This is a genomic window from Streptomyces sp. NPDC059895 (assembly GCF_042731035.1).
In the GTDB taxonomy this organism is placed as follows: Bacteria; Actinomycetota; Actinomycetes; order Streptomycetales; family Streptomycetaceae; genus Streptomyces.
Window position 1 is genome coordinate 1 of record NZ_JBHWKO010000007.1, and the last position, 115343, is coordinate 115343.

97 protein-coding genes and 1 pseudogene (1 of these 98 running past the window's edge) are annotated in these 115343 nt (G+C 72.9%); 52 read left to right on the forward strand and 46 right to left on the reverse strand.

Going from position 1 to position 115343, the window contains the following annotated elements:
- Positions 1-395, forward strand: a 395-nt coding sequence (locus ACFV9M_RS10415; protein WP_385102380.1) for a hypothetical protein, incomplete at its 5' end; no start/stop codon positions are given.
- Positions 396-417: 22 nt separating this feature from the next.
- Here ACFV9M_RS10415 and ACFV9M_RS10420 read toward each other — a convergent pair.
- The 3 genes from ACFV9M_RS10420 to ACFV9M_RS10430 are packed head-to-tail and all read right to left on the reverse strand — an operon-like array spanning position 418 to position 3655.
- A complete protein-coding gene (locus tag ACFV9M_RS10420; RefSeq protein WP_385102383.1) occupies positions 418-567 on the reverse strand; it encodes a hypothetical protein in 150 nt (49 codons plus the stop codon).
- Entirely contained in the window at positions 564-2633 is a 2070-nt protein-coding gene (locus ACFV9M_RS10425; RefSeq protein WP_385071218.1) for an FAD/NAD(P)-binding protein, read from the reverse strand. Before ACFV9M_RS10425 ends, ACFV9M_RS10420 begins: the two co-directional genes overlap by 4 nt.
- On the reverse strand, positions 2630-3655 hold the full coding sequence (locus ACFV9M_RS10430) for an amino acid ABC transporter permease (RefSeq protein WP_385071221.1): 1026 nt from the start codon (positions 3653-3655) through the stop codon (positions 2630-2632). Before ACFV9M_RS10430 ends, ACFV9M_RS10425 begins: the two co-directional genes overlap by 4 nt.
- Before the next feature lie 686 nt (positions 3656-4341).
- Between ACFV9M_RS10430 and ACFV9M_RS10435 the strand changes: the two genes are divergently transcribed.
- The 8 genes from ACFV9M_RS10435 (at position 4342) to ACFV9M_RS10470 (ending at position 12630) form a co-directional block, all read left to right on the forward strand.
- Positions 4342-5469 carry an LLM class flavin-dependent oxidoreductase gene (locus ACFV9M_RS10435; protein ID WP_385071224.1) on the forward strand — a complete coding sequence of 376 codons (1128 nt, stop codon included), beginning with the start codon at positions 4342-4344 and terminating at the stop codon, positions 5467-5469.
- Positions 5466-6026: a GNAT family N-acetyltransferase gene (locus tag ACFV9M_RS10440; protein WP_385071226.1), complete on the forward strand. Its 561-nt coding sequence runs from the start codon at positions 5466-5468 to the stop codon at positions 6024-6026. The genes ACFV9M_RS10435 and ACFV9M_RS10440 overlap by 4 nt, the downstream gene beginning before the upstream one ends.
- Positions 6023-6979 (forward strand): ABC transporter substrate-binding protein, encoded by a 957-nt coding sequence (locus ACFV9M_RS10445; protein WP_385071229.1) that lies wholly within the window; start codon positions 6023-6025, stop codon positions 6977-6979. The genes ACFV9M_RS10440 and ACFV9M_RS10445 overlap by 4 nt, the downstream gene beginning before the upstream one ends.
- Positions 6980-7001: 22 nt before the next feature.
- Positions 7002-8030, forward strand: a complete 1029-nt coding sequence (locus ACFV9M_RS10450; protein WP_385071231.1) for an amino acid ABC transporter permease — start codon at positions 7002-7004, stop codon at positions 8028-8030.
- The gene (locus tag ACFV9M_RS10455; protein WP_385071234.1) at positions 8027-8791 is read left to right on the forward strand and encodes an amino acid ABC transporter ATP-binding protein; all 765 of its coding nucleotides are present in this window, start codon (positions 8027-8029) and stop codon (positions 8789-8791) included. Before ACFV9M_RS10450 ends, ACFV9M_RS10455 begins: the two co-directional genes overlap by 4 nt.
- A gap of 73 nt (positions 8792-8864) precedes the next feature.
- Positions 8865-9845, forward strand: coding sequence for an ABC transporter substrate-binding protein (locus ACFV9M_RS10460; protein WP_385071236.1), 981 nt, complete (start codon positions 8865-8867; stop codon positions 9843-9845).
- A 13-nt stretch (positions 9846-9858) separates the two neighbouring features.
- Positions 9859-11121 (forward strand): LLM class flavin-dependent oxidoreductase, encoded by a 1263-nt coding sequence (locus ACFV9M_RS10465; RefSeq protein WP_385071238.1) that lies wholly within the window; start codon positions 9859-9861, stop codon positions 11119-11121.
- A 252-nt stretch (positions 11122-11373) separates the two neighbouring features.
- Positions 11374-12630 carry an acyl-CoA dehydrogenase family protein gene (locus tag ACFV9M_RS10470; protein WP_385071241.1) on the forward strand — a complete coding sequence of 419 codons (1257 nt, stop codon included), beginning with the start codon at positions 11374-11376 and terminating at the stop codon, positions 12628-12630.
- 152 nt (positions 12631-12782) lie between these two features.
- Here ACFV9M_RS10470 and ACFV9M_RS10475 read toward each other — a convergent pair whose 3' ends face one another.
- The 6 genes from ACFV9M_RS10475 to ACFV9M_RS10500 all read right to left on the reverse strand — a co-directional run bounded on the left by ACFV9M_RS10475 (position 12783) and on the right by ACFV9M_RS10500 (position 17559).
- Positions 12783-13685 (reverse strand): ABC transporter permease, encoded by a 903-nt coding sequence (locus ACFV9M_RS10475; protein WP_385071244.1) that lies wholly within the window; start codon positions 13683-13685, stop codon positions 12783-12785.
- Positions 13672-14463, reverse strand: a complete 792-nt coding sequence (locus ACFV9M_RS10480; RefSeq protein WP_385071357.1) for an ABC transporter ATP-binding protein — start codon at positions 14461-14463, stop codon at positions 13672-13674. The genes ACFV9M_RS10475 and ACFV9M_RS10480 overlap by 14 nt, the downstream gene beginning before the upstream one ends.
- A 46-nt stretch (positions 14464-14509) precedes the next feature.
- A complete protein-coding gene (locus ACFV9M_RS10485; protein ID WP_385071247.1) occupies positions 14510-15616 on the reverse strand; it encodes an aliphatic sulfonate ABC transporter substrate-binding protein in 1107 nt (368 codons plus the stop codon).
- Between the two features lie 322 nt (positions 15617-15938).
- Entirely contained in the window at positions 15939-16040 is a 102-nt protein-coding gene (locus ACFV9M_RS10490; RefSeq protein WP_385071248.1) for a putative leader peptide, read from the reverse strand.
- A gap of 138 nt (positions 16041-16178) precedes the next feature.
- Positions 16179-16637 carry an RrF2 family transcriptional regulator gene (locus tag ACFV9M_RS10495; protein ID WP_385071251.1) on the reverse strand — a complete coding sequence of 153 codons (459 nt, stop codon included), beginning with the start codon at positions 16635-16637 and terminating at the stop codon, positions 16179-16181.
- Between the two features lie 28 nt (positions 16638-16665).
- Positions 16666-17559: a prohibitin family protein gene (locus ACFV9M_RS10500; protein ID WP_385071252.1), complete on the reverse strand. Its 894-nt coding sequence runs from the start codon at positions 17557-17559 to the stop codon at positions 16666-16668.
- 206 nt (positions 17560-17765) lie between these two features.
- Between ACFV9M_RS10500 and ACFV9M_RS10505 the strand changes: the two genes are divergently transcribed.
- A complete protein-coding gene (locus tag ACFV9M_RS10505) occupies positions 17766-18422 on the forward strand; it encodes a maleylpyruvate isomerase N-terminal domain-containing protein (protein WP_385071255.1) in 657 nt (218 codons plus the stop codon).
- Between the two features lie 10 nt (positions 18423-18432).
- Here ACFV9M_RS10505 and ACFV9M_RS10510 read toward each other — a convergent pair whose 3' ends face one another.
- From ACFV9M_RS10510 to ACFV9M_RS10525, 4 genes are all read right to left on the reverse strand, one after another.
- The gene (locus ACFV9M_RS10510) at positions 18433-19272 is read right to left on the reverse strand and encodes a class I SAM-dependent methyltransferase (protein WP_385071257.1); all 840 of its coding nucleotides are present in this window, start codon (positions 19270-19272) and stop codon (positions 18433-18435) included.
- Between the two features lie 153 nt (positions 19273-19425).
- Positions 19426-20709, reverse strand: coding sequence for a DUF6379 domain-containing protein (locus ACFV9M_RS10515; protein WP_385071259.1), 1284 nt, complete (start codon positions 20707-20709; stop codon positions 19426-19428).
- 152 nt (positions 20710-20861) lie between these two features.
- Complete coding sequence (locus tag ACFV9M_RS10520; RefSeq protein ID WP_385071260.1) at positions 20862-22235, reverse strand: MFS transporter; 1374 nt, start codon at positions 22233-22235, stop codon at positions 20862-20864.
- Positions 22236-22455: 220 nt separating this feature from the next.
- A complete protein-coding gene (locus tag ACFV9M_RS10525) occupies positions 22456-23736 on the reverse strand; it encodes an ROK family protein (RefSeq protein ID WP_385071262.1) in 1281 nt (426 codons plus the stop codon).
- 256 nt (positions 23737-23992) lie between these two features.
- Here ACFV9M_RS10525 and ACFV9M_RS10530 point away from each other — a divergent pair, with 256 nt between their 5' ends.
- From ACFV9M_RS10530 to ACFV9M_RS10575, 10 genes and pseudogenes are all read left to right on the forward strand, one after another.
- Positions 23993-25468 carry a GMC oxidoreductase gene (locus ACFV9M_RS10530; RefSeq protein WP_385071264.1) on the forward strand — a complete coding sequence of 492 codons (1476 nt, stop codon included), beginning with the start codon at positions 23993-23995 and terminating at the stop codon, positions 25466-25468.
- Between the two features lie 396 nt (positions 25469-25864).
- Complete coding sequence (locus ACFV9M_RS10535; RefSeq protein ID WP_385071266.1) at positions 25865-27079, forward strand: pyridoxal phosphate-dependent aminotransferase; 1215 nt, start codon at positions 25865-25867, stop codon at positions 27077-27079.
- A gap of 52 nt (positions 27080-27131) precedes the next feature.
- Positions 27132-27527, forward strand: a complete 396-nt coding sequence (locus ACFV9M_RS10540) for a cell division protein SepF (RefSeq protein ID WP_385071269.1) — start codon at positions 27132-27134, stop codon at positions 27525-27527.
- A gap of 269 nt (positions 27528-27796) precedes the next feature.
- A pseudogene (locus tag ACFV9M_RS10545) lies at positions 27797-27946 on the forward strand (ATP-binding protein); the annotation flags it as partial.
- Entirely contained in the window at positions 27943-28269 is a 327-nt protein-coding gene (locus ACFV9M_RS10550; protein WP_385071271.1) for a nucleotide pyrophosphohydrolase, read from the forward strand. The pseudogene ACFV9M_RS10545 and the gene ACFV9M_RS10550, both read left to right, overlap by 4 nt.
- 209 nt (positions 28270-28478) lie before the next feature.
- Complete coding sequence (locus ACFV9M_RS10555) at positions 28479-28940, forward strand: DUF6099 family protein (protein WP_385071273.1); 462 nt, start codon at positions 28479-28481, stop codon at positions 28938-28940.
- 262 nt (positions 28941-29202) lie between these two features.
- Entirely contained in the window at positions 29203-30126 is a 924-nt protein-coding gene (locus ACFV9M_RS10560) for an LLM class F420-dependent oxidoreductase (protein WP_385071276.1), read from the forward strand.
- Between the two features lie 149 nt (positions 30127-30275).
- Positions 30276-31196 (forward strand): DUF4232 domain-containing protein, encoded by a 921-nt coding sequence (locus ACFV9M_RS10565; RefSeq protein ID WP_385071277.1) that lies wholly within the window; start codon positions 30276-30278, stop codon positions 31194-31196.
- A 236-nt stretch (positions 31197-31432) separates the two neighbouring features.
- Entirely contained in the window at positions 31433-32977 is a 1545-nt protein-coding gene (locus ACFV9M_RS10570) for a 3' terminal RNA ribose 2'-O-methyltransferase Hen1 (protein WP_385071279.1), read from the forward strand.
- The gene (locus ACFV9M_RS10575; RefSeq protein ID WP_385071282.1) at positions 32974-35529 is read left to right on the forward strand and encodes a polynucleotide kinase-phosphatase; all 2556 of its coding nucleotides are present in this window, start codon (positions 32974-32976) and stop codon (positions 35527-35529) included. The genes ACFV9M_RS10570 and ACFV9M_RS10575 overlap by 4 nt, the downstream gene beginning before the upstream one ends.
- Before the next feature lie 344 nt (positions 35530-35873).
- Here ACFV9M_RS10575 and ACFV9M_RS10580 read toward each other — a convergent pair whose 3' ends face one another.
- Both ACFV9M_RS10580 and ACFV9M_RS10585 read right to left on the reverse strand, forming a co-directional pair.
- Positions 35874-36776, reverse strand: coding sequence for a hypothetical protein (locus ACFV9M_RS10580; RefSeq protein ID WP_385071284.1), 903 nt, complete (start codon positions 36774-36776; stop codon positions 35874-35876).
- Positions 36773-37975, reverse strand: a complete 1203-nt coding sequence (locus ACFV9M_RS10585) for an SPFH domain-containing protein (RefSeq protein ID WP_385071286.1) — start codon at positions 37973-37975, stop codon at positions 36773-36775. Before ACFV9M_RS10585 ends, ACFV9M_RS10580 begins: the two co-directional genes overlap by 4 nt.
- A gap of 167 nt (positions 37976-38142) precedes the next feature.
- On the opposite strand from ACFV9M_RS10585, the gene ACFV9M_RS10590 reads away from it, so the two are divergent.
- The 3 genes from ACFV9M_RS10590 (at position 38143) to ACFV9M_RS10600 (ending at position 42122) form a co-directional block, all read left to right on the forward strand.
- Entirely contained in the window at positions 38143-39366 is a 1224-nt protein-coding gene (locus ACFV9M_RS10590) for an arginine deiminase (protein ID WP_385071288.1), read from the forward strand.
- A gap of 109 nt (positions 39367-39475) precedes the next feature.
- Positions 39476-40483 (forward strand): ornithine carbamoyltransferase, encoded by a 1008-nt coding sequence (gene argF / locus ACFV9M_RS10595; protein WP_385071291.1) that lies wholly within the window; start codon positions 39476-39478, stop codon positions 40481-40483.
- A 205-nt stretch (positions 40484-40688) separates the two neighbouring features.
- Positions 40689-42122 carry an amino acid permease gene (locus tag ACFV9M_RS10600; RefSeq protein WP_385071293.1) on the forward strand — a complete coding sequence of 478 codons (1434 nt, stop codon included), beginning with the start codon at positions 40689-40691 and terminating at the stop codon, positions 42120-42122.
- On the opposite strand, the gene ACFV9M_RS10605 is transcribed toward ACFV9M_RS10600, so the two are convergent.
- Entirely contained in the window at positions 42076-42558 is a 483-nt protein-coding gene (locus tag ACFV9M_RS10605; RefSeq protein ID WP_385071296.1) for an ATP-binding protein, read from the reverse strand. The genes ACFV9M_RS10600 and ACFV9M_RS10605 overlap by 47 nt on opposite strands.
- Positions 42559-42877: 319 nt before the next feature.
- On the opposite strand from ACFV9M_RS10605, the gene ACFV9M_RS10610 reads away from it, so the two are divergent.
- Positions 42878-43705: an enoyl-CoA hydratase family protein gene (locus ACFV9M_RS10610; RefSeq protein ID WP_385071298.1), complete on the forward strand. Its 828-nt coding sequence runs from the start codon at positions 42878-42880 to the stop codon at positions 43703-43705.
- Positions 43706-43709: 4 nt separating this feature from the next.
- Positions 43710-46118, forward strand: a complete 2409-nt coding sequence (locus ACFV9M_RS10615; RefSeq protein ID WP_385071301.1) for a bifunctional salicylyl-CoA 5-hydroxylase/oxidoreductase — start codon at positions 43710-43712, stop codon at positions 46116-46118.
- A gap of 4 nt (positions 46119-46122) precedes the next feature.
- Here ACFV9M_RS10615 and ACFV9M_RS10620 read toward each other — a convergent pair whose 3' ends face one another.
- Together ACFV9M_RS10620 and ACFV9M_RS10625 are read right to left on the reverse strand one after the other, a co-directional pair.
- Complete coding sequence (locus tag ACFV9M_RS10620) at positions 46123-46947, reverse strand: PaaX family transcriptional regulator C-terminal domain-containing protein (protein ID WP_385071304.1); 825 nt, start codon at positions 46945-46947, stop codon at positions 46123-46125.
- 15 nt (positions 46948-46962) lie between these two features.
- The gene (locus ACFV9M_RS10625) at positions 46963-48579 is read right to left on the reverse strand and encodes an AMP-binding protein (protein ID WP_385071307.1); all 1617 of its coding nucleotides are present in this window, start codon (positions 48577-48579) and stop codon (positions 46963-46965) included.
- A gap of 169 nt (positions 48580-48748) precedes the next feature.
- Here ACFV9M_RS10625 and ACFV9M_RS10630 point away from each other — a divergent pair, with 169 nt between their 5' ends.
- Positions 48749-49879 carry an acyl-CoA dehydrogenase family protein gene (locus ACFV9M_RS10630; RefSeq protein WP_385071310.1) on the forward strand — a complete coding sequence of 377 codons (1131 nt, stop codon included), beginning with the start codon at positions 48749-48751 and terminating at the stop codon, positions 49877-49879.
- A complete protein-coding gene (locus ACFV9M_RS10635; RefSeq protein WP_385071313.1) occupies positions 49876-50277 on the forward strand; it encodes a RidA family protein in 402 nt (133 codons plus the stop codon). Before ACFV9M_RS10630 ends, ACFV9M_RS10635 begins: the two co-directional genes overlap by 4 nt.
- Here the strand turns inward: ACFV9M_RS10635 and ACFV9M_RS10640 are convergent, their stop codons facing one another.
- Positions 50278-50466: a DUF5999 family protein gene (locus ACFV9M_RS10640; RefSeq protein WP_385071315.1), complete on the reverse strand. Its 189-nt coding sequence runs from the start codon at positions 50464-50466 to the stop codon at positions 50278-50280. It lies immediately after the preceding gene.
- A 228-nt stretch (positions 50467-50694) separates the two neighbouring features.
- On the opposite strand from ACFV9M_RS10640, the gene ACFV9M_RS10645 reads away from it, so the two are divergent.
- Positions 50695-51162 carry a DUF6299 family protein gene (locus tag ACFV9M_RS10645; protein ID WP_385071318.1) on the forward strand — a complete coding sequence of 156 codons (468 nt, stop codon included), beginning with the start codon at positions 50695-50697 and terminating at the stop codon, positions 51160-51162.
- Between the two features lie 119 nt (positions 51163-51281).
- On the opposite strand, the gene ACFV9M_RS10650 is transcribed toward ACFV9M_RS10645, so the two are convergent.
- From ACFV9M_RS10650 to ACFV9M_RS10685, 8 genes are all read right to left on the reverse strand, one after another.
- On the reverse strand, positions 51282-52556 hold the full coding sequence (locus tag ACFV9M_RS10650; RefSeq protein ID WP_385071320.1) for an ATP-grasp domain-containing protein: 1275 nt from the start codon (positions 52554-52556) through the stop codon (positions 51282-51284).
- A complete protein-coding gene (locus ACFV9M_RS10655; protein WP_385071323.1) occupies positions 52553-52720 on the reverse strand; it encodes a hypothetical protein in 168 nt (55 codons plus the stop codon). The genes ACFV9M_RS10650 and ACFV9M_RS10655 overlap by 4 nt, the downstream gene beginning before the upstream one ends.
- Before the next feature lie 71 nt (positions 52721-52791).
- On the reverse strand, positions 52792-54630 hold the full coding sequence (locus tag ACFV9M_RS10660) for a carbamoyltransferase (RefSeq protein WP_385071325.1): 1839 nt from the start codon (positions 54628-54630) through the stop codon (positions 52792-52794).
- Between the two features lie 30 nt (positions 54631-54660).
- Positions 54661-56907, reverse strand: coding sequence for an iron-containing redox enzyme family protein (locus ACFV9M_RS10665; protein ID WP_385071328.1), 2247 nt, complete (start codon positions 56905-56907; stop codon positions 54661-54663).
- A 126-nt stretch (positions 56908-57033) separates the two neighbouring features.
- Positions 57034-58059: an SGNH/GDSL hydrolase family protein gene (locus ACFV9M_RS10670; protein WP_385071331.1), complete on the reverse strand. Its 1026-nt coding sequence runs from the start codon at positions 58057-58059 to the stop codon at positions 57034-57036.
- A 239-nt stretch (positions 58060-58298) separates the two neighbouring features.
- Complete coding sequence (locus tag ACFV9M_RS10675) at positions 58299-59570, reverse strand: MFS transporter (RefSeq protein WP_385071333.1); 1272 nt, start codon at positions 59568-59570, stop codon at positions 58299-58301.
- Between the two features lie 192 nt (positions 59571-59762).
- Positions 59763-61034: an adenosylhomocysteinase gene (ahcY, locus tag ACFV9M_RS10680; RefSeq protein WP_385071336.1), complete on the reverse strand. Its 1272-nt coding sequence runs from the start codon at positions 61032-61034 to the stop codon at positions 59763-59765.
- Between the two features lie 97 nt (positions 61035-61131).
- Complete coding sequence (locus tag ACFV9M_RS10685) at positions 61132-62580, reverse strand: MFS transporter (protein WP_385071339.1); 1449 nt, start codon at positions 62578-62580, stop codon at positions 61132-61134.
- A 494-nt stretch (positions 62581-63074) separates the two neighbouring features.
- Here ACFV9M_RS10685 and ACFV9M_RS10690 point away from each other — a divergent pair, with 494 nt between their 5' ends.
- From ACFV9M_RS10690 to ACFV9M_RS10710, 5 genes are read left to right on the forward strand one after another with little or no spacing between them, the layout of a single operon-like run.
- Positions 63075-63851, forward strand: a complete 777-nt coding sequence (locus ACFV9M_RS10690; protein ID WP_385071342.1) for a hypothetical protein — start codon at positions 63075-63077, stop codon at positions 63849-63851.
- Complete coding sequence (locus ACFV9M_RS10695; protein WP_385071345.1) at positions 63848-65098, forward strand: aminotransferase class V-fold PLP-dependent enzyme; 1251 nt, start codon at positions 63848-63850, stop codon at positions 65096-65098. Before ACFV9M_RS10690 ends, ACFV9M_RS10695 begins: the two co-directional genes overlap by 4 nt.
- Positions 65099-65130: 32 nt before the next feature.
- Positions 65131-66000, forward strand: a complete 870-nt coding sequence (locus tag ACFV9M_RS10700) for a class I SAM-dependent methyltransferase (RefSeq protein ID WP_385071348.1) — start codon at positions 65131-65133, stop codon at positions 65998-66000.
- A 33-nt stretch (positions 66001-66033) separates the two neighbouring features.
- Complete coding sequence (locus tag ACFV9M_RS10705; RefSeq protein ID WP_385071351.1) at positions 66034-67152, forward strand: trans-sulfuration enzyme family protein; 1119 nt, start codon at positions 66034-66036, stop codon at positions 67150-67152.
- A gap of 22 nt (positions 67153-67174) precedes the next feature.
- Entirely contained in the window at positions 67175-68095 is a 921-nt protein-coding gene (locus ACFV9M_RS10710) for a homocysteine S-methyltransferase family protein (protein WP_385071354.1), read from the forward strand.
- A gap of 27 nt (positions 68096-68122) precedes the next feature.
- Here the strand turns inward: ACFV9M_RS10710 and ACFV9M_RS10715 are convergent, their stop codons facing one another.
- The 4 genes from ACFV9M_RS10715 to ACFV9M_RS10730 all read right to left on the reverse strand — a co-directional run bounded on the left by ACFV9M_RS10715 (position 68123) and on the right by ACFV9M_RS10730 (position 70863).
- Complete coding sequence (locus ACFV9M_RS10715; protein WP_385078069.1) at positions 68123-68950, reverse strand: HAD family hydrolase; 828 nt, start codon at positions 68948-68950, stop codon at positions 68123-68125.
- A gap of 5 nt (positions 68951-68955) precedes the next feature.
- On the reverse strand, positions 68956-69396 hold the full coding sequence (locus ACFV9M_RS10720; RefSeq protein WP_385078066.1) for a hypothetical protein: 441 nt from the start codon (positions 69394-69396) through the stop codon (positions 68956-68958).
- A gap of 64 nt (positions 69397-69460) precedes the next feature.
- The gene (locus ACFV9M_RS10725) at positions 69461-70168 is read right to left on the reverse strand and encodes an SDR family oxidoreductase (protein ID WP_385078064.1); all 708 of its coding nucleotides are present in this window, start codon (positions 70166-70168) and stop codon (positions 69461-69463) included.
- Entirely contained in the window at positions 70165-70863 is a 699-nt protein-coding gene (locus tag ACFV9M_RS10730) for a phosphoribosylaminoimidazolesuccinocarboxamide synthase (protein ID WP_385078062.1), read from the reverse strand. Before ACFV9M_RS10730 ends, ACFV9M_RS10725 begins: the two co-directional genes overlap by 4 nt.
- A gap of 741 nt (positions 70864-71604) precedes the next feature.
- Between ACFV9M_RS10730 and ACFV9M_RS10735 the strand changes: the two genes are divergently transcribed.
- Positions 71605-72945, forward strand: coding sequence for an APC family permease (locus tag ACFV9M_RS10735; RefSeq protein ID WP_385078059.1), 1341 nt, complete (start codon positions 71605-71607; stop codon positions 72943-72945).
- Here the strand turns inward: ACFV9M_RS10735 and ACFV9M_RS10740 are convergent.
- A complete protein-coding gene (locus ACFV9M_RS10740; protein WP_385078056.1) occupies positions 72864-73646 on the reverse strand; it encodes a thioesterase II family protein in 783 nt (260 codons plus the stop codon). The two genes, ACFV9M_RS10735 and ACFV9M_RS10740, sit on opposite strands and share 82 nt — an antisense overlap.
- 552 nt (positions 73647-74198) lie before the next feature.
- Here ACFV9M_RS10740 and ACFV9M_RS10745 point away from each other — a divergent pair.
- The 7 genes from ACFV9M_RS10745 (at position 74199) to ACFV9M_RS10775 (ending at position 83244) form a co-directional block, all read left to right on the forward strand.
- Positions 74199-75386 carry a LeuA family protein gene (locus ACFV9M_RS10745; RefSeq protein WP_385078053.1) on the forward strand — a complete coding sequence of 396 codons (1188 nt, stop codon included), beginning with the start codon at positions 74199-74201 and terminating at the stop codon, positions 75384-75386.
- Positions 75386-76798, forward strand: a complete 1413-nt coding sequence (gene leuC / locus ACFV9M_RS10750; protein WP_385078051.1) for a 3-isopropylmalate dehydratase large subunit — start codon at positions 75386-75388, stop codon at positions 76796-76798. The genes ACFV9M_RS10745 and leuC overlap by 1 nt, the downstream gene beginning before the upstream one ends.
- A 17-nt stretch (positions 76799-76815) precedes the next feature.
- The gene (gene leuD, locus ACFV9M_RS10755) at positions 76816-77451 is read left to right on the forward strand and encodes a 3-isopropylmalate dehydratase small subunit (protein WP_385078072.1); all 636 of its coding nucleotides are present in this window, start codon (positions 76816-76818) and stop codon (positions 77449-77451) included.
- Positions 77448-78623: a pyridoxal phosphate-dependent aminotransferase gene (locus tag ACFV9M_RS10760; protein WP_385078048.1), complete on the forward strand. Its 1176-nt coding sequence runs from the start codon at positions 77448-77450 to the stop codon at positions 78621-78623. Before leuD ends, ACFV9M_RS10760 begins: the two co-directional genes overlap by 4 nt.
- Before the next feature lie 59 nt (positions 78624-78682).
- Positions 78683-80635: an amino acid adenylation domain-containing protein gene (locus tag ACFV9M_RS10765; RefSeq protein WP_385078047.1), complete on the forward strand. Its 1953-nt coding sequence runs from the start codon at positions 78683-78685 to the stop codon at positions 80633-80635.
- On the forward strand, positions 80632-81846 hold the full coding sequence (locus ACFV9M_RS10770; RefSeq protein WP_385078045.1) for a cytochrome P450: 1215 nt from the start codon (positions 80632-80634) through the stop codon (positions 81844-81846). The genes ACFV9M_RS10765 and ACFV9M_RS10770 overlap by 4 nt, the downstream gene beginning before the upstream one ends.
- 234 nt (positions 81847-82080) lie before the next feature.
- The gene (locus ACFV9M_RS10775; RefSeq protein ID WP_385078043.1) at positions 82081-83244 is read left to right on the forward strand and encodes an aminotransferase class I/II-fold pyridoxal phosphate-dependent enzyme; all 1164 of its coding nucleotides are present in this window, start codon (positions 82081-82083) and stop codon (positions 83242-83244) included.
- 7 nt (positions 83245-83251) lie between these two features.
- Here ACFV9M_RS10775 and ACFV9M_RS10780 read toward each other — a convergent pair whose 3' ends face one another.
- Positions 83252-83794: an Lrp/AsnC family transcriptional regulator gene (locus ACFV9M_RS10780; protein ID WP_385078040.1), complete on the reverse strand. Its 543-nt coding sequence runs from the start codon at positions 83792-83794 to the stop codon at positions 83252-83254.
- A gap of 118 nt (positions 83795-83912) precedes the next feature.
- Here ACFV9M_RS10780 and ACFV9M_RS10785 point away from each other — a divergent pair, with 118 nt between their 5' ends.
- Entirely contained in the window at positions 83913-84317 is a 405-nt protein-coding gene (locus ACFV9M_RS10785; protein WP_385078037.1) for a DUF2000 domain-containing protein, read from the forward strand.
- A 208-nt stretch (positions 84318-84525) separates the two neighbouring features.
- Positions 84526-85611 (forward strand): branched-chain amino acid aminotransferase, encoded by a 1086-nt coding sequence (locus ACFV9M_RS10790; protein ID WP_385078035.1) that lies wholly within the window; start codon positions 84526-84528, stop codon positions 85609-85611.
- Between the two features lie 306 nt (positions 85612-85917).
- On the opposite strand, the gene ACFV9M_RS10795 is transcribed toward ACFV9M_RS10790, so the two are convergent.
- Positions 85918-86169, reverse strand: coding sequence for a hypothetical protein (locus ACFV9M_RS10795; RefSeq protein WP_385062888.1), 252 nt, complete (start codon positions 86167-86169; stop codon positions 85918-85920).
- A 246-nt stretch (positions 86170-86415) separates the two neighbouring features.
- On the opposite strand from ACFV9M_RS10795, the gene ACFV9M_RS10800 reads away from it, so the two are divergent.
- Positions 86416-90687, forward strand: coding sequence for a hypothetical protein (locus ACFV9M_RS10800; protein ID WP_385102385.1), 4272 nt, complete (start codon positions 86416-86418; stop codon positions 90685-90687).
- A 95-nt stretch (positions 90688-90782) separates the two neighbouring features.
- Here the strand turns inward: ACFV9M_RS10800 and ACFV9M_RS10805 are convergent, their stop codons facing one another.
- Entirely contained in the window at positions 90783-90923 is a 141-nt protein-coding gene (locus tag ACFV9M_RS10805; RefSeq protein WP_385062884.1) for a hypothetical protein, read from the reverse strand.
- Positions 90924-90929: 6 nt separating this feature from the next.
- Here ACFV9M_RS10805 and ACFV9M_RS10810 point away from each other — a divergent pair, with 6 nt between their 5' ends.
- On the forward strand, positions 90930-91073 hold the full coding sequence (locus ACFV9M_RS10810; protein WP_385062882.1) for a hypothetical protein: 144 nt from the start codon (positions 90930-90932) through the stop codon (positions 91071-91073).
- Between the two features lie 22 nt (positions 91074-91095).
- On the opposite strand, the gene ACFV9M_RS10815 is transcribed toward ACFV9M_RS10810, so the two are convergent.
- The 7 genes from ACFV9M_RS10815 to ACFV9M_RS10845 form a co-directional block, all read right to left on the reverse strand.
- Positions 91096-92364: an extracellular solute-binding protein gene (locus ACFV9M_RS10815; RefSeq protein WP_385062880.1), complete on the reverse strand. Its 1269-nt coding sequence runs from the start codon at positions 92362-92364 to the stop codon at positions 91096-91098.
- Positions 92361-93491: a hypothetical protein gene (locus tag ACFV9M_RS10820; RefSeq protein ID WP_385062878.1), complete on the reverse strand. Its 1131-nt coding sequence runs from the start codon at positions 93489-93491 to the stop codon at positions 92361-92363. The genes ACFV9M_RS10815 and ACFV9M_RS10820 overlap by 4 nt, the downstream gene beginning before the upstream one ends.
- The gene (locus tag ACFV9M_RS10825) at positions 93488-94876 is read right to left on the reverse strand and encodes a vWA domain-containing protein (RefSeq protein WP_385062876.1); all 1389 of its coding nucleotides are present in this window, start codon (positions 94874-94876) and stop codon (positions 93488-93490) included. The genes ACFV9M_RS10820 and ACFV9M_RS10825 overlap by 4 nt, the downstream gene beginning before the upstream one ends.
- Positions 94877-94993: 117 nt before the next feature.
- Entirely contained in the window at positions 94994-97303 is a 2310-nt protein-coding gene (locus ACFV9M_RS10830; RefSeq protein WP_385062874.1) for a tetratricopeptide repeat protein, read from the reverse strand.
- Positions 97304-97349: 46 nt separating this feature from the next.
- Complete coding sequence (locus ACFV9M_RS10835) at positions 97350-98672, reverse strand: serine protease (protein ID WP_385062872.1); 1323 nt, start codon at positions 98670-98672, stop codon at positions 97350-97352.
- Between the two features lie 146 nt (positions 98673-98818).
- Positions 98819-99007: a DUF397 domain-containing protein gene (locus tag ACFV9M_RS10840; protein ID WP_385062870.1), complete on the reverse strand. Its 189-nt coding sequence runs from the start codon at positions 99005-99007 to the stop codon at positions 98819-98821.
- Positions 99004-99855, reverse strand: coding sequence for a Scr1 family TA system antitoxin-like transcriptional regulator (locus tag ACFV9M_RS10845; RefSeq protein ID WP_385062868.1), 852 nt, complete (start codon positions 99853-99855; stop codon positions 99004-99006). Before ACFV9M_RS10845 ends, ACFV9M_RS10840 begins: the two co-directional genes overlap by 4 nt.
- Positions 99856-100018: 163 nt before the next feature.
- Between ACFV9M_RS10845 and ACFV9M_RS10850 the strand changes: the two genes are divergently transcribed.
- Positions 100019-100477 (forward strand): ATP-binding protein, encoded by a 459-nt coding sequence (locus ACFV9M_RS10850; RefSeq protein WP_385062866.1) that lies wholly within the window; start codon positions 100019-100021, stop codon positions 100475-100477.
- A 250-nt stretch (positions 100478-100727) separates the two neighbouring features.
- On the opposite strand, the gene ACFV9M_RS10855 is transcribed toward ACFV9M_RS10850, so the two are convergent.
- The 4 genes from ACFV9M_RS10855 to ACFV9M_RS10870 form a co-directional block, all read right to left on the reverse strand.
- Positions 100728-102638 (reverse strand): DUF2264 domain-containing protein, encoded by a 1911-nt coding sequence (locus ACFV9M_RS10855; RefSeq protein WP_385062864.1) that lies wholly within the window; start codon positions 102636-102638, stop codon positions 100728-100730.
- A gap of 302 nt (positions 102639-102940) precedes the next feature.
- Positions 102941-104260, reverse strand: a complete 1320-nt coding sequence (locus ACFV9M_RS10860; protein WP_385062862.1) for a M60 family metallopeptidase — start codon at positions 104258-104260, stop codon at positions 102941-102943.
- A gap of 464 nt (positions 104261-104724) precedes the next feature.
- Entirely contained in the window at positions 104725-105840 is a 1116-nt protein-coding gene (locus ACFV9M_RS10865) for a LacI family DNA-binding transcriptional regulator (RefSeq protein WP_385062860.1), read from the reverse strand.
- Positions 105841-105969: 129 nt separating this feature from the next.
- Positions 105970-106956, reverse strand: coding sequence for a hydroxyacid dehydrogenase (locus ACFV9M_RS10870; RefSeq protein ID WP_385062910.1), 987 nt, complete (start codon positions 106954-106956; stop codon positions 105970-105972).
- A 354-nt stretch (positions 106957-107310) separates the two neighbouring features.
- On the opposite strand from ACFV9M_RS10870, the gene ACFV9M_RS10875 reads away from it, so the two are divergent.
- The 6 genes from ACFV9M_RS10875 to ACFV9M_RS10900 form a co-directional block, all read left to right on the forward strand.
- Entirely contained in the window at positions 107311-108312 is a 1002-nt protein-coding gene (locus ACFV9M_RS10875) for an ABC transporter permease (RefSeq protein ID WP_385062858.1), read from the forward strand.
- Between the two features lie 34 nt (positions 108313-108346).
- The gene (locus tag ACFV9M_RS10880) at positions 108347-109207 is read left to right on the forward strand and encodes a carbohydrate ABC transporter permease (RefSeq protein WP_385062908.1); all 861 of its coding nucleotides are present in this window, start codon (positions 108347-108349) and stop codon (positions 109205-109207) included.
- Between the two features lie 67 nt (positions 109208-109274).
- Entirely contained in the window at positions 109275-110960 is a 1686-nt protein-coding gene (locus tag ACFV9M_RS10885; protein WP_385062856.1) for a hypothetical protein, read from the forward strand.
- Entirely contained in the window at positions 110957-112393 is a 1437-nt protein-coding gene (locus ACFV9M_RS10890) for a M1 family metallopeptidase (protein WP_385062854.1), read from the forward strand. Before ACFV9M_RS10885 ends, ACFV9M_RS10890 begins: the two co-directional genes overlap by 4 nt.
- Before the next feature lie 8 nt (positions 112394-112401).
- On the forward strand, positions 112402-114639 hold the full coding sequence (locus ACFV9M_RS10895; protein ID WP_385062852.1) for a right-handed parallel beta-helix repeat-containing protein: 2238 nt from the start codon (positions 112402-112404) through the stop codon (positions 114637-114639).
- A 72-nt stretch (positions 114640-114711) separates the two neighbouring features.
- A protein-coding gene (locus ACFV9M_RS10900; RefSeq protein WP_385062850.1) for a Gfo/Idh/MocA family protein crosses the window boundary here: on the forward strand, positions 114712-115343 show its 5' portion. It continues 553 nt past the right edge of the window; the window shows 632 of its 1185 coding nt (coding positions 1-632); its start codon is at positions 114712-114714; its stop codon lies beyond the right edge, outside the window.

The window sequence follows — 115343 nt, forward strand, 5'->3', positions numbered from 1 at the left end:
GCCTCCGAAAGCCCCGCCTCGATCCCCTCCGCCACACCAGCATCCTACGAGCCAACAGAACTCAGAAACCGAGGAGTTATTTTTCGACAGCCCCCTGGGTCGTCCCCTACCTGACGGCGTTGGCGCAAGGCGTGGAGGACGCCAGGACCGGTCGACCAGCCCGCGTGATGTTCTTCGACGGGCCGTTCTGGGTCGACCTGCGCGTAAAGGGGGACACCGTGGAACTCGCCCCTGGCGGCGGAGGGGCCGACGGCCCCCCGTGCACGGTGGAATCGGTGACGCTGTCCTCCGGTGTGCTCGAGGCAGGGCAGCGCGTCGTCACCACGTGCGAGCGCGAGGGATGGATCGACGACGACGTTCGCGCGTTGCGCTCGGCGCTCCTGCGACTCAGGTAGCTCCCGGGGCGCGGCCCTGACTTCAAAGGACGCCCAGGTCTTCTTGGAGGTGCTGTTCGCCGCCGACGGTGTCGGCGGCGAACAGCAAGGACGGGCCGAGTCCGTGGACGACTGCGATGACGGCCAGCCAGGTCGGGCCCGACCGCCCCCGCAGCCCGTCCCGACACCTCACCCCGAGTGCGTGGCGATCCTCGGTCCGGCCGCCGGGCGCTGCTGGTCCGTGTCCTCGGTGGTGCGGGTGGCGGGGGAGCGGTCGCCGGCTTCCGGCAGGGGGGTCCGTTCCTGGGCGGGCCGTTCCGGTGGGGCGGCCTCTCCCCGCGCCGCCAGCGTCCGGAGCAGTGACCTGGCCGCCGCGTCGTTCTGGCGGAAGGCGGGGGCGTTGGTGCGGGGGCGGGCGAAGGCGGCGACGGCGCGGCTGTTGGTGGGGGCGCCCAGGGCGACACGGCGGGGGTGGGGTCCGCCGAGGGTGGGGTCGAGGATGTGGCCGTGCTCGGAAGCCACGGTCAGCAGGCCCGAGCGGTGGGTGTGGGTGGGGTCGGTGACGACCTCCTCGGTGAGGGCGCCGGAGCGGTGCAGGGCGCGCAGGAGCGGGTCCTCGGTGCGGTCCAGGGAGGGGCGGGGCAGGTAGGCCTCGATCAGGGCCGTGGCGTGGACGGTGTGTCCGGGCACCGTGGGGCTGGTCGCGGTGAAGGTGCCGGTGGAGTCGTCGGTACCGACCTGGAGGTCCGCGCCGAGGAAGCGGACGATCCCGGCCCGGGACAGGGCGAGCAGCTGGCGCAGCCGGAAGCCGGGCGGGCCGGAGGCGAGGAAGCTGAAGAAGCCCTGCCACCAGCCGTCCAGTCCCTCGGCGAGGGAGCGGGCGGTCAGCCGGCCGGCGGAGGCGAGAGCGGGCAGCTGTCCGTAGACGGAGAGCAGGGCGAGGAAGGCGCCGAGGTCGGCGCTGTGGGCGGGGTCCTCGCGGCGGCGGACGTCCTGGGTGATGTGGTCGCGCAGATGGTGCTGGAGGGACTCCGGGTCGGGGAATGCCAGGTCCGCCAGGGGGCGGTCGAGGGCCTCGAAGTCCAGGCGGTCCTCCGGGTCCGGCACGGCCGCGGCGACGAGGGCGGCCATCGGGTCGGAGTACCAGTCGAGACGGTCGTAGGCGGCGAGGAAGTCCGCCCAGGGCAGGGCGGTGCGCTCGGGATGGGCGTGGAACAGCTCGTGGTAGTGGCCGAAGCCGATCTCCTTGGCCATCAGCGGCCACACGTCGCGGCGCAGGTCGAGGGGGCGGTCGAGGGCGAGCAGGGTGTCGACGGCCACGGGGCCGAAGTGGCGCGGCAGCGGTGGCGGGGGGCCCTGGAGCCGGTAGCGGGTCTTGGAGTGGTACGGCACGCCGCGCCGGGACCCGACGTGGAGGACGGGCTCGCGGCCGGACGGCAGGTAGGTGAGGGTGCCGTCGGGCCCGGTGCGGTAGGTGCCGCCGCGTCCCTCGGTGAGCAGCACCATCAGGTCGACGAACGCCAGCCCGAAGCCGCGCAGCAGGACGTGTTCGCCGGGGCGCAGGGCGGACAGGTCGGCGTCGGAGGAGAACTCGGGCGGGAGGTGGAAGCGGCCGTGGCGGGCGGCGAAGGCGGCGTGGTCGTGGTGGCCGGCTCCGGGGGCCGCGTCCAGATGGCCCTGCGCGAGGACGACCAGGTCGGCGGTGAGGGGGGTGCCGCGGTCGGCCAGGTGCACCTGCTGGGGTCCGTCCGCGGGGCCGGTGACGGCGGTCGCGACGGTGCGGTGCCAGACGACGTCGACGGAGGGCGGCAGTTCGGCCAGCGCTCGCCGGAACACCCAGTCCAGGTAGGCGCTCTGGGCCCGTCGGGTGGGGAAGTCGGACGATTCCAGGGAGCGCAGCTCGGCCAGGACCTCGGGGTCGGCGGGTTCGGCGCGGGGGGTCAGGCGCGGGCCCCGGCCGGAGAGCCGGGACGCCCACTCGGCCAGCGAGGGGCCGGGCCGCACGGGGCCGTCCAGCTGCGAGGTCTCGTCGGTGAACATGGTGACGTCCTCGGCCATGGAGTTCATCCGCAGCAGCGGTGACTGCTCGTGCCGCCAGACCCGTCCCGGTCCCGGCGGGTGGGGGTCCACCAGATGGATGCGCAACGTCCGTCGCCCGTCCCACAGTTCGGGTGCGTTGGCGGCGATGCGCTCCAGCAGGCCGGTGCCGCGCGGGCCCGCGCCGACGACGACCAGGACGGCCTCGGGGACGGCGTTCACCGGTCACCGCCGATCGAGGGGCGGGCGTCGGCGGCGGTCCGGGCGGCGAGCCGGGCCCGCAGGACGGCCACCCGCACCCGGAGCCGTTGCAGCGGGGTGGCCGGCACGGCGCGGGCGGCGCCGCGCGCGAAGTGGCGCTCCACGTAGAACTGCCCCACCCCGAGCAGGCTGGTGACGGCGATGTACCAGAGGGTGGCGACCAGCAGCAGCGGGATGACCTGGTAGGTCTGGTTGTACACCAGCTGCACCGAGTACAGCAGGTCGTGCACCGCCAGCACGCTGACGATGCTGGTGCCCTTCAACGTGCCGATCAGCATGTTCCCGGTGGTCGGCACGATCGACCGCATCGCCTGGGGAACGACGATCCGGCGCAGTGTCCGCCGTCGGCCGAGGCCGAGGGCCTGCGCGGCCTCGGTCTGGCCGGCGTCCACGGCGAGGAGGCCGCCGCGCACCACCTCGGCGGCGTAGGCGGCCTCGTGCAGGGTCAGACCGATGACGGCGGTGAGGGTGGGACCGAGCAGATCGACCGTCCGGACGCTGACGAACTGCGGTCCGAAGGGGATGCCGAGGCCGAGCGTCGGGTAGAGGGCGCCGATGTTGAACCAGAGCAGCAACTGCACGAGCAGCGGAGTCGACCGGAAGATCCACACGAAGCCCCAGCTGAGCGTGCGCAGCACCGGGTTGCCGGACAGGCGCATCACCGCCAGCGGGGTGCCGAGCAGAAAGCCCAGCACCATCACCACGGCGGTCAGCCACAGGGTCAGCAGCAGTCCGTCGAGCACCGCGGCCGTGGTGAAGTACCGGCCCACCACGTCCCACTGGAACGCGGGGTTGCGGACGACGGAGTTCACCACCATCGCGAGGACCAGCAGCGCGGCGGCCGCGGCCAGCAGGCGGCCGACACGTCGGCGCGGCACGATCGCGGGGAGGTCGTCGGACGCGGAGCCGGGCGCCTTCGCGGGCGGGACGGGCGAGACGGACGGGGCGTCGGGAGCGGTGACGTCGGAAGGCGGCGGGACCATCGGAGGCTCTCCGGGGGAAGGATCGCGGGCGTCGGTGACCACCCGGTGGCGGCCGGGTCCCGGTGTCATCACGAGCGCCGCGTCCCTCAACGCGGCCGGAGGGGCCGCTGCCGCGCGCGGCGGGGCCCGTCCGTCGCCGATCGTATGTGCCAGGCGCACGGACCTGTCAACAGTGCGTGCCAACCGGTCGGTGCTGGTCCGGCACGTGGGAAGTGGTTGACGAGAAGCGCAATGTACTGCTCAATTAAGCGCATGAATGCTGATCAGCGCCTGGTCACCCGTGACCACATCGACTTCGGTCGGGTGTGGTCCGCGGCGTGTCGCGGCTGAATCGGCAGCGGGCTGTCTGACCGGCCCTTCCCTCCCTCGGTGACCCCGTCGCGGGCCGAGTTCCCCCTCCGCATCACCGCCGTACCCGGGCCCTGACCGGCGTACGGGCGGTCGTACGGACCGGACGCGCGCTGCCGCCGCTCCACCCGCCCGAGGCCCCCGCCCCGGCGTCATCACACCCGCACCTCCCGCACCCCCGCGTTCCATCGCCCTGAAACACCGTCACGCCCGGGGTCACGGACGCCGTCCCGCACGGCCGTCACGGACGCCGTACCCGCACGGCCGTCACGAGGGCCACCGCGTCTTGCCCGCGTGCGGCCCAGCACCCCCAAGGACTTGAGGAAAGGCCATCTCCCATGCCCGTGGAGTTCCTCGGCATCGCCGCCACCCACGACGGGTCCGAGACGACGGCGCGCTCCGGCGCCGCCTTCGACAAGGACTACACCCTCCGGCTCGCCCGCGCGCACGAGGATCACGGCTGGGACCGGGTGCTCTTCGCCTACGGATCCGGATCACCGGACCCCGCACCGGCCGCCGCGTACATCGCGAGCAGGCTGGACCGCCTCCAGATCCTGCTCGCCCACCGGCCCAACGTCTCGTACCCCACCTTCGCCGCGAAGACCTTCGCCACCCTCGACCAGATCAGCGAGGGCCGGCTGACGGTGCACTTCATCACCGGCGGCAACGACCACGAGCAGGGCCGCGAGGGCGACACGCTCACCAAGGACGAGCGCTACGCCCGCACCCGTGAGTACATCCGCGTCGTCAAGAAGATCTGGACCACCCACGAGCCCTTCGACCACGAGGGCGAGCACTACCGCTTCCACGACTTCGTCAGCGACGTCTTCCCCGTCCAACAGCCCCGCCCGAACGTCTCGTTCGGCGGCTCGTCGCCCGCCGCGTACGCCGCCGGCGGTGCCGAGGCCGACATCTACTGCCTGTGGGGCGAGCCCCTGGAGAAGACCGCCGAGCAGATCGAGGCGGTGAAGGCCGCCGCGCGGGCCGCGGGCCGCACCGAACCCCCGCGCATCCAGGTCGCCTTCCGCCCGATCATCGCCCCGACCGAGGAACTGGCCTGGGAGAAGGCCCACCGCACGGTCGGCGCCATCAGGCAGCGCCGCGAGGCCGGTGTCGTACGGCACCACCGTAGCGGCGCCCCGGAGAACACGGGGTCGCAGCGGCTGATCGCCATAGCCGAGGCGGGCGAGCGCTACGACCGCGCGCTGTGGACCCCGACCGCCGCCGCCACCGGAGGGGCGGGCAACTCCAACGCCCTGGTCGGCACCCCGGAAACGGTCGCCCGGGCGCTCCTCGACTACTACGACCTCGGCGTGGACATCCTCTCCGCCCGGGGCTACGACCTCCTGGGCGACGCGATCGACTTCGGGCGGTACGTCATCCCGATCGTCCGCGAGGAGGTCGCCAAGCGCGACGCCGAGCGCGCGGCGCGCGGCACCCAGGCCCTCACGGCGGTGCGCGGATGACCTCCGTCACGCCACCGCCGGCGGCCCGCTCCGAACTGACGGTCCTTCAGGTCCCGGTCTCCGACCCGCGCGTCGAACCCCTGCTGCGCGAACTCGGCGACGAGTACTCCTCCCGCTACGGCAAGGACGCCCACGCCGAGCTCGCCCGCTACCCCGACGAGGAGTTCACCGCACCGCACGGCGGCGTGCTGCTCCTGCTGCTGGAGCACGGCGAGCCGGTCGCGGGCGGCGCCTTCCGCCGGTACGACGAGGCCACCGCCGAACTGAAGCGGATCTGGACGCACTCCGCCCACCGGCGGCGCGGCCTGGCCCGACGCGTCGTCGCCGAGCTGGAGCGCGTGGCCGCCGCCCGCGGCTACCGGCGGATCTACCTCACCACCGGACCGCGCCAGCCCGAGGCCCGCGGCCTGTACCTGGCCACCGGCTACACACCGCTGTTCGACACGGAGGCCGATCCGGAGACCATCGGCCCGCTGCCCTTCGAGAAGCACCTGGCCGCCCCGGCACCCACCCGGAACCCGGCACCGGCACCCACCGGAGAGGCGGCCGACCGGTGAACCCTCCCGCCCTCGGCAAGCGTCCGCACCGCGCGGCCGCCCTCGCCCTGCTGCTCCTCCTCGCGCTGACGGCCTGCGGCTCCGGCGGCAGCGGCGATCCGGCGGTGGCGGGCGCCCAGGCCTCCGCCGCACCGACCGACGACCCGGTCGCCGCCGTCACCACGGTGGACTCCGTGGCCGCCCTGCTGCCCGCCGACGTCCGCGAGGCGGGCACGCTGCGCATCGGCAGCTCGATCGGGTTCCCGCCGAACGCCTACTACCCGAACGGCTCGGACAAGGCGCCCGTCGGCCAGGACATCGACCTGGCCGACGCGGTCGCCAAGGTCCTCGGTGTGCGGCTGGAGCGCCAGGACGCCTCGTTCGAGACGACCCTGCCCGCCCTCGGCAGCGGCAAGTACGACGTCGGCACCGGCAACTTCGGGGTGACGAGCGATCGCTTGAAGACCGTCGACTTCGTCACCTACATCAACGACGGCCAGGGCTTCGCGGTGAAGAAGGGCAACACCGCGCTCGGCAAGAAGATCACCGATCTCACCCAGCTGTGCGGCCTGACCATCGGCACCGGCGCCGGCACCACCTTCGAGACGACCCTCACCGCGCAGAAGGGCGTGTGCGCCAAGGCCGGCAAGAAACCGTACGACGTGAAGGTCTACTCGGAGAACGCCGCGACCCTCACCGCGCTCCAGCAGGGCCGGATCGACGTGATCATGTCGACCATCAACGGCCTGCGCTACCAGGCGGCCCAGCCCGCCTCCGGCACCACCTTCCTCGGCGAGTACCACCGCCTCGACGTCGGCTTCGCCTTCAAGAAGGGCTCCCCGCTCACCCAGGCCTTCCAGGCGGCCGTCGACGAGCTGATCAAGGACGGCACCTATGCCCGGATCCTCGACAAGTGGGGAACAACCGCCTCCGCGATCGACGCGTCGCGGATCAACCCGCCCGAGCACACGTAGAGACGTAAGCAGGAACACCACGATGGGACTCACCACCGACCCCGCGTCCGCGCCGCCCGCCGCGGCCCTCCAGGACGCGGGCCCCCACGCCCCGCCCGCCGAGGACGACCCGGCCTCCCTCGAGGTCGTCCCCGCCCGCCACTACGGCCGGTGGGTGGCGACCGTCGCCGTGGCCGTGCTGGTCGCCCAGTTCGTGCACGGCCTGGTCACCAACCCGGTCTGGGAGTGGGGCGTCTTCCGCGACTACGTGCTGTCCGAGACGATCGTCCAGGCGGTGTGGGTCACCCTCCAGCTCACCGCCTACGCCACCGTGCTGGGCTTCCTCCTCGGCACCGTCCTGGCCTTCATGCGGCTGTCGCGCAGCCCCCTGCTCCAGGCCGTCGCCTGGGCCTACATCTGGATCTTCCGGTCCATCCCGATGATCGTCCAGCTGGTGTTCTGGTTCAACCTCAGCGCCCTGTACCGGGAGCTGGGGGTCGGTATCCCCTTCGGACCGGTGTTCTGGTCCGTCGACAGCAACACCCTCATCGGCACGATCGGCGCCGCCGTCATCGGGCTGTCGCTGCACCAGGCCGCCTACGCCGCCGAGGTCGTCCGCGGCGGAGCCCTCTCGGTGGACCACGGACAGCTGGAGGCCGCCGCGGCACTGGGCATCCCCCGGCTGCGGCAGATCCGCCGCATCGTGCTGCCGCAGGCCATGCGCGCCATCCTGCCCACGGCCGGCAACGAGATCATCGGCCTGCTCAAGGGCACCTCGGTGGTCTACGTGATGGCCATCGGCGAGCTGTTCTACCAGGTGCAGGTGATCTACGGCCGCAACGGCAGGGTGATCCCGCTGCTGCTGGTCGCCACCGCCTGGTACGTGGTCCTGACCTCCGTGCTGTCGGTCGCGCAGTACTACGTGGAGCGCCACTACGCCCGGGGCGCGAACCGCACTCCGCCGCCCACCCCGCTCCAGCGCGCCCGGCGGTTCGTCCGCACCCTGCGCGCGGCGGCGGCCCGGCGCGACCAGCCCGTCGTACCCCTGAAGAGCCTGGGAGACACCCGATGAGTGAGGTGATGGTGGACGTCCACGGCGTCCACAAGAGCTTCGGCCCGCTGGAAGTGCTGCGCGGCGTCGACCTGACGGTCCGCGCCGGCGAGGTCACCGTGATCATCGGCCCGTCCGGATCCGGGAAGTCCACGCTGCTGCGCACCGTCAACCACCTGGAGAAGGTCGACCGCGGCTGGATCAGCATCGACGGTGAGCTCATCGGCTACCGCCGCTCCGGCGGAAAGCTGTACGAGCTCAAGGAGAAGGACGTTCTGAAGCAGCGCACGCACATCGGGTTCGTGTTCCAGAACTTCAACCTCTTCCCGCACCTGACCGTGCTGGAGAACCTCGTCGAGGCCCCCGTCTCCGCGCTGCGCCGCCCCCGCAAGGAGGCGGAGGAGACCGCCCGGAGGCTCCTCGACCGGGTCGGCCTCGCCGACAAGGCGGACGCCTATCCGCGGCAGCTCTCCGGGGGCCAGCAGCAGCGCGTGGCCATCGCCCGCGCGCTCGCCCTCGAACCGAAGGTGCTGCTCTTCGACGAGCCCACCTCGGCGCTCGACCCGGAACTGGTCGGCGAGGTCCTCGACGTCATCAAGGACCTGGCCGGCACCGGCACCACCATGATCGTCGTGACCCACGAGATCGGCTTCGCCCGCGAGGTCGCCGACACCGTGGTGTTCATGGACGACGGGGTCGTCGTGGAGCAGGGGCCGCCCGCGGCCGTCCTGGACACCCCGCGGCAGGAGCGCACCCGCGCCTTCCTCTCCAAGGTCCTCTGACCCCGCGTACTCCCCGTCCTCCCGCTTTTCCCGTTCCCCCGCCCCCCGCCCCCTCACGCCAAGGAGACCCACCGTGTCCACCCTCGCCCGCCGCACCACCGCAGCAGCATTCGGACTGGCCGCCGCCCTCGTCCTCGCCGGCTGCGCCAACCCCTCCGACGGCGGGACCGCCGAGGTCGCGGACACGTCGGGCGCCAAGACGAAGATCAACACCAGCCCGGACCAGGACCGCGTCACCACGGACAAGGTCGACTCCATAGCCGCCGAGGTCCCGGAGGAGATCCGCGACAGAGGCACCCTGGAGATCGTCCAGTCGTCCACCTCCGCGGCCCCGCTGGGCTTCCACGCCACCGACGACAAGACCGTCATCGGCGTCGAGCCCGACATCGCGTACCTGGTCGCCGACGTGCTCGGACTGAAGCCGCACATCAACCAGGTGTCGTGGGAGAACATCTTCGTCGGCCTGGACAGCGCCAAGTACGACGTCGGCTTCGCCAACATCACCGTCACCGAGGAGCGCAAGGACAAGTACGACTTCGCCACCTACCGCGAGGACAACCTGGGCTTCGAGGCGAAGAAGGGCAGCGGGCTGAAGGTCGACGGGCCCGAGGACGTGGCGGGCCTGACCGTCGCCGTGCAGAGCGGCACCAACCAGGAGAAGCTGCTGGTCGAATGGAGCGAGGAGAACGAGAAGGCCGGCCGGAAGCCGGTGGACATCAAGTACTACCAGAACGACAGCGACACCTACCTCGCTCTCCAGTCCGGCCGGATCGACGTCTACCTCGGCCCCAACCCGATCGCGGCCTACCACGCGGCCACCACCGGCAATACGGAGGTCGTGGGCACGTACTCCGGCGCCGGTGAGACCCTCCAGGGCCTCATCGCGGCCACCACCAAGAAGGACAGCGGGCTCGTCGACGCGCTCGCCGACGCCATCGACCACGTGATCGAGAACGGGACGTACGCCGAGGTGCTCGAACGGTGGGGCCTGTCCGACGAGGCCGTGACCAAGTCGGAGATCAACCCGGCCGGCCTGCCCCGGACCGACCAGTAGGGGACCCGAGGCCATGCGCCGACCCCTCCACCTCTCCGTCGCGCTCGACGGGACCGGCCACCGTCCGGCACCCGCCCAGGCCGTCGACGCCGGTCCCGCGGCGCCCTTCCCGGGCGCCCGGTGGGCCGCCCTGGCCGGCCTCGCCGAACAGGGCGCCCTCGACTTCGTCACCGTCGGCGACTCCTTCGAGGCGCCGACGTACGACCGGGCCGGACGGCTCGACGCGGTCGCAGCCCTCGCCCGTGTCGCGCCCATGACCCGCCGGATCGGGCTCGTCCCGACCGTGACCACCACCCGCACCGAGCCGTTCCCCACCTCCACCGCCCTGGCCGGCCTGGACCTCGTCAGCGAGGGCCGGGCCGGCTGGCTGGTCGACGTCTCCACCACCGGGGCGGGGACCGGGGCAGGGGGCCGCCCCCCGGCCCCGGCGGGCGAGCTGTGGGCCGAGGCGTCCGAAGCCGTCGAGGCCGTCGCCCGGCTGTGGGACAGCTCGTTGGACGCCCCGGCCCCGGAGACACGGGACGCCGTCACCGACCGCCCCACCGCCCGCTCGACCGACAGCTCCACCGACCGCTCGACCGACAGCTCCACCGCCCGCTCCACCGACGGCGACGGGCCGCACCCCGTCGACTTCGACGGCCCGCGCTCCTCCGTGCGCGGGCCGTCCACCGTGCCCCGTCCACCGCAGGGGAGGCCGCCTGTCGCCGTAGCGCTCGACGTGCACGACTCGGACGGTCGGTGGGAGCTGGCCGCGCGCCACGCGGACGTCGTCCTGCTCGACGCGGACGGGCCGGCCACCGCACGGCTCGCCCGCGCGGCGCTGCTGCGCCGGGCGGCGGAGGCCGGCCGCGGCCCGGACGCGCCGCGGGTGCTGGTACGCGTCGCGGTCGGTCTCGGCGGCACCGGGACCGGGCCGCTCCCGCCCGCCGAGGCACGCTTCACCGGCGCCGCCGCGGACCTCGCCGCACTGCTCGCCGACTGGCACACGGCCTGCGGCGTCGACGGCTTCCACCTCCTGCCGGCCTCGGCCGGCGACGATCTGCCCGCCGTGGTCCACGACCTCGTACCGCGGCTGCGCGAGCGCGGACTCTTCCGCGCCGGCTACGACGGCCGCACCCTCCGCGACCACCTCGGCCTGCCCCGCCCCGCCGGCCGCCCCGCCCGAGAGACGGAGACGGCCCCCTGGCACACGGGGCACCGGCCGCGCCGGCGACCACGACCACCGCGGCCGCCGGAGCGACCGGGCCCCGCCGGCAGATCACGTCCGACGAGCTGACCGGCCTCCGAGGCCTTTCCGTCACCGGCTCCGGGCTCCGATCATTGTCGGCCAACTCGCCCGGGGAAGGCGGGATTCCGCGATCGAACACCTGCCCCGGAGCGGGGGTGACAGGGTATTCTCTAGTATTCCTACCGGATTTATAGGGAAGTCTTGAGGAGGAACGTCAGTGGGAACTGCCCCAGCGTGTGCGTCCGGCGCCCTCGCGTCCTCGTCCTCTTCCTGTACCCGCCCGATGCGGGGGGAGCGGCCGTGACGGTGGAGGACCTGTTCACGGTCGAGCAGCAGGGGCGCACCCACTGGCTGCACATCGCCCGTGAGGTCGCCGAAGACCTGGCCACGGACGCGGTCGTCCGCGACCAGGCCGGCAAACCCCCGTTCGACGAGGTGAACCGGCTGCGTGAGGCAGGGCTCCTGACGCTGCTCATACCCGCCGAACGCGGTGGGGGAGGGGCGGACTGGGCCACGGCCTACGCGGTCGTCCGGGAGATCGCCGCGGCCGACGGGGCGATCGGCCAACTGCTCGGCAGCCACTACGTCCTGTCGGGGAGCGCCCGCTTCTTCGCCGGGGCCGACCTCCTCGCCCGGGTCGAGCGGGAGTCCGCGGCGGGCCAGTGGTGCTGGGGCGGAGGTTTCGCCGCCCACGAACCGCCTCTGATGCTGACGCCGGTCGCCGCGGGCCGCTATCTGCTGAACGGGCGCCAGAGTTGCGCGACCGGGGTCCGTGTCGCCGACCGGCTGGCGGTCCGCGCCGCCCGGCTCGACACCGGTGAACCGCTGGCCGTGATCGTCGATCCCGCCCGCCCCGGCGTGGTCTGCGGCGACGACGGGGACACCTTCGGCCAGCGGCTGTCGGCCGGCGGCAGCATGGAGTTCGACGCCGTGCCGGTCACGGACGGCGAGGTGCTGGGGTCACTGTCCTCGGACGAGGGCGCCCTGCCGCCGTTCGCCGGTCTGGCCGCCGCCACCGGACGTCTCGTCTCCGCCCACCTCTGCCTGGGCATCGCCCAGGGCGTGCTCGGCGAGGCCCGTGAGTACGCCAGGGCGGGCAATCCCTCCTGGCGGCCGTCCTGGCAGTCCTGGCCGCCCCCGCAGTCCTACCCGTCCTGGCCGTCCTGGCCGGACAGCCGGTCGCAGGACGCGCATGTGCTGATCACCTACGGGGAGCTCACCGTCGCCGCCCGCGCGGCGTCCGCTCTCACCGATCAGGCGGTGGAAGCCCTGGACGGCGGACTCGCGCGCGGCGACGACCTCACCGACGACGAGTGCGCCGAGATCTGTGTCCTCGCGGCCGCGGCCGAGGCCGCCGCCGCGCGGGCCGCGCAGGACATCACCGCCCGCACCCTGGACGTCATCGGCCCCGGCTCCGCCTCCTCGCGGTACGGCTTCGACCGCTTCTGGCGCAACGCACGGACCCACACCCTCTACCACCCCGTCGCCCACCGGCTCCGCGAGGTCGGGGACTACTACCTCAGCGGAGCGCACCCGCCGTTCACCCTGCCCGCCTGACCGCGCGCACCGGCCCCCCTCGGGGGGGCCGCACACGGCGGCACCCGCTCCACCGGGCGATGCCCATGCGGTGGAGCGGGTGCCGTGCGCGGTGTGTGCCGATGCCTGCCGGCGGGCCGCGCGGTCCCGTCGGCCGGTCGAGACCGGGTCGTTCAGCGGGTGACCAGCAGCCCCCGGCCGCGCAGCACCCGCCGTTCCAGCGGACTGAAGACCAGCAGGTCGATGGCGATGCCGACGACGAGGATCAGGAAGATGGCGAGGAAGACCTGGGACATGCTGGAGTTGTTCCGGCCGTTCTCCAGCAACTGGCCGAGTCCGACGCCCAGATCGGGCGAGGACGCGATGATCTCGGCGGCCATCAACGACCGCCAGGAGAACGCCCAGCCCTGCTTCAGGCCGGCCAGGTACCCGGGCAGCGCCCCCGGCATCACGATGTGCCAGGCCCCGCGCAGCCCGGTGGCGCCCAGCGTCTTCCCCGCGCGCAGGAACAGCGGCGGGATCTGGTCGACCCCGGCCACCAGGCCGTTGGCGATGGACGGCACGGCTCCGAGCAGGATCACCGCGTACATCATGCTGTCGTTGAGCCCCAGCCAGATCACGGCGGGCGGCACCCAGGCCACGGACGGCAGGGACTGCAGTCCGGACAGGATCGGCCCGATCGCGGCCCGTACGAACCTCACCCGGGCGACCAGCAGTCCGAGCGGCGTACCGATGACGAGCGCCAGGAAGAAGCCGAGCAGGCCACGCGAGACGGAGGTCCAGACGTAGTCGAGCAGGGTGCCCCGCAGCCACGCGTCGGACACCTCGTCCCACACCGCGGACGGTGAGGGCAGCTTGTAGTCGGGGGCGACCTGCGCCCACACCAGCGCCTGCCAGACCGCGAGGACCAGCAGGACCGCGCTGACGGGGGGCACCACCTTCTGCACCAGGGTCTGCCGCAGCGGCGTCCGGCCGGACTGCACCGTGTCCAGCGCGTCGAGCCCGGCCTCCAGCCCCGCCAGATCCTGTGTGCCGTCGTCCTTCCTCAGGTCGGGCCCGGTGTCAGTGCCGGCCATGTCGGCGGATCTCCTCCCGTAGTTGTCCGGTGATCTCCGAGGACAGCTCGGCGACCGCGCTGTCCTCGATACGGCGCGGGTGCGGTATGTCCACCGTCCACTCCCGGGCGATCCGCCCGGGCCGGGACGACAGCAGCACCACCCGCTGGGCCAGTCGTACCGCCTCCCGCACGTTGTGCGTGACGAACAGGACGGAGAGGCCCGTCTCCCGCCAGATGCGGGTCAGTTCGTCGTGCAGCACGTCCCGGGTGATGGCGTCGAGGGCCGCGAACGGCTCGTCCATCAGCAGCAGCCTGCTGCCCTGGGCCAGCGCCCGGGCCAGCGCGACGCGCTGCCGCATACCGCCGGAGAGTTCGTGCACCCGTTTGCCGTAGGAGTCCTTCAGCCGCACGAGTTCGAGCAGCCGCTCGGCCTCCGCGCGGCGCTCGGGCTTGCCGACGCCGCGCAGCTTCAGGGCGAGTTCGACGTTCCTGCCCGCGGTCAGCCACGGGAACAGGGCGTGCTCCTGGAACATCAGGGCGGGCGAGCCGTCCGTGCTGATCGTGCCGGCGGACGGCCGGTCCAGCCCCGCCACCAGGTTGAGCAGCGTGGACTTGCCGCAGCCCGAGGCACCCAGGAGGGTGACGAACTCGCCGGAATCGACATCGAGGGTGATGTCGTCCAGGACGAGCTGCTGCCCGGCGGGGCCGTCGAAGGACTTCGAGACGTGCTCGACGCGGGCGGCCCGGGCCGCCGTGGCGGCGCCACCGTCGCCGGCCTTGGCGATCGTGGTGGCCATGGTCGTCACCTCCTGGGAACTCATCGGGACTGCGTGCAGGGGTGTGCTACTCGGCGCCGAGACCGGCGTCGTCGACCTCGGCCTCGCCCGCGGCCTTGAGGACCTTGTTGAGCGGGGCGAGGTCGTAGATGCCCTCCAGGTTCGGCTCCTCCAGCAGACCCGCCTTCACCGCGTGCTCCGCCTCGGCGTCGAGGGTCGAGGCCAGCGGGTCGTCCAGGAAGGTGATGGACTCCCAGGCCGGGTCGAGGACCTCCGCGGGCAGCGCCTTGCCGGAGAGCTCCTTCAGCGCCGCGTTCGCCGAGGCCTTGGCCTTGTCGGGGTTGGCGTTGATCCACTGGTTGGTCTTCACCGAGCCGCGCAGCACGGCCTCGACGACGTCGGGGTGCTCCTTGAGGAACGTCTGCGACACGATGATGTTCGTGATCACGAACTTCTTGTCGGGCCACAGGTCCGCTTCGTCGAGGAGCACCTCGGCGCCCTCGGCGACCAGCTTGGAGGCGGTGGGCTCGGGGACCCAGGCGCCGTCGATGGAGCCGGACTTGTAGGCGTCGGGGGTGATCTTGTTGTCGGTGCGGACGACGGAGACGTCGCCCTTGCCGCTCTCGGCGTCGACCTTCCAGCCCTGCTCCGCGATCCAGTTGAGGAAGGCGACGTCCTGGGTGTTGCCGAGCTGCGGGGTGGCGATCTTCTTGCCCTTGACGTCCTTGACGGACTTGATCTTGTCCGGGTTGACGACGAGCTTGACGCCGCCGGAGGCCGAACCGCCGATGATGCGGAGGTTCTTGCCCGCGGACTTGGTGTAGCCGTTGATGGCGGGGGAGGGGCCGATCCAGCCGATGTCGATGGAGCCGGAGTTGAGGGCCTCGATCTCGGACGGCCCCGCGTTGAAGGTCGCCGTCGAGATCTTGGTGCCGCCGAGCTCCTTCTGGAGGAGGCCCTCCTGGACGCCGACCAGCGCGGTGGCGTGGGTGAGGTTCGGGAAGTAGCCGATCTTCACCTGGTCCGCGGAGAGCTTCTCGGCGTCCGCCGCGACCTTGGTCTGCTTGCCGTCGTCGGTGGACTCGGAACCGTAGCCGCAGGCCGTCAGCAGGAAGGGGAGTGCCGCTATGGCGGCGAGGGCGCGCAGGGCGGTGAGCGGTCTTGCGGCAGACACGGAGGTGTCCTTTCCAGGAGGAATGGGTGAGCAGGGAGGTACGGACGTACGGGACGCAGGGCTGTCGGCACGCACCACCCGCGCCCTCCGCCGGCGACGGTCCGCCGTCGCGGTCCGAGCAGCGCAGGGTGGTCGATCCGGGTGCCGGGTGCCTCGGGGTGGATGCCGGCCTCCGTCGCGGCCACGGCGTGCCCGGAGGCATGCGGTCATGGGCAGACGGGGAGGGCCGGCGGCGAGAGGTGGCCGGGAAGGCGCCCGCCGGACGGAGGCGGGGCGGCGACGAGCACAGCCGTGCGTGGGGGAGCCGGTCGAGGGACCGGCCTCAGACGGCTCGACAGATGGCGCTGGACGTACGGACCAGGTCGATGTGCCGACGGGAGGTCAGAAGGAGTCGCGCGCGGACGGCATGGTTCAGCGCACTCATGGCCACCCCCTCAGTTCCCTAGTTTCCCCACCTGGTTGATAGGGATCGTGGCAGAAGGTGGCTCCCTTACCAAGGGCCTTCTCGTATGGCGGACGCCCTCGTCTCACATTCTGATAATAAGGAGGTCGGGCCGCTGTTTCAGGGGTTGGTCCACGCGTCCGGGGTGTCGGCCCGGGCGGACACGCCGGCGGGCAGCTCGGCCGAGGCGACGTCGGCGAGCGTCACGTTCTCCAGGATTTCGCGCACGTTGGACCGCAGCGCGATCCACAGCGGCAGCAGCGACTCGGCGGGGCCGTCGTAGGACAGTTCCGGTGGACGGACTCCACGTACCGAGACGAGCGGTCCGTCCACGATGCGGATGACGTCGGCGATGCTGATGGACCCGGCGGACTTGGCCAGCCGGTAGCCGCCGTTGCCGCCGCGGCGGCTGACCACGAGCCCGCCGCGGCGCATGTCGTTCAGGATGCCTTCGAGGAACTTGTGCGGGATGCCCTGGGCGTCGGCGATGGCCAGGACCTTGACCGGCCCGTCGTCCCGTGACGTGGCGAGCTGCAACGCGGCACGTACCGCGTAGTCCGCCCTGGCTGAGATCCGCATGCGGGCATTATCCCGCACGGCTGCCGGGCTACTGGTCGCCGGTCCCGTCCACGATGACCGGGGTGCCGCCGGAGTCGGTGCCGCAGGGGACGGCGTAGACCGGGTTCGCCTTGGCGGCCTCGCGGTAGGCGGCCAGGCACTGGTTGTAGAGCACCTTGTCGGTCAGCGAGCGTTCGAGGATCTTGTTGGCCGCGGCGGTGCCCTCCGCCTCGATGCGCTTGCGCTCGGCCTCCGCCGTGGCGGTGCGCTGCGCCTCCACGGCCCGCTCCGTCGCCTGCTCCTGCTGGATCTTCTTGTCGATCTGCTTCTGGAGCTCGGCCGACGGCTTCACGTTGCGCAGGTTGACGACCGTGACGTCGATGCCGCGCGGCGCCAGACGTGCCTTGATGAGGGCGGCGATCTCCGAGCCGATCTGCTCGCGGGCGGAGGCGTAGCCCTCCTCGCTGGTGTGCTTCGCGAAGACGTTGCGGATGATCTCGCGGCTGTCCGGCAGCACCAGCCGCTCCTCGACCCCCTCCTCGCTGCCCGCCAGCCGGTACAGCGCGACCGCCTTCGCCGGCACCACGGCCCACTTGACGGTGACGTCCGCGTACAGCACCCCGCCCTGCGAGGAGCGGACCTCGACGGTCTCCTTGTCGTTGAGGTTGAGGTCCACCGGCCGGGTGGAGAAGGTCGTGACCTCGGTGAACGGTGACTTCACCTGGATGCCCGAGGTCAGCGGAGCGCCGACGCCGCCGAAGGTCACCGGCACGCCGACCTCGTAGGCGCTCACGACGTGGACGCAGGAGAAGACGCCCGCCAGCACCCCCGCCACGGCACTGATCGCGGCGCCGATCCGCCAGCCGCCGCCGGTGGCGCGGCCGCGGCCGACGAAGAAGAGCACGACTGCCGCTATGAGCAGCAGGATGGACAGCACGAACACGGGTATCCCCCCTCGGAAAGGGACGCGCGCCCCCCAGGCGCGCGATCCGCAGCGCAGCGTAGGGGATCAAGGTCCCTGCCGGTCGGGTCACGATCCGCTGTTCCACCGCCCGACCGCCTGACGTCACCGGGGCGTCACCCCGGGCGTCACCCGGGGCGCCGCTCGGGCGGTTGTCCGCTGTCGCGGCACCGCACTACCGTGCCGGCGTGGATCTCTTCTCACGTTCCTGGGCGGCGCTGCGCACGGCGGTCGCCGGGCTCCGGGACGAGGACTTCGCGCGGCCGTCGGGCTGTGCCGGCTGGCTCGTCCGCGACCTGGTGTGCCATCTGGTCGTCGACGCCCAGGACGTCCTGATCACCCTCGTGACCCCGGCCGGGACGGAACCGACCCGGGACGCGGTGACCTACTGGGACGTCGGCGCGACGCCACCGGCCGGCGACGACCCGCTCGACGCGCTGATCGTCCGGCTGGCCGCCGCGTACGGGGATCCCGGGCTGCTCACGTTGCACCTGGACGACGTCGGCTCCGCCGCGGGCCGTGCCGCCGCGCTCGCCGACCCGGAGCTGCGGGTGGCCACCCGGGGCGAGGTCCTCACCGCGGGCGACTACCTCCGCGCGTACGTTCTGGAGTGGACGCTGCACCACCTCGACCTGGGCGCGCACCTCCCGCACGTGGCGCGGCCGCCCGCGGAGGGGCTCGCCCGGTCCCGCGAGATGCTGGAGTCGATCGCCGGGTCCGCGTTCCCCGCGTCGTTCTCCGACACGGACGCGCTGCTGGTCGGCACCGGACGGCGTGCCCCGACCGACGCGGAGCGGGCCGCCCTGGGCGCGTCGGCCGTGCGGCCGCCGTACGTCCTCGGATGACCGTCCGGCGTCACCGCCGGTGCGACACCCCCAGCTCGATGAGGTAGCGCTTGGTCACCCGGCCGCCGTACGTCCCGTCGATCAGGCCCGCGACGCATGCGAGCAGCCCCGTCCGGGCGGCTTCCGGGAGGGCGCGGTGGCCCGAGTAGGTCCGCAGCAGCTCCAGGTAGCGGGAGGTGGTGTAGGTGATCTCCCGCTCGTGGCGGCGGAAGACCGTGGGGCCGAAACGGCCGCTGCGCGCGACCTCCTGCGCGTGGTCCGAGCCGTCGATGCCGGCGGCCGCGGGAGGCCGCAGCCCCGGTCGCGTGTCCGGGTCGAAGCGCTCGTAGCAGCGCTGGACCTCGGCGAAGAACTCCTCGGTGCCGCCCCTCACGTGCTGGGTGCGCACCACGGCGAGCGCCCCGCCCGGGCGCAGCGCGTCGGCGGCCCTGGCCACCCGCACGGCCGGGTCGATCCAGTGGAACGCCGTCGCCGAGACGACCGCGTCGAACGGCTCCGGCGGCAGCGGCCAGCTCTCGAACCGTGCCGTCACCACCTCCACCGCGGCCGCCCCGGCCAGGTTGCGGCGGGCGACGGCGGCCATGCGCGGTCCCGCCTCGACGGCCGTGATCCGGCAGCCCCGTGCGGCCAGGGGCACCGTCGCCTGGCCGGTCCCGCAGCCCACCTCCAGGACGCGGCTGCCGGTGCGGATCCCCGCGAGGCCGGCGAGATCGTCGTAGAGCTCCGCCGGATAGCCGGGCCTGGCCCGGTCGTACAGCTCCGCGTCCTCGTCGAAGATCCGGGCCAGACGCGCCCGCCGGGCCTCGTCGGGGCGGTCGTCGCGTCCGACCTGCGGGGTGTCGTCGGGCATGCGGTGCAGGCTAGCGGCTCCGTTCGACGGACCGGCCCGGGACGGGACGACTTGTTCCGTTCCAGGCCCGTTTCCGCCCCGTCCCGGCTCCGTTCCCGTCCGTCGCGTCCGCCGCGTCCGGCCGACGCGGCGCGCGGCGGCCGCGCCGGCCTCTCAGGCGCCCAGGGTGCGCAGCAGGGCGTGCTGGCGGCGTACCTGGTCGCGGCCGCGGTAGGGCTCGCGGCGGCCCTCGTACTCGCTGGACAGCCAGCCGCTCCAGCCGGCGTCGTGCAGCGTGGTGACGATGTCCTTCCAGGGCACGTGCAGGTCGTGGAGCCGGTCGTCGATCTCGAAGAACTTCGCCTGGATGAAGTGGACGTGGGGGAGCACGTCGACGAGGTCGGCCATCGGGACGGCCAGGGGCTCCAGGAACGCGGGCCGCTTCTTGCCCTCGATGCCCTCGTGGCCGTCGTCGACCGGGGCGGTCTGGAAGATGCCGGTGTCGATGAGCAGCTTGAAGTGCTCGCTGCCGGTGCGCTCGATGAAGTCGAGGTAGCCCTGGGTGACGGGGTTCTTGATCGGGGTGGGGCTGTGGATCTCCGGGCAGATGACGATGTCGAGGTCGGCGGCGAGGTCCAGGACCCGCTCGACGGCCGGCTGCCAGACCGGGTGGGGTTCGAGCTCCGGGGAGACGACGCCGAACTTCGGGCGGATCGAGGTGAAGCCGAGTTCCCTGGCCAGCCGCAGGTCCGTCTCCAGCTGGGCGCGTCCCTCCTCGGCCGTGAGGTCCCGCTCGCGCCACATCGCGGTGTCGACCCAGGAACCGTAGTTGGTCGGCGTCAGGCCGTACCGGTCCAGCAGGCCGTGCCAGTCGCGCACCCAGGCGGCGTCCGGGCGGGGGTAGCCGGGAACGTTGCCCTCGCCGAGGATCTCGATGCCGGTGGCGCCGAGGTCGGCGATGTCGGCCATGGCGTCCTCGAGGGTCATCGAGGTGTAGAGGTCGCCGGAGTAGCTGTACAGCGAGACCCCGTACTCGATGCCGGAGGTGCCGCCGGCGGCCGGGACGATGGTGCCCGTCGCGGCGGACCGGAAGACGGAGGTGCCGACGAACGGCGGGAAGTAGGGACGGCGCAGGTGGACGGCGACCTCGACGCGGTGGGTGCCCGCGGTCAGGCCACCGGGCGCGGGGACGGTGACGACGGCGATCTCGTCGAGCTGCCAGCGGACATCGGTGGAGGCGCGCAGCTCGTCGAGCGTGAAGGTGCGGCCCTGGAGGGTCCACACGGAGTGCTCGGCGGCGTGCTTCTCGCCGTCGACGGTCACCTCGACGCCTTCGAGGAGGCTGCCGGCGACGCCGCGGTAGTTGGGGTTGCGCAGGTGCAGCTGGAAGCCGGTGACGGCGCCGTTCTCGACGACGTTGCGGAAGCCGCGCTGTTGGATGATGTTGCGTTCGAGCATCGTCGGCTCGGCCTTTCTCGGACTGCTTCCCGCAGGGCCGCGGGAGGCGGTGGGGGGAGGTGTGGGATGCCGGGAGGCGGCGGGGCTGCCCGTGCCGGGGGCGGGGGCAGCCCGTGTGTCATGCCTTCGGCGAGGCGGGGGCAGCCCGTGTGTCATGCCTTCGGCGAGGCGGCGGGGCGGTCGAGGTCGTACAGGGCCATGCACGCCGCCTGCACCAGGCACAGCACCAGCGGGAGTCCGACGAAGGCCCACTCGATGGCGGCGGAGGCGTCGGCGCTGACCTCGTCGGCGCGGTAGCCGCCCCAGGCGAGCGCCCAGGCGAAGAAGGTGCCGCCCAGCGCGGTGCCCACCTTCGTCGCGAAGCTGTAGCCCGCGTACAGCAGGCCCTCGTCGCGGCGGCCGGTGACGGACTCGTGGTGGTCGACGGTCTCGGAGACCAGGGCGGGTGCCGCGACCAGGCCGAAGCCGCCGAGGAGGTTCGCGACGAGGAAGACGGCGAGGAACGCGACGGGGCTGTCGTGGAGCGGGAACAGCAGCGCGTAGAGGACCGCGGTGGCCACCAGGCCGAGGACGATGCCCCGGCGCTTGCCGGTGCGGCGCAGCACCCAGGGGGTGACCAGGGATCCGGCCAGGGCCGAGAGGGAGAAGGCCAGGAGGATGTAGGTGGTGGCCCAGGTGTCGTGCAGGACGTCCCGGGCGTAGTAGACCGCTCCGGCGGTGATCACGCCGAGGCGCACGAACGCGGCCAGCGAGGAGACGCACACGCCCAGCCAGTGCCGGTTGCGGAACAGTGCCTTGACGGCGGGCCCGGTGGCGGTGTCCTTCCCGGGCGCCGGGGGAGCGACCCGCTCGCGGCACAGCGCGGCGACCGCCCAGTACAGCAGCGTTCCGACGACGCCGAACACGACGGCCATGCCGGTGAAACCGCGCCCGAGGTCGCCGGCGCCCAGCAGGCCGACCAGCGGCATGACCGCCACGGAGACCGCGATCAGGCCGAGCGAGGCGCCGACGAACCGGTAACCGCTCATCCTCAGACGGGTGTCGCCGTCGGAGGTCAGCATCGGCAGCATCGCGCCGTAGGGCACGTTCACCAGGGAGTGGCTGATGCCGACGGCGACGAAGGTCACCCCGGCCCAGACGGCCGCGGTGGTGCCGGTGCCCACGGAGGTGAAGGCCAGCGCGAAGGCGGCGGCCAGCACCGGGGAGCCGAAGATCAGGTAGGGGCGGGCGCGCCCGAAGCGGCTGCGGGTGCGGTCGACGGCCAGGCCGACGAGCGGGTCGATCACCGCGTCGGCGATCCGGCCGAGCAGCAGGACGGTGCCCGCCGCGGCGGCGGCGAGGCCGGCGATGTCGGTGTAGAAGAACAGCAGGAAGGCCGTGAGCGTGGTCCAGGTCAGGTTGGACGCCAGGTCTCCGAGCCCGTAGCCCAGCTGCGCCGAGCGGCCGAGCGGCCGTGCGGCGGCGGGAGGCGCGCCGGCGGGCGCGCCGACGGGCGCGCCGGCGGCGGGGGAGGATGCGGCACTCATCGTCGAGTCCCTTCGATGGGGAGGGGGCGCGCCGCCTGGAGGGGCATCAGGCCGGGGACGGGGGCGCTGCCGTTGACGACGGGCGAGACTCGTCCGGAAGTCGCCCGTCGGTGACGGAACTTATGTTTGCCGCAAGCTAAAGTCAATGGTTCTGGATGCCGATGTGCTGGATGTGTGCCGTTCTCCTCCTCGTGGAGCGCCCCGGGCGGTGCCCCCGGGATCAGGCGCCGGCCGTCAGGCGGTCCGGGTCGACCGCGGACGGGCTGCCCAGCGGTGTCCACGCCGCCATGGCGTCGGCCGACAGCAGCGCCTCCACGGCGAGGTGCGCCCCGCCCGTGACGCCGCCGAGGTCGCCCAGCGCGGAGCCCCGGATCACCAGGTCCTTCGCCGCCAGCGGCAGGGAGCGGCTGCGCACCGTGTGGTCGACCACGCGCAGGAAGGCGTCCCCCACGGTCAGGACACCGCCGCCGAAGACCAGGTGGGCGGGGTTGTAGAAGTTGACGAGCGTCGCCATGAGGCTGCCCACCCGCTCCGCGGACCGGGCGACCGCCGTCAGGCACCAGGCGTCGCCCACGGTGACGCCGCGGCCGATGTCGGCCGGGGTGATCTCGCCGTGCGCGCCGTGGATCTCGGCGAGGTACCGGCTGCGCCCCTCGTGCACCGCCGTCACCGCGTCGCGGGCCAGCGCCCAGCCGCCGGCCAGCGCCTCCAGGCACCCGGTCCGCCCGCACCGGCACATGACCGAGTTGTCCTCCAGGACCCGGGCGTGCCCGATGTCGCCGGCGGCGCCCTTGCTGCCGCGGTGCACGCGCCCCCCGCTGACGAGGCCGGCGCCGATGCCCGTCCCCACCTTCACGAAGATCATCTCGTCGGCGTCGGCGTCGGCGTCGGTGCCGCTGGCGCGGGCCTCGCCCAGGGCCAGCAGGTTGGCGTCGTTGTCCACCCACACGGGCGCCCGGTGCCGTGCCTGGAGCCGGCCGCGGACGTCGAAGCCGTCCCAGCCCGGCATGATCGGCGGCTGCGACGGGCGCCCGGTCGAGAACTCCACCGGGCCCGGGACGCCCAGGGTGATCGCCCACAGCGGTGTGTCCCGGCGGGTTGCGAGCAGGCCGGTGAACTCCGCGTCCAGGGCGGTCAGGGTCTCCTCGGGGCCGCGGGCGATCGGCCACTGCAGATGCCGGTGCTCCAGGACGCGGGCGTCCAGGTCGGTCACCGCCACGTCCAGCGCGGCGGCTCCCAGGACCGCGGAGAGGACCAGTCCCCGCCCGGCGTCGAAGCGCAGCTGCCGCGGGGCGCGGCCACCGCTGGACGGGCCGGTCTCGGCGTCCTCCAGCAGGCCGAGCTCGATGGCCTGCTCCACCCTCTGGGAGATCACCGTGCGGCCCAGGAGGGAGGCGGCGCCCAGCTCGGGCCGGGTGCGGGCGCGTCCCGAGCGGACCATGCGCACGACGGTGGACAGGGCGTCGTAGTGGTCGACGGCGGTAGGGGTACGGCGTGTCATACCCGGAATCATCGCGTACTTCTGTCGCCGGTGGCCCAACCCTTGACGACTTTTGCATGCCGCGTGCAATAGTGGGGGTGTTCGTCGCAGCAGAGGCCCGGCAGAGGCCGGCAGAGCCCGCCCAGCAGGGCCCGGCAGAGCAGCAAGGAAGCAGCCGTATGCCACAGCCCAGGCGAAGGACATCGCGGGCCTGACCCGATCGCCCACCAGACCCCGCGTCCCCTCATCACCGGCTGACCCCCTCAGGAGCACCCCCATGTCCCTCCCCTCGGCATCCGACTACGACGTCGTCGTCGTCGGCAGCGGCCCCACCGGCAGCACCTACGTCCGCGAGGTCTTCGAGCAGCACCCGGACGCGCGCATCCTGCTCGTCGAGGCCGGGCCGCGGATCAGCGACCCGGCGGGCGGCCACGTGAAGAACATCTCCGACGACGAGCGGCGCGCCGACGCCCAGCGGGCCTCGGAAGGACCCCTCCCCGCCTCGCCCGGCCGTCCCGGAACCCGCCTCCTCGGCGCCCCCGACATGCCGGCCGCCGCCGTCTCCACCAACGTCGGCGGCATGGGGGCCCACTGGACCGCGGCCTGTCCCCGCCCCGGGGACAGCGAACGCATCCCCTTCATCCCGGCCGACGAGATGGACCACCACCTGGCCCGGGCCGAGCACCTCCTGCACGTCACCGCGCACGCCTTCGACACCGCGCCCTTCGCCGACGAGGTGCGGCGCCGCCTGGCCGGCCACTTCGACACCGGCCGCGACCCCTCCCGCCGCGTCGCCCCCATGCCCCTGGCCGTCACCACCCGCCCCGACGGCACCTGCGTCTGGAGCGGCACCGACGTCGTCCTCGGCCCCGCCGCCCGGGACCCCCGCGTCGAGATCGCCGACCGGTGCCTGTGCCTGCGCGTGCTGCACGACGAGGGCACCGTGACCGGCATCGCCGTCCGCGACCTCGCGGGCGGCGGGGAGGCGACGATCACCGCACGGGCGGTGGTGATCGCCGCGGACGCCCTGCGCACCCCCCAGATCCTGCACGCGTCCGGCATCCGCCCGGCCGCGCTCGGCCGCCACCTCAACGACCAGCCGCAGGTCGTCCACGCCGTCCGGCTCCCCGACGACCTCGTGACCGCGCACCGCGCCGTCACCGGCCGCACCCGGCGGGACGACGGCGGGATCATCCCGCAGAGCGGCGTCAGCTGGGTCCCCTTCACCGACGACCGGCCCTTCCACGGGCAGGTCATGCAGCTCGACGCCTCACCCGTCCCCCTGGCCGGGGACGCGCTCGTCGAACCTGGCAGTATCGTCGGCCTCGGCTGGTTCTGCGCCAAGGACATCACCGCCGACGACCGCGTCACGTTCAGCGACAGCGAGCAGGACGCCTTCGGCATGCCGGCCCCCGTCATCCACTACCGCCACACCGACCGCGACCTCGCCACCATCGAGGCCGCCAAGAAGGCCGTCGCGGAGGCCGGAGCCACGCTCGGCATCCCCCTCGGCGAGGCCCCGCTGCTCCTTCCCGCGGGCAGTTCGCTGCACTACCAGGGCACCACCCGCATGGGCCCGGCCGACGACGGCACCAGCGTCTGCGACACCCACAGCCGCGTCTGGGACACCGTCGGCCTCTGGGTCGCCGGCAACAACGTCATCCCGACCGCCACCGCCTGCAACCCCACCCTCACCTCGGTCGCCCTGGCCTCCCGAGGCGCCGGGGCACTGGTCCACCACCTGACGCGCTGAGCGAAGGCCAACCGATTCCGGCCCGGTCGCGGGGCGGCCGCGAGGTGGCTGCGGGGTGGCTGCGGGGTGGTCGCGGGGTGATCGCGGGGCGGCAGCGGGCGGCCCATGCGCCGTGGGCCGTCCGTGACCGAGGCGTCCGTGACCGAGGCGTCCGCGACCAAGGGTCCGCGACCAAGGCGTTCGTGCCCGAGGTGTTCGTGCCCGAGGCGTCCGCGACCGAGCCGCGACGCCGGTCGTGTCCGGGGGCACGGCAGGCCCGTGACCTGCCCGCACCCGGTCGGGTCGGGGGCCCGCGGGACCGTACCGGGTGCTCGTCGGCGACGATGGCAGGGACGGTCCGCACCGCCGGCTCGTCCTGACACCCGTCCGTCATCGAGCCAGCCGGAGAACCGCCACATGAGGATCTCGCAACGCGCCCGGGCCGTCGCCCCCTTCTACGCCATGGAATTCGGCAAGCACGCCGCGGCGCTGGAGGCCCAGGGGCACCACGTCGTCAAGCTCAACCTGGGCGAACCCGACTTCGGCGCGCCCCCGGCCGTGCGGGAGGCGATGCGCGAGGCCATGGACGGCAGGCCCATGGCCTACACCGCCGCGCTGGGCCTGCCCGCCCTCCGGCAGGCGATCGCCGGGTTCTACCGCGACCGGCACGGGGTCGAGGTCGACCCGGCCCGGGTGGTCGTGACCGCCGGTGCCTCGGCCGCCCTGGTGCTGGCCACCGCCGCCCTCGTCGACCAGGGCGACGAGGTACTCATCGCCGACCCCTCGTACCCCTGCAACCGGCAGATCGTCGAGAGCTTCGGCGCCCGCGTCACCCTCGTGCCCACCACGGCCGAGACCCGCTATCAACTGGACGCGGCCGCCGTGCGCGCGCACTGGACGGACGCCACCCGAGGCCTCATGGTCGCCACCCCGTCCAACCCGACGGGCACCTCGGTCCCGGCCGGGGAACTGGCCGCGCTGTGCGACCTGGCGCGCGAGCGCGACGCGTGGCGCCTCGTCGACGAGATCTACCTCGACCTCGGCGACCACGACGACCGGGGCAGGCCGCCGCGCACCGCGCTGACGCACGACCCCGACGCCGTCGTCGTCAACAGCTTCTCGAAGTACTTCGGCATGACCGGCTGGCGACTGGGCTGGTGCGTCGTCCCGGAGCCGCTCGTCCCGGCGATCGAACGCCTGGCCCAGAACTACTTCCTCTGCGCCTCCACCCCCGCGCAGCATGCCGCCCTGGCCTGTTTCACCCCCGAGTCCCTCGCCGTCTGCGAGGACCGCCGCGCCGCGTTCCTCCGGCGGCGCGCGATCGTCCTCGACGGCCTGGAGCGGGCCGGGCTGCCGGTCCCGGTCCCGCCCGACGGGGCGTTCTACGTGTACTTCGACGTCAGCGGCACCGGCCTCACCTCATGGCGGTTCTGCGAGCGGGCGCTGCACGAGGCGCACGTCGCCCTCACCCCCGGCCGGGACTTCGGCGTGCGCACGGCGGACACCCATGTGCGCCTCTCGTACGCGGCGTCGGCAGACGAGCTCCGCGAGGGTGTCGCCCGGCTGGAGAAGTTCGTGGCATCGCTGCGGGGAAATGTCGCGGACCGTGTCGTTGTTGGGCCGAACGGGTGACTTGGCGTAAGAATTGGCTGGTGCAGGCATTGAGTGAGAGCGAGTCCGGGGGGTGCCGGTGAACCGTTACGACGTCACCGATGAACAGTGGGAGGGGCTTGCTCAGGTCGTTCCGTTGCGAGGCCGGGACGCATGGCCGTCGTCGGTCGGCCACCGGGCCCTGCCGGACGCGGAGACGGCGGCCCGCCGCCGTTTCGTCGTCCTCAGGGTCAACGTCTTCGCGGACGCCCGTGAGGTCGCCGAGACCCTCATGGCGGGCATCCCGGTCCTCCTCGACCTCACCGGCGCGGAGACCGAGGTCGCCAAACGCGTCCTGGACTTCTCCACGGGCGTCGTCTTCGGCCTGGCCAGCGGGATGCACCGGGTCGACCGGAACGTGTTCCTGCTGACCCCGCCGGGGACCGAGGTGAGCGGCATCATGGAAGGGGCCGGGGTCCCCGGCGTGTGAGGCGGCGCGCCCCTCCACCGGGGGCGCGGTCGCCCGTTCGCAGGAAGCCCACGAGGGCGGAACGGTTCGCCGCGCGGCGAGAGTCCTACGGTCCGAGTATGGCCGTTCCGCCCCCGTCCACCACCCCGTCCACCACCCCCGCGTTCCGCCCCGCGCCGCCGCGCCCCGCCCGCCCCTGTGTCGCCGAGCTGAGGCTGTCCGCCTTCGCCGGGCACCGGGGGACCGGGCTGCCGATCGGGGAGGTGACCCTCTTCGCCGGGGCGCGCGGCCGCGCGCTGGACGCACGCCAGCGCCGGGAGTTGCTGCGGCTCGCGGTCCGCATGGGCCGGCGCGGGCATCTGCGCCGCGTGGGGGCGGTGAGCGACGCCTCCTGGGCCGCCGGGACCGACGGTGCCACGGTGGTACACCTGGACCCGTGACAGAACACCTCGACGTGGCGAAGCTCCAGCGCAGGCTGGCCGAGTTCGCGGCCGCGCGCAACTGGCAGCCGTTCCACACCCCGAAGAACCTCGCCTCCGCGCTCAGCGTGGAGGCCTCCGAACTGGTCGAGATCTTCCAGTGGCTGACGCCGGAGGAGTCGGCCCGTGTGATGGACGCCCCGGACAGCGCGCACCGGGTGACGGACGAGATCGCCGACGTCCTCGCGTATCTGCTGCAACTGTGCGAGGTGCTCGGGGTCGACCCCCTCGCGGCGCTGGACGCGAAGATCGACCGCAACGAGGGCAGGTTCCCGGCGCCGTGAGGCCGGGCGGCCGCCTGCCGCCATCAAGGGAACACGATCATCCGTTATCACTCTCCGGAGTTGTCCGGTGGGGCGAAACCGATTTGTTGTCCACAGATTTCCGTCTTCCTCTGGCTTTTCGCCCCACAGACCCTCACTCTGGGTAGTGGACAAGGGAGTTCGAGTGACGGACGTGCGAGAAGCACGTCGGGACGGACGGGGGGCAGCGCATGGACGCGGTGCGGCTCATCCTGACGAGCAGGCGCGCTCTCGCGAGCAGCGACGACGGGCCTCGGACCCTGGCGGAGGTGTGGCAGGCGCAGGCCCTGGCCCAGGCGATCGGCAGCCGCCTCGCCGTCTCCGGCCCACCCGAACTGCGCGGTGAGGCGCTGGGGTTGACGGAGCTGGCGGGCCGGGGCTGCGGGGTGCTGGACGCGCCGGTCCTGGATCCCGGTGACCTGCGCGCCGCCCAGCTCACCGAGCTGGACGACGCCCGCGAGGCCCTGCTCTGCCTCGGCGGCCTGCTCGCCGAGGTCGGCATCGCGCTCGTCGGCCTCGCCAGCGCGGCGGACGGCGAGGGCGGGTACTGGCAGTGCATGGAGGCCATCGACGCGGCGGACGAGGCCAGGGACCGGGTCATGGAGATGCTGCGGAAACTGGCGGCGCGGGAGGGGGTGCTGCGGGAGCGGTGAGGGAGGCGGGACGGGGCTCGGCGGGTTCGGCCGGTCCCGCCCTCCTCTCCCGCCTCTCCCGCCCTCGCCGCGCCGGGCGGTCCGCCGGGGACGGGCGGGGGCGGCGGCGGGGGCCGGTGGGGTCGACGGGCGGGTGCGGGGGACCGGTGGGGCGGCGGGCGGTCCGCCGGGGAGGGGCGGGTGCGGGGGACCGGTGGGGGCGGCGGGCGGGTGCGGGGGACCGGTGGAGGCGGCGGGTGGTCCGGAGTGCAGGATGGGTGGCATGGACCTCCGCATCTTCACCGAGCCCCAGCAGGGTGCGACGTACGACACCCTCCTCACCGTGGCGAAGGCCACCGAGGAGCTCGGCTTCGACGCCTTCTTCCGCTCAGACCACTACCTCAAGATGGGCGACGTGGACGGCCTGCCCGGCCCCACCGACGCCTGGATCACCCTGGCCGGCCTCGCCCGGGAGACCCGGCGCATCCGCCTCGGCACGCTGATGACCGCCGCCACCTTCCGGCTGCCCGGTGTCCTCGCGATCCAGGTCGCGCAGGTGGACCAGATGTCCGGCGGCCGCGTCGAGCTCGGCCTGGGCGCGGGCTGGTTCGCGGAGGAGCACACGGCGTACGGCATCCCCTTCCCGAAGGAGAAGTTCGGCCGCCTGGAGGAGCAGCTGGAGATCGTCACCGGCCTGTGGGGCACGGAGACCGGCAAGACCTTCGACTTCCAGGGCACGTACTACGACCTGAAGGGCTCGCCCGCGCTGCCCAAGCCCGCCCAGGCGAGGATCCCGGTGCTGATCGGCGGTCACGGCGCGAGCCGCACGCCCCGGCTGGCGGCACGGTACGCCGACGAGTTCAACATGCCGTTCAGCTCGGTCGAGGACACCGAGCGGCAGTTCGGCCGGGTCCGGGCCGCCGCGCAGGAGGCCGGCCGCCCGGCCGACGCGATCACCTTCTCCAACGCCCTGGTGGTCTGTGTCGGCAAGGACGACCAGGAGGTCGCCCGCCGCGCCGCCGCGATCGGCCGCGAGGTCGACGAGCTGAAGCAGAACGGCCTGGCGGGCACCCCGGGCGAGGTCGTCGACAAGATCGGCCGCTACGCCGAGATCGGCTCCCGGCGCATCTACCTCCAGGTCCTCGACCTGCACGACCTGGACCACCTGGAGCTGATCTCCGCCCAGGTGCAGTCGCAGCTGTCGTGACACCCCGTCCGAGGGGCCGGACATCGTTGTCCGGCCCCTCGGACGCACATCGGGCCGGGAGCGGCCCGCCCGCCACCTGTGACAGCCCTGTGACCGGAGGTGTGGCTTCCACCACAGTCGGCGGGGCGGCCCCCTGATGGGGTGACCGGATGCGCAGACCCGCCCCCCTCCTCCTCCCCGTCGCCCTCGCCGCCGTCCTGCTGCTCTCCGCCTGCGGTGCGGAACGCGCCGGCACCGACTCCGCCGGGCCCGGCGCGGCGGCGCCGGCCCAGGTCGACGACCCCGGCATGGACGGCGTCCGGGTCGTCTCGGTGACCGTCCCGTCCCCCTCGCCCTCCCCCCGGCGCAGCCTCTCCGTCACCGCCGACAGCCTCCCCGCCGACTCCGGCGTCTTCGCCGCCTACGAGGTGACCAACGACGGCACCGAGGCGCTGACCTACAGCGTCCTGTTCGACTTCACGACGAGCGGCGGCGAGGTGATGGACAACGAGTGGGTGACGGTGCGCGACGTCGGCCCCGGCGAGACGGCGCGCGGCACCGTCCGCCTGGGCACCCTGGCGCCGGGCGCCTCCCCCGTGACGCGGGCGAAGGTCTCCCAGGTCTTCAAGGTGCCCGCCGGCGAGGCACCCGCTGAGGCGGGGACCTGCCCGCCCTCCGGGACCCGGGTCACGGCCGACGAGGGCGACGCGGCGATGGGGCTGCGCGTGGTGGGCCTGCACCTGGAGAACTGCGGAACGCGCGACTACACGGTCGACGGCTACCCGCTGCTGGAACTGCTGGACGACGACCGCGAGCCGGTCCACGGCGTGCGGATCCTCCAGGGCAGCGGTGACATCACCACCGCCGCGGGGCCCGACGAGGCGCCGGAGAAGGTCACCCTTAAGCCGGGCGAGAAGGCGACCGCCGGCCTGGTGTGGCGCAACACCACCGAGTTCGGCACGCCCGTCGACGTCCCGTACGTCCGGGTCCGGGCGAAGGCCGGCGCCGACCCGGTGACCGTGACACCCCGTCTCGACCTGGGAACCACCGGAAAGCTCGGGGTCAGGCCCTGGAAGCGGGCGACCGGGTAGCGGAAAATCCCGGGTGCTCCCGCACCCCTTCTCGGTACGTTGACGGTATGCGCAGGCGCACCACCAGCGCTTTCACATCTCCCGACCTCTCCTCGAAGCCCCCTTCGAACCCACTGTCCGAACCCACCGTCCGAACCCGCCGTCCGAACTCCCTCGCACCCTCCTCCGTCCGCACCTCTTCGAACCCACCGTCCGAACCTTCGGATCCCTTCCGAGCCCTCTAGAGGCAGCCCACCGTGTTCCTGACCGTCACCACCACCGGCACCCCCGAACGCCCCGCCACCGACCTGGGTTTCCTGCTGCACAAGCATCCCGACCGGGCGCAGGCGTTCTCCACCTCCTACGGCACGGCGCACGTCCTCTACCCCGAGGCGGACACCGAGCGCTGCACGGCGGTGCTGCTGCTGGAGGTGGATCCCGTGGCGCTGGTCCGGCGCGGCAAGGGCAAGGGCCGCGGCGGCGCACCCGACGCCGCCCTCGCGCAGTACGTCAACGACCGCCCGTACGCGGCTTCCTCGCTGCTCGCGGTCGCGCTCAGCGGCGTGTTCTCCAGCGCGATGCGGGGAGTCTGCGCCGCCCGGCCCGAACTGCCCGACCGGGCGCGTCCCCTGCGCGTCGAGGTGCCCGCGCTGCCCGCCCGCGGCGGCCCCGGCCTCGTACGGCGTCTCTTCGAGCCGCTCGGCTGGACGGTGACCGCCGAACCGGTCGCGCTGGACACGCGGTTCCCGGAGTGGGGGGACTCGTGGTACGTGCGTCTCGTGCTGGAGTCCGAGGCGCTGACGCTCGCCGCGGCCCTGCGCCACCTGTACGTGCTGCTGCCCGTGCTCGACGACGCCAAGCACTACTGGGTCTCCTCCGACGAGGTCGACAAGCTGCTGCGCGCCGGTGAGGGCTGGCTGCCCGGCCACCCCGAGCAGAACCTGATCACCAGCCGCTATCTGTCGCGCCGCTGGTCGCTGACCCGGCAGGCGAGGGAGCGGCTGGAGCTGGTGCGGCTCGCCGAGGCCGACGACACCGAGGTCGAGGAGATCGACAACGCGGTCGCGGCGGAGGCGGAGACGGAGGAACGCCCGACCCCGCTCGCGGTGCGGCGCCGGGACGCGATCGTCGCGGCGCTCCAGGAGTCCGGAGCCGCCCGGGTGCTCGACCTCGGCTGCGGCCAGGGCCAGTTGGTGCAGGCGCTGCTGAAGGACGCCCGGTTCACGGAGATCGTCGGCGTCGACGTGTCGATGCGCGCGCTCGCCATCGCCTCCCGCCGGCTGAGGCTGGACCGCATGGGCGAGCGCCAGGCCTCCCGCGTCACCCTCCGCCAGGGCTCCCTCGCCTACACCGACGACCGGCTCAAGGGATACGACGCCGCCGTGCTCAGCGAGGTGATCGAGCACGTCGACCTGCCCAGGCTGCCCGCCCTGGAGTACGCGGTGTTCGGCGCGGCCCGTCCGCGCACGGTCCTGGTGACCACCCCGAACGTCGAGTACAACGTCCGCTGGGAGACCCTCCCGGCCGGCCACGTCCGGCACGGCGACCACCGCTTCGAGTGGACCCGCGAGGAGTTCCGTGCCTGGGCGGAGACCGTCGCCGCCCGGCACGGCTACGACGTGCGCCTCGCGCCCGTCGGACCGGACGACCCCGAGGTGGGACCGCCGACCCAGATGGCCGTGTTCACCCTGAGCACCCCGAACGACACACCGGCCCCGACCGGCACACCCACCCCGAACGACACACCCACCCCCAACAGCACCCCGGACCGCAAGAAGGAGAAGGAGGCGGAGGCGGCATGACCGAGACCCCGGCCACCACCCCGCGGCAGGGCCGCGTCCTGCCCGTCACCGACCTCTCCCTCGTCGTGCTGATCGGCGCCTCCGGCTCGGGCAAGTCGACCTTCGCCCGCCGGCACTTCCGGCCCACCGAGGTCATCTCCTCCGACTTCTGCCGCGGTCTGGTCTGCGACGACGAGAACGACCAGAGCGCCACCCGGGACGCCTTCGACGTCCTGCACTACATCGCGGGCAAGCGGCTCGCGGCCGGCCGGCGCACGGTCGTCGACGCCACCAGCGTGCAGCAGGACGCCCGCCGCCAGCTGATCGACCTGGCCAAGCGGTACGACGTGCTGCCCATAGCGATCGTGCTGGACGTGCCGGAGCAGGTGTGCGCCGAGCGCAACGCGGCCCGCGCCGACCGCGCCGACATGCCGCGCCGGGTCGTCCAGCGCCACACCCGCGAACTCCGCAGGTCCCTGCGGAGCCTGGAGCGCGAGGGCTTCCGCAAGGTGCACGTGCTGCGGGGCGTGGAGGAGATCGAGCACGCCACCGTCGTCACCGAGAGGCGCTTCAACGACCTGACCCACCTGACCGGCCCCTTCGACATCATCGGCGACGTCCACGGCTGCGCCGCCGAACTGGAGGCGCTGCTCGACAAGCTGGGGTACGCCGACGGCGTGCACCCGGACGGCCGGCAGGCCGTCTTCGTCGGCGACCTCGTCGACCGCGGCCCGGACAGCCCCGGTGTGCTGCGCCGCGTGATGGCGATGGTCACGTCGGGCAACGCCCTCTGCGTCCCCGGCAACCACGAGAACAAGTACGGCCGTCACCTGCGCGGCCGCGCGGTGCAGCCCACCCACGGCCTCGCCGAGACCATCGAGCAGATGGCGGGCGAGAGCGAGGAGTTCCGCGCCGAGGTGCGGGAGTTCATCGACGGACTCGTCAGCCACTACGTCCTCGACGGCGGCCGGCTCGTCGTCTGCCACGCCGGCCTGCCGGAGAAGTACCACGGCCGCACCTCCGGCCGCGTCCGCTCGCACGCCCTGTACGGCGACACCACCGGCGAGACCGACGAGTTCGGCCTGCCGGTGCGCTACCCGTGGGCGGAGGACTACCGGGGCCGGGCGGCCGTCGTCTACGGCCACACCCCGGTGCCGGAGGCGACCTGGCTGAACAACACCATCTGCCTGGACACCGGCGCGGTCTTCGGCGGCAAGCTGACCGCGCTGCGCTGGCCGGAGCGGGAACTGGTCGACGTACCGGCCGAGCGGGTCTGGTACGAGCCGGCCAGGCCGCTGCGGTCGGAGGCGCCCGGCGGGCACGACGGGCGGCCCCTGGCCCTGTCGGACGTGCACGGGCGGCGGGTCGTCGAGACCCGGCACCAGGGCCGGATCTCGATCCGCGAGGAGAACGCGGCGGCGGCCCTGGAGGTCATGAGCCGCTTCGCCGTCGACCCGCGTCTGCTGCCCTACCTCCCGCCGACCATGGCGCCCACGGCGACCAGCCGGGTGGACGGGTACCTGGAGCACCCGGCGGAGGCGTTCGCGCAGTACGCCGAGGACGGGGTCGCGCGGGTCGTGTGCGAGGAGAAGCACATGGGCTCGCGGGCGGTGGCACTGGTGTGCCGGGACGCGGAGGCGGCCCGCAGGCGGTTCGGCGTCGACGGGCCGGCCGGCTCGCTGTACACGCGCACCGGCCGCCCGTTCTTCGACGACGGGTCGGTGACGGAGCGGATCCTCGACCGTGTCCGCACGGCGGTCGGGGAGGCCGGCCTGTGGGACGGGCTCGACACCGACTGGCTGCTGCTGGACGCCGAGTTGATGCCGTGGTCGCTGAAGGCGGCCGGGCTGCTGCGCTCGCAGTACGCGGCCGTGGGCGCCGCCTCGGGGGCCGTCTTCCCGGGCGCCCTCGCCGCGCTGGAGGGCGCCGCCGCCCGCGGGGTGGACGTCGCCGGCCTCCTCTCCCGCCAGCGTGAACGGGCCGCCGACGCGGACGCGTTCACCGAGGCCTACCGGCGCTACTGCTGGACCACGGACGGCCTCGACGGCGTCCGCCTGGCACCGTTCCAGATCCTCGCCGTCCAGGGCCGCAGCCTCGCCGGCCTGCCCCACGACGAGCAACTCGCCCTGCTGGACCGGATGGTGGAGCACGACGGCACCGGACTCCTCCAGACGACGCGGCGCCTGTACGTCGACACGGCGGACCCCGAGTCGGTGCGGGCCGGCGTCGACTGGTGGCTGGAGATGACGGGCCGCGGCGGCGAGGGCATGGTCGTCAAGCCGCTCGGCGCCCTGGTCCGCGGCGACCAGGGCCGCCTGGTCCAGCCGGGCGTCAAGTGCCGGGGCCGCGAGTACCTCCGCATCATCTACGGCCCGGAGTACACCCGCCCCGACAACCTCGCCCGCCTGCGGCAGCGCTTCCTGAACCACAAGCGCTCCCTCGCGATCCGCGAGTACGCCCTCGGCCTGGAGGCCCTGGACCGCCTGGCCGAGGGCGAGCCCCTGTGGCGCGTCCACGAGGCGGTGTTCGGTGTCCTGGCCCTGGAATCGGAGCCGGTGGACCCGAGACTGTGACCGACCCGGCCCCGGGACCTGCCGGACGCGGCGAGCCGGCCCCGGGACCCGCCGGACCTGCCGGACCTGCTGGACGCGGCGAGCCGGCCCCGGGGCCCGCCGGACCTGCCGGTCCTGCCGGACCTGCTGGACGCGGCGAGCCGGCCCCGGGACCTGCCGGTCCTGCCGGACGCGGGGACCCGGCTCCGGGGCCCGCCGGACCCGCCGGGCCTGCTGGACGCGGCGAGCCGGCTCCGGGGCCCGCCGGTCCTGCCGGACCTGCTGGACGCGGCGAGCGGGCCCCGGGACCCGCCGGACCCCCCGGACCCGCCGGACGCGGCGGCCCGGCCCCGGGCGGCCGCCCCTCAGCCCACCAGCCGCAGTCGCCGCTCGCACACGCCCACCCGGACGGTCTGACCCCAGGTCAGTTCCAGTGCGTCCGTCTCCACGCCGTCCCCGAAGGCGATCAGGCGTTCGGACTCGACGGTGAGGCGGAGGCGGGCCGACGGGGCGAGTTCGCCGGCCACCAGGGTCGTCCCGGTGGCCGGGGACGGCCAGGCCTCGCGGACGAACCACAGCAGGCGGTCGTCCGTGGGCGCGGGCAGGCGCAGGCCGCCGCCCCGCTCCCGCCACACCGACCGGAGCCACCCGGTCGCCCCCGTGCCGGTTCCCACCAGCACTCCGGAGGAGGCCTGGGCCTCGACGACACCCCCGTCGTCCTCGAGGCCCAGGCGGTATCGGGCGGTCTGGTGGCCGGCCGCGCCGAGATAGATCTCGTTCAGGGCCACCAGCCGCTGCGTGTCGTCGGCGACGGCCTCCACCATGGTCAGCTCGTCCATGCCGGTGCCGGCCGCCGCGAGCGCGGACGGCAGGAGCGCGCCGGCGTCCCGCGCCCGGTGGCGGACCAGCACGCCCGGGTTGCGTCCGGGGTCGGTGTCGATGCCCACCACCGGCTGCCCGCTCAGGTACTTGGCGGCGTTCGCCACCAGCCCGTCCTGGCCGACCACGACCACCACGTCCTCGGGCGCGAACAGGAAGCGGTCCAGGTCGGCCCGCTCCACCCGGGTCTGACGCCACGTCAGGGGAATGGCGGCGGTCACCTCGGCCAGCGCCCGCCGGGTGCGGCGGTGCCGTTCGGCCACCTCCTCGATGTCCCGGCCGCGCGAGGCGAGGAAGAAGGCGGCCTGGCCGTGCGTGCCGTGCCGGGCGACCAGCTCCTCGTACTCCGTGGTGCGGTGCACGAGCACGGCCCGCGGGGCCAGGCTCACTCCCGGCCCCCGGCGCCGAGCCGGGCCAGCAGCCCGGTCAGCACGTCCGGCGAGACGGTCACGCTCTCGATGTGCGGCAGGTTCTCCGCGAGCCGGGTCCCGGTGAGCGCGTGCAGCGTGGCCACGTCGACGTCGGCGTGCACCCGCAGCCAGGCCGCCTGGGCCTGTGCCCGCGCCTCGCCCACCTCGCGCGCCGCCTCCGCCTCCGCGCGGGCGAGCCGTACCGCGCGGGCCGCCTCCGCCTCGGCCAGCCGCTCCGTGCGCCGGGCCTCGGCGTCGCCCAGCCGCACCTGCTTGTCGGCCTCCGCCTCGGCGAGCTTCACGGCCCGGGAGGCCTCGGCCTCCGCGAGCTTCACGGCCCGCGCGGCCTCCGCCCCGGCGAGTTCCACCGAGCGCGCTGCCTCCGCCTTGGCCAGCCGCACCGTACGCGACGCCTCCGCGTCCGCCCGGACCTTGTCCGCCGCCGCGCTCTCCTCCGCCTCCCGCCGGGTGTTGGTGCCGCGCTGCTCGACCAGCTGCTCCTCGCGCCGGGCGAGTTCGATCCTGCTGGCGAGCTCGTTCTCGGCGATGGTCCGCTCCCGCTCGACGGCCACCGCCCGCCGCTCGTACGTCGCCCGGTCGGCCTCCTGCTGGATCTGCTCGCGGGCCGGGGTGCGCAGCGCCCGTTCCACCTCGGGCTCCGGCCGCAGCGCGACGACCCGCACGGCGACCACCTCGATGCCCGTGGCCGGCAGCCGGGGCTCGGCCGCGAGCCCCGCCGCGACGCGTTCCCGCACCGACGCCACCCCGTCCACCAGCGCCGCCGACAGCGGTGTACGGGCGAGGACGTCCAGCGCGTGCTGCTGGGCCGTCTCCGTCAGCAGGGTGCCGAGCTGCTCCAGGGGCGCGCCCCGCCAGCCGCCGGTGTCCGGGTCGATCGAGAAGTCGAGGCGGGCGGCGGCGACGGCGGGGTCGCTGATGCGGTAGGTCACCGTCGCCTGCACGGCCACGTCCTGGAAGTCCGCGGTGCGGGCGTGGAAGGTCATCGCCAGCTCCCGGTCGTCGACCGGGACCTCGGAGAGCGCGGCGGTCAGCGAGCGGTACCAGAAGCTGAGGCCCGGCCCGTCGTGCGCGAGCTTGCCGGAGCGGTGGTGGCGGATATGGGCCGTCGGGGCGCCCCGCAGGTGGCGCCAGCCCAGGCGCCGGGTGATGTCGGCCATGAAAGGGTCCCCCTGGACGTCGTGCCTCGCACCGGATGTCGTCAGTAAGACGATAATAGGAGGGGCTGCTTGTCGTCAAGGGGACGAAAAGCGGCGGGAGTGAGCGGATCCGCGCGGAATCGGGGCCGGCGGGGGTGAAGGCGGTCCATGACGGCCAGGATGAAGTCATGGGATTCCACGTCGACTCCGAGGCCGGGCGGCTGCGCCGCGTCATCCTGCACCGGCCGGATCTCGAGCTCAAAAGGCTCACCCCCAGCAACAAGGACGCCCTGCTCTTCGACGACGTGCTCTGGGTGCGCCGGGCGCGCGCCGAGCACGACGGCTTCGCGGACGTGCTGCGCGACCGCGGCGTCGCCGTCCACCTCTTCGGCGACCTGCTCACCGAGGCCCTGGAGATCCCGGCGGCCCGAGCCCTCGTCCTGGACCGGGTCTTCGACGAGAAGGAGTACGGGGTGCTCGCCACCGACCACCTCCGCGCCGCCTTCGAGACCCTCCCCGCGCCCGCCCTCGCGGAACTCCTCGTCGGCGGCATCACCAAGCGGGAGTTCCTGGAGGCGCACCCCGAACCGACCTCGGTCCGCTTCCATGTCATGGAACTCGACGACTTCCTCCTCGGTCCGCTGCCCAACCACCTCTTCACCCGCGACACCTCCGCCTGGATCTACGACGGCGTCTCCATCAACGCGATGCGCTGGCCCGCCCGGCACCGCGAGACGGTCCACTTCGAGGCGATCTACCGCCACCACCCCCTCTTCCGTGACGAGACGTTCCACCTCTGGTCCGAGGGGCAGCCCGACTACCCCTCCACCATCGAGGGCGGGGACGTGCTCGTCATCGGTGGCGGCGCCGTCCTGATCGGCATGAGCGAACGCACGACCCCCCAGGCCGTCGAGATGCTCGCCCACAAGCTGTTCGCCGCGGGCTCGGCCGAGACCATCGTGGCCCTGGACATGCCGAAGCGGCGGGCGTTCATGCACCTGGACACCGTGATGACGATGGTCGACGGGGACACCTTCACCCAGTACGCGGGCCTCGGCATGCTCCGCTCGTACACCATCGAGCCGGGCGTCGGCGAGAAGGAGCTGAAGGTCACCGACCATCCGCCGGAGCACATGCACCGCGCGATCGCGGCCGCCCTCGGCCTCAGCGAGATCCGGGTGCTGACCGCGACCCAGGACGTGCACGCCGCCGAGCGCGAGCAGTGGGACGACGGCTGCAACGTCCTCGCCGTCGAACCGGGCGTCGTCGTCGCCTATGAGCGCAACGCCACCACCAACACCCACCTGCGCAAACAGGGCATCGAGGTGATCGAGATCCCGGGCAGCGAACTGGGGCGGGGCAGGGGAGGGCCGCGCTGCATGAGCTGTCCGGTCGAGCGGGGGGCCGTGTAGGTGTGCGGGCGGGGGTGACCAGGGCTCCGTATATAAATTCTGAGCGTCGTATAGACTTCCAAGGGTCCCCTGTCACTGCACTTCATGCACCGCACCTCTGGAGCGCCCCATGGCGACAGTCCCGACCGCCCTCGCCGGCCGCCACTTCCTCAAGGAGCTGGACTTCACCCAGGAGGAGTTCCGCGGCCTGATCGAGCTGGCCGCCGAACTGAAGGCCGCCAAGAAGGCCGGGACCGAGGTCCAGCACCTGCGCGGCAAGAACATCGCCCTGGTCTTCGAGAAGACCTCCACCCGCACCCGCTGCGCGTTCGAGGTCGCCGCCGCCGACCAGGGCGCCTCCACCACGTACCTGGACCCCGTGGGCTCCCAGATCGGCCACAAGGAGTCGGTGAAGGACACCGCCCGGGTCCTCGGCCGGATGTTCGACGGCATCGAGTACCGCGGCGACAGCCAGCACAAGGTCGAGGAGCTGGCCGCCCACGCGGGCGTGCCCGTCTTCAACGGCCTCACCGACGACTGGCACCCCACGCAGATGCTCGCCGACGTGCTGACGATGACCGAGCACTGCGCCAAGCCGCTGTCCGACACGGCCTTCGCCTACCTCGGCGACGCCCGCTTCAACATGGGCAACTCCTACCTGATCACCGGTGCCCTGCTCGGCATGGACGTGCGGATCGTCGCCCCCAAGACCTACTGGCCCGCCCAGGAGATCGTCGACCGGGCCCACGAGCTCGCCGCGGCCACCGGCGCCCGCGTCACCCTCACCGAGTCGCTGGAGGAGGGCGTGCGCGGCGCCGACTTCGTGGCCACCGACGTGTGGGTGTCGATGGGCGAGCCCAAGGAGGTCTGGGACGAGCGGATCACCGCCCTCGCCCCGTACGCGGTGACCATGGACGTCCTGCGCGCCACCGGCAACCCGGACGTGAAGTTCCTGCACTGTCTGCCGGCCTTCCACGACCTGGGCACCAAGGTCGGCCGCGAGATCCACGAGAGCCACGGCCTGGACTCCCTCGAGGTGACGGACGAGGTCTTCGAGTCGGCCCACTCGGTCGTCTTCGACGAGGCGGAGAACCGGCTGCACACCATCAAGGCCGTCCTCGTGGCGACCATGGCCTGACCGCACCCCGCACCCCGCACCCGCACGCCGCACCCGCACCCCGCACGACGCACCCGCACGACGCACCCGCATCCCGCACCCGCACCCCGCACGACGCCCGTCACCGGGCCTTATGCTGTCCGGCGGCCCGGAGCCACCCCTTCCGAGGCCGCCGCGCGACCGAATCCGGTCACCCCCCGCACCACCAGAAACGAGCACCACCCGCATGCCCCGCATCAAGTCCCCCGCCCTCCTGGTGGCCGCGTCCGGCGCCGACCGCGAGGGCCACGGCCTGCGCCGCACCATGGGCCTTTTCCAGCTGGTCTGCTTCGGCGTCGGCGCGATCGTCGGCACCGGCATCTTCGTCGGCCTGTCCGACTCGGTCGCCCAGGCGGGCCCGGCCGTCGTCGTCTCCTTCGTCCTGGCCGCGATCACCTGCGTCTTCACCGCGTTCGCGTTCGCCGAGCTGGCCGGCGCCATCCCGGTCTCCGGCTCCTCGTACTCCTTCGCCTACGCGAGCCTCGGCGAGACCACCGCCTTCCTCGTCGGCTGGTGCCTGCTCCTGGAGTACGGCGTCTCCGTGTCCGCCGTCGCCGTCGGCTGGAGCCAGTACGTCAACGAGCTGCTCGACAGCCTCACCGGCCACCAGCTGCCCGCCGCCCTGTCCGCCGGCCCCGGCGACGGGGGAGCGGTGAACCTGCCCGCCGTCCTCGTCATCGCCATGGCCGCCGTCCTGCTGGTGCGCGGCGTGCGCGAGAGCGCCCGGGCCACCGCCGCCATGGCGGTCCTCAAGATCGCCATCCTCGTCGTCTTCTGCGCGATCGGCCTCAGCGCCTTCCGGGACGGCAACCTCACCCCGTTCACCCCGGCCGGCCTCGGCGGCATCGGCGCCGGCACCACCGCGGCCTTCTTCTCCTACATCGGCTTCGACGCGATCACCACGGCCGGCGAGGAGGCCAGGAACCCCCGCCGGGACGTGCCCGTGGCGATCCTCGTCTGCATGGGCGTGGTCACCCTGCTGTACTGCGCGGTCGCGCTCGCCGCGATCGGCGCCGTCGGCGGCGACGAGGTCGGCGGCCGCCCCGCCGCCCTGTCGTACGTGGTCGACAAGGTCACCGGCTCCTCCGTCGGCGGCGGGATCATCGCGTTCGGCGCGGTCGTCGCCATCGCGTCCGTGGTCCTCGCGGTGATGTACGGCCAGACCCGCATCCTGCTGTCCATGGCCCGTGACGGACTCGTGCCGCGCGTCTTCGAGAGGGTCTCGCCCCGCACCGCCACGCCGGTCGCCGGCACGCTGATCGTCGCGGTCGTCTTCGCGCTCCCGGCGGCCTTCGCCTCCCTGGACGCCGTGATGAACCTGTGCACCATCGGCACCCTGGCCATCATGGCCGTCGTCAACATCGCGGTCATCGCCCTGCGCCGCCGCGACCCCCACCTGGCCCGCACCTTCCGCGTGCCGCTCTGCCCCCTGCTGCCCCTGCTCGGCGTCGGCTGCTGCCTTTACCTGATGTACGAGACGGGCTGGGCGACCTGGTTCCAGTTCGCCCTGTTCCTCGCGGCGGGACTCGTGGTGTACGCCCTCTACGGGCGCCGCAACTCCCGGCTGCCGCAGGTCACGCGGGACGCGGACGCCGCTGCGGCGGAACCGCTGCCAGTCTGAACCACACCGCCTTGCCCCCCGCGGTGGGGCGGTGGCCGCAGGACGAGCTCAGGGCGCGGAGCAGCAGCAGACCGCGCCCGTGCTCCTGCCAGGGGTCGGGCTGCCCGCCGCGCGGGCGCGTCAGATCGCCGGGCGGGGCCGGGTCGGGGTCGTGCACCTCGATCTGGCAGCCGGCCGGCAGCAGCCGCACCACCAGCTCTATCGGGTCGTCCCCGGCGGTGTGCTCCACGGCGTTCGCCACCAGCTCGGCGGTGAGCAGCTCCGCCGTGTCGCTGTCCGCCGCGTGCTCCAGCCCGGTCAGGGCCGTACGGACCAGTGCGCGGGCCACCGGCACGGCCGCGGCGGAGTGCGGCAGCGCGATGCGCCAGGAGGCGGGTGAGGCGGGGCGTTCGTGCACGGCGGGTCCGTTCCTGGCGCAGGTTCCCGTGCTCGGCATCAGGCGGTCCTGCTCTCGACTCGGGGAATGGTACGGCGGGCCTCCCGCCCGGGCGCGGAGCGGTCGCCGTCCGGGACCGTCGACCGCGTCACCGGCCGGCTCATCCGGTTCAACGGCCCCGTCACCCGGCTCAACGGCCCCGCTCGCGCGCCCGATCCCGCTGTTACCGGGTTGTCGAGGACCGGTGACGGCTCTGACGCGGACCGGTCAGGCGGTGACTCCCCGGTGGCATACCCTCCCCCTCTGTCGCGCACTCCTGACGGCAGTCACGCAAGGGTGATAATTTCGAGAGTGACCACTCGTCGAGGAGGCCGCCCTCATGAGTCCCTTCACCGGCTCCGCCGCCCGCACCTCCGACTGGCACCACCTCCGCGTCACCCACGCCGACGGTGTGGCCACCGTCACCCTCGCCCGCCCCGAGAAACTCAACGCGCTCACCTTCGGCGCCTACGCCGACCTGCGCGACCTGCTCGCCGAACTCTCCCGGGAGCGTTCCGTGCGCGCCCTGGTGCTGGCCGGCGAGGGACGCGGCTTCTGCTCCGGCGGCGACGTCGAGGAGATCATCGGCGCCACCCTCTCCCTGGACACCGCCCAGCTCCTCGACTTCAACCGGATGACCGGACAGGTCGTGCGGGCCGTACGTGAGTGCCCGTTCCCGGTGATCGCGGCCGTCCACGGGGTGGCCGCGGGCGCCGGCGCCGTCCTCGCCCTGGCCGCGGACTTCCGGGTCGCGGACCCCACCGCCCGCTTCGCGTTCCTCTTCACCCGCGTCGGCCTCTCCGGCGGCGACATGGGCGCCGCCTACCTGCTGCCCCGGGTGGTGGGCCTCGGCCACGCCACCCGGCTGCTCATGCTCGGCGAACCGGTGCGCGCTCCCGAGGCCGAGCGGATCGGCCTGATCAGCGAACTGGCCGAGGACGGCGGCGCGGAGCAGGCCGCACAACACCTGGCCCGCCGCCTGGCCGACGGCCCCGCCCTCGCCTACGCCCGGACGAAGGCACTGCTGACGGCCGAACTCGACATGCCGCTGGCGGCGGCGGTCGAACTGGACGCGGCCACCCAGGCCCTGCTGATGAACGGCGAGGACTACGCGGAGTTCCACGCGGCGTTCACGGAGAAGAGGACGCCGAAGTGGCAGGGGCGGTGAGGCGGTGACGCCCGACCGACGGCACCGGGCGGCCGACGCGAGGACGCCGGCCCCAGGGGCGCGGGGCCGTGCCGACCTCCGGCTCCGCCGCGGGACGCGACCGGCCCCCACCGGCCCGTACCCGCGCGACGGGACGAACCACCCCCGACGTATCGCGATCACCGGCGGAGGCCCGGGCGGCCTCTACGCCGCGGCCCTGCTGAAACGCCTGGACGCCGGCCGCGAGGTCACCCTCTGGGAACGCAACGCCCCCGACGACACCTTCGGCTTCGGCGTCGTCCTCTCCGACGAGACCCTCGGCGGCATCGAACACGCCGACCCGGTGGTCCACGAGGCCCTGCGCGAGCACGTCGTCCGCTGGGACGCCGTCGACATCGTGCACCGGGGCGTCCGCCACACCTCCGGCGGCCACGGTTTCGCCGCCCTCGGCAGGCAGCGACTGCTGCGGATCCTGCACGACCGCTGCCGTTCCCTCGGCGTCGACCTGCGCTTCCGCGCCGAGGCGCCGCATCCGGCGCGGCTCGTGGCCGCGTACGACCTCGTCGTCGCCGCCGACGGTGTGCACAGCACCACCCGCGAGGCGTACGCCCATGTGTTCCGGCCCCACGTCGTCGGCCACCGGTGCCGCTACCTCTGGCTGGCCGCCGACGTCGCCTTCGACGCCTTCCGCTTCGAGACGGCCGAGACCGAGCACGGCGTGATGCAGCTGCACGGCTACCCGTACGCCGCCGGCGCGTCGACGGTGATCGTCGAGATGCGCGAGGAGGTCTGGCGCGCGGCCGGCTTCGAGGAGCTCGGCGAGCGGGAGTCGGCCGAGCGCTGCGCCAAGATCTTCGCGGACGCGCTCGGCGGGCGGCCGCTGAGGTCCCGCCGGTCCGCGTGGACCACCTTCCGCACGGTGGTCAACGAGCGCTGGTCGCACGGCAACCTCGTCCTGCTGGGCGACGCCGCCCACACCGCCCACTTCTCCATCGGCTCCGGCACCAAGCTCGCCGTCGAGGACGCCCTCGCCCTCGCCGCCTGCCTGGACGGACAGCCGTCCCTGGAACGGGCGCTGGCCGCCTACGAGGAGGAGCGCCGGCCCGTCGTCGCCTCCACCCAGCGCGCCGCCCGGGCCAGCCTGGAATGGTTCGAGGACCTCGCCCTGTACGTGGACCAGCCGCCCCGCCGGTTCGCCTTCAACCTGCTCACCCGCAGCCGCCGCGTCACCCACGACAACCTGCGGCTGCGCGACCCCCGCTTCACCGGCGCGGTGGAGCGGGAGGCGGGCTGCCCGCCCGGCACGCCCCCGATGTTCACCCCCTTCCGGCTGCGCGGCCTGACCCTGCGCAACCGCGTCGTGGTCTCCCCGATGGACATGTACTCGGCGACGGACGGCCTGCCCGGCGACTTCCACCTCGTCCACCTCGGCTCCCGGGCCCTCGGCGGGGCCGGCCTGGTGATGACCGAGATGGTGTGCGTGTCCCCCGAGGGGCGCATCACACCCGGCTGCACCGGCCTGTACACCGGCCGGCAGGCCGAGGCGTGGCGGCGGATCACCGAGTTCGTGCACACGCGGGCGCCGGGCACCGCGATCGGCGTCCAGCTCGGCCACTGCGGGCGCAAGGGCTCCACCCGCCCGATGTGGGAGGGCATGGACGAACCGCTGCCCGACGGCGACTGGCCGCTCGTGGCCGCCTCCCCGCTGCCGTACAAACCGGGCGGCCGGCTGCCCCGGGAGCTCGGCCGGGCCCAGCTCACGGATCTGCGCGAACAGTTCACGGCCGCCGCCCGGCGGGCCGCGCGGGCCGGCTTCGACCTGCTCGAACTGCACTGCGCGCACGGCTACCTGCTGTCCGGTTTCCTCTCCCCGCTGGCCAACCGCCGTACCGACGCCTACGGCGGCTCGCTCGCGCGGCGGCTGCGCTTCCCGCTGGAGGTGTTCGACGCCGTCCGGGCCGTGTGGCCCGGGGAACGGCCCATGACGGTGCGGATCTCCGCCACCGACTGGGCCGAGGGCGGCACGACGGCCGAGGACGCCGTCGGGATCGCCCGCGCCTTCGCCGCGCACGGCGCCGACGCCATCGACGTCTCCACCGGGCAGGTCGTCGCCGAGGAGGCACCGGAGTTCGGGCGGTCGTACCAGACGCCGTTCGCGGACCGGATCCGCAACGCGGTCGGCGTCCCGGTGATCGCGGTCGGCGCGATCTCCTCCTGGGACGACGTCAACTCGCTGGTCCTGGCCGGACGGGCGGACCTGTGCGCCCTGGGCCGCCCGCACCTGTACGACCCGCACTGGACGCTGCACGCCGCCGCCGAACAGGGCTACGACGGCCCCGGCGTCGTCTGGCCGGCACCGTACCGGGCGGGCAGCCGCCCCCCGCGCACCGGCCGCGCGGACGCGCCCGGACCCCGTCCGTCGCTGAGGAGCTGACCCGTCAGGCGGTCGCGGGCACCCCGGCGAACTCCGCGCCCGCGTCCCGCAGCCGCTCGTGCAGCCCCCGGAACACGGCCGCCGAGCGGACCCCGGGCCAGTCGTCGGGGAGCAGACGGGCGGGCAGGCCGGGGTCCGCGTAGGGCAGGTGGCGCCAGGAGTCGAGGGCGAGGAGGTAGTCGCGGTAGGCCTCCTCCGCGGGGGTGTCCGCGCGCGCCTCCCAGGCGCGCAGCACGGGTTCGTGCCGGTCCAGGAAGGCCTCGTGCTGCTTGGCCACGGCCGCCAGGTCCCACCAGCGGGCCACGGCCTCGACGGTCGGCGCGAACCCCAGGTGCTCGCCGCGGAAGAGGTCCACGTACGGGTCGAGGCGCAGCCGCCGCAGCGTGTTGCGGGTCTCCTCGTGCAGGCGGGCCGGCGCGATCCACACGCCGGGGGCGGCCGTACCGAAGCCCAGACCGGCCAGCCGGGACCGCAGCACGTGCCGCTTCTGCCGCTCCGACTCCGGCACGGAGAACACCGCCAGCACCCAGCCCTCGTCGCCGGGCGGCGCGGTGGCGTAGATCCGCCGGTCGCCGTCCTCCAGCAACTGCCGGGCCTCCTCGGACAGTTCGTAGCCGGCCGCGTTCTGCGCGGTGCGGGCCGGCAGCAGCAGTCCGCGCCGCTTCAGCCGGGACACCGAGGAGCGCACGGAGGGCGCGTCGACGCCGACCGCGGCGAGCAGCCGGATCAGCTCGGCGACGGGCACCGGGCCCGGCGTGAAGCGGCCGTACGCGCCGTAGAGCGTGACGATGAGAGACCGAGGTGCAGGCTGGTCGGACACGTTGATCATCTTAGGTCGTCGGCATCACTGCTGGTCACCATCGGTGTCGGCATCGGCGTCGGCGGCGGTGCGCAACCGGAACCGCTGGAGTTTGCCCGTCGCCGTGCGCGGCAGGGCGTCCAGGAGGACGATCTCGCGCGGGCACTTGTACGGCGCCAGCTCGGCCAGGACGAAGGCACGCAGCGCCCCGACGTCCGGCCGCGCCCCCGCGCGCAGCACGGCGAACGCCACGACGGCCTGCCCGCGCGCCTCGTCGGGACGCCCGACGACCGCCGCCTCGACGACGTCCGGATGCCGCAGCAGGGCCTCCTCGACCTCGGGTCCCGCGATGTTGTACCCGGCGGAGACGATCATGTCGTCGGCGCGGCCGACGTACCGGAAGTAGCCGTCGCGGTCGCGGACGTAGGTGTCGCCGGTGATGTTCCAGCCGTCGCGCACGTACGCGCTCTGCCGGGGATCGGCGAGGTAGCGGCAGCCGACCGGTCCGCGCACGGCGAGCAGCCCCGGCTGCCCGTCGGGGACGGGCTCCCCGTGCTCGTCCTGCACACGCGCCTGCCAGCCGGGGACGGGGACGCCCGTCGTGCCGGGCCGGATCCGTTCGTCGGCGGCGGAGATGAAGATGTGCAGCAGTTCGGTGGCGCCGATGCCGTTGATCAGCCGCAGCCCGGTCCGCTCGTGCCAGGCGCGCCAGGTGGCCGCGGGCAGGTTCTCGCCCGCCGAGACACAGCGGCGCAGCGACGACAGGTCGTGCCCGTCGAGGCCGGCGAGCATCGCGCGGTAGGCGGTGGGCGCGGTGAACAGCACCGACACCCGGTGCCGGGCGACGGCGTCCAGCAGCTGCCGGGGCCCGGCCTGTTCGAGCAGCAGCGCGCTCGCCCCGGCCCGCAGCGGGAAGACCAGCAGCCCGCCGAGGCCGAAGGTGAAGCCGAGCGGGGGAGAGCCGGCGAAGACGTCGTCCGCGCGCGGCCGGAGCACCCGCGCCGAGAAGGTGTCGGCCACGGCGAGGACGTCCCGGTGGAAGTGCGCGCACCCCTTCGGCCGCCCGGTGGTGCCGGAGGTGAACGCGATCAGCGCCACGTCGTCGGCGGCCGTGTCCACGGCCCGGTACGGGGTGTCCGGCGCGGGCCGGCGCAGCAGGTCGTCGGGGGCGTCCCCGCCGTAGGTGGTGATCCGCAGGCCCGGTACCCCGGCCCCGGCGAGGTCCTCGACGGCCCGGACGTCGCACAGGGCGTGTTCCACACGGGCCGTCGCGCACATCGTGCGCAGCTCGTGCGGGCGCTGCCGGTCCAGCACGGTGACGGCGATCCCGCCCGCCTTCAGCACCGCCAGCCAGCAGGCCGCCAGCCACGGCGTGGTCGGCCCGCGCAGCAGCACCCGGTTGCCGGGGACGACCCCGAGGCCGCCGGTGAGCAGATGCGCGAGCCGGTCGACGCGGGCGCGCAGCTCGCCGTACGTCCAGGCGGGGCCGGCGGGGGTGCGGAAGACGGGCCGGTCGGGGGCGGGGCCGGTGAGGAGCTCGGCGGCGCAGTTCAGCCGTTCGGGGTAGCGCAGCTCCGGCAGGTCGAAGCGGAGCTCGGGCCACTGGCCGGGCGGCGGGAGATGGTCGCGCGCGAAGGTGTCGACATGCGCCGAGTCGTTCATGGCGGATCGCCCCCTTGCCTGGAGGGGCGCCCTCAGGGCGCCGTGACGGGCGTCGTGGTGGGCTCGCGCCCCGAGCGTATCGTGTTGGTGACGGCAGTCAACGGTTCGCGATACCGTCGAGGAGGCGGCGGGAGGCCGACGCGAGACCGTCGCGGAGAGGGGTCCGGTGATGCCCGCATTCTCACTCGAACCGGAACAGACCGCCTGGTGCGCCGCACTGCGCGCCCTCGCCGCCGACCGGCTGCGCCCCCTCGCCGACCGGGGCGAACCCGGCCGCGTCAACCGCCCGCTCGTCGCCGAACTCGGCCGCCTCGGCCTGCTGGCCCGTCTGTTCACCTCCGGCGCGGTCGACCTGTGCCTGATGCGCGAGTCCCTGGCGTACGCCTGCACCGAGGCGGAGACCGCCCTGGCCCTCCAGGGACTGGGCGCGCACCCGGTCCACGCCCACGGCACCCCCGCCCAGCGCGCCCGGTGGCTGCCGCGCGTCGCCGACGGCAGCGCGGTGGCGGCCTTCGCGCTGAGCGAGCCGGGCGCCGGCTCGGACGCGGCGGCGCTGTCCCTGGCCGCCGAGCCGGACGGGCCGCACGCCTGGCGCCTGACCGGCGAGAAGTGCTGGATCTCCAACGCCCCGGAGGCCGACCTGCACACCGTCTTCGCCCGCACCACCGAGGGCGCCGGCGCCCGGGGCGTCACCGCCTTCCTGGTCCCCGCCGGCCGCCCAGGCCTGACCGGTTCCGCGCTCGACCTGCTCTCCCCGCACCCCGTCGGGACCCTCGGCTTCGACGCCGTCCGGGTCACCGCCGACGACGTGCTCGGCACACCCGACCGCGGCTTCCGGGTCGCCATGGACACCCTCAACCTGTTCCGCCCCAGCGTCGGCGCCCTCGCCCTCGGCATGGCCCAGGCCGCGCTCGACGCCACCCTCGCCCACACCGCCCGGCGCGACGCGTTCGGCGGCAAGCTGCGGGACCTCCAGACGGTCGCCCACCAGGTCGCCGAGATGGCCCTGCGCACGGAGGCGGCCCGCCTGATGGTCTACGCGGCGGCCACGGCCTACGACACCGGCGCCCCCGACGTCCCGCGGCGCTCCGCCATGGCCAAGCTGCTCGCCACCGAGACCGCCCAGTACGTCGTCGACACGGCCGTCCAGCTGCACGGCGCCCGGGCGCTGCGCCGGGGACACCTGCTGGAGCACCTCTACCGCGAGGTGCGCGCCCCCCGGATCTACGAAGGGGCCAGCGAGGTCCAGCGCGGCATCATCGCCAAGGAGCTGTACGCGGCCGCGGAGGCGCCGCGGTGACCGCCGAGCGCGTCAACCCGCCCGAGCTGTCCCCGCCGGTCGGCTTCTCGCACGCGGTCGTCGCCACCGGCTCCCGCGTGGTCTTCCTGGCCGGTCAGACCGCGCTCGACGCCGACGGCGAGGTGGTCGGACGGACACTGCCGGAGCAGTTCGAACGGGCGCTCGGCAACCTGCTCACCGCGCTGCGGGCCGCGGGCGGCACCCCCGCGGACCTGGCGCGCGTCACCGTGTACGTCACGGACGTCGCCGCCTACCGGGCCCGCGCCGCCGAACTCGGCCGCGTGTGGCGGCGGTCGGCGGGCCGGGACTACCCGGCGATGGCGGTCGTGGGGATCGTCCGGCTGTGGGACGAGCGGGCCCTCGTCGAGCTCGACGGGTTCGCCGTCCTGCCGGACTGATCAGGCGGCGACGGCCGGCCGCCCGGCCGTCCCCCGGTGCGGGGCCACCACCCGGCCGTCGGGCAGCGGCTCGCCGGAGTCGTCGAAGACGATCGTGCCGTCGCACAGCAGGCTCCAGCCCTGCTCGGGGCGGGCGGCGACGACGTGTGCCGCGTCGGCGGACGCGCTCGGCACGTCGTGGTCGCACATGGCGCACCTCCACGTAGAGGGGACCGGCCCTGCGGCGGCCCAGTGCACCGACCATGCGCCCGCCGGACCGCCGTCGCCAGAGGCGGGCCCCGATCGTGACAGCACCAGGACGACTCCACGACCGTCCGCCGACGCGCGGCGCGGACTCGCCACCGAAGGGGTGACGGTCACGGGCTCGGAGGCGATCGAGCGGTACCAGTGGAAGCCCCCACAACAGGAGGTCCTTCCATGTCGTTGCGCCCCGTCCTGACCGCGGCCGCCGGTGCCGCCCTGCTCCTGCTCGCCGCCCCGGCGGCACCCGCCGCCGCCGACGCCTCCGAGACGGTCACCGTCGACCCGACCGGCCGGATCGCCGAGGACGGCACCGTCACCCTCTCCGGCACCTACCGCTGCGTCGGCAACTCGGGCCCCGTCGTCGTCAGCACCTCCATCGGCCAGAGCACCTCGCCCACGCAGTACGGCATCGGCGGCACCCGGGCGGTGTGCGACGGCGCCGAGCACCGCTGGGTGAACACCGGCAAGGCCGCACCGGACGCCCTCACGCCCGGCGAGGCCCACGTCCAGGCCACCCTGATGGAGCTGCGGCCCCAGGGCTTCGTGCCCCTGCCCCACTTCCACGCGGCCGAGGACGAGGACATCACGCTGACCGGAGATGCCGAGCAGCAGGCAGCCGCCCCGGCGAAGGCGGCCCGGTAACAGGCGATCACGCCCCTCGAGGGCCGAACGGCCGGGCCGGCGCTCCACCGCGCCGTCCCGGCCGTCGCGTGCGCGGGCCCACTGCGCCGCCCCCGGCGACGGAAGCCACCCGCGCGGGGTCACTCCCGGTACGTGGGCGCCAGGTGGGCGAGTGCCGCGTCGGCGTCCGCCGCGGCCTGGCCGGCGGTTTCCGCGCAGGTCATCACGTGCCCCAGCCGCTCGTGGCTGTGGGACGGCCAGGTGGTCCGCTGCCCGGGGGTCGCCTTCACGCGGTGGGCGACGACCGAGGGGAAGTTCGCCAGGACGCCGGTGTCGGGAACGGAGTCCACCGTTCCCGACCGTCCGGCGATGAAGCGGATGGCGGCCCCCCGGGCCCGCGTGGGCGTGAGGTCGGGACGTCCGCCGCTGTGGGCGACGACCGACTGCCGCAGCAGCGGCACTCCCGTCCCGTGTTCGACCAGATCGGGGATGAAGTCCCCTCCCGTCCTCGCGTTGATCTCGATCAGCACGGGCCCGCGCGGCGTCAGCTTGGCCTCCACGTGAGCCGGACCGAAGTCGAAGCCGATGGCGTCCAGGGCCGCCACCGCCAGGTCCGCGGCCCGGGCCGCCCCCTCGCCCACGGACGAGGGGAAGGTGTGGCCCAGTTCGACGAAGTGCGGTGTGGGGCCCAGCAGTTTGTCGGTGACGCCCAGGACCGTCGTGGAGCCCCCGACGGTGAAGGTCTCCACGCTGACCTCGTGCCCGAACAGGCACTGCTCCAGCAGCGCGCCGGGGACGCGGGGCTGGCCCTTGGAGTTGGTCGGCCGTCCGGCGATGTCGGCGACCCGGGCGACGGCCTCCTCACGGGTGCGGCACAGGGCGACCCCGATGCTCGCCGACTCGTCGATCGGCTTCACGACACAGGGCAGGCCGGTCACGGCCAGCGCCGCGTCGACCTCCTCGGCGCCGCGGACGAAGCGGAACTCCGGGACCGGCACCCCGCGTTCGGCGCACCGCACACGGGTCTTCAGCTTGTCCCGGGCGATGTCCGCCGCGGTGGGGTCCAGCCCCGGCAGCCCCATGCGGTGCGCGGTGGCCGCCGCCGTGGGCACGTAGTACTCCATGACCGTCATCACGCCGGCCACCGGTGTCGCGGAGGCGAGCAGCGCCTTCTCGATCGCCTCCGGACTCTGCGTGTCGCAGTGCAGGATCTCGTCCGCGACCTCGCGGATCGTCCGGGCCGTGTCCGGGTCCACGGAGTAGCGGTCGAGGTCCGAGGTCACGAAGAGGGTGCGCAGCCCCAGGGAGCGGGCCAGCCGCAGCGCCTGCATGCCCGTGCCGGTGAGGTTGCTCTCGACGAACGCGAGGGCGCGGGCCGGACCCTCCGTCCCCGGACGGGCGTCGGACGTCGTCATCGGACGGCCGCCTTCCGGCCCGTGACACCACCGGTACTGGTGACCCAGTAGGTGCCGGCGCCCCGGTCCAGGCCGCGGGAGAGCGGGTCCCTGACCAGCCGGGCGAGCAGTCCGGCCGGGACGACCAGGACGTAGTAGACGATGGACAGCAGCAGGTTTCGCATCGAGGTCCTTCTCCGTGTGGTGCTGCGCCGCCGACGGCCCGTCGGACGGCGGTGGGGCCGGCTGGTGCCCCCTAGTCCAGGGGGATCGCTTCGCGCCAGTCCTCCGACTCGCGCCAGGCGGGCTGGTCCTTCTTCTCCAGCAGCAGGTCACCGAGGACCAGCACGTCGATGTTGCTGCGCATGAAGCAGGTGTAGGCGTCGCGGGGCGTGTTGACGATCGGCTCCCCGCGGAGGTTGAACGAGGTGTTCACCAGCACGGGGCAGCCGGTCCGCTCCTTGAACGCGGACAGCAGCCGGTAGTAGGCGGGGTTGTCCTGCTCGCCGACGGTCTGCACCCGCGCCGAGTGGTCGACGTGGGTCACCGCCGGGATCGTCGACCGCCGCACCTTGAGCAGGTCCAGGCCGGTGACGTCGTCGGCGGCCTCCTCGACCGCGAGGCGCTGGGACGGGGCCACCCCCGCGACCACCAGCATGTAGGGGCTCTCCTGGGGCAGGTCGAAGTACTCCTTCACGTCCTCGCGCAGGACGGACGGGGCGAACGGGCGGAAGGACTCCCGGAACTTGATCTTCAGGTTCATCGCCGACTGCATGTCGGCGTCCCGCGGGTCGCCGAGGATCGACCGGGCGCCCAGCGCCCTCGGGCCGAACTCCATCCGCCCCTGGAACCACCCGGTGATCGCGCCCTGCGCCAGTCGGTCGGCCACCACACCGGGGGTGTCCTTCGGATCGAGCTCCGTGTAGACGGCTCCCACGCCGTCCAGGAACTCCCGGACCTCCCGCGCGCCGTACGAGGGGCCGAGCAGGGAGCCCGACATGGCGTCGCGGCCGGTGCCGAGGTGGGGGCGTCCGGCTCCCCGTTCGAGCGCGACCGCGAGGGCCCCGCCGAGGGCACCGCCCGCGTCGCCGGCCGCCGGCTGGATCCAGACCTCGTCGAACACCCGCTCCTGGATGACCTTGCCGTTGGCGACGCAGTTCAGGGCGACGCCCCCGGCGAGGCAGAGCCGGCTCTCACCGGTCACGCGCCGCGCGGTGCGCGCCAGCCGCAGGACGACCTCCTCGGTCACGGCCTGGACGGAGGCGGCGAGGTCGAACTCCCGTTCGGTGAGTGCCGCCTCCGGCTGCCGGCGCGGCCCGCCGAACAACTCCTCGAAGGCCCGGCCGGTCATCACCTGGCCCGCCAGGTACGCGAAGTACCGCATGTCGAGCCGGAACGAGCCGTCGTCCTTGAGGTCGATGAGCCTCTCGCGGATCAGGCCGGCGTACCGCGGAGTGCCGTACGGCGCCAGCCCCATCAGCTTGTACTCACCGGAGTCGACCTTGAACCCGCAGAAGTAGGTGAAGGCGGAGTAGAGCAGCCCCAGGGAGTGCGGGAACCTGATCTCGGTCAGCGGCTCCAGGCTGGTGCCCCGCCCGTGCCACAGCGTCGTCGTGGCCCACTCGCCGACCCCGTCGACGCACAGGACGGCGGCGGACTCGTAGGGGCTCGGGAAGAAGGCCGACGCCGCGTGCGACTCGTGGTGCCGGCGGGCGACGACCGGCGGGACCCGGCCCGCCCCCAGTTCCGCCAGGCCGTCCCGCACCGTGCGCACCGTGGAGCGCTTCCAGGCCAGCCACTCGGGCAGCGACGTGCGGAAGGAGGCGGCGCCGTGCGGCACGGCGCCCAGGTACGTGGCGAGGACCCGCCGGAACTTCAGCGCCGGATCCTCGTAGTACGCGACGGCCGCCACGTCGTCGAGCCGGACCCCCGCCTCCTCCAGGCAGTAGCGGACCGCCCGCCCGGGGAAACCGGGGTCGTGCCGGGTGCGGCTGAAGCGTTCCTCCTGGGCCGCGGCGACCGGGACGCCGTCGGCGACGAGGGCGGCCGCACTGTCGTGGTAGTACGCCGAGATGCCCAGAATCAGATCGGCCATGTCACGTTCCCTTCCGCTCAACGCTTCCGCTCAACGCTTTCTGCTCTGCCACCGGGCCCGCCGGTCCGCCAGCCAGGCGTGCATGCCGGTGGGCGGGCTGAGGGACCGGTAGCCCTCCCGCACCCGGCGCCAGGCCGTCTCGCGGGCCTGGAGCCCGCTGCCCACCGCGGCCGAGGACATGAACGCGTCGATGGCGTCGGCCGCCCACGCGGAATGTCCCGTCGCGACGTTGTCGATGGTGTTGTGGATGTCGACGAACCGCGTGCTGAAGCCGTGCTCGCGCAGCGCCAGCCGGGCCCGCCGGTAACTGCCGCCCACGCCCGAGAGCTCCATGGCGAGGTTCAGCCCCAGCACCTCCGGCTGGAACGTCCGCGGGAAACGGCCGATGCTCAGCCAGAACACGGGCAGTTCGAAGGAGCCGTCCCGGAACCCAGGCCAGCGGGCGAACTCCGCCGAGCCGGTCGGTGGGAGGTCCACCCCCATGTCCGCGACCAGCTCCCGGTAGATGAGCGGGTGGTTCAGCCGCGTGTGGCCGTTGCCGAGCTCGTCCCAGTACGTCTCGAACAGCGAGTGGCCGATGTCCGAGGACGCCAGGTGGTAGTCGGTGAACCCCTGGAGCCAGGCACCGTCGATCATCGTCAGCGGGGCCAGCTGGAGCGTCGACTCGATCAACTGCTCCCGGGTCGGCAGCCCGGCGTCCGAGGTGCGCTCGAACTCCTCGGCGTGCCGGTCGTGCTGCCCCGACAGCCACGGCCGCAGCCCCTCGGCGGGCCAGGTGTCGGGCAGCGGCATGTCCTGCCGGGCCATCCGCACCCGTGCCCGGCCCAGCCACCCGTGGACGTACTCCAGGGCGTAGCGGCGCACGGCCGGGGTCTGGGCGCGCCGTTGCAGCAGGACGTAGGCCTCCCGCAGGTCCGCGGGGGCCCGGCCGTCCTCGGGCTCCTTCTCCAGGGCCGCGTGCACCGAGGCCCACGGGCGGACGGACGGCCCGTCCTGAGCCGCGGCCGCCCCGCTCGCCCGCCGCGCGGACGGGTCCTTGCCGGAGCCGCCGGAGCCGCCGGAGCCGTCGGAGCCGTCGGCGCCGTCGTCACCATGGGGGAGGGACGCGATCCAGCGGCGCAGGATCGCCAGGTCCTCCTCGGAGAAGACGCGGAACATCGCGCCGCGCTCGCCGACCAGACCGTTGACGAGGGGGCTGCGCTCCGGGCGGCCCGGGCGGATCAGTGAACTTCCGGCGAGCGCCGCGAGCAGCGGGTACGGGTCGTCGCGGGCCTCGTCGAGCCACTCGGCGAGCGGCCGGCCCTCCAGCTGGAAGGAGCGGTGGTAGACCGCGCCCTCACGGGCCCGCAGCCGGATGAGCTCGGCGGCCTGCCGGCGCGGGTCGAGGACGCCGGCCAGCTCGGCGCGCAGCGCCTCGTGCCACTGCCTGAGCGCCGTGAACGCCCACCGGGCCCCCGCCAGGACGCGGGCACGCGTCTGCGGCGGCGACTGCTCCACCAGGGCGTCGACCGCGGCCAGCGACGCCTTCAGCCCGCCCGCCGGCTCCTGCGGCCGGGGCGCGCCGGGGTGCAGCGCGTCCCAGTCGACGCCCGCGTCCACCAGGTCCTTGAGCGGCGCCATCGCGGGCAGCAGGCCGACCTGCCGGAGGCAGAGGTCCGCGCCGAGGATCTCGGCGCGGAAGTCCTCCGGCCGCCGGCTCATCAGGAGCAGGAGCGCCGGGACGACGAACGCGTCGTCCCGCACCCTCGCATCGAGCGCGGTACGGGCGGCCGGCACCGCGTTCTCCGCCACCCGCAGGCCCTGGAGGAGGGAGAGATGGGCGTGGCCCCTAGAGGCGCGCGGATGACCGACCCCGACGTCCGAGGCGTACAGGGTCAGCGCGTCCAGGGCCGCGGGGTCGTCCGCCTCGGCCATGCTGCTCAGCCACTGGAGCCACGCGCCGGACACCAGGTTCAACGGCGAGCAGTCGAGCGCCAGCCGCTGCGCCACGAGCTCACGGACGGCCTCCTGCCGGGCCCGGCCGGCCAGGTCCCGGAAGACCCGCGTCTCGTCGGCGGCCCAGGCCTCGGCCTCCCGGCACAGTGCCTCCAGGTCGGCGGGGGCGTGGTCGGACGGTACCGACCGGTCGATCGCGTCGCGGACGTCGGCCACCGGCACCCGGTCCGCGTGCGGGCTCTCCGGATCGCAGAACGCGGCGTACCACGTCCTGGCCCAGGAGGGGGGCCGCGCGGTGTCGCGGTCGGGTTTCCCCGTCGGCCGCAGGGCTGTCGAAGACATCGTTACCGGTCCTCCCTCCTAGAACATCGGATAAATGGAGGCGTCGTTGTTCCGCTTTCTGCGGCGGCGCCGGAAGAGAGCATCGACGATTTTGCGGATGAAACCCATGGAATTCCCCTTGTCAGGTCACCGGAGGGCGAGTTGTTCGGCGAGCAGGCCGGCCACGATGTCGTGACCCTCGTCGGTGAAATGAATACGGTCCACGAACACCCAGTCCTCGTCCTTGATCGCCGAACCGAGAACGGGGTTCAGGTCGAGGAAGGGAACGTTCAGTTTCTCGCAGCCGCCGCGGAGTTGATCGGCGTACCGCCGCCCCGCCTCGATCGTGCAGATGTCGCCGTACGCCTGGCTGAAATTGGCGATGCCGTCCAGCTCGTCGAAGAGCAGTCGCTCCTGGTGGGCCGGCCGCTCGCGCACCCACGGCGCGAGCGGCTGGAGGACGAAGGTGAGCCGGGCCCCGAGCCCCTGGGCGATCAGCCGCCAGTTGTCGAGGTGGCGCAGCGTCAGTTCGACCGCGAGGTCCAGCTGGCCGGAGAGGTCCGGAACGCTCAGCTCCGCCTCGGACCGCTGCGGTGCCCGGCGGGCCGACCACCGCGACTGCCCGGTCGCCCGGCGCTGCCGGGCCTGGAGCTCCTGCACCTGCTCGAAGTACTCGTGGCCGTTGAAGAAGGCGCCGCTGTCGCCCTGCATCCAGCGGGGCAGCCGGGCCAGGCCCAGGTTGTTGAACCCGGTGAACAGGACGATCTCCTCGATCTGCGGCACCAGATGGCGGTAGAGCGTGAAGAGCAGCAGCTCCTGGGCGGAGTTGAAGCTCCGGCCGCCGAAGTTCAGCCACGGCAGGGCGGGCGCGTGCCGGTCCCACAGCCGGGAGGCCAGGGTGTCCCCGTCCGAGGAGGCGCCGATCCCGAAGACGGTGGAGCTGCCGGCGATCAGCCGGACGGGCCCCTCGGGCACCCGTCCGCCGGCCGACGCCCGCTGTCCCTGCCCCTCGGACAGGCGGAAACCGAGCCGGTCGGTGTTCACCACCTCGGAGCGGTGGTCCGAGGCGTGGAAGTACATCAGGTAGGGCAGCCAGCGGATCTCACCGCGGTCGTCGAACTTCTCGGCGTACTGGAGCATCTGCGGCGTCAGTTCCGCGCGCTGAGAGGTCATGGACGAATCGCCTCCTTTCGGTCGATTCGGCCCGGCACCGGCGTGCCGGGCGGTGGAAGTCGGGACGTGCGGGCTTACGGCTTCGGGACGTGCGGTCGTACGGGTTCGGGACGTGCGGTCGTACGGGTTCGGGACGTGCGGTCGTACGGGTTCGTATGTGCGGTCGTACGGTCTCGGATGTGCGGTCGTACGGCTCCGAACAGTCGGGCGGCCGCGGGCGGCCGGGCGGCCGCGGACGTTCAGACGGCTTCGGAGGAGAGAGCGGCGGGCTTGCCCGCCGACAGGTCGGCGCCCGGCGCGTACCGTGCCCGGGTCGACTCCGCCCAGCGCACGACCGCCGGGGCGGCGAGGCCCGCCGCGAGGAACAGGGCGCCCATCACGTGCCAGCCCGGTTTCCCCCAGCCGATACAGAGCCAGGTCAGCAGCGCCGGGCCGAACGACTCGGCCAGTCCCATGCCGATGCCGAAGACGCCCAGGTACTGGCCGATGGCGTGCCGGGGCGCGAGCACGTTGGACACCTCGAAGCCTCCGGCCGCCTGCCACAGTTCGCCCACGCTGTGGACGACGACCGCGGCTCCCAGCAGGGCCACGGCGGCCCAGGCCGGGGATCCCGCCGCCCACGCGACGGCGGCGCACGCCGCGCAGAAGGCCCACCCCGACCGGCGCAGCGCCAGTGCGGCACGGCGGGGCGTGTCGACCCGGCGGCCGACGGCGACCTGCAACAGGATGATCATGGCCGTGTTCACCACGACGGCCGCCGAGACCGTCCAGCGCGGCGCGGAGGTGGCGCTCACCACCCACAGCGGCAGGGCGACGGTGAGCACGCGGTACTGGATGGAGAGGACTCCGTCCAGCAGCGACAGCGCGAGATAGGGCCGGTCGCGCAGGGCGGCCCACCGGCCGCGGCTCTGCTCGGGCGCCTCGACGGTCTCCGTGCGCGGGATCCGGAAGGCCGGCAGCATCGCCACCAGGAAGCAGGCGCAGTTCAGCAGGATCAGCCGGTGGTACGCCTGCGCGGTGTCCGCCTGCGCGGCCCAGCCGGCCGCCATCGCCCCGACGGCGATGCCCACGTTGGTGACGGACCTGATGTACGCGCGCAGTTCCTGCGGGCGGCCGTCGGCGATGTCGTTGATGATGGGGCCGCGGGCCACCAGGAGCGTGGCCTGGGCGACGGTCGCGAGGACGACGACGAGCAGCACGGACCAGTAGTCGTGGACGAGCAGGAACGCGCCGGTGGCGGTGGCGCTCACCAGGAGGCTGGCCATGAGGACGGCTCTCGGCCCGCGCCGGTCGGCGACGTGGCCTGCCGGGACGCCGAGGAACAGGGACACGAACCCCGCGATGCTGAAGGCGACCCCGATCTCCATGGCCGGTAAGCGGACCACGCGGATGAAATAGAGGACACCGGCGGTGAGGAATATCCCTTTCCCGGTGGAACTGGCCAGTGTGGCAAGGGCCAATGCGCGCTGCGCCCCCGAAGCAGGCAGAACTGCGGACCCCCGAATGCGCACAGCAAACCCCCGTTTGAACGCGTAACAACGAGGTTACTGACCTGTTATTGCCCGCGCAACGGGGATCTCGGCACCTGAGACGCCGCACGCCAGAACGGTTCCGATTTACATGGCTGGGGCAACGAACGGACCGGCAGGCGGAGTTCGCCTGCCGGCCCGTGGCCGTTCCGGATCCGACCGGACGGGAAACGATCAGGAACCGTACTCCCAGGAATTCATGTATTCGTTCTGGTCCTCGGTGAACGAGTCGATCGTCACGCCCATGCTGTCCAGCTTGAGCCGGGCGACGGACTTGTCGATCTCGGTGGGCACCTCGTGGACCTGCGGGGCCAGGGAGGCGTGGTTCGCCGTCAGCCACTCGGCCGTCAGCGCCTGGTCCGCGAAGGACATGTCCATCACCGAGGCGGGGTGGCCCTCGGCGGCGCCGAGGTTGACCAGCCGGCCCTCGGCGACCAGCAGCAGGCTGCGGCCGTCGGCGAGCACGTACTCGTCCGTCTGGTGCCGGATGCGGGAACGCTTCTCGACCGCCATGGCCTCCAGCGCCGCGACGTCCACCTCGACGTCGAAGTGGCCGGCGTTGGACAGGATCGCGCCGTCCTTCATCACCTCGAAGTGCTCCTTGCGCAGCACTCCCCGGTTGCTGGTGACGGTGACGAAGACATCGCCGATCCGGGCCGCCTCCGCCATCGGCAGCACCCGGTAGCCCTGCATCAGCGCGTCCAGCGCCTTGGTCGGGTCGACCTCGGTCACCACGACCTGGGCGCCCAGGCCCGCCGCGCGCTGGGCGACGCCCTGGCCGCAGTAACCGAAACCGGCGACGACGACCGTCTGCCCGGCGAACAGCAGGTTCGTGGCCCGCATGATCGCGTCCAGCGACGACTGGCCGGTGCCGTACCGGTTGTCGAACATGTGCTTGGTGTCGGTGTCGTTGACCGCCACCATCGGGAACTTCAGGGCACCGGAATCGGCCATCTGGCGCAGCCGGACGACGCCGGTGGTGGTCTCCTCGCAGCCGCCCTTGATGCTGTCGAGCAGCTCGGTGCGGGCGGTGTGGACCGTGTTGACCAGGTCGCAGCCGTCGTCGAAGACGAAGTCGGGGTCGACGTCCAGCGCGGAGTTGATGTGCCGGTAGTACCCGTCCCGGTCGATGCCGTTGACGGCGAAGACGGAGATGCCGTACTCGACCACGAGCGCCGCGACCGTGTCGTCCTGCGTGGACAGCGGGTTGCTGGCGCAGGCCGCGATCTCCGCGCCGCCGGCCTTCAGCGTGCGCAGCAGGACGGCCGTCTCCGTGGTCATGTGCATACACGCCGCGAACCGGACGCCTTCGAAGGGCTTTTCCTTGGCGAAGCGTTCTCGTACCTGGCGCAACACGGGCATGTTGCGCTCGGCCCACTCGATCCGGCGCACGCCCTGCGCGCTCAGAGACTTTTCCTTGACATCGTGCTGGGGCAGATCAGACATGGCGGGAGGCTAGCCTCGCTCTCCGGTAGGCAGGGTGGTTATCGGCCATGGCCGTCGACCGCCCGTGCGGGCGGTCGGGGTCGGGCCGGGATCGGTGTCAGGCCGTGGCTTCGGTACGCGCCACGGCCCGGTGCCCGGGCAGGGCGACGGCCACCAGCAGCGTGGTGACCAGGGCGACGACGGCGCCCGCGGTGAAGGCCGTCTGGAATCCGGCGGCCTGGTGATCGGGGGTGGGAGCCCCGAGCGACTCGGTGCGGGCGGTCGCCAGGCTCACCAGGATGGCGACGAAGGCGGCCGTACCGACCTGCTGGAAGGTGTTGAGCAGTCCGCCGGCGAGACCCTGGAGCCTCTCCGGCACCCCGGTGGTGGCCGCCATCATGGCGGTGGAGAAGAAGGCGGCGAAGCCCATCCCCATGAGGACCGTGCCGGGCAGCACGTCGCTCGCGTACCCGCTGTCCGCCTCGATCCGGGAGAGCAGGAACACCCCGCCGGTCACCAGGGCGCCGCCGACGACGCACACGCCCTTCGGTCCGAACCGGCCGGCCGACAGGGCGGACAGGGGCCCGGCCACGACGACGGACAGGCCGAGCGGCAGGAAGGCGAAACCCGTCTCCAGGGCCGAGCGGCCCTGGACCTGCTGGAGGAAGAGCGACAGCTGGAGGGCCGTGGTGCCCATGACGCCGGGGATCAGGAAGCTGGCGACGTTGGCGACGGTCAGGGAGCGGCTGCGGAAGATGCCGAGCGGTACCAGCGGGGCGGCCGACCGGGCCTCCACCACCACGAAGACGACGAGCAGGACGACGCCCACCGAGCAGCTGATCGCCGCGTGGGTGCCGTCGTCGGGCACCCGGCTCAGTCCGTTGATCAGGGCCACGAAGCCCGCGGCGGACAGCAGGACGCCCGGCAGGTCGTAGGTGCGCCCGCCCGGCGCGCCACCGGCCCCGGGCAGCACCTTGAACGCCGCGAGGAGAGCGGCGGCCGTCAGCGGCACGTTCACGAAGAACACCGCACGCCAGCCCGCGACTTCGGTCAGGACACCACCGAGCAGCACACCGATGGCGAAGCCGCTGGCGGACGCGGCGCTGAACCAGCCCAGGGCCCGGTTGCGCTCGCCCTCGTCGGGGAAGCCGGTGGTGATCAGGGAGAGCGCGGCCGGCGCGATCAGCGCGGCGCCGACGCCCTGCACGGCCCGCATGGCGATGAGCGGTTCCGGGGCCGTGGCCAGCCCCCCGACCAGGGAGGCCGCGCCGAACGCCGCCACGCCCACGACGAGCATCAGACGCCTGCCGAGCAGGTCCGACAGCCGGCCGCCGAGCAGCAGCAGACTGCCGAAGCCGAGGGCGTAGGCGCCGACCACCCACTGGGTCCCCACGGCACCGAGTCCGACGGAGGACTCCATGCTGGGCAGCGCCACATTCACGATCGAGAAGTCCAGCAGCAGCATCAGCTGCACACCGCAGAGCAGTACGAGCGCACCGGGCCGATTTCTCTGCGCCGCGACCTGGCTTCCAGTGCTCTCCCGATCGAGCGCTCCGGCTTCGGACATGCTGGAACACAGCCTTTCGACAAGGGGGATACGGTCCGGGCTCGGCGAGCTTAGCCGAACGATCCACAATGACATCCGGGCGACGATGTAAGGGACATCTGCTTTCGGACAATCCACGATCGGCGTGTGGCCTGCGACGCGAACCGCTGTCCGGATGTCAGCCGGGGATTTTCGGCCATCATCCCGGAATGGTCTCGGATGGTGGACGGCGAGACGCCTTGTCCGGAGCGAGGGTGCGGGGATACGTTCGAGACGCTGAAAGGGGGAACCACAGTGTCGCCCATAGAAACGACTCGATGTCGTAGAAACTCGTGCACGACGCCCGGCGTTCTGTTAAGCGCACCGCCGGCGGGCCGGTGCCCGCCGTCCTCGGCAACGTCCGATTCCCTCCCGTGTCTTCCCGTTCGCCTCGCAGCCGACCGACCGCCGTCTTCCAGAAAACGGCGAGTGCCCAGGTCCGGCAGGCGAGGGCGGGGAAGCGCGGGAGGGCTTGCATGAAGCTCGACCTGCAGCGGCTCTCCCGCCACTACGTCGTTTCCCGGTCGCTCGACAAAGACCCGAACTGGAATGCCTCCCTCCATATGGACGGTGTGGTCTGCCGGTCGATAGCCAATTGGTACGACCAGGCCCCGCTCACCTCCGGGACGAAGGAGGAGGCCCTTCAGTACCAAATGCTGAAGGAAGACACACTCGACCAGTTCGAGGTGTTACGGGAAAACGGCGTCACCATCGAACCGTGGCTCTCCGAGGGACAGCCCTACACTTCCTCCGCCACCCTGTCCGACCAATTGCACGCCGACCGGAAACTCTATGTGTTCCTCACGGCGAACGGACACGGGCAGAACGGGCAGGTGAACGGGACACAGGATGCCCAGCGTCCTGAGGACCACCCCATGCTCGAACCCTCGCCGGTTTCTTCCCGAGGGATCCGGCTTCTCTTCAACGACCTTTTCCGCGCCGTTCACGACGCGTTCGGTCACGCTGCGCGCGGGAATCGCTTCACCGCGCGCGGCGAGTTCATGGCGGCCTGGGACCACATGAAGATGTACCGCCCCGCCTGCCATCCCGTACTGCTGTCGGAGACCGTCGGGCAGATCTGCTGGTTCTACTTCGGCCCGCATCTGCGCCGGCCCGACGGGACCGTGCCCGGCCCCTCCGACCGCGACTGGGTACCGCCGTCCGAGCGGCCGTACTCCCCGCAGAAGACCGTCCCGATGCCGGACGAGCTGCTGTCCGCCTTCCGTTCTCTCTTCAAGCAGGTGAGCAGATGACTTCCGACGTCCGGGAACACTTCCCCATCCTGAACCAGCAGGTGGACGGCCACCCCCTGGCCTACCTCGACAACGCCGCCACCACCCAGAAGCCGCGCCAGGTCCTCGACGCCGTCGTGCGCTACTACTCCGAGTCGAACGCCAACGTCGGGCGCAGCGTGCACGCGATGAGCACGCGGGCGACGGACGCCTACGAGGCCGCGCGCGAGACCGTGCGCGCCTTCGTGAACGCGGCCGACGCGGCGGAGATCGCGTTCACCAAGGGCACCACGGAGTCGGTGAACCTGGTGGCCGAGGGCTACGCCGCCCAGGTCGTGGGCGCCGGCGACGAGATCGTCGTCAGCGGCATGGAGCACCACTCCAACCTCCTGCCCTGGCGCCGCCTGTGCGAGCGCAAGGGCGCCGTGCTGCGCGTGGTCCCCACCGACGCCGACGGAGAGCTCTCCGCCGAGGCGTTCGTCGAGCACCTCACCGACCGCACCCGGTTCGCCGCGGTGGCGCACGTGTCCAACGTGCAGGGCACGGTCAACCCCGTCGAGGAGATCGCCGCGGCGACCCGGTCCCGCGGCATCCCGCTGCTGGTCGACGGCGCCCAGGCGGTCGCCCACCGGCCGGTCGACGTGCAGGCGCTGGGGGCCGACTTCTACTGCTTCTCCGGCCACAAGATGTACGCGCCCATGGGCATCGGCGTGCTCTACGGGCGGGCCGAGCTGCTGGAGCGCATGGACGCGCTGCTGGTCGGCGGCGGCATGGTCAAGCAGGTCACCGTCGCGGGGCCGCTCGCCGTCGCCAAGGCGCCCACCCTCTTCGAGGGCGGCACGCCGAACATCGCCGGGGCGGTCGGGCTCGCCGCGGCGGTCGACTACCTCTCCGCCCTGGGCCTGGACCGGGTCCGGGAGCACGACACGGAGCTGACCGCACGCGCCGCCGCCGGGCTGCGCGCCCTGGACGGCGTCCGCGTGTTCGGGGCCCAGCAGCCCTCCGGCGGTCTGGTCTCGTTCGGCGTCGACGGCCTGCACCCCTACGACGTGGGCAACCACCTGAGCGCCCACGGGATCATGGTGCGCACCGGGGTGCACTGCGCCATGCCCTTCGTCGACAGCCTCGGCGTGGTCGGCACCGTGCGGGCCTCGTTCGCGGTCTACAGCACGACCGAGGAGGTGGACCGGCTCGTCGAGACGGTCGCCACCGCCGAGAAGGGCTTCTGGACCAACGAACACCCCGACGAGCGCTTCCTCGACCTCTGAACGGCGCGGCACGCGAAAGGACGGTCCACCCCTTGACGGACAACCAGAACGCCGCGTCTGCCTTCAAGGCGCAGCAGGAACGCAACTGGCACGAACTCAGCTCCGGCTGGGACAGGTGGTACGAGCTCTTCGAGCGGGGCGCCGACCCGGTGACCCGCATCCTCCTCGAAGGGTCGCGGCTGCGGCCCGGCGGCTCGGTACTGGACATCGGCAGCGGCACCGGCCAGCCGGCCCTCGCCGCCGCCGCGCGGGTGCCCGAGGGACGGGTGGTCGGTGTGGACCAGGCCGAGGGCATGCTGGCCGTGGCCCGGCGCCGGGCGGTCGAGCAGGAGCTCACCAACGTCCGGTTCCTCCGGCAGGACGCCGAGGAACTGGAGCTTCAGGAGGGCGAGTTCGACGCGGTGGTCAGCCGCTGGAGCCTGATGTTCCTCCCGGACGCCGACCGCGTCCTGCACACCGCCTTCCGCGCGCTGAGCCCCGGCGGCACCTTCACGGCCGCCGTCTGGGGCACCCCGCCCCAGGTCCCGATGCTCAGCCTGGCCTTCGGGATCACCGCGGCCCGGCTCGGCCTGCCGGCCCCGCCGCCGGGCGCCCCCGGGCCGTTCAGCATGGCGGACGCCGAGGCGCTGTGCGCGCGGTTCACCAAGGCGGGCTTCCAGGACGTCAGCCACCAGGAATGCCGGATCGTCTTCACCCCGCGCGACGTGGAGGAGTTCGTGGACTTCTCCTGGGACCTGCTGCCGGGCTGGCTCCGGGCCAAGCTGGCGGAGACCTTCGGCGACGAGCGCGACCAGCGGACCGTCCAGGCCGTCGCCACGGCGGCCAGGGACTTCGAGACGGACGGCGGGGGCCTCGCGGTCCCCTGCGTCGCTCACTGCGTACGGGCCGTCAAGCCCGCCTGAGCCGGACCGTTTCGACCTCCAAGGAGACCCCTCATGGAATTCGACACCAAGCTGGTCCAGGTCGGCCAGGAACCCCATCCCGGCACCGGCGACATCGTGCCGCCCATCCACCTGGCCTCCACCTTCGAGCAGCGGGCCCAGCAGGACCTGCGCTACTTCTACGGCCGCGGCGAGAACCCGACCCGGGAGGCACTGGAGCGCTGCCTCGCCTCGCTGGAGGACGCCTCGTACGCCCTGGCGTTCTCCTCCGGCCAGGCGGCCGGCACCACCGCCCTCAGCCTGCTCTCGCCCGGCCAGAAGCTGATCTCCTCCGACGACGTGTACGGCGGCACCTTCTCGCTGTTCGACCTGCTGCCCCGCTACGGGATCACGGTGGAGTACGTCGATCTGACCGACCTCGACGCCCTCGACGCGGCCCTGACCGACGACACCGGTCTGATCTGGGTCGAGACGCCGACGAACCCGCTGCTGAAGGTCGCCGACGTGAGCGCCATCAGCGAACGGGCCCACGCCGCCGGCGTGCCCGTCCTGGTCGACAACACCTTCGCCAGCCCGGTCGTGCAGCGGCCGCTGGCGCTGGGCGCCGACATCTCGCTCTACAGCACCACCAAGTTCATCTCCGGCCACTCCGACGTCATCGGCGGTGCCCTCGTCTACAACAGGGAGGACTTCCACACCTCGTTCTTCCGGTACCGCACCTCGGCCGGGAACGTGCCCGGGGCGCTGGACTGCTACCTGCTGCACCGCGGTGTCAAGACGATGTCGCTGCGCGTCCGGCGGCAGAACGAGTCGGCCGAGCACCTGGTGGAGCTGCTGAGCGGCTCGCCGAAGACCGGCGCGCTGCACTACCCGGGGCTGGCCGCGCACCCCCAGCACGACATCGCCGCACGGCAGATGGACGGCTTCGGGTCGATCATCTCCTTCGAGTACCTGGGCGACGTGCAGGAACTCCTGGAGAAGGTCGAGCGGTTCGCCGTGGCCGTCAGCCTCGGCGGCGTGCGGTCCCTGATCGAGTGCCCGGCGCTGATGACCCACCGGCCCATCCCGGCGGAGACCCGCAGGCGGCTGGGCATCGGCGACAACCTGGTCCGGCTGGCGGTCGGCATCGAGGACGTACGGGACCTCGCCGCGGACCTGGAACGGGCGCTGTGATCCGGCGGGCGCGGGAGGCACGGTGAACCCGGCGGCCGGGGCGGCCCGGCCGTCCCCCGGCTCGCCGGTGCTCGTCGACGGCGCCAAGGGGACCGAACTGCAACGGCTCGGGATCAGCGTCACCGAGCCGTGGTGGACCAGCGCCGCCCTGCTGGACCTGGAGGGACAGCGGCAACTGGCCGACATCCACCGGCAGTACGCCGCCGCCGGCGCCGACCTGGCCACCGCGATCACCTTCCGCACCAACCGGCGCACCCTGCTGCGCGCCGGGGCCGACGAGCACGCGGCCGAGGTCCTGGTCCGCCGGGCCGTGGCGCTGGCCCGCGGCTCGGTCCGGCCGGACCCCGACGGGCGCTCCCCGGTGCTCGCCGCGTCGGTGATCCCGGTGGAGGACTGCTACCGGCCGTCGCTGGTGCCGCCCGACGGCGAACTGCGCGAGGAGCACGCCTGGATGGTGCGCCAGCTCGCCGCGGAGGGCGTCGATCTGGTGCTGGCGGAGACCATGAACACCGTGCGCGAGGCCGTGGCCGTCGTCGACGGCTGCGTCCGCGAGGGACTGCCCGTGTGGGTGAGTTTCGTCTGCGGTCCGGACGGCGCCCTGCTGTCCGGCGAGTCGGTGACGGACGCGGCGCGGGCGGTCGCGGCGGCGGGCGCGGCCCTGGTCTGCGTCAACTGCACCACCTTGGAGGACACCGACCGGGTGCTCGCCCGGTGGTCGCACGACTGCCCGGTCCCCTTCGGGGCCTATCCCAACCTGGAGGACCGCTCGGGCATCGCGGACTGGACACCGGTGGACCGGTACGTCCCCGTCCGGCACGAGCCCGAGGAGTTCGCGGACCTCATGGCCGACAGGACCGCCCGGTACGGCCTGTCCCTGGTCGGCGGCTGCTGCGGCAGCACGCCCGACCACATCGCGGCGCTGCGCAAGCGCCTGTCCGGCTGAAACCCCGGCCGTCCGCCCGGCCCGCGCTCACGGGGCCGGGCGGGCGGCCGGGGCGGGCAGGCCGGCGCAGACGGCCTCGATGAGCCGCGCCACGCCCTCCTCCTCGTTGCCGGGCAGGACGACGTCGGCGGCGGCCAGCACCTCCGGGTGGGCGTTCGCGACGGCCGCGGCGAGCCCCGCGGCCCGCAGCATCGGCAGGTCGTTGGGCATGTCGCCGACGGCCGCGGTGGCCGTGACCGGTACGCCGTAGTGGGCGGCCAGCCGGCGCAGCGAGGTGCCCTTGTCGACGCCGCGCGGCGAGATCTCCACGAAGTGCGGTGTCGAACGGGTGGCCTCCACCGCGTCGCCCGCCCGCACGAGCAGGTCCCCGAGCGGTGCCGCCGGCAGCCCGGCGTGCACGGCGAGGATCTTGACCGGCGGATCGTCCGCCGACAGGGCCGCGGCGGCGTCCGGCACCGCCGTGTGCGTCCAGCAGTCGGGCACCAGCGCGGCGAACCCCGGCTCCAGCCAGAGCCCCCGCACGGTGTCCACGCCCAGCACCACACCGGGGACCCGGGCCCGTAGGCGCGCCAGCAGCCGCGCGGCGTCCCCGGCGGTGAAGCCGCGCCGCTCCAGCACCCGGCCGGTGGACGCCTCGACGGTCACCGCCCCGTTGCTGCACACGACGAGACCGAGGAACCCGTGGTCGTGGACCGCGCCGAGCGCGTCCCGCAGGGGCCTGCCCGTCACGTAGGCCACGGGCAGGCCCCTGCGGTCCGCTTCCGCCAGGGCGGCGCGGGTGGCCGGGCCGACGGTCCCCGCCGCGTCGAGCAGCGTGCCGTCCAGGTCGGTGCAGACCAGCCGTACCCCGGCCACGCCGTTCACCGCGGTGCCCCCGCGCCGCGGTCGGCCGTTCCGCTGACCGGGACCCACAGCCGGACGCGCAGCGGCAGGTCGCCGGTGAGCCAGATCTCCACCCGGCCCTCGCGGACCAGCCGGTTCCGGTCGGGCCCGCCGCCCAGCGGCATCCACACCCAGTCGCTGTCGGGATCGAGCAGCCAGCGGATCACGCCCCGGGCGCCCGGGTCCCCGTCGTGGGCGCGCCGGGCCCGGGGCACCACCCGCGCCATGATCTCGGGGACGTCGAGGAGGTCGACGGTGGTGGGCTGCGCGTGGTCGTCGAGCCAGATCCAGACGCGGGAGTGGAAGGTGACCGTGGCCCGCTGGGCGTGCGGTGTCAGGCCGTCCGCCCGGATGGTCAGGACGCCGATGCCGGCGTCCCAGTCGACGGACGGGCGGGTGGTGGTGCCGGGCTCGCTCATGGTCTCCTCCGCGTTCGTACGGCCTGCGGTTCGGACGGCCTCCGCTCTCGCGCGGCCTGCGGGTTCATACGGCCTGCAGACGGTCCAGGCCGGTGACGGGTACCTCCTCGGGCAGCCGGGCCGGGCGCAGTTCGACCTCACCGACGACCGTGTCGGCGGGGGCCTCCAGCACCCACCGGACCGTGGCGGCCACCGAGGAGGTGGCCATCTTCAGCGGTGAGGTGTCGCCGGGCAGGTTCGCGATGGCGCCCGGGCTGACGAGCGTGGTGCCCACTCCGTTGCCGCGCTCCTCCAGCAGCAGCACCTCGGTGATGGCCTTGAGCGCGGCCTTGGTGGCGCAGTAGGCGGCCCCGCCCTCGAAGAACCGGGTCCCCGCGTGCGAACCCATCAGGACGATCCGGCCGCCGCGGGCGCGCAGATACGGCAGCGCGGCCTGGACCAGCGCGATCACCGAGGTGAGGTTGACGTCGACGGCCTCCTGCCAGCGCTCCAGGGGCAGCGTGGCCAGGTCGCCCAGGGCGCGCTCCACGCCGTTGGCGACGACGGCGTCGAGACCGCCGGCCCGGTCGGCCGCCTGCCGGACGGCCGGGCCGACGTCCCGCGGCCGGCGCAGGTCGCAGTGGACGTTCTCCACCCCGGGCAGGTCGGCCGGTGTCCGGCCCAGACCCCACACCCGCCAGCCGGCCGCCCGGAGTTCCTCGGCGACCGCTCTGCCGGTGCCCCGGTTGGCGCCGGTCACCAGCACCGTGCGGCCGCCGCCGGCCGCCGTCATCCCCGGACCCGGCGGACCAGGTCGGTCCAGGTCGAGATGATCGTCGCCGGGTCGGCGCCCTGCCGGAAGAGGTCCTTGTCCAGGGGGTTGCCGACGTCGTCGCGCAGCCGCATGCAGTCCGGGGAGATCTCGGAGTTGATGACCGGCCGGCCCTCGCCGTCGAGGCCGATCACCAGGCAGAAGTCCCACAGGTCCAGCGGGGCCAGCCAGGAGCGCAGCAGGGCGTTGCACTCCAGGGCGACCTCGCGGAACGCCTCGACGTCGGTGCCGGCCGCCCTCAGGTAGTCCTCGCCGATCGGCTGGTCCTCGGGGTCGATGCGGTAGTCGAACTTCACCACCGGCGGGTTGAAACGGTGGCCCTCCGGAAAGAGCCCGGGGTACTTACGGGTCGTCGACCCGGTGGCAAGGTTCTTCACAATCACTTCGAAGGGCGGGGCCGGGACATAGGAAGCGCGGTAGGAGATATCACCGAGCCGTTCCCGGAAAACCGTGCGCACTCCCTTCTCGGCGAGTCTGGCGGCGGCCAGTTCGTAGAAGTCGAGCCGGAGCCGCGCGGTCTGCGGGATCATCTCGTCACGGTCGTAGGTGTAGCTGCGCAGACTCGGAACGAGTTCGATGTCGCAGGTTCCGTCGTCATTGAGCCACAGTCGCTTGCTGCGGCCCTCGATGTCGGGCTGCCGGTCGATTCCTGCCATTGTCTTGTCCTCCCCTACTCGATGGCCCCGTGCGCGGGGGCCGGACGATGGAATGGAGCGGAGCACGGCACGCGGAGGGAACGGGGCTCTCGCAGCCGCCGCCCTCGGCCGGGAAGTCGGAGGAAACGCTCTGCGCACGAGGCGCGGACCCGCGCACCGCACTCAGTCCCCGGCGCGGTCGCGGTACATGCCCTTGGAGGCTGGAGAGACCTTACCTCCCGCCGGATCGCCGGAAACATCGTCGACTTCTCGGTCTCAGAATTCGGAATACCTCATCCGCCGCGGTCCGGGCGGAACAGGTCGGAAGCATTGATTCCATGCCGCCGCTTTGGTTTGACATCGCCCGGTTTGGGTGCCGTTCGGCCGCACTTCGGAAAGGTGGCCGAATTCCGTCGGTCGGCAGCCGGGAAACGGCGGTGGACGGCGGGAGGTGGCGGAAGGCGGCGGGAAGCCGCAAGGGGGCGGAGAGGCCGGGGGAAAACGGGACGGTCAAATGACCGGCGGTGCACGGACGGGGCCGAATCTTGTTCGCACGCGAGCGCGGATTCCGCGGGTGTGCCGAACATTCGTACGGCATCCGTGTGGGCGGCCACGGCCGCTGCCTAGACTTTCCACGGATGATCAGCGGGGGCCCGGGCCCTGTCGTCGAAGTCCCGCCTGCCCGACGACAGGACCTCGTCCTGCCGTGTCTCGAACGCCGGCGGGCAGTGCCGTGATCGTCGGCGCGGAAGGGGAACGTTCATGCACGGGGGCCGCCTCGGACTGGGGCAGGGAACAGCTCTGTACATCGGCGCCGTCCTGGGGCCGGGAGTGCTGGCACTGCCGGCGCTGGCGGCCGCCGCGGCGGGGCCCGCCTCGATGGTCTCCTGGGCCGTCCTGCTGCTGCTCAGCATCCCCGTCGCGGTGACGTTCGCCGCGCTCGGCGCGCGCTACCCCGACGGCGGCGGCGTCGCCAACTTCGTCGCCCGCGCCTTCGGCCCCCGGGCCGCCGCCTGCGTGGGCTGGCTGTTCTACGCGGCCGTGCCGGCCGGTGTGCTGGCCGGCGCCATGGCGGGCGGCAACTACGTCGCCGAGGTGCTGGGCCTGTCGCACCGCGCCGGATACGGGGCGGCCGCGGTGATCCTCGCGGTGGCCGTCGCCGCCAACTACGCCGGACTCCAGGTGTCCGGACGGCTCCAGCTGGTCCTCGTAGGCCTGCTGGTGCTGCTCCTCGCGTGCGCCACCGTCTTCGCAGTTCCGCACGTCACGGCCGCTCACTTCACCCCGTTCATGCCCGAGGGGTGGCTGTCGATCGGCTCGGCCGCCCTGGTGCTGTTCTACGCCTTCAGCGGGTGGGAGGCGGCCAGCCACCTGTCCGCGGAGTTCGCGCACCCCCGCCGGCATCTGCCGAGGGCCACCGCGATCACCCTGACCATCGTCGGCGTCCTCTACCTCGGCCTGTCCTTCGTCACCATCGGCGCGCTCGGGGAGCAGGCGCGCAGCTCCGACGTCCCGCTGATGCTGCTGCTCGAGCGCGGCGTCGGGGCCGGTGCGCGCGGACTGACCGCGGCCGCGGCCATCTGCCTGAGCCTGGGCGCGGTCAACACCTTCCTCGCGGGCGCCGCCCGGCTGGGAGCGGCGCTGGGCCGCGACGGCGCGCTGCCCCGTCTGCTGGCCAAGGGCGGGGGAGCGGGCCAGGTCCCGCGCCGCAGCCTCACCGTGCAGGCGGTGCTCACCGGCGCCCTCACGCTCGTCGCCGCGCTGCTGGCCGTTCCGCTGGACCCGCTGATGCGGGTCACCTCGGCGTTCCTGGCCGCCGTCACCGCCGCCGGGATGGCCGCCTCACTGCGGCTGCTGCCGCGCGGCACCCCCCTGTGGTACGCCGCCTGCGCCGCCGTCGTCTTCACGCTGGTCGTGATGGCGTTCAGCGGATGGCTGCTGGTACTGCCGCTCGCGGTCGCCGGCTGCGCGGCGCTGTACTGGCGGCGCCGGCACGGGCCCGGCGCCGGCCGCCTTGCCGCTCAGGCCGAGGAGCCGGCCGCGGTCGACGCCGCCGCGGTGACGAGCTCGCCCAGCGCGGCCCCCGGCTCCGGCCGCTCGTAGAGGTAGAAGTGGCCGCCGGGGAAACCCCGGTGGACGGGCGGCACGACACAGCTCTCGTCCCAGCGCAGCCGCTCCTCCTCGGGCAGCGTGGCGTCGTCCGTGCCGTACCAGACCTGGTGCGGCACGTCCGTCGGGCCGGGCCCGGGGAGCGTGTAGGTGTCCGCCAGGTGCAGGTCGTACCCCATCAGGGTGACGGTCGCGTCGACGAAGTCCGGGTCCTCGAGCAGCTCCGGCTGCACACCGCCGAAAGCGTGCAGGTCCGCCAGGAGTGACGCGCGGCTGCGGACGACGAACGGCTTGTCCGGCATCGGCGCCGTCTCGGCGGTGGACGCGGCCGAACGCGAGGCCGAGACGATCACCGTGTGCACCAGGTGCCGCCGGTCGTCCGGGAGCAGAGCGGCGACGTTGTGCGCGAACAGCGCGCCCAGACTGTGGCCGATGACGACGACGGGGCGGTCCACGATCTCCACCACGTCGGCGGCGAATCGCGCACAGGCCTCCGCGTAATCGGCCGCCGGTGTCCCGTCCGCGTCGCCCGTCCGCCCGGTGAGTTCAAAAACGAACGTCTCGCACAGTTTCGGAAGACTCCGGGCGAGCGGCAGGAACGACAGCGCGGACCCGCCCCCGTGATGAAAAGCGAGCAGGCGGACCGGGGCATTCCGTTCCCCTGTCCTGAGATAACTCTTCTCGACTGCCGGCATGCAGCGCTCCTTCCCCGGGACGATCAGGACTCTGCCATCTTTTCCGGCGGGTGTGTCAAGTGATTCAAAGAAATCCCGCGCCGTTTCCCGAAGGCGCCGGCCCGCCAGAGTGACCGAATATGTACGCCGTGCGTAGCGGAATGTTTCATGCCGCACGGCGCCCGTTCGGCGAAACCGCCACCCTGGCGGAAAACTTACTGTGCGGCGCCTGAACTGCGGGATGCCGCATGCGACCGGCCTCACATTCGGGAGATTGTCTTCGGTCGATCCCGGGCCGGCCGCTGTTCTTGAAGAGCCGTCGACCGGAGTGTGAACATGGCTTTGCAGTCAGGGGATCCGATGGACCACCGCAAGGGCGTGGGGTAGCCTCGAAGTGACCGATTCCCGAGAGATCACTCTCCGTGTGTGCCGCACATCTCCCAACGGGCATACCCGACATCGTCGATTTTGATTCCCACCCGTCTCGGCCCAGCTCAGCGCCGCTTTCGTCGCGCGCCGCAGTGGTAAGGGGAAAGGGGATGGACGAGTCGGGTATCGGATGGAAGGACGCCAATGCAACAGGAATCCTCGGTACGTCGCGTTTCCGTTTTCGACACCACGCTCCGGGACGGCGAGCAGGCGCCCGCGAACGCCATGCGCCCGGAGGACAAACTCGATCTGGCCCTGCGTATCGAGGCGCTGGGCGTCGATTCCATCGAAACCGGTTTCCCCGCGTCCTCGCCCAGCGAGTTCCAGGCCACCCGCCTGATATCCCAGCACCTGACCCGTGCGAGGTTCGTCACCTTCTGCCGGGCGGTCCGCGCCGACATCGAGACGGCCGTCGAGGCCGGCGGGGTGGACAACCACGAGGTCCAGGTCATGGCCACCGGCAGCGACCTGCACCTGGAGCACAAGCGGCAGATCACCCGGAAGGAAGCCGTCGACGAGGTCGTCGACGCCGTCTCCTTCGCCCGCAGCCTCGGCGTCACCTCGGTCTCGGTGCCCATCGAGGACGCCAGCCGGGGCGAGCACGACCTGCTCCGCGAGATCACCGTCCGCGCCGTCGAGGCGGGTGCCGACTGTTTCGTCATCGGCGACACCTCCGGCTGCCTGACCCCGCAGGAGTACGGCGAACTCATCGCCGCCTTCCGCGCGTGGGCGCCGTCCCCGGTGCGCATCTCCACCCACTGCCACAACGACTTCGGCCTGGCGCTCGCCAACGCCGTCGCCGGTCTCCAGGCCGGCGCCGACGAGGTCCAGGCCACCCTCGGCGGCATCGGCGAACGGGCCGGCAACACCGCGCTCGAGGAGATCGCCGCCCTGCTCGCCTACAAGAGCGAGGAACTCGGCCTGCGCACCGACGTCACGACGGAGGGCCTGTACGAGGCGTACGCCGCGCTGCGCAAGGTGATCCGGCTGGAGGAGCCGAGGAACAAGGCGATCTTCGGCACCTACGCCTTCGGCACGGCCGCCGGCGTCCACCAGCAGGGCGTGCTGCGCAATCCGGCCACGTACGAGTACGTCGAGCCGGCGCGCTTCGGACGGCAGCGTTCCATCCTCATCGGCCGCCACTCGGGCCGCTCCGTGCTGCGCTACCTCCTCGACGACCTCGGCGTGGAGGTGAGCGAGGAGAAGCTGACCGAGCTGTACCGGACCCACGTCGCGGAACGCGTCGGAGGGGACTGCGAGGAGCTCTCGGTGGTCCGCGAACGGCTCGCGCGCGAGCTCGCCGTGGCGCCCGCGACCAGCACGGGGGTGTAGTGGTGCGTCCCCGCACCCTGGCGGAGAAGATCTGGGATCGGCACCGCGTGGCCCGGCCGGACGACAGCCCGGCCGGCACGGACGACCTGCTCTACATCGACCTGCACCTGATGCACGAGGTCACCTCACCGCAGGCCTTCGACGGACTGCGGCTGACCGGACGCACGATCCGGCGCCCCGACCTCACGGTCGCGGTCGAGGACCACAACGTCCCCACGGACACCGAGGAACTGCACGACCCCGTGGGCCGGCTGCAACTGGAGACCCTGCGCCGCAACTGCGCCGAGCACGGCGTCCAGCTCTACCGCATGGGCCACGCCCGGCAGGGCATCGTCCACGTCATCGCCCCGCAACTGGGCCTGGTGGAGCCGGGGATGACCGCCGTCTGCGGCGACAGCCACACCTCCACCCTCGGCGCCTTCGGCGCGCTGGCGTTCGGGATCGGCACCAGCGACGTCGAGCACGTCCTGGCCACGCAGACGCTGTCACTGCCCCGGCCGCGCACCATGGCGGCGGAGTTCACCGGCACCCTGCCCGACGACGTCACCCCCAAGGACCTCATCCTCGCCCTCATCGCCCGGATCGGTCCCGGAGGTGCCCAGGGGCACCTGCTGGAGTACCGCGGCGAGGCCCTGCGGACCCTGTCCATGGAGGGCCGGATGACGATGTGCAACATGAGCATCGAGGCCGGCGCCCGGGCCGGGATGTTCGCGCCCGACGAGACCACCTTCGCCTACCTGGAGGGACTGCCGCACGCACCGTCCGGCCAGGCCTGGCAGGACGCGCTCGCCGACTGGCGGACCCTGCCGACGGACCCCGGAGCGGTCTACGACCGCACGGTCACCCTCGACGTCTCGGCGCTCTCCCCGCAGGTGTCCTGGGGCACCAACCCGGGGCAGACGGTCTCGGTCTCGGGCACCGTGCCCTCACCGGAGGAGTTCGCGCACCCGGAGGAGCGGGCGGCGGCGGCCCGGGCCCTGGAGTACATGGGGCTCACCCCCGGCACCCCCCTGCGGGACGTGACCGTCGACGCGGTCTTCGTCGGCTCGTGCACCAACGGGCGGCTGGAGGACCTGCGGACCGCGGCGGACGTGCTGCGCGGCCGGCGGCTGGCCGACGGCACCCGCATGCTCGTGGTGCCGGGCTCGGCCGAAGTGCGCCTGCGGGCCGAGGAGGAAGGGCTCGACCAGGTGTTCAAGGCGGCCGGCGCGGAGTGGCGGCTGCCGGGGTGCTCGATGTGCCCCGGCCTCAACCCCGACCGCGCCGGCGGACAGGAACGGGTCGCCACCACCTCCAACCGCAACTTCGAAGGGCGGCTCGGCGGACGCTCCCGGGTCCACCTGGTCTCGCCCGCCGTCGCCGCGGCCACCGCCGTGGCCGGCCGCCTCACCACCCCCAAGGACCTCTCGTGACGTCGACACCCGACCTCTTGCGTCCGCTGGTGCGGCACACCGGCCGCACCGTCCCGCTGCGGCGCAGCAACGTCGACACCGACCAGATCATGCCCGCCGAGTTCTGCAAGCGGGTGACGAAGTCGGGGTTCGAGGACGCCGTGTTCCACCGCTGGCGGGCCGAACCCGGCTTCGTCCTCGAACGCCCCGAGCGGGCGGGCGCCAGCGTGCTGCTGGCCGGACCCGACTTCGGCACCGGAAGCTCGCGCGAGCACGCGGTGTGGGGGCTGCGCGACTGGGGATTCGTGGTGGTCCTGTCGTCCCGGTTCGGCGACATCTTCCGGCGCAACGCCCTCAAGAACCGGCTGCTGGCCGTCGTCCTGCCCCAGACGGCCGTCGAGACGCTGATGACCGCCTCGGAACAGGACCCCTCCCTGGAGGTCACCGTCGACGTCGCCGCCGGCACCGTCGCCGGGGGCGGCGACAGCTGGCCCTTCGAACTCGACGAGCGCACCCGGTGGCTGCTCCTCAACGGGTACGACGACATCGCCGTCACCCTGCGCGACGCCGACGCCATCACCGCGTACGAGACGTCACGACCCCCCTGGCTGCCCTCGATCCGTCCGGACGACGAGGCCGTCCCGCGCGGCCGGACCCCTCAGGAGGCGACATGACCACAGCGGCCCCCGCGCCGGCCGGCACACTGCCCCGCGGCGCCGCCCGCGTCGGCGCCCTGCCGGCCGGCTCCCTCGCGCAACTGCTGCACCTCGGCACGGAACTGGGCGCCCTCGACCTGGCCGGCGGGGTGCCCGGCAGCCCCCTGCCGCCGCCGGCCGCCCTAGAGGCCGCCGCCGGGCAACTGCTGCACGGCGACAACCAGTACGAGGACACCAGCGGAAACCTTTCCCTGCGCGAGCAGATCGCGGACACCCTCCCGGGCCGCCCCGATCCGCGCACCGAACTGACCATCACCACCGGCGCCTCGGAGGCGCTGAGCGTGGCCACGCTGGCCACCATCGACCCCGGCGACGAGGTGGTGCTGCTGGAGCCGTTCTACGAGAACTTCCTGGCCGCGCTCGCCCTGGCCGGCGGCGTCCCCCGCTTCGTGGGCCTGAAGGCACCCGACTGGCGCTGGGACCCGCGGGAACTGGAAGCCGCGTTCGGACCGCGCACCCGCGCCGTGATCGTCAACTCCCCGGCCAACCCCACCGGCCGCACCCTCACCCGGCCCGAGCTGGAGGAACTCGCCGCGCTCTGCGAGAAGTGGAACGCCACCCTCATCTCCGACGAGGTGTACGCGCCGTTCGTCTACGACGGCGCACGGCACGTGTCCGCCGCCGAGGTGCCGGCCCTGCGCGACCGCAGCATCGTCATCGGCAGCCTGTCCAAGGCGTACGCGCTCAGCGGCTGGCGGATCGGGCACCTGCGCGCCTGTCCGCAGATCACCGAGCGGCTGCGCGCGGTGCACCTCGCCACCAGCTTCAGCGCCAGCGGTCCGCTGCAACGCGCGGTCGCCGCCTCCGGAGTGCTCCGGGACACCTCCTGGCAGCCCGCCGCGCGACTGGAACACCTGCGGGACCGCATGGTCGGCCTGTTCACCGCCGCCGGGCTGCCCTGCCGGGCGCCGGAGGGGGGCTGCTACATCATGGCCGACATCCGCGGCGTCACCGACGAGGACTGCGACACCTTCGTCCGGGGGCTCGCCACCCGGCGCCGGGTCCTCGTCGTGCCCGGCCGCTGCTTCTTCCGCGACCACACCACCGACTCCGGGCACGTCCGCATCGCTTTCAACAAGAGCACCGACGTGCTCGCGGAGGCCGAACGCCGATTGGCCGACGGCCTGTAGGGCGCCCGCGAGCACATCACCAGGGTGCCCCGCCGATCGTTCTTCCCAAGGAGAAACCTGTGACGGCAGTGACTGCCCCCGACCTGTACCGCCTGGTCCGCGCCGACGACGGCACACCGAGCATCTGGCCATCCGGCCGGCCGCTGCCCCCCGGCTGGTACCCGACCGGCCACGAGGGCACGCGCGAGGAGTGCGTCGCCCACGCGGACGCCCTCACCGCCGACGGGCGCGACCTGCCCGCCGCGCCGCCCGGCAGTCCCGGCACCCTGGTCGAGCTCTTCCGGAACACGGCCCGCCGCCACCCCGACCGGCCCGCCGTCAGCGACGACACCACCTCCCTGAGCTACGCGGAACTGGACCGGCGATCCGACCTGGTGGCCGCCCTGCTGCGCGAGCGCGGCATCGGCCCCGAGCACCGCGTCGCCTACCACCTGCGGCGCGGAACCCCCGTCTTCGTCACCCTGCTCGGCATCCTCAAGGCCGGTGCCGCCTACGTACCGGTCGACACCCGCTATCCCGACGCGCGCCGCGACCTGATGCTGACCGAGAGCCGCCCCTCGCTGGTGGTCACCGACCCCTCGGAGAGCGCCCGGGCCGCGGCGGCCGGCACGGACGTCTGGGAGTTCGACCTCGACGGCCTGACACCGCCCGCCGAGCCGCTGCCCGACGTCCACCGGCGGAACGCCGCCTGCCTGCTGTTCACCTCGGGCTCGTCCGGCACGCCCAAGGGCGTGGTGCTGGAGCACCGCAACATCGTGCACTTCGCGACCAACCCGGAGCTGCCCGCGCTGACCGAGCGGGACCGGGTCGGGCACGTCTCCAGCCTGTCGTTCGACGCCTTCCACTTCGAGACCTGGTGCGCGTTCGCGGGGGGCGCGGAGATCGTGGTCCTGCCGACCATGCCGGACCTGCTCACCGGTGACATCGGCCGCGAGCTGCGGCGCCGGCGCGTCACGGCGATGCTCGTGCCGACGATGGCGCTCAACCACGTGGTCAAGGAGGACCGGGACGCGTTCGCCGCACTCCGGGTCCTGCACACCGGCGGCGACGTCGTCCTGCCGGAGGCCTGCCGCCAGCTGCTCTCCGGCTCCTTCTCGGGCGAGTTCCACAACCTCTACGGCCCCACCGAGGGCACGACCGCCTGCTCGGCGCACCGTGTCTGCGGCATCGCCGACGGCGAGGACAGCGTGCCCATCGGCCGGGAACTGGCCGGCACCGGACTGCTGGTGCTCGACGCCGGCCTCGACGAGGTGCCCGACGGGACGGTCGGCGAGCTGCACATCACCGGAGCCGGCGTGGCCCGCGGCTACCTGGGCCGGACCGGCCTCACCGCCGAACGGTTCCTGCCCGACCCGCACGCCACGGGCGGCCGCATGTACGCCACCGGCGACCTGGTCCTGCGCGGCTCCGACGGCGCGCTGCGCTACGTGGGACGCGCCGACGACCAGGTCAAGATCCGCGGCTACCGGGTCGAGCCCCGGGAGGTCGAGCGGGTCCTCGCCCGCCACCCGCAGCTGCGGGAGGTCGCCGTGCTCGCGGCGGGCACCGGCACCGACCGCCACCTGGTCGCCCTGGTGGTGCCGCACGACGAGGTCTCCCTGAAGGAACTGCGCGCCTTCGCGCAGCAGGAGATGCCCGACTTCATGGTCCCGAGCTCGCTGATCAAGGTGGCGGAGATCCCCGCCAACGACCACGGCAAGCGGGACACCAAGCGCCTCGCCGAGCTGCTCGACGCCCATCTGCGGCACCGGGCGGACCACGTGCCGCCCCGGGACGAGACGGAGAAGTTCCTGGCGGAACTGTGGAGCGAGCTGCTCGCGGTCGAGGAGATCGGCGTCCACGACGACTTCTTCGCGCTCGGCGGCAACTCGCTGCTGGCGTTCCGCATGCAGCGACGGCTGGTCCGCGAGCTGGCGGTGGACATCAGCGCGCGGGAGATCCTGACCACCAGTGAACTGGGCGCCCTGGCAGGGATCGTCCGCACCAGGCGTGAGGAGCCGGTGACCGCATGAGTACCGTACTGACCATCGATCTGACCGATCCCGACGCCTTCGTCGCGCAGCGGCACTACGACATGCTGGCCTGGCTCCGGGAGAACGACCCCGTCCACTGGCACACCACCGAGGACGGCGGCGGCTTCTGGGCCGTGACCCGCTACGACGACGTCGCGCGCCTCTACAACGACCACGAGGGCTTCAGCTCCGAGGGCGGCCCCATGCTGGGCGGCTCCTTCCGCAGCCAGGCCGACCCGTCCGCCGGACGCATGCTGGTGGCCTCCGACCCGCCGCGGCAGCGGCAGATCCGCCAGGTGGTGCACCGGGCCTTCACCCACCGGATCCTGGGACGCATCGCCCGCCAGGTCACCGAGCTGGTGGACGCCGCGGTGGACCGCGCACGGGCCGACGGCGGCTGCGACTTCGCCACCGACATCGCCCCGGAACTGCCGGCCGGCGCGGTGATGGCCATGATGGGCGTCTCCCACACCCAGGCCCGCGAACTGATCGACCTGACCCGCAAGATGATCGGCTTCCGCGATCCCGTCTACGTCGACACCGACGACGACGAACGGCTGCGGCTCGCCGTGATCCAGGCCGAGATCTTCGAGTTCTTCGCGGAGATCGTCCGCGAGCGGCGCCGCGATCCCGGGGACGACCTGGTCAGCTTCCTGATCGAGGCCGAGCGCAACGGCCGTCCCTGGCCCGAGGAGGACATCCTCTACAACTGCATGAACGTCGCGGTCGGCGGCAACGAGACGTCCTCGTACACCGCCTGCACCGGCCTGCTCGCCCTCCACGACCACCCCGAGCAGCTCGCGCTGCTCCGGCGGCGGCCGGACCTGATGGACGGCGCGGTCAACGAGATCCTGCGCTGGAGCTCCACCAACGCCTATGTGATGCGGGTGGCCACGAGCGACCTGAGGATCGGCGACCGCGAGGTGCGCGAGGGCGACTCGGTCACCCTGTGGAACGTGTCGGCCAACCGGGACCCGTCGCAGTTCGAGGCCCCGGACGTCTTCGACATCAGCCGCTCCCCGAACCGCCACCTGTCCTACGGCGTCGGCATCCACCGCTGCATCGGGGCGATGGTGGCCCAGACCGAACTGGGCATCCTCTTCCGCCGCGTCACCGACCCCGAGCTCGGCATCGACCTGGCCGGACCGGTCCGGCGGCTGCGCTCGAACTTCATCCAGGGCATCACCCGCATGCCCGTCACCCTGAGCTGACGCCGGCGGACGGCGAACGCCGGGGCCGGGCAGCCCGTAGGGTCGCGGGGGACACCCGTGGCCCGGCCGCCCGGACGGCACCCGCCGTACGGGCCGGGCCGGCTCCGCGGGGCGGGCCGGGCGGACGCTTCCACCAGCCTCCCGCCCGGCCCGCCCGCGGCGTCCGCCACCCCCTATTCCCACCCCGGGCCGCAGCCGGCCCGGCAGAGCGAGGAGCGAGTCACCACCATGGCCGTGAGCTGGTCCCCAGCGGAACGCACCCACCACTTCGGGACGTCGATCTTCACCGAGATGACCCGGCTCGCCGAGCGGACCGGCTCGATCAACCTCGGCCAGGGCGTACCGGAGCTGCCGAGCCCGCCGGAGATCCTCGCCCACGCGACGGCCGCGATCGACGCCGGCCGCAACCAGTACCCTCCGGCGACCGGGCTGCCCGAACTGAAGGAGGCGGTGGCCCGCCACCGGTTCACCACCACCGGCGTGAGCTACCGCCCCGACGACGAGGTGCTGGTCACCACGGGCGCGACCGAGGCCGTCGCCTCCGCGCTCCTGGCCTTCTGCGATCCCGGCGACAACGTCCTGACCTTCGACCCCTGCTACGACTCCTATCCGGCGGCCGCCCGCATGGCCGGCGCCGACGTGACCGCCGCCCCGCTCGCCGTCACCGCGGACGGGTTCGCCCTCGACGTCGGCGCGCTGCGCCGGGCGGTCGGCCCGCGGACCCGCGTGCTGCTGCTCAACTCCCCGCACAACCCCACCGGCAAGGTCTTCACCCCCGAGGAACTGGCGCAGATCGCCGCCGTCTGCGAGGAGCGCGACCTGACGGTCGTCACCGACGAGGTCTACGAGCACCTGGTCTACGACGGCGTCCGCCACGTCTCCATCGCCTCGCTGCCCGGCATGCGCGAGCGCACGCTGGTCATCTCCTCCGCCGGCAAGTCGTTCAACGTCACCGGCTGGAAGATCGGCTGGGCCTGCGGCCCCGCGCCCCTGGTGGCGGCGGTCGCCTCCGCCAAGCAGTACCTGACGTACGCGTCGGGTACCCCGTTCCAGGCGGCCGTGGCCGCCATGCTCACCTCCGGCCTGGACTGGGTGGCCGGGCTCCGCGACGAGCTGCAGCAGAACCGCGACCGGCTGTGCGAGGGGCTGCGGAAGGCCGGGCTGCCCGCCGTCCCCGGCCAGGGCGGCTACTTCGTCCAGGCCGACGTACGCCCCTGGGGGTACGAGGACGGCACCCTGTTCTGCCGGGAACTCCCGCTGCGCGCCCAGGTGGTGGCCGTGCCGACGAGCGCCTTCTACCAGGGCGCCGGCACCCCCGCCTGGCTCGCGCGGTTCAGTTTCTGCAAGAGCGGCGACCTGGTGGAGGAGGCGGTGTCCCGGCTGGTCGCCGCCCGCTGACGGACTCTCAGGCGTCGGTGGAGAGGCGGCCGGCGCCCTTCGCGCGCCCCGCTCCGCGGACCGGTGACGGGGCCGCCGCGGACGCGGCGTTCACCTCCGGCAGGGCGGACAGCAGCGGTGTGGGGGCGTGCTGGAAGATCACGATCGTCCGGAAGCCGACGACCTCGCGCCGCTGGCTGAGGCGGTCCATGAGGAAGGCGTGCAGGGCCTCGTTGTTCTGCACGGCGATGTGGATCAGGAAGTCGTCGCCGCCGGCGACGACGAAGACGCCCACCACCTCCGGCAGCTTGGCGACCGCCTCCTGGAAGGAGGTGATGACCGTGCGGCTGAGCGGCCGGACCTGCGCGGCGACGAACGCCTGGTAGTGCCGGTTCAGCGCGGCGAGGTTCAGCTCCGCGCGGTAGCCGGTGATCACCCCCCGCTCCTCCAGGGACCGCACCCGTTCGAGCGAGGTGGACGGGGCCACTCCGATCTGGCGGGCCAGTTCACGGTTGGACTGCCGGGCGTTCAGCTGGAGATGCCGGATGATCGCCGAATCAAGTTCGTCCATGCGGCCCATTGTGGCATGCACGTAAGTCAAATGTTCGGCCGATCAGCTCAGTTGGCGTCCATCGGACTAGTCTTCGCGGAAAGTGATGGACACACGGCCGCTACTGAGGTGAAAGACCATGCAAACGAAAGTCGCCCTCGTGCTCCGCGACGACCTGCCCCCGGCGCACGCGGCGAACACCTCCGCCGTGCTCGCCCTCTCCCTCGGCGGCCGGATCGGCGACTCCGTCGGACGCGACGGCGAGGACGCCTCGGGCGGCGTCCACCCCGGACTCAACACCCACCCCATCCCCGTCCTGACCGCCTCCGCGCAGGAACTGACCACGCTGCTGGAGCGGGCACGGGCCGCCGACGAGGTCCGCCTGGTCGCGCTCACCGAGACCGCCCGCAGGGCGCGGGACTACGAGGACTACCTCACCGACCTGAAGGCCACCGGTGCCGAGGAGCTCGAGTACCTCGGCGTGATCGTGCACGGCCCGAGGAACAAGGTGTCGAAGCTGACCCGGCACCTGTCCCTGCTGTGAGCGGACCCCTCCCGCGGCGGTGAGGCGGCCCTGGAGGGATGCGAGGGGCTGATCGAGCCGGCTGTGCACAACGGGCCCCGCTCCCGTGTGCGCGAGCCGCGCCGCGAGGGTGATGGCCTGGTGTTAACGGCCGCTAGCATGACGGACCGGGTGCGACGGGAGCGGCTGCTCCCGGGCACACGACCCGTGACGGCTAGAGGAGTTGGCCATGGCCCCTGACTACCCCCTGTCCCGATCGACGGACCCCGTCCCGGAGGCCGAGCGCAAGGCGGTCCTCGCCGAGCCGGGGTTCGGCCGGTACTTCACCGACCACATGGCCACCGCGGTGTGGACGCCGGACGGGGGCTGGCACGACCGCGGGATCGGCCCGCTCCGGCCGTACACGCTGCACCCCAGCGCCGCCGTGCTGCACTACGCGCAGGAGATCTTCGAAGGGCTCAAGGCGTACCGCCACGCCGACGGCAGCGTCTGGCTGTTCCGCCCCGAGGCCAACGCCCGCCGCTTCGCCCGCTCCGCCCGCCGCATGGCGCTGCCGGAGCTGCCCGAGGAGGACTTCCTCGCCAGCGTGGAGGGGCTGATCCGGGTGGACGAGGCGTGGGTTCCGGTGCCCGACGGCGAGGAGAGCCTGTACCTGCGCCCGTTCATGTTCGCGAGCGAGGCGTTCCTCGGCGTACGCCCCGCGGCCGAGGTGGTCTACTCGGTGATCGCGAGCCCGGCGGGCCCGTACTTCGCCTCCGGCGTCACCGGAGTCACCCTCTGGGTGAGCAGCCGCTACACCCGCTCCGCCCGGGGCGGCACGGGGGCGGCCAAGTGCGGCGGCAACTACGCCGCGAGCCTGGCCGCGCAGATCGAGGCACAGGAGAACGGCTGCGACCAGGTCATGTACCTGGACAGCGAGGGCGAGGGCACCCTGGAGGAGTCCGGCACGATGAACCTGTGCCTGATCACCTCGGACGGCCGGCTCGTCACCCCGGCCCTCGGCACCATCCTGGAGGGCGTCACCCGCGACACGGTCCTCGCCCTGGCCGCCGACTTCGGCCTGACCCCCGAGGAGCGGACCGTCACGCTGGACGAACTCCGGTCGGGAGCCGCCGACGGCAGCGTCACCGAGGTGTTCGCCGCGGGCACGGCGGCGGTGGTCACCCCCATCGTCGGCTTCAAGGGCGACGGCTACGGGTTCACCGTCGGCGACGGCGAACCCGGCAGCCTCACCGTGGCCCTGCGCCGGCACGTCCTGGACATCCAGTACGGCCGCGCGGAGGACCGGCACGGCTGGATGCGCCGCGTCCTCTGAGCCGTACCGCGGCCCTCGCGGATGCCGGGGGCACGGACGACAGCTCCGGCCCGCCGCGCCCCCGGCGCGTCCCCGCCGTGCCCCCGGCGTATCCCCCGTGGCGCCCTCGCCGCGTCCCCGGCGTGCCCCCCGGCGTATCCCTCGTGGCGCCCTCGCCGCGTTCCCGGCGTGCCCCCCGGCGTATCCCTCGTGGCGCCCTCCCCGCGTCCCCGGCGCGTCCCCCGCGCCGTTGTCCGGGCGGCCCCCGGCGCCCCCGCCCCCGCCGGCCGCGCCCTGCCCGCGCCCTGCCCGCGCCCGCCGGCCGCGTCACCGGCGGCGCGGCGGGCGTCCTCCCGGACGCCGCGCCCGCGCCCGGTTCCGCCGGGACGGCCGGGGCGCGGCCCGCAGAGCGGACAGGATCAGCGCCCGCTCCCGCGGGCCGGCCCCGCGCGTCAGCCAGGCCAGCGAGAGGTGCCGCACCGCCGTCCGGGCGAGCATGAGCCCGGCGGTCACGGGAGCGGCCGGCCCCGGAACGGGAGGCAGTTCGCGCAGCAGGTCGAGGATCGTGTCGAGTGCCATGTCGGCTCCTTGCCGGAACTCCGCACGTGCGTCTCCCCAGGACGGGCGCCCCAAGTGGCGCCCGGTGGAGGCCGGTCGGCGACCGGCCCCGCCAGCGGACCGCGACCCGCCCTTTCTTCGCCCCGCCCGGCGCCCCCGACTCCGGCGAACCGCCGTCCGCGCACGCCACGACCTGGCAGCATGTGGGGAATTCTTCAGCGCGGCACACCGGGGGAAGTGGTGAAGAAATCGGAGGTCCCGCGGCCGGTGCCGACGGGACGCGGCCGCAGGACGGACTGGACGCGGGTGCGGGACACGTTCGCACCCGAGGAACGCCCGCACGCCGCATGGCTGTGGCGGGCCCTCGCGCACTGGGGCGCCGACCACGGTGACCCCGCCACCGGACGGCAACTGCGCGGCAGGACGGTCGCGGAGTGGATCGGCGTCGGCGGACCCGCCGTGACCGCCTGGCTCAAGGGCGGCCCGTGGAAGGCCGACTGGTTCCGGATCGTGCGCGCGCGGGTCGGGTGCGCCCCGGACACCTGCCCCTCGCCCTACGCGGACGCCGACGCGCTGCTCGAACGGCTTCTCGCCGCGACCGAGGAGGCACGGGCCCCGCGGACGCCGCCACCACCTTCCCCCCGTCTCCCGGCCCGTCTCCCCGCCCGTCCGCCCGCCCCCCGGGCCGCGTCCGGGGCCGCGTCCGGGGCCGCGTCCGGGGCCGCGTCCGGGGCCGCGTCCGGGGCCGCGTCCGGGGCCGGCCGGGCGACGGCGGCACCCGCCGGCCCCGGCCGGGACGGCACGCACGAAGCCCTCCGCAAGGTCGACAGGGCCGACCGCAGGACCGTGCGCGCCTGGGACGCGGTCGTCCCCCTGATGGACGACCCCGGCCGGGCCGCCGTCCGCCTGCGGGACGTGTACGTACCGCGCCGCGCCCACCGCACGCTCGTCCGGGGTCTGAAAGGGCAGTTGCTCGACGGCCGCCGGCAGGGCAGCGCCGTCCTGGGCGAGCCCGGCACCGGCAAGAGCTGTGTGCTGTGGGGACTGCGCGAGGAGTTGCGCGGCGACGGCTGGACGGTCGTCGCCGTGTCCGCCTCCGCCCTGCTCGACACGCCGGAGCGGCCGGCCGACCTGACGGTGCGGGAACTGCTGCTGGCCCTCGACGCGAAAGCGGCGGCGGTGTCCGGCGGGAGACCGGCCGCCGGACGCGTCGCCCTCCTGCTGGACACCGCCGACCTCCTCCTCCACGACGACACGGGCGCCGGCGCCGACCTGCTGGCCGCCGTCGTCCGGGGCGCCCGCGGACGGGGCGTCGCCGTCGCCGTGGCCTGCCGGTCGGCGGAGGCCCGCAGACTGGAGGACCACGACCCGGCCGACGGCGTCGAGGCACTGCTCGCCAAGGAGCACCTGGAGGGCTACGACGACGGCCGCGCCGCCGCGGCCGTCCCCAGCCGCCTGGGAGCCCCGTGGGAGCCGGGTTCCGAACTCGACCACGCGGTCGAGGCCCACCTGCGGGTCTTCTGCCGCGCCCCCGGCCGGCCCGGCCCGCGCGGTACGGGCCGCCCCGACGGCACGGGCCCCGCCGCGCCCCTCGCGCAGCGGATGCGGGCGACCCTCGTCCACGCGGCGGCCCGCGGACTGCCCCTCGGACAGCTGATCCGCCACCCCCTCTCCCTGCGCATGCTCTTCGACCTGTACGCGCCCGCCGGCCCCCGCGACAGGAACATCGACGTCACCGACCTGTTCCGGGAGTACTGGGAGGCCCGCGTCGTCGAGGACCTCCGGCACGGCGTCGGCGACGAACCGGCCGGCGAGCAGGCCCGCTGGGACCTCTCCGAGGCGGTACGGGTGCTCGGTCTCGCGGTGCTGCGCGCGGGCAAGCCGGAACTCCACCGCCCCGACGCCGTCACCGTCCTCGCCGCGCACCTGGCGGTGAAGCGCCGCCGGGCCGACCGGGCCGTGGGCGTGCTGCTGCGCCGCGGCGTGCTGCGCACCGTCGAGGGCGACCGTGTCGCCTTCCACCACCAGGCGTTCGCCGAGCACGCGGCCGGTCAGGCGCTGCGGGCCGCCCCGCGCGGGCTCGACGCGGTCGCCCGCCGCGTCACCGCAAACCCCGACGACCTCCTCCTCGCCGAGGCGGCCCGGCACGCCCTCCACATCGCGGACCGCGACGGCGCGCCCGGCTGGTACCCGGCGCTGGAGACGCTGATGCGCGACCCGCACGCCGCGACCCGCCTCACCGCGCTGCGCGTCCACGCCGGACTGCGCCACCCGCCGGAGACGGCCGTGGACACCGCCGTCGACACCCTGCGCCACGCCGACCCCTGGCAGACCTCCTCCTACATCGCGGTCCTCACCGGTACGAGCCACCCCGCACCGACGTCCTGGCCGCGCACCCTGCGCGCCGTCTGGGACCGCGGGGACCGCCAGGACCGCCGCCGGGTGCTGGTCGCCGTCACCCACCTCGCCCACCAGCAGCCCGCACAGGTCACGTCGTTCCTCCGCGCACTCGGCCTGTTCGACTTCGCAGACGAGGACCTGCTGCACTGCCTGCCGCACGGCCGGGACCTCACTGTATTCCTGCTGGGCCTGCACGCCGCCGCACCCGACCGCTGCGCGGACGGCTGCGCCCGCCTGCTGGAGGCGGCCGTCGCCTTCCGCAACAAGCCCGTCCTCACGCACACCCTGGACGCGCTGCCCCACCTCGCCGCCCACGACCCCGGCCGCTACCGCCGCCATGCCGAGAACCTGCCCGCACTCCTCGCCGGACTGCGGGAGAGGGCGTGGCAGGCCAGCCTCGACAAGGTCGTCTCCGCGGCCGCTCCCGGCTGGGCGACGACCCTGCGCACGGCCGCCACCGCGGACGTCGAGGCGGTGGTCCGCCCCCTGGCCGCACGACTGGCCGCCGGTGCCCCGGGCCCGGCCGAGGCCCTGCGCCTGCGCGGCCTGGCGGAGGCGCTCACCACCCGGCCGCGCACCCCGGTCCAGCGCTTCCTGACGCTCCTCGCCGGTGCCGCGGCCTCCCCCGAATCCGCCGAGCACGTCGCCAAGTACCTGCTGGCGCCCCTGCTCTCCCGGCCGACGGAGCCGGAATCTACCGGCGTCGCCGCGGCCCGCGACTGGTGCCGGCGCCACCTGGCGCCCGGCGACGCGCTCGACACCGAACGCGGCATCACCGGTGTCATCGTCAAGGCACTCGACACGGACAAGGTGCCCCTGCCGGCCACGACCGTCGCCGCCTGCCTGCCGGCCCCGCCGGACCCGGACCGCTGCCGGGAGGCCACGCTCACCCGGTGGCTGCGCGCACCGTGGCCCCCCGCGGTGACGGTGGCGGCCGCGGCCGGCGGCCACCCCGTCGCCCAGCGCGCCCTCACCCTCCACGTCACCACGGCACCGCCCGCCACCGACGCCTACGCCGTACGCCTGCGGGAGACGCTCGGCCGCCGCGCCGCCGACCGGCCCGACCGCCTTCTCGGCACGCTCCAGCAGGACGCCGCCCACAGCGGCGACCTGAGCGGTCTCAAACGGCTGGCCCTGCTCGGACCCGAGACGCTGGAGCGCGTACTGGCGGACCCCGCGCACCGGGAGACCGTGCTGGCGATCGCCAAGACCCTCCAGGCCTCGCCCGACGGCTACAAGGCGGTCGGGCTGAAACTGGAGACCCTGGCCGCGACCGGGGGCGGTCTCCTGCCCGTCACCGTCGACGAGACCCTCACCCGGCTGACCGCCACCCGCAACGCGGAGGTCCACAAGGGTGTCCTGACCCGTGCGGGCGCGCAGTTGCACCGGCACGCCCCGCTCTGGCGGGGCCAGGACCCGCTCGGCAGGCTGGACCCGGTCCTGACCGCCGTACAGGACCGGGGCCGGGAGGCCCGGGACACGGCCGGCCCGCCCTACGACCACCACGCCCGCCAGTTCATGCTCGCCGCCAACGAGGCCTACCTGCTGCGCATCGCGCTGCACGCCCACTTCGACGACCTCACGGCACGGCCCGTCGACGAAACCCTCACCGCCCTGGAGACCCTGGTCTTCGCCGACCTGCCCCTCTACCTCCCGCCCGGTGACGGGGAGATCGCCCCGCCCGCCTGGCGGCGCCGGTTCGAACACCTGCCGCACCTGTGCCGCCGCCTCGCCGACGCGGGCCACCCCCGGGCGGCCCGCGGCCTGCTGGACCGCGTCGTCGACTTCACCCACCGTGTCCACCCCTCGGGCAAGGGCGGCTGGCGCGGCGGCCTCGCCAACGACTGGCGGCCCTACCTGCGCGTCGTCGGCCTGGAGAACCGCACGGCACTGACCGACACCGTCCTCGACGTCGCCACCCGGGACCTCGCCTTCGGCAAGCAGCTGGTGGAGGTCGCCGCCCAGAGCCTGGGAGACATCTCACCGGAGCTGTACGCGCTGATGCGCGACCCGAGAACCCCGCCCGCCCTCATGCCGGCGCTGCGCGGCACGGCGTCCTGGGCGGGCCGCGCGGGACACGGCACGGCGTGGGCGGAGGTCTTCGCGGACGTCGCGGGAGAAGCACACGGCGGCTCCTAGGGGGCCGTATCAAGGGGGCCGTATCGCGGGGGCCGTATTCGGCTGTTCGGCCAACGGAAGAGACGTCGTGCCGGGCGTCGCGGGGGCCGAAGGTCCTAGGCGACCGGACCGGCGATCGCCGTCAGGTGAATGCCCACCACGGCCTCGGGGTGAGCCTCGCCGAGCCGGGAGGCGATGCCGGCACCCAGGTCGCCCCCGTGCGCGGCGTAGCGCCCGAAGCCGAGTTCGTCGTGCATGAGCCGGTGCCAGATCGCATGTGTCTGCGGGGGCTCCGAGAGCGGGTGCCGGAGGAGGAGGCGGCCGCGACCGCGAACAGGACCCTCGTCGACGAGGCGGTCTGCCACATGCTGGGCACGTCACCGCCCGCGGCGAGCCCCGGCGCGTGACGGCCGCGGACGAGCACACACATCACCGCGTACTGCACACCGTCTTCGGAGCCGCTCTGGCGTCGGCGCCCTGCGCGGACCGGGCGTCCTGCACCCGCTGCACATCGTGGAGGAGGCCCGGGATGTCGAGGTCCTGACCGGCGGCGGCCCTCGCGGTGGTCAGCAGAACGGCCTCGTAGAAGGCGTCCCGCACGGCGGGTGCCATGACGTCCGAGGCGTCCAGGCAGCGGGGCCCCGCACCGAGCCGTCGTGCGATCTCCTGTTCGACCGCACCGCCTCGTGGTGTCACCTGACGATTCGCCGAGAAGACGTCCGCCAGATCGGCCCACTTCTGCTGGCCCTCCTCGGAGGCCAGCTGACGGATCAGTGCCCGGGCCTGGGGGCGGTCGCTGAACAGCGCCGCGAAGTCGCCGGTCACCTCGTGGGCCCGGACCCGGCCGCCGTCTCCGGGCAGGAGCGGAGCGGAGTCCATCAGGCCCGCGTGCCGCGCGTCGCCCTTGTAGAAGGACAGCGCGAAGGAGCCCTGGTGCTCCAGGGTGCACCCGCCCCAGCCGTCGAACAGCAGCCCGTTGCCGTCCGGGGCGCCGCGATGGTCGGTGAGCAGAGCGTGCTCGGCCGCGTCCCTGTCCTGCCGGAGCAGACCGGCCCACGCCTCCCAGGCGGTGCGCACCGGATCACTCCGCCACCACTTCACCTCGCCGCTGCCCAGCGCCCACTTCTCGTAGACGTCCGGGCCCTCCCGTTGCAGTACGAGGTCCTCGATCCAGTCGGTGCCGGGCCAGCCGGAGGCGCCGTCGTCACCCATGCCGACGCACCAACTCTTCACAGGGACGGGTGAATCGGCCGGTCGGTGACCCTGGCGGTACCAGACGATGCTCTTCAGGTCCGCCTTCACCGGGACCCAGTAGACGGGCTCGGAGGGCGAGCCGGTCGACTTCCAGGGCGCGCCGTACTCCTCGGGGTCGTAGAGATCGTCCAGCGGTTCGAGGAGATCCTGGTCGGCGTACTCGGCGAGTTCACCGAGGCCCGGCATGATCACGATGTCCGGCGGCTCCCCCGACTGCACCTTGGACAGCAGCACCTCCCGCTGGGCCGCGGTGCCCTGGTAGCGGAAGGGGATGCCGAAGCCCCGCAGCACGGTCTCGAACTGGTCCGCCTGCTTGGCCGTCCACGTCCCCAGAATGGTCACCGGCTCCTCGTCGTCGTGCTGCGCCCAGACCACCACCATGCCGCCGGCGGCGATCAGCAGCATGACCACGACGAGGACGAGCACCTTGAACCGCCGGGTCACCGTCGCCTCCAGTAGTCGTCGTCGAGCCGAAGACCGAGCCCCAGCACGGGCAGGACGACGGCCAGCAGGCTGCCGACGAACGCGCCCTGGTACACCCTGTCGGCCCAGGCGCCGTCGGCCGTCTTCTGCCGGACTTCCTCCGACTTCTCCGTGACGCGCTGCTGCGCATCGGCCAGCCCCGGCCCGCTGTGCCGGGACACCGCGGTGATCTGCCGCAGATCCCTGACCGCCCCGTCCAGGTCGTCCTCGGTGGAGGACGCCGTCATCAGCGGGACCACCGCGAGCAGCACGGTGAGGACGAAGGCCGCGAGCAGGTACGGATTGACGTCCCGCCCGCAGCGGTCGCGCAGCACGAACAGCGCCGAGAGCAGGGTGAGCGCCATCGCGGCCAGGGCGAGTTCGGCGAGCCACCACCCGCTGCGCTGCCACAGCCCCATGGCGGCCGTGGCTTCGGCGTGCCGCAGCTGGACCCGTTGCAGTGCGTCCAGGCGGGGTGCGAGTCCCACCGTCTCGCGGGTGAGCAGCGAGTCCGCTTCCGCGAGCTTCTGCTCCCGCATGAGGGGCTGGTCACGGTAGAGGGACGTGCCGAGGCTGAGCGAGTTGCTGTAGGTGGCGAGCAGGCCCTTGACCGTGCCGAGGTCCTGGTCCGTGCGGTCGGCGATCCGGGTCAGGCCCTGGTCGGCGGCCGAGAGCTGGGACCGGTAGGTCTCGCCCGACCCCGCGACACCGATGAGGTTCATCTTCACCAGGGCGTGGGCCTCCTGGTCGGCGCGCAGGGCCGCGAGCCGAGTGGCGGCGAGCCCCTGCACGGCCGGCGCCTCGCGGGACGCGAGTGCTTCGGCGCTGTGCTGGAGCTGACGGCAGGAGAGGAACAGCGCGGTCGACGCGACGGCCGCGAGCAGGAACAGGACCAGCAGATGCACCTCCAGCAGCCGACGGGTCCGCCAGGGGCTCAGGCGCTTGCGCCAGCTGGCGGGGAGGGAGTACCGGTGCCGGTTCGCGGCGAGGGAGTACCGGTGCCGGACAGCGGCGAGGGAGTACCGGTGCCGGACAGCGGCGAGGGAGTACCGGTGCCGGACAGCGGCGAGGGAGTACCGGTGCGGGGAGGTGGCGCGTCCGGCCGTCACAGCAGCTTCTCCCCGCATGCGATGCAGTAACGGGCCTCGCTCCCGGCCGGGGTCCCGCAGCCGGCGCAGTGCGGGCCCGGCCGCGCACCGACGGCGTCGGCCAGGGGGCCGCCGGGACGGGACCCGGCGCGCAGGATCATCGGGCCGAGGGTGTCGGCGTCGACGGTGCGCGGCCGGACCCGCCCCGCGGCCGCGTCCTCGATGTCGGCGACCGTGCGGATCTCGTCCAGCACCCAGTCCGTGCCGAACCGCGCCGCCAGCCGGGCGGCCTGCCCCAAGCAGTCCTCGGCGGTGTCCCACCGGTGTTCCTGCAGAGCGGCGAGTCCCCGGCGAAGGGCACTCCGCATCCTGGCGGTGGCATTGAGGTCACGCACACTGTCGGCACCCGCCGGGGCATGGCGCGGGGACTGCTCGGGAAGGTGCCAGCGGGCGGTGACCGGTACGTGGACATCACCGATGGAGACCATGGCGAACTGCAGCTCGGTCTCCAGCGGGTCGGCGGCGGAGTCGGCGACCAGGGTGAGCAGGTAGTCGCGTCTGCCCTGCTCCCACTGGTAGGTCGGAAAGCACCAGCGGTGCGGTCGGCCGGGCTGCGGCAGACCGCCGAGGCGGCGCGGCCGGGGCGCCTTCTCACTGAGCGAGACCTGGCGTACGGAGGGCCGCACGGTCACTTCGATCGGCAGTTGGGGAGTGTGCACCCGGCGCAGTCGCTGAATGGCGGCGGTGATCGCATGACCGAGTCCGTCGTCCACGAACTCGGCCGTGCCGTGCAGCCGTTCGGCGAGGGTGAGCAGCGGGTCGGGGACCCAGTCCGCGCCCACGGCGAAGACGTCGCAGGTGAACTGTCCCGCGCAGGCGTCCAGTTCCTCTTCGAGGCGGGTCTCGCCGACGGCGCTGCTGCCGTCGGTGATCAGCATCAGATGGCGTACGGACACCGGCCGGCCGGCGAGCAGGGCGCGCGATCTGGCCACCCAGGCGGCGTACCCGGCCGGACGCGACCCCTCCCGGTGCAGCGGCAGCGATCCCGCGACGAAGGCGGCGCGGCGCCTCTCGTCCCGGTCGGCGACGGCCCACTCGTCGTCCCCCCGCGGATAGCACCGGGCCGGCTCGGGGCCGCTGCCGAGCAGAGCGAAGGAGATGCGGTCGGGCAGGGCGCGCAGCGCCGCCGGCAGGGCGTGCCGGACGGCTGCCCGGTGGGGTTCGGCGACGTCCACCGCGATGATCACGGCGAGCTTGACCGCGGGCAGGTCGGTGGGAGCGCCGTCGGCGGCCACGTCGACCCGCAGATGGGCCTCGATCTTCGCGCTTCGGTGCGGGCGCAGATCGCCGCCGAGGTCGACCTGCAGTCGGATACCCGGCTGCGGCGGCCGGGTGTGGCTGCTCATGTCGTACATCACCCTTCCTTCACCTGCGGTGCCGTGCACACGGTGTGCTGGGTGCCGATTCCGTCTGCCGGGTGCCGTGCCGTGCTTCGCTGTGCCGCACCGCGCCGTGCCGTGCGGTCACGTCCGGGTCTGAGGCCGTACCGCGTGCATGAGGTCCACGAGGTGTTCGTGGGCGGCGGCCGGCTCCTGGTGGCGTGCCGCCAGTCGCCGATAGTGCGACTCCATCCGCTCGCGCAACTCGCGCTCCGACGAGCTCAGACGTCTCAGACTGCGGGCGCTGAGCCGTTCGGCACCCCTTCCCGGAGAACCGGGCCGGTCGCTGAGGCTGTGCACCGCGTCCAGTTTCCATTCGTGGAGTTCGGTGCTCAGGCGCAGCGCCTCGTCCTCGGACAGGCTGGGCTCCCCTGCGCCCGGTCGTCGGCCCACGAGGCCGCTCAGCTGGGCCAGTGCCGCGTCGACCTCGGTGGGCGAGGGCAGGGGATCACCGTCTCCGGGCAGCCGGGCCGCGCGGATGCGCAGGGCGGCGATCCGGGCGACGGTGTGGTCCAAGGTGCCCTGCCGGACCCGGCCCAGCACATCGATGGCGGCCCGGCGGTCGTGTGCGCGGAGCGCGATCCTGGCCAGGCCGAGGGCGGCGCCGCCGTGCGCGGGGTTGCGGGCGAACACCGCCGCGTACAGTTCCTCGGCGGTGGGCTCGGCCGTGTCGTCGCCGAGGCGCTCCGCGCAGTAGGCGAGGGTGAGTTTGGGCGCGTACTCGCCGGGCAGTTCGAGGTGGACCTGCGTGAAGTGGGCCCTGGCCTCGGCGACCTGCCGCGGGTCGTCGTCGAGGTCGGCGCTGCGCAGCGCGAGCAGGGCGCGGTGCCACTCCAGCCGCCACCGGCGTACGGCGGACGGCCCGGGGATGGAGTCGGCCGTGTCGAGTTCCTCCTGGGCCCGCCGCAGGTCCTCGCGTGTGTTCCGGCCCAGCAGGACGCGCACGTTGTGCAGGCAGATCTCCACCGAGCGCGGCTTCTCGCCCTCCTGCGGGAGGAGCTGGCCCGGGTCGTAGCCGCTGCTCACCTCGAAGCGTGCGGTCTGCGGATCGCCCGGATAGGGTCTCGGCACCGGCAGACAGCCGGCGATCTCGGTGGGTGTGGGGGCGCCGAGGTCGAGGGCCGGTGCCACGGGTGGCTCGTACCGGTCGCGGCGGGGGCGGTCCAGCCAGTGCTCGATGCCCGGCACCGTGCCGAGCCGGGCGCCGAGCAACTGCGCGGACGGCCGGAAGTAGTCGGACGGCTCGGGCGGGTCGCTCTTGCCGCGCAGCGCACGGATCTCCCGCAGCGCGCCGCGCAGCTGGCCGACCATCTCACGGGCGTCGGCGAAACGTCGGCCCGGATCGGCGCGGACGGCACGGTCGACGACCCGCTGGAAGGAGGCGGTGCCGAGGCCGGGCACCTCGGCGACGGCCCAGCGGGCGAGTTCCCGCAGGGTGACGCCGACGGTGTGCAGGTCGTGGGCGACGGTGGGGATGGCCGACGCCCCGGTCTCGGGCGCCATGTACTCGGGCGTGACATGGGCGGGTGGCTGGCTCTGGCCCTGTTCGCGCATGCCGCCGAGATCGATGACCTTGACGCCGTGACCGTGGTGCACGACGTTGGAGGGCTTCATGTCCCCGTACACGAAGACCCGTTCGCCGTCGGCGTGCAGGTGGACGAAGGCTTCGAGGATCTGGCAGCCGTACGCCGCGACGTGCTCGATGTCGAGGACGGACTCACCGCGCCGGACCTCCTCGACGACTTTGGCGAGGGTGCCGTCGCCGACGTCGTCCATGACGATGTAGCCGCCGGTGACCTGACCGGTGTCGTCGCTCCGGGCGACGAAGTCGCGGATCTGGACGATGCGGGGGTGGCGGATGGCGACGAGGTTGCGGCGTTCGACGTCGGCGAGCCGGGCGCCGTCGTGCTCGTACCGGTTGAGCAGTCCCTTGACGGCGACGACGTCACCGAGATGGGTGTCCTCGGCGAGGTAGACCCAGCCCTGGCCGCCGTGCGCGATGGGGCCCATGATCCTGTACTGGTCGCGCAGCAGGTCGCCCTCGCCGAGTTCGGGCCGGTACGAGTAGCGCTCGCCGCAGGCCGGGCAGAAGCCCTCGATCGGCACCGGGCCCTCGGTGTAGGGCGGGGTGAAGGTGATGCCGCAGTCGGCGGACGAGCAGCCCATGCGGATGCGCAGCGGCGCCTCGGGACGGATGAGGCGCTCCCCGGCGGGACGCGGCTCCCGGTCGGGAAGCGCGAGGAGCTCGCGGGGGCCGAGTTCCCGTGGGTCCTCTGGCAGGGCGGGCAGCCCGGGGTCGTTCTCCGCGCGGCCGCACGCGGCGCAGTGGCCGGTGGGCAGCACGGTGCCGCCGCAGGGGGCCCCGGTGAAGCGCCGGTGCGGGCAGGTCGTCATCCTCTCGTGGTCCTCCTCCCTCGTGCGGGCCGGGCGGAGCACCGCATCACCGGTCCCCGTGGCGGCTCAGGTCGGCGCGCAGGGTCCTGATCAGCGCGCGCAGCCGGGTGAGTTGCTCCTGCGGGTCCCGCACATCGTCGATCAGGCGGCGCGCGGCTCCGTGCCGGTCGGCCGTCTCGGTCATGGAACCGAGGGAGGCACTGTCGACGACGTCGCGGCGGATCGCCTGGCTGAGCTCCGCGCGCCGCAGCCGGTGGAGCAGCGTGTCCGCGTGGCGGAGGAGCGCGGGCCGCAGCAGCAGGTCGCGGGAGGCGGTCCAGACGGGGCCGCCCTCGCGGCGGAAGACGAGCAGCAGCCGGAAGCCGAACCCCCGGAGCCGGTCCAGAAGTTCGATCAGGGGGCCCGGCTGGGGCTCCTCGTCGAGGCCGTCGACGAGGACCGTGACCGGCAGGACGGGCGCACGGTCGGCCACCCGCGCGGGTCGGGGCCTGGCGCCGCGCAGCCAGTCCCAGTACGCCAGGTACTCGCCGGCCGGGAAGGTGATCTGGTCCAAGGCGTGGTCGATGAGGTCCGGCCGGCCGGCGCCGCCGCGGTGGACGACGTGGGCGCGGTGCGTCAGATGGCGCAGCGAGCGGTCCTTGCCGCTGCCCGGAGGCACCACGGTGATCTTCACCGGGTCCTCGTCCGGGTCGTCGAACCACCGGGTCAACCGCTCCTCGAAACCGTGGTCCCAGGCATGGGGGCTGCTCAACTCCTTGACGAACGGCGAGACTTCGGCGATCCGGTCGATGGGGATGAGGTACGAGAAGGAGAGCCGGTTGTCTTCGGGCAGCGCTTCGCCCAGGTCGCCGCGCCAGCTGACGACGAGGCCGACCACACGGGCGGGACGGCCTTCCCGAGGCCGGGTGCACACGGCGGCGCCGCTGAAGCCGGCGCGCACCACCTCCGTCCTGGTGACGGCGTCGAGCTGCACCCGCTCACCGCTGGCGCCGCCGATGCGCCCCCACAGGCTCATGCCGTCGTCGAAGCCCTCCGCGTAACCGGTCGCGTACACCTCCATTCCGCCCCACAGCCTGGGCTCCAGCGGGGCGCGGCGCGCCTGCGGGCGAGGGCTGTCCAGGCGCAGCACGGCGACGTCCTCGCCGCTCTCGCCCTCCGGCAGCCAGCCGCCGGGCATGACGCGTGCGGAGACCGGTTCGAGCTCGCCGTTCTCTGCGAACTCCAGCCACATCACGGCGTCCGGGTGGCGCACCACGTGGGCGCACGTCAGCGCCGTGTACTGGTCGACGAGCACGCCGGCGCCACAGATGGGGCCGTGCGCGTTCTCGCGCCGCAGCCTGAGTCTCCAGTCCGCACGCAGTTCCCCCATACCGTCTCACAGTACGCGCACAGCACGGTGCGTCCCTAGAGTTGTGAGCGGGGTGGATCGGTCAATACCCCCCGAGGGCTACACCGCCCCTCCTCGAGTGAACGGCAACGCCCCGCGTCGGACGGGTCCGGCGCGGGGCGTGAGGGTCAGCTCTGGGCGGCGTAGGAGACGAAGTCGTTCCATGCGGTGGGGGAGAGGGCGAGTTCGGGGCTCCGCTGGTCCTTGGAGTCCCGGACGTGGATCGCCTGGGTGCCGTTCGCCACCTCGACGCAGTCGTCGCCGTCGGAACCGCTGTAGCTGCTCTTGAACCAAGCCCGTTCGTCGATGCTGCTCATAGCGCTCCTCGAAGTTGCTTCAGCAGGCTCCTGGAGTCGTCGGAGGTGAGAGCCTGTGAACGCAGTCTCGCATACCGCTGGAGCATGATGCTGACCTCCTTCGGGTCCGAGATCAGCAAGCCGCCGCGCTGCCCCTCCGCGTAGCCGAACCACTTGTTGTCCTGCGCTTCGAGGAGCCGCAACGGCCCGTCGAAGCCAGCGTGATCCGGCTGGTATCGCGGCATGACCTGCAACTCGACGTTGAACTGCAACGACCGTTCCAAGAGGCTGTCGAGCAGTTCCCGCGTCACATCAGGGCCTCCCGTGCCGCGTTCGACCAGCGCCTGCTCGATGATGAAGCTGAACGCGATCGGAGGCTTGCGCTCGAACAGTCGCTGGCGCTCCAACCGAGCCGTAACCTGCTCGGCCACCTGCCCCTCGTCCTTCACGGGCGGCACGCTTTCGGTCACGGCTCGCGCGTACCGCTCGGTCTGGAGCAAGCCGGGAATCACCCGGCACTCGTAGGTCCACAAGGTCACCGCCCGCGCCTCCAGCCGAGCCCACTGCCGGAACCAACTCGCCAGCCCCGCCTGCCGCGACAGATGCGGCGCCGCCTTCCGCAGTGCCCCCGTGTTGCCGAGTGCCTCCTCCGCTCGCTCCACGAAGTCCCGGTCCGGCATCCGGCGGCCCTGTTCGACGGAGGCGACCGTGTGTTTGGAGAAGCGGACCAGGCCGCTGAACTCCTCGCGGCTCAGGCCCGCGTGCTCCCGCAGGGCCTGGACGACCGCGCCGAACGTGCGCAGACTGTCCGACGCCCCCGGTTCCGCGCTGCCCGCCCCCGTACCGCTCTCCGTGCATTCGTAGGCCACCGTCGGCCACCTCCCGCGCACCCGCCACGCCCGTACCGCTTCTGACTCGGCTCCATCGTCACGCAGAGTGCCGCGTACCGTCTACCGAATGTGCGCGTACGCTGACTCTGCGTACGCGGGTCGCTGCTGGCGAACACCCCTGAACCGCCGCCAGATTGGGCATATGACGCCACCGTCCACCCCAGTGACCCGCCAAGGACCCGTCACCGTACGTGTGTTCACCCAGCAGTTCAGCTCCACCCCGCGCGGGGCCCGCCTCGCCCGCCGGCTCGTACTGCACCAGCTCGACGGCTGGGGCGTGCCGCACGGCAGCGACGCGTCCGACACCGCCGCCCTGCTTGTAGCGGAGCTCGCAGCCAACGCCGTCACGCACGGGCGTGTCCCCGGCCGGGACTTCGAGGTCACCGTCAGTCTCCTCGGCCGGACCCTGCGCATCGAGGTCTCCGACACCCGGGACGAGGTACGGCCCCCGGCGCCCGGCGCTCCCCGCCCCGCGCCCCAGCCGCTCGCGGAGACCGGCCGGGGCATGCTCCTCGTGGAGGCGCTCGCCGACCGGTGGGACGTCCTGGACCGCGCCCCCGTCGGCAAGACGGTCGCCGCCGAGCTGGACCTGACCGGCTGACGGCCCGGACGTCCGGGCCCCACAGGCCGTGGCGCCGAGCCGGCGTGGCCGAAGGACTCGTGCCCCGCGCTTCCGTGGACGCCTGGGAGCACACCGACCCGAGCCGCCACCGGTGAAGGCGGTGGCCGCCGCCGGCGCACCGTGCCGGCGAGCCGCGGGAGAGCAGCTCGGTGGCCGCTCCCACAGGCGTCCGCTCCGGCGGACCGGCGGCCGTGGTCGGACGGACCGGCGGCCGTGGTCAGAGCCCTTGTCAGGAGCCGTTGTCGAGGCGCTGCGGGACGACGGTGACCGTGCCGCCGTCGGGGAAGGTGACCCGTACCAGATCATCCTGGACGGTGCATGCGATCGCCTCGCGCAGGGCCTGGGCGTGCACCGTGTCCCGGGCCAGCGCCACGAGGGTCACATGGACGCTCGGCCCGCCCGGGTGGCCGTGCGCCGTCAGGTACGGGGTCGCCGAGTGGGGCCCGTAGGCGTTCGCCTCGGCCTCGCGGGCGATGCCGCCGGTCTCGTCCCAGCCGTACAGGGCCACCACGGCACTCGTCAGACCCGTCCGGGTACGCGTGAGAGCCCAGCCGGGGCCCAGGTCCGCGTACGGCAGCGTGTCGTCCGCGACCGCGTAGCCGCCTTCCCGGACCGACGCACCCACGGGAGCCCGCAGCCAGTGCACCCGGATCTCCCACGGGCCGTGCAGGACGCTGGTCGACTCGATCGGGAACTCCTCCCGGTGGTCGGGGAGACAGGCGTGATACCGAGACGTGGCGCGACGGTCCGCACAGGTCAGGGGGTGGATACGGCGGCGGCGGGACGGAGTGCCGTCCGGAGCGATCAGGGCCAGGTGGTTGTCGACCGCGCGTTCCTGGACGTGGGGGGACGACTCGGGGGCGGTGGCCGTCGAGTAGGCGAACCTCGTGTAGTGCGGGTCGTCCTCGCCCGGCCCGTCCTGAGGATTGTGGTCACTGCCGTGGTTGATCAGGCGGACGACGCCGTCGTGCGGCGTTCCGTGCAGCAGCCAGCCCGGTGCCGGCAACGCCGTGAACTGGATCGACTCCTCCACGGGCAGCGGCTGTTCACGTTCGGTCCACACCGGATGGCCGGCGGGCAGCAGCAGACCGAGGAACGCCTTGCTCGCCCAGTAGGGGGAGGCAGGACCCGAATACGGCTGTGTGGCCGGCAGGAACGTGTCGTACCAGCCGAGCGGCAGCAGCCCGCGCCGGTCGGGTACGCCCCGTTCCACGAAGTGCCGCAGCGTGCCGGAGGCCAGCCGCCTGGTCAGGCCGGGCGCGAGCGGGGTGCAGTCGGCCAGGGCGCCCATCCACACCGGTGCGGTCACCGCGAACCGGTAGGTCAGGGAGCGGCCCTGGTGCACAGGCGCCCCGTCCGCGCCGAAGAACTGGGGGTAGGTGCGCAGGAACCGGGCGAGCCGCTCCCGGTAGACCTTGACCCTGCCTCCGTCCCCACCGGGTGTGGCCATCCGCGCCCACATCAGGGGGTAGAGGTGCATGGCCCAGCCGTTGTAGTAGTCGAAGTTGCGGCCGTCGCCGTCCGTGTACCAGCCGTCACCGATGTACCAGTCCTCGATACGGTCCAGTCCGGAGTCGATGTCGCGCTGGCTGAAGGGGGCCCCGACCGATGCCAGGAACTGCTCCGACACCACCTGGAACAGGCGCCAGTTGTTGTCCCAGGTGCGATGGCCCACGAACCCGGAGAGCCAGTCCACGACCTGCTCCCGCACCCGGGTGTCGAGCTTGTCCCAGATCCACGGCCGGGTCTCGTGCAGGCCGATGGCTATCGAGGCGGCTTCCACCATCTGCTGTGAACAGTCGGTGAGTTCGGGCCATGCCTCGCCGCTGCCCCGTGCGGTGCCCGCCGCCAGGCCCTCCGTGTACCTCTCGATCAGGCCGGGGGTGACCTCTCCGTTCGCCCCCGCGATCCGGAACGCGGCCAGCAGGAAGGACCGCGCGTACCCCTCCAGTCCGTCCGAGACGATGCCCGACCAACTGGCCCGTCCCGGCAGCCGGTACTGTGCGAACCGGGGCGTCGCGTAGGGGACGAGGGCCTCCAGCTGCCGGTCCGCGAGCGCTTCCCAGTGCGCCCGGGTCCATCCGGTCCGCGGGGACAGGACGCGGTCGGTCGGCGGCAGGTCCAGATGAGGTGCGGGCATGGTGGTCGACCTGCTCCTTTTCGGGTGACCGCAAACGTGCTGCGGCTGGTGAGGTGTTCGTGCCGAGGAGAGCGCTCCGACCGGCCTCGGGGGTGCCTCTGTGCTGCCGGGCCGGGCGGTGGTCGGACCTCTCATCAGCGTCTCCAACGGCGCTTACCAGGCCCGGTGACACCCCCCCCCAGGTCATCCGTTCGACAGAGGGGAACAGCCATGCCGGACCCGGAGGCCGGCGGCCCTCTCGCAGGACCGCGAAGAACATAACGGGGGGCGGCTCCGACCGGGCGTCGGAGCGGCCCGCGCGGTCATTCGGTCAGGGTGGAGGGATCGACGTGTGGCTGCGGCAGGTTGAGCGCGGCGAGTTCCGTCCTGCCCTGGTCGTCGATGGGGAAGGCCCACCTGTTGACGAAGAAGTCGGTCAGGTCGTAGCCGGCGGCCCTGCTGGAGTAGGTGGCCAGGGCCCGGTAGCGCTTCGCGGTCTCCGTGTAGGCCGACTCGGGGTGCTCCACCCGGACCAGCTTGTGCATCCGGGGCCAGAAGCTGTCGCCGAAGGCCAGCTCCAGCTGGCGCAGGGGCACCAGCTTCTCGTACGCCCCGAAGGACGTCTCGTACGCCAGACCGCTCGTACCGAGCTTGGGCAGGGCGGACTCGTAGGGGGTGAGGCCCGTGGTCGAGTTGGGGTTCAGGAGGTTGCTCGGCTGGCCGAGGGCGCGTTGCACGGCCAGCGAGTAGATGTTCACCGTCACCTCGGTCAGCCCGGTCGGCTTGTACGCCCACTGCTGGTGCGTGTGGCCGAGTTCGTGGTACAGCCCCCAGCCGCGGGTGAGCAGGCCCTGGACGGTGGTCGCCCGGTCGAGGTAGGCACGCGGGAAGCCGTTGTAGCCGTGGGTGGCGTACGCGCCGACGCCCGAGGGGACGACGGGGACTTCGGTGAAGTGGAAGCCGCCGGCCTTGGGCCGGTGGACCGGTGCGGAGCCGTCCAGGCCGCTGATGTCGTTCTCGGCCTGGATGATCCGTTCGTAGAGCCGGAGCAGGGCGGCATGGTCCTCGTCGCGGTACAGCAGCGCGCCGTCCCGGCTCAGCGTCACGATGGAGCGGGGGCCGCGCAGCTCCACGAAGGGGATGTCGGTGAGGGTGTCCAACTGCTTCTGGTAGGCGGACTCATCGGTTCGGCCGAGCACGAAGACAGGCATCGCCGAGTCGCCGGAGCGGAACCGGACGGTCGCCCGCTCACCGTCGCCGGCGAGGGAGAAGTAGACCGGACCGCCGTAGGGGTCGGTGACCGTGTTGGTGCCCGGCGTGAGCGGGTATTCGCGCGGCGCTTTGACGGTGCCGTAGTAGTCCCACTGGCCTATCCACAGGGTCGGCACCAGCCCGTCGTGGGCCCGTACGTCGAAGGTGAGGGCCGTGTTCGCGGGCACGTAGCGGCCGGTCGGCTGGAACGCGCCGGCCCGCAGGGCCTGGACCAGACGCAGCCGTTCGGATTCCGCGGACGGCCGCGCGACGAGTTTCACCGAGCCGCCGCCGGCGGAGGCGTGCGCGGTACCCGAGCCGAGGGCGAGCGCGGCGCCGACGGCACCGGCGGTGGCGAGCAGCGATCGGCGGGAAGGAGCGGAAGGATGCACGGGAGACGTTCTCCTAACGAGCCAGGGGCTCTTGTGGAGGTCGGGTTGTCCGGTGGGCGCGGAGCGGGCCGCTGGGGAGCTGGGCGGGACCTGGTCCGCGACCGTGTGGGCGACCGAGGACGGGGAGCTGCCCCGAGACCGGGGCGGGCCGTGGTGAACTACCGCGCGAGCAGGCCGTCGCGGCCGCGGCCCGCGGTCCCCGGACGCGACGGGTGGAGCACAGGGCGGTGTCGTGCGGGCAGGGTGCGTCCGGATGTTCCCCATGGGGTTCACCGGATACGACGGACAGCATGTAAGCGTTTGCTGTCGATCCGCAAGACGGGGCGTGAATTTACTGCTCGTTACTATGACGGCCCCCTCGGCTCGCCCCCGCACCGCACGTCGAGGTGGCGCGCGACGCGAACCGGTCGCCGGATGCGGATCACCGCCGAGCGGTTTCCCGGCAGCAGCGGTCGTCGACCGTGTCAGCGGCTCTCGGCGCGCCTGCCGTTGCCGCTGCGACGGCCGGAGCGGGGCGCCACCGAATCCCGCACCACGATGTGCGTGCCGAGCCGGAGCACACCGGTCGTGGGGGCACGCCAGTCGTCCTGCTCACTGCCGCCGAGGGCCACGCGCACCGCCTGCCGTCCCATCTCCTCCAGGGGGACGTGCACGGTGGTCAGCCGGGGCCGCAGCTCCTGCGCGACCGGTACGTCGTCGTATCCGACCAGCGAGATGTCCTGCGGCACCCGGACCCCTGCCTCCTCCAGGGCCTGCGCCGCACCCGCCGCGACGATGTCGTTCGCCGCGAAGACGGCGGTGAAACGCGGTCCCTCCCGCAGCAGCGCCGCCATCCTGCGGTATCCGAAGGTGCGGCCGAACGCGCCCGGCTGGATGAGCTCCGGGTCCGGCTCGACACCGCGCAGTTCCAGGGCGCGCCGATGGCCGGCGAGGCGGTCGATGGTGGTCGACAGGGCGGGCGGTCCGCCGAGGTAGAGGATCCGCTCGTGGCCCTGGGTGAGGAGGTGGTCGGTGAGGGCGAAGGCGCCGCCCTCGTTGTCGTACTCGACACCGGCCGTGGGGACGTCCTCGCCGAGTGAGGGCCGCCCGCACAGCACCAGCTTGGAACCGGAGGCGTCCAGTTCGCGGGCCCGCCGGGCCAGTTCGGCCCGGTAGGCGCGGTCGGCGACGCTGCCGCCGACCAGGACCACGGCGTCCGCGCGCCGTTCGTGCATCAGGTCGATGAAGGACAGCTCCCGCTGCGGGTCGCCCTGGGTCGTGCACACCAGGCAGAGCCGGTCGCCCGCACCGGCCTCCCGCTCGACACCACGCGCGATGTAGGCGTAGAACGGGTCGACGACCTCGCTGATGATGATGCCCACGGTGGCTCCCGAGACGCCGGCCAGGGCCCGTGCGTGCGCGTTCACCACGTAGCCGAGTTCGCGGACGGCTTCCATGACACGTTCACGGGTGGCGGCGGCGACCGGGTAGTTGCGGTTCAGGACCCGGGACACGGTCGCGGTCGACACCCCCGCCAGCCGGGCCACGTCCACGACGGTGGCCCGGTGCCGGGTATCCGGCGCGGACTTCTGCCGGGTCATCCGGCCCACCCCCTTGGTTCTTGGTCTGCCGTCCCGTGAGCTGTCCGAACCATAGCCTGTGGGCTGCGGCGGATGTCCGGTCATCTGGTCTCCTCCAGGGAAACCCCGCCCTTCGGGGCAGGGCGCGAGTCAAGCGATCCGTTCCAGGTCCGAGAGACGTACGGCGTGCTGAAGGGGGAGTCCGCTCGCGTAGCGGGCGAGTTCTTCGACGGCCAGCGCGCCGAGCCGCCCCATCTCGTTGCCCTGGGCCCCGGCCAGGTGCGGGGTGAGGAACACGTTGGGCAGGTCCCACAGCGGATGCCGGACCGGCAGCGGTTCCGGGTCCGTCACGTCGAGAACCGCGTCGATCCGGCCGCTGACCAGGTGCGGTGTGAGCGCCTCGGTGTCGATCAGCGAGCCGCGCGCGGTGTTGACGACCAGGGTGCCCGGACGCAGCAGACCGATGCGCCACTCATCCAGCAGACAGCGGGTCTCGGGGGTTTCCGGCGCGTGCAGGGTCACCACGTCACTGGTGGCGACGAGCGTGTCGAGGTCGGTGGCGGTCGCGCCGAGCGCCCGCGCCTCCTCGGCGCTGACGTACGGGTCGTACAACAGCACCTCGGCATCGAGGGAGCGCAGCAGTTCGAGCACCCGGCGGCCGATCCGGGAGGCGCCCACCACACCCACGGTGATCCGGTGGGTGCCGAGCCAGTGGTGTCCGGCGAGGTCGGCGGCGGTGCGGTGGGAGCGTCGGGCGGCGAAGAGCCGGGCCAGCGGAAAGGCCCGCTTGGCACCCATGACGATCGCGGCGAAGGTGAACTCGGCGACCGGCACGGCGTTGGCCGCCGCGGCCGACGAGACGACGATCCCGCGCTCGTAGGCCGACTCGCTGAGGAACGTCTTGACCGTGCCGGCCGAGTGGATCACCGCACCGAGCCCGGGGGAGCGGTCGAGCGTCTCCTCGTCGACGGGCGGGCAGCCCCAGCCGGTCAGCAGCACCTCGCACGCGGCGAGTGCGGCAAGCGCTCCCGGACTGCGGAACTCCTGGATGACACCGGCGTGCCACACGTCGGCGACCTCGGCCAGCCGGGCCCTCGCGGGCGGCGGGAAGACGTCGTCGACCAGTGCGGGGTCCATGGCGAGAACCGTGCGCGGACGGTGGGCGGCCGTCCGGTCGGCGGCCGTGCCGACGGCCCTGGCACCGGGTTCCGCTGGCGTCTCGGCAGTGTCCCGCATGGTACCTCCGAATGGTAAGCGTGTACTACAAGTTACCGCGAACCGTAGGGATTTCGAGGACAAAGCGTCAAGCGACTCCGATCCGAGCGGAGAGAGAAGTCCCTGCTTGGGCCAAACTCCGGCGAGATCAAGGCAAGTTGAAGCAAGTGCTTAACACAGATGTTTCGTGGCGATCTCTTGACGCCGTAGTTAACCGCTTACTACTTTTCGGGCGGCAGAAGCCCATACGCGCCACCAGCCGAACAGGACTCCTCCATGGCTGACACAGCATCTTCCCTGCCCCTCAGGGGCCGGCGGCAGAATGCCGAAGGGGCGACACCGCCCGCGGTTCTTCGCAGAAAACTCACCGTCTGGCAGCGCGTCAGGCGCGACAAGGTGATGCTGCTGTTCTGCCTGCCCGGTCTGCTCTACTTCCTCGTCTTCCACTACGTACCGCTGCTCGGCTATGTCACCGCCTTCCAGGACTACCAGCCGTATCTGGGGTACGCGAACAGCGCCTGGGTGGGCCTGAGCAACTTCGCCACGGCGTTCGGCGAGCCCGACTTCTGGTCCGCCGTCGGCAACACCCTGACCATCGCCCTCGTCGAACTCGTCTTCTTCTTCCCGGTGCCGATCGGGCTGGCCCTGCTGCTCAACAGCGTGACCAGCGACCGACTGCGCCGCTTCGTGCAGAGCGTGGTCTACCTGCCGCACTTCATCGGCTGGGTGATCATCGTCTCGATCTTCCAGCAGATCCTGGGCGGCGCCGGCGTCCTCCCCGACCTGCTGGACTCGGTCGGTCTGCCCCGCTACGACATGATGAGCGATCCGGACGCCTTTCCCTGGCTGCTCACCCTGGAGCTGGCCTGGAAGGACTCCGGCTGGGGCACGATCATCATCCTTGCCGCCCTGCTCAACATCGACAAATCGCTGTACGAGGCGTCGGCGATCGACGGCGCGGCCCGGTTCCGCCGCCTGTGGCACGTCACCCTCCCCGGCATCGCACCGGTCATCGTCCTGCTGCTGATCCTCAACCTCGGGCAGATCCTCTCGGTGGGCTTCGAGCAGATCCTGCTCCAGCGGGACGCGGTCGGCCCCGGTGCGGGTGAGATCCTCGACACCTACGTCTACTTCCACGGCATCAAGGACGGCTCCTGGGGGGTGTCCGCCGCGGTCGGACTCGTGAAGGCGGCCATCGGGACCGTCCTGGTGCTGGGCGCCAACAAACTCGCCCACGTCTTCGGCCATGAAGGGATCTACCGTGGCGCAGACCGCTGACCGTCACCTCCGCCCGGCCGGCCGCCCGCCGTGGCTGGAGCCGCCGACCCGCCTGGGCCGGGCTGCCAAAGGAGTGACCCTGACACTCGTGGTGGCCGCCGTCGTCTACCCGCTGCTCGGGGTGATCGGCACCAGCTTCGCCTCGCAGAGCGACATCATCAGGTCCAGCGGCCTGGTGCTCTGGCCGGAGCACCCCACGCTGGAGGCCTACCGGACCATCTTCACCGGCGGTGTCGTCACCCGGGCTCTGCTGGTCAGCGTCTGCGTCACCGTCATCGGGACGGCCCTGGCGCTCCTGGTCACCATCGGCATGGCCTACGGCCTGTCCCGGCGGGACGTGGTCGGCTCCCGCTTCATCCTGATGACCGCGCTGTTCACGATGCTGTTCAACCCCGGAGTCATCCCGAACTTCCTGCTCGTCAACGAACTCGGCCTGTACAACACGTTCGCGGCGCTGGTGGTGCCCACCCTCGTCAGCGCCTTCAACCTCGTGGTGCTGCGCGGCTTCTTCATGAACCTGCCCGAGGAACTGTACGACGCCGCCAAGGTGGACGGCGCGGGCGACTTCCGCACCCTCGTCCGGATCGTGCTGCCGCTGTCCAAGGCCGTCATCGCGGTCATCAGCCTCTTCTACGCGGTCACCTACTGGAACGCCTTCTTCAACGCGATGCTCTACCTCGGCGACAGCGACAAGTGGCCGCTGCCCATGGTGCTGCGCACCTTCGTCCTGCAGGGGCAGGGCCTGGACAGCGCCGTCGCCGGCGAGTCCGTGGCTCCTCAGCAGTCGGTGCAGATGGCGGTGCTCGTCGTCGCCGTCGTTCCGATCCTGTGCGTCTACCCCTTCCTCCAGCGCTACTTCACCAAGGGCGTGCTCACCGGCGCCGTCAAGGGCTGAACCCGCCGCCGTCCCACGGCGCCGCCCGGCAAGCCGTCCCACCGCGCCCGACCTCAGGAGATCCCGCATGCCCAGAAGTACCGACGACACCCGGATCAGCCGCAGAACCCTCTTCCGTATCGGCGCCGGCGTGAGCCTCGCGGCCACGACGGGTCCCCTGCTCACCGCGTGCCAGAGCGGGACCACGGCCGAGAAGGCCACGGCGAAGAGCCGTTCGCTGCTGCCGGCCACGACAGTGACCGACCTCGGCGTCAAGCCCGCATACCCGGGCACCGCGCAGGGCGTCCCCCAGGGCTTCGTCCACTATCCGGCCGATCCCGTCCGCTCCGTCAAGGGGACTCCCCTGAAGGGCGCGAAGAAGATCAGCGCGTCCATGGAGACCTTCTCCCCGCCCGCGCCGGCCCGGGGCGAGAACGCGGCCTGGCGAGCGATCGAGGAGCGGCTCGGAACGCAGGTCGATGTCCAGGCCGTCGGCACCGACGACTGGCCGACCAAGTTCGCCACCATGGTGGCCAGCGACAGCCTCACCGACATCTTCATGTACCCCGAGACCGGCGGCGTGGCGCACAAGGCCTCGTTCCTCGCCGCGAAGTGCGCCGACCTCACCCCCTTCCTCTCCGGCGACAAGGTCAAGGACTACCCGAACCTGGCGGCGATCCCGGCCACCGCCTGGCAGCAGGCGATCTACGGGGACAAGCTGTACGGCATCCCCATCGCCCGCGCCGGCAGCGGGGGAACGGGCTACTACCGCCACGACCTGTTCGCCAAGGCCGGGGTGGACAGCCTCGACGAGATCACCGACGCGGACCGCTTCTTCGAACTGTGCAAGGAGCTGACCAGGCCCAAAGAGAAGCAATACGCGATCTCCGCCGACATCACCATCCTGCTCGCCATGTCCTACGGCGCGCCCTGCTACTGGAAGATGGACTCCGCCAAGGGCACCTTCACGCTCGACCTGGAGACCGACGACTACCGCGAGGCCGTCGCGATGGCGGCCAAGCTGTACGCGGCGGGGTGCTTCTACCCGGGCACCGTCCAGATGTCGGGGGCGCAGAAGGCCCAGTACACCGACCTGTTCAAGAACGGACGGGCCGCCTACGTCTACGACGGCTGGCCCTCCTACCTCACCCCGGGCACCGGCTACCTGGACGCGATGGCCGCCATCGACCCCTCCTACGACGTGCGTCCGATGATCCCGTTCGGCAAGTCCGCGGTGACCTGGAACAACAACGCGACGCTGAGCGAGTGTTTCATCAAGAAGGCGGACGACTCCCGGGTCAAGGAGATCCTGCGGCTCGCGGACTGGGCCGCGGCACCGTTCGGAACGCAGGAGTACACCCTCATCAACTACGGCGTGGAGGGGACCGACTTCACCCGGAACGCCAAGGGCGAACCGGTACTCACCGACCAGGGTGCCCAGGACGTCGCCGTCCCCTGGAAGTTCCTGGCCTCGGCCACCCCCGCGCTGTACTCCGCCGCGCACCCCGAGGGCGTCAAGTACCTGCACGAGGCCTACCAGAAGATCATCCCCAAGCTCGTCGCCGACCCGACGGCCAGTTACTCCTCGCCCACCTGGGAATCCAAGGGGTTCGGCAGCCTCCTCACCCTCAAGGGCGACTGGATCAAGGACATCGTCACCGGCCGCAAGTCCATGAAGACCTATGACGACCTCGTCAAGGAATACCTGGCCAAGGGCGGCGAGCAGTCCCGCAGCGAGTTCGAGGAAGCCGCTCAGAAGGGATCCGACGCGTGACCAGACTGCTGAGCACCGCCATCACGGCCGTCGCCGCCACCGTGGCCCTCACCCTCCCCGCACAGGCAGTGGCCTTCGACCCCCAGCCCGGAGCGGCGGGAGCGGGCGACCCGCTGTTCCCGACGCTGGGCAACGGCGGCTACGACGTCCAGCACTACGACCTGGCCTTCGACTTCACCCCGGTGACCTACGACTTCACCGGGACCATGACCATCACCGCGAAGGCCACCCAGGACCTGTCGTCCTTCAACCTGGACATCGACTCGTACGCCATCGACCAGGTCACGGTCAACGGCAAGGCCGCCACCTGGGCGATCTCGAAGGGCCAGAGCGGTCAGGAACTGACCGTCACCCCGGCCGGCGACGGCCTGCACGACCGCCGGCTGTTCAAGACCGTCATCACCTACCACGGCAACGGCAGGACCAAGCCGGTCGGCGCCGTGGGCTGGCGCTACATGAGCGACGGCGGCTTCGTGTCCGCGGCGCAGGCCTCCCGGGCCGACACCTTCGCCCCCGTGAACGACACCACCATGGACAAGGCCACCTGGTCCTTCCACCTCACCGCCCCCGACGGCTGGACGCCCGCCGCGAACGGCGTCGCCACCGGCACCCACCCCGCGAGCGACGCGAGGACGACCTGGGACTTCCGGCTGGACTCACCCATGGCGCCCGAACTCCTCGGCATCTCCGTCGGCCGGCAGACACGGATCACCGGCAAGGCGCGCGGCGTCAGGCTGCGCAGCTACGTCCCCGACGACCAGGTCGAGCGCTACCGGCCGATCGTGGAGCGGACCGGTGAGCAGATCGCCTGGCTGGAGGACACCCTCGGCGTCCGCTTCCCCTTCGACACCTACGGGGTGCAGATCGTCCGGGACGGATACAGCGACGCCCTGGAGAACCAGACCCTCTCCCTGTTCGGCCCGAACTGGTTCGCCGACTCGGCCACGTCCACGACGTACACCAACGTCATGATCCACGAGCTGACCCACCAGTGGTTCGGCGACTCGGTGACGCCCACCACCTGGCAGAGCGCCTGGCTCAACGAGGGACCGGCCGTCTACTACGCGGCCGTGTGGGCGGAGCAGCAGGGCGGCACCACGCTTGAGGAGAAGATGCACACGGCGTACACGAAGCTGGACGCCGTACGCAAGAGCGACGGTCCCCCCGGACTGCCCACCGAACTCGGCGGGTTCAACATCTACGACGGAGCCGCGGTCGTCCTCTACGCCCTGCACGAGCGGGTCGGCCAGGAGAAGTTCGACGCGATCATCAAGTCCTGGCTGATCAGGCACCGCGACTCCAACGCCGACACCCAGGACTTCATCGACAACGCGGTCCAGGTCACCCACGACTCCTCGCTGCGCCCCTTCCTGGAGGACTGGCTGTTCGCCGCGGACAACCCGTCCATACCCGGCCACCCGGACTGGAGTTGAGCGCCCCCATGCACACGTTTCGCCAAGTGATGCTGGCCCTCGCGGCCGCCACCGCTCTCGCGGCTCCGTCGGCCGCCGCACCCACCGCCGTCGCCGCGGGCGACGTCCCGGCCAGGACCCTGCACGCGGCACCGGATGGCGCGGGCTCCGCCTGTTCCGAGGCCCGGCCCTGTTCCCTGACGACCGCCCGGGACACCGCGCGGAAGACCGAGGGGCGCGACATCCGCGTCGAACTGTCGGGCGGCACCTACGCGTTGACCGAGCCCCTGGAACTCGGTGAGGCCGACTCCGGCCAGGACGGACACACCGTCACCTGGACCGCGGCCCCCGGCGCCGCCCCCGTCCTGTCCGGCGGCCGCACCGTGCGCGGCTGGCGGCCGGGCGCCGGCGGGACCTGGACCGCGACGGTGCCCGACGGCGTCACCCCGCGCCAGCTCTTCGTGAACGGCGTACGGGCCGTCCGGGCCCGCGGCGACTCCTGCGCCGCCTCGGTCTGCGACGCCACCGCCACCGGCATGACAGGCGCCGTGAGCACCGGCATCGCCGGCTGGGCGCGGCCCACCGACGCCGAGGCCGTCATCAAGGTCCGCTGGCGCGACTACCACTGCCGGATCGCCTCGGTCAGCGGTGACCTGATGACCTTCGCCCAGCCCTGCTGGACCAACTCGTCCTCCGGAACCGGCCGCACCGGGCCGGCCTGGGACACCACGACCGTCGACTCCAGCCGCTACGCCAAGGTGGCCTACTTCGAGAACGCCGCGGAACTCCTGGACGAGCCGGGTGAGTTCGTGTGGGACTCGGACGCCCGTACGCTCACCTACCTGCCGCGTGCGGGGCAGGACATGCGCCGGGCGCGGGCCGTCACCCCGGCCGTCGAGAACCTGCTGGTCCTGGACGGCGCGCACGACGTCCGTATCGAGGGCGTCTCCCTCCAGTACGCCGCCTGGCAGCAGCCGTCCACCGACGAGGGCTACGCCGGCACCCAGGCCGGCCTGACCCTCACCGGCACGACCGGGCCCGTCGACCACGCGGGCCGGTACTACACCAAGCCGGCCGCGGCGCTCACCGTACGCGGCGGCCGGCGGGTCGTGGTCGACGACGTGGACTTCACCCGCCTCGGCGGCGCCGGAGCCGTCCTCGAATCCGGCACCCAGGACTCCAGCGTCACCCACTCCACCTTCACCGACCTGTCCTCCGGTGCCCTCTACGTGGGCGACACCGACCCCCAGCCGGCCGCCGCACTCGCCGGTGAGCGCAACACGGTGGCCCACAACACGATCCGCGGCACCGGTGTGGAGTTCACCGACTCCGTCGGCATCTGGGCGGGCTACGAAGCCGGACTCACCGTCGACCACAACACCCTGGACGACCTTCCGTACTCCGGTATCTCGGTCGGCTGGGGCTGGAACCAGCCGGAAGCCCGGGAATCGGTCCTGCGCGACAACAAGATCAGCAACAACCGCATCACCGACGTCATGCGCGTCGACGCGGAGCAGCACGACGGCGGCGCCATCTACACCCAGGGCTCCCAGCCCGGCACCGTCATCTCCGGCAACTACCTCAACCGCAGCGCGTACGGGAACACCGAACGCGACGGCAACGGCATCTACCTGGACGAACAGTCCAGCCACATCACCGTCACGGGCAACGTAATCACCCGCGTCGGCTACAAGTGGGTGTCCAACTGGGCGGACTACGGCATCGACAACCAGGCCACCGGCAACTGGACCGACACCGCCGCCCCCGCCCTGGCCGGCACCGGCTCGACCATGACGGACAACGAGACCGGTCTCGACCGACTGCCCGCGGCCGCCCTGAGGACCGCACGGCAGGCGGGCGCCGAGGGACACGGAGAGGTGGAGCCGCTCCGCCCCGACCTGGCCCGCACCGGCACGGTCACCCAGTCCTCCACCAGCGGCACCGCCGGCGCCGGTCGCGCCGTCGACGGGGACACCACCACCGACAGCGCCACCCTCTCCGAAGCCGGCGCCTGGTGGCAGGACGATCTCGGCGGCTCCCGGCACATCGGCCGGATCGAGGTCTGGAACAGCGCCGCCATGAGCACCGCCGACTTCGACGTCCAGCTGGCCGGGACCGCCGACTTCACCGACGCCGTCACCGTGCACGTCACCGGCAAGGCACTGCGGCCCACCGTCCTCGACGTCGACACGGACGCCCGCTACGTGCGGATCCAGCGGACGGGTACCGGCGCCGTCGGCCTCGCCCAGGTCCTCGTCCACCCCTGACGCCCCGGACACCGGGGCCCCGCGGCCCCGGAACCCGTGTCTTTCGCACGCCTCTTCAGCGAAGGAGTGACCATGACCGATCTCCGGCTCGGCGTTCTCGGCTACGGACTGCGCGGGACACTGGCCCGTACGGCCCACCGGCCCGGAGAGGGCTCGCGTGTCGTGGCCGTCGCCGACCAGGACCCCCGGGCGCGCGCCCGGGCGGCCGGGGACTTCCCCGACGCGCGGATGTCCACCGATCAGCGTGCGGTGACCGAGGCCGACGACGTCGACGCCGTCCTCGTCCTCACCCCGGACCACACCCATGCCGATCTGGCCTGCGCGGCCCTGAAGGCCGGCAAACCGGTCTTCGTGGAAAAGCCCCTCGACATCAGTGTCGAGCGCTGCGACGAGATCCTGCGCACGGCCCGGGACACCGGCACCCGCCTCTACGTGGGGCACAACATGCGCCATATGCCGGTGGTCCGGCTGATGCGCGACATCATCGAGCGGGGCGAGATCGGCGAGGTCAAGACCGTCTGGGTGCGCCACTTCGTCGGTTACGGGGGCGACTGGTACTTCAAGGACTGGCACGCCGAGCGCCGGTTCACGACGGGACTGCTGCTGCAGAAGGCCGCGCACGACATCGACGTCGTGCACTGGCTCGCACACGGCTACACCCGCCAGGTGCAGGCGCTCGGAGACCTCATGGTCTACGGCGGGAT

Coding starts and splice junctions, on each gene's coding strand:
- ACFV9M_RS10430 (WP_385071221.1), bottom strand. CDS start 3,655: ATGGTCCCGCCGCCTTCCGACGTCACCGCTCCCGACGCCCCGTCCGTC.
- ACFV9M_RS10435 (WP_385071224.1), top strand. CDS start 4,342: ATGCCCGTGGAGTTCCTCGGCATCGCCGCCACCCACGACGGGTCCGAG.
- ACFV9M_RS10440 (WP_385071226.1), top strand. CDS start 5,466: ATGACCTCCGTCACGCCACCGCCGGCGGCCCGCTCCGAACTGACGGTC.
- ACFV9M_RS10450 (WP_385071231.1), top strand. CDS start 7,002: ATGGGACTCACCACCGACCCCGCGTCCGCGCCGCCCGCCGCGGCCCTC.
- ACFV9M_RS10455 (WP_385071234.1), top strand. CDS start 8,027: ATGAGTGAGGTGATGGTGGACGTCCACGGCGTCCACAAGAGCTTCGGC.
- ACFV9M_RS10465 (WP_385071238.1), top strand. CDS start 9,859: ATGCGCCGACCCCTCCACCTCTCCGTCGCGCTCGACGGGACCGGCCAC.
- ACFV9M_RS10475 (WP_385071244.1), bottom strand. CDS start 13,685: ATGGCCGGCACTGACACCGGGCCCGACCTGAGGAAGGACGACGGCACA.
- ACFV9M_RS10480 (WP_385071357.1), bottom strand. CDS start 14,463: ATGGCCACCACGATCGCCAAGGCCGGCGACGGTGGCGCCGCCACGGCG.
- ACFV9M_RS10490 (WP_385071248.1), bottom strand. CDS start 16,040: ATGAGTGCGCTGAACCATGCCGTCCGCGCGCGACTCCTTCTGACCTCC.
- ACFV9M_RS10495 (WP_385071251.1), bottom strand. CDS start 16,637: ATGCGGATCTCAGCCAGGGCGGACTACGCGGTACGTGCCGCGTTGCAG.
- ACFV9M_RS10510 (WP_385071257.1), bottom strand. CDS start 19,272: ATGCCCGACGACACCCCGCAGGTCGGACGCGACGACCGCCCCGACGAG.
- ACFV9M_RS10515 (WP_385071259.1), bottom strand. CDS start 20,709: ATGCTCGAACGCAACATCATCCAACAGCGCGGCTTCCGCAACGTCGTC.
- ACFV9M_RS10520 (WP_385071260.1), bottom strand. CDS start 22,235: ATGAGTGCCGCATCCTCCCCCGCCGCCGGCGCGCCCGTCGGCGCGCCC.
- ACFV9M_RS10525 (WP_385071262.1), bottom strand. CDS start 23,736: ATGACACGCCGTACCCCTACCGCCGTCGACCACTACGACGCCCTGTCC.
- ACFV9M_RS10530 (WP_385071264.1), top strand. CDS start 23,993: ATGTCCCTCCCCTCGGCATCCGACTACGACGTCGTCGTCGTCGGCAGC.
- ACFV9M_RS10535 (WP_385071266.1), top strand. CDS start 25,865: ATGAGGATCTCGCAACGCGCCCGGGCCGTCGCCCCCTTCTACGCCATG.
- ACFV9M_RS10555 (WP_385071273.1), top strand. CDS start 28,479: ATGGACGCGGTGCGGCTCATCCTGACGAGCAGGCGCGCTCTCGCGAGC.
- ACFV9M_RS10560 (WP_385071276.1), top strand. CDS start 29,203: ATGGACCTCCGCATCTTCACCGAGCCCCAGCAGGGTGCGACGTACGAC.
- ACFV9M_RS10565 (WP_385071277.1), top strand. CDS start 30,276: ATGCGCAGACCCGCCCCCCTCCTCCTCCCCGTCGCCCTCGCCGCCGTC.
- ACFV9M_RS10575 (WP_385071282.1), top strand. CDS start 32,974: ATGACCGAGACCCCGGCCACCACCCCGCGGCAGGGCCGCGTCCTGCCC.
- ACFV9M_RS10585 (WP_385071286.1), bottom strand. CDS start 37,975: ATGGCCGACATCACCCGGCGCCTGGGCTGGCGCCACCTGCGGGGCGCC.
- ACFV9M_RS10590 (WP_385071288.1), top strand. CDS start 38,143: ATGGGATTCCACGTCGACTCCGAGGCCGGGCGGCTGCGCCGCGTCATC.
- argF (WP_385071291.1), top strand. CDS start 39,476: ATGGCGACAGTCCCGACCGCCCTCGCCGGCCGCCACTTCCTCAAGGAG.
- ACFV9M_RS10600 (WP_385071293.1), top strand. CDS start 40,689: ATGCCCCGCATCAAGTCCCCCGCCCTCCTGGTGGCCGCGTCCGGCGCC.
- ACFV9M_RS10605 (WP_385071296.1), bottom strand. CDS start 42,558: ATGCCGAGCACGGGAACCTGCGCCAGGAACGGACCCGCCGTGCACGAA.
- ACFV9M_RS10610 (WP_385071298.1), top strand. CDS start 42,878: ATGAGTCCCTTCACCGGCTCCGCCGCCCGCACCTCCGACTGGCACCAC.
- ACFV9M_RS10620 (WP_385071304.1), bottom strand. CDS start 46,947: ATGATCAACGTGTCCGACCAGCCTGCACCTCGGTCTCTCATCGTCACG.
- ACFV9M_RS10625 (WP_385071307.1), bottom strand. CDS start 48,579: ATGAACGACTCGGCGCATGTCGACACCTTCGCGCGCGACCATCTCCCG.
- ACFV9M_RS10630 (WP_385071310.1), top strand. CDS start 48,749: ATGCCCGCATTCTCACTCGAACCGGAACAGACCGCCTGGTGCGCCGCA.
- ACFV9M_RS10640 (WP_385071315.1), bottom strand. CDS start 50,466: ATGTGCGACCACGACGTGCCGAGCGCGTCCGCCGACGCGGCACACGTC.
- ACFV9M_RS10645 (WP_385071318.1), top strand. CDS start 50,695: ATGTCGTTGCGCCCCGTCCTGACCGCGGCCGCCGGTGCCGCCCTGCTC.
- ACFV9M_RS10650 (WP_385071320.1), bottom strand. CDS start 52,556: ATGACGACGTCCGACGCCCGTCCGGGGACGGAGGGTCCGGCCCGCGCC.
- ACFV9M_RS10655 (WP_385071323.1), bottom strand. CDS start 52,720: ATGCGAAACCTGCTGCTGTCCATCGTCTACTACGTCCTGGTCGTCCCG.
- ACFV9M_RS10660 (WP_385071325.1), bottom strand. CDS start 54,630: ATGGCCGATCTGATTCTGGGCATCTCGGCGTACTACCACGACAGTGCG.
- ACFV9M_RS10665 (WP_385071328.1), bottom strand. CDS start 56,907: ATGTCTTCGACAGCCCTGCGGCCGACGGGGAAACCCGACCGCGACACC.
- ACFV9M_RS10670 (WP_385071331.1), bottom strand. CDS start 58,059: ATGACCTCTCAGCGCGCGGAACTGACGCCGCAGATGCTCCAGTACGCC.
- ahcY (WP_385071336.1), bottom strand. CDS start 61,034: ATGTCTGATCTGCCCCAGCACGATGTCAAGGAAAAGTCTCTGAGCGCG.
- ACFV9M_RS10685 (WP_385071339.1), bottom strand. CDS start 62,580: ATGTCCGAAGCCGGAGCGCTCGATCGGGAGAGCACTGGAAGCCAGGTC.
- ACFV9M_RS10690 (WP_385071342.1), top strand. CDS start 63,075: ATGAAGCTCGACCTGCAGCGGCTCTCCCGCCACTACGTCGTTTCCCGG.
- ACFV9M_RS10695 (WP_385071345.1), top strand. CDS start 63,848: ATGACTTCCGACGTCCGGGAACACTTCCCCATCCTGAACCAGCAGGTG.
- ACFV9M_RS10705 (WP_385071351.1), top strand. CDS start 66,034: ATGGAATTCGACACCAAGCTGGTCCAGGTCGGCCAGGAACCCCATCCC.
- ACFV9M_RS10720 (WP_385078066.1), bottom strand. CDS start 69,396: ATGAGCGAGCCCGGCACCACCACCCGCCCGTCCGTCGACTGGGACGCC.
- ACFV9M_RS10725 (WP_385078064.1), bottom strand. CDS start 70,168: ATGACGGCGGCCGGCGGCGGCCGCACGGTGCTGGTGACCGGCGCCAAC.
- ACFV9M_RS10730 (WP_385078062.1), bottom strand. CDS start 70,863: ATGGCAGGAATCGACCGGCAGCCCGACATCGAGGGCCGCAGCAAGCGA.
- ACFV9M_RS10735 (WP_385078059.1), top strand. CDS start 71,605: ATGCACGGGGGCCGCCTCGGACTGGGGCAGGGAACAGCTCTGTACATC.
- ACFV9M_RS10740 (WP_385078056.1), bottom strand. CDS start 73,646: ATGCCGGCAGTCGAGAAGAGTTATCTCAGGACAGGGGAACGGAATGCC.
- ACFV9M_RS10745 (WP_385078053.1), top strand. CDS start 74,199: ATGCAACAGGAATCCTCGGTACGTCGCGTTTCCGTTTTCGACACCACG.
- ACFV9M_RS10760 (WP_385078048.1), top strand. CDS start 77,448: ATGACCACAGCGGCCCCCGCGCCGGCCGGCACACTGCCCCGCGGCGCC.
- ACFV9M_RS10770 (WP_385078045.1), top strand. CDS start 80,632: ATGAGTACCGTACTGACCATCGATCTGACCGATCCCGACGCCTTCGTC.
- ACFV9M_RS10780 (WP_385078040.1), bottom strand. CDS start 83,794: ATGGACGAACTTGATTCGGCGATCATCCGGCATCTCCAGCTGAACGCC.
- ACFV9M_RS10785 (WP_385078037.1), top strand. CDS start 83,913: ATGCAAACGAAAGTCGCCCTCGTGCTCCGCGACGACCTGCCCCCGGCG.
- ACFV9M_RS10790 (WP_385078035.1), top strand. CDS start 84,526: ATGGCCCCTGACTACCCCCTGTCCCGATCGACGGACCCCGTCCCGGAG.
- ACFV9M_RS10795 (WP_385062888.1), bottom strand. CDS start 86,169: ATGGCACTCGACACGATCCTCGACCTGCTGCGCGAACTGCCTCCCGTT.
- ACFV9M_RS10805 (WP_385062884.1), bottom strand. CDS start 90,923: ATGCACGACGAACTCGGCTTCGGGCGCTACGCCGCGCACGGGGGCGAC.
- ACFV9M_RS10825 (WP_385062876.1), bottom strand. CDS start 94,876: ATGAGCAGCCACACCCGGCCGCCGCAGCCGGGTATCCGACTGCAGGTC.
- ACFV9M_RS10830 (WP_385062874.1), bottom strand. CDS start 97,303: ATGACGACCTGCCCGCACCGGCGCTTCACCGGGGCCCCCTGCGGCGGC.
- ACFV9M_RS10835 (WP_385062872.1), bottom strand. CDS start 98,672: ATGGGGGAACTGCGTGCGGACTGGAGACTCAGGCTGCGGCGCGAGAAC.
- ACFV9M_RS10840 (WP_385062870.1), bottom strand. CDS start 99,007: ATGAGCAGCATCGACGAACGGGCTTGGTTCAAGAGCAGCTACAGCGGT.
- ACFV9M_RS10850 (WP_385062866.1), top strand. CDS start 100,019: ATGACGCCACCGTCCACCCCAGTGACCCGCCAAGGACCCGTCACCGTA.
- ACFV9M_RS10855 (WP_385062864.1), bottom strand. CDS start 102,638: ATGCCCGCACCTCATCTGGACCTGCCGCCGACCGACCGCGTCCTGTCC.
- ACFV9M_RS10865 (WP_385062860.1), bottom strand. CDS start 105,840: ATGACCCGGCAGAAGTCCGCGCCGGATACCCGGCACCGGGCCACCGTC.
- ACFV9M_RS10870 (WP_385062910.1), bottom strand. CDS start 106,956: ATGGACCCCGCACTGGTCGACGACGTCTTCCCGCCGCCCGCGAGGGCC.
- ACFV9M_RS10875 (WP_385062858.1), top strand. CDS start 107,311: ATGGCTGACACAGCATCTTCCCTGCCCCTCAGGGGCCGGCGGCAGAAT.
- ACFV9M_RS10885 (WP_385062856.1), top strand. CDS start 109,275: ATGCCCAGAAGTACCGACGACACCCGGATCAGCCGCAGAACCCTCTTC.
- ACFV9M_RS10895 (WP_385062852.1), top strand. CDS start 112,402: ATGCACACGTTTCGCCAAGTGATGCTGGCCCTCGCGGCCGCCACCGCT.